This is a genomic window from Streptomyces griseorubiginosus (assembly GCF_001514195.1).
Lineage (GTDB): Bacteria > Actinomycetota > Actinomycetes > Streptomycetales > Streptomycetaceae > Streptomyces > Streptomyces griseorubiginosus.
Genome location: NZ_KQ948736.1, coordinates 128895 through 242447 on the forward strand (window position 1 = coordinate 128895; position 113553 = coordinate 242447).

Sequence of the window (113553 nt, forward strand, 5' to 3'; positions counted from 1 at the left end):
GGGGGGGCCGGGGGGGGGGGGGGGGGGGGGAGGTGTCGATGAGCCCCGCGCCAGCGGAGTACACGCGCGGGCGACCAAGCGCATTCCAGGCCGCGGACTCGGGCGGAGCGACGACCGAGCGCACCCACGCGGCGGGCTCAGGCGAGGCAATGACCGCGCCCCGCACGGTCGGCCACGGGCGAGGGCGGCAGTCGAGCGCCGCGCGCGGGCGGGTACGTCCGGGGCGCACCGCAGCGACGGGCCCGCGCGTGGCGATGCGCCTGCGTCCCCGCCCGGGCGGTGGAACAGAGTCGGGGCCGCTCGATCTGGTCAAGGGCCAGGCGCGGTCCGGGTGTTGCGGCAGGTCGGGCTCGGGGGCCGCGGGCCGGCGTGCAGACGGCACGTACCCGCAGCCCACGTCACCGCCCGCCCCACGCGCCGGCCCACGACCCACAACCCGCGACACCGCAGCCCCCGGACGGTCGGCAAGGCCGGGGCCGCGCGGCCGTCCGGGGCGGTGTTGGGGGCGGTGCCGGGGGTGTGAAGGCCGCTACAGGGTCGCCGAGTTGTCGTGTGGGGCGCTCGGGCGGTTCTGCGGGGTGCGGAGGGTCGTGGTGGCGGGGGTGACCGTCCAGTCCGGGTGGCCCGGCATTCTCGGGGTCTTCGTGCCGTAGAGCCAGTCCCGCAGGAAGCCGGACTGGTCCGTGCCGGAGACCTCCGAGGCGACGGCGATGTAGTCGGCGGTGGAGGCGGAGGCGTTGCGGAAGCGCTCCAGGAAGGTGGACTCGATCGCGGCGAAGGCCGTCTCGCCGACCTGCTGGCGCAGCGCGTACAGGACGAGCACGCCGCCGAGGTAGCGCTGGCTGTCGAAGAGGTTGGTCGCGTTCGGGGCGGCGACCGGGCCGGAGGACTTACGCCACTGGTCGCCGCGCGCGTACGTGTCCTTCATGCGGGCTTCCATGGTGGTCAGGCCGAGGGAGTCGGTCCAGCCGCGCTCGTAGCGGTACAGCAGCCCGTAGAAGTCGGCGTGGCCCTCGTTGAGCCACAGGTCGGACCAGGTGGCCGGGCTGACGGAGTTGCCGAAATAGGAGTGGACCAGCTCGTGCATCATGTGCGAGCCGATGCTCTTCTCCGCCTGGAGCAGGAAGTTCGGCTTGTACAGGGTGAGGGTCTGGGTCTCCAGGCCCGTGAAGTCGAAGGCCGTCGAGGAGTCGTTGTTGCAGGGCAGCAGGCCGTACGTCTCGAACGGGAAGGCGCCGAGCCGCTGCTCGATCCAGCTCACCAGGTTCGGGGTGAGGGCCAGCGCCGGCTCCAGCGCGGTGGCCCGGGCGGTCGGGACGACGTCCCGGAGCGGGAGTCCGTGCGGCCCCTGCCGTTCCTTGATCACGTAGTCGCCGACCGTGATCTGCACCAGCTCGGTGGCGATCGGCTCCCGGGACGCGTAGCAGTACGCGGTACGGCCGTCGCCGAGGTCCTCCGTGCTCACCAGCCGCCCGTTCGCGACGCCCTTGAGGGCGGCCGGGACGGTGACGCGGAAGGTGAAGTCCGCCTTGTCCGAGGGGTGGTCGTTGCACGGGAAGACGGTGTGCGCCGAGTTCGGCTGGGGGCAGACGGCGAAGCCGTCCGGGGTGGGCACCCAGGCGGTGTGCGCGAGCGTACGGCGCGGGTCGGCGCCGTACGCCACGACGACGGTCGTCGCCTCCCCCGCGGACAGCGTGGAGGAGGGCGTGATCCGCAGCTTCTCGCCCGCCTGCTCGAAGGCGGCCGTCTCGCCGCCCACGGTGACGGTGTGTATGTCCAGGCCCAGCGCGTCCAGGGAGAAGCGGCTCAACTCCTGGGTGGCGGTGACCGTCACCGTCGCGCTCGCCTCGACGAGCCGGGTGCCGGCGTCGTACGCGAGGTCGAGGTCGTAGGCGGAGACCCGGTAGCCGCCGTTGCCGAGGCCGGGATAGACGGAGTCCCCCAGGGTCTCCGGGCCAGGGGTGCCGGTCTCCCGGTCGGCGTCCGCCTGAGCGGCTTCGGCCTGCGCCGGGGAGGCGTCGGCGTGCGCCGGGGAGGCCAGGGACAGGGCCGCCACCGAGCCGAGCAGGGCTGCCGGGGCCGTCACTCTGGAGCGATATCTCATGGTCCGCTTTCGTCGGGCGGCCGGCTGGTCGGGTCCGGCCGTCGGATGAGTGTGATCAACCTGCATGACCACAAGATCGGACGCTTGAGTTGCCTCAGGAGATGCACAGGTTCTCGGACAGCGTGCCCGGACCCCTGTCGAGCCCCGCCGGATCACGAGATATCTTGATGTCGAGCAATGTTGCAGACGTGGAGCGGAGCACCCGGTGACTGACTCGACCATCATCTATACGCACACTGACGAGGCCCCGGCCCTGGCGACGTATTCCTTCCTGCCGGTGGTCAAGGCGTACGCCTCGCAGGCGGGTGTCTCTGTGGAGACGCGGGACATCTCGCTGGCCGGACGCATCATCGCGGTGTTCCCGGAGTACCTGACCGAGGACCAGCGGATCCCGGACGCCCTGCACGAGCTGGGCGAGCTGGCGAAGACGCCCGAGGCCAACATCATCAAGCTGCCGAACATCTCGGCGTCGATCCCGCAGCTCAAGGCCGCCGTCGCCGAGCTCCAGGCCCAGGGCTACGCGCTGCCGGACTACCCGGACGACCCGAAGACCGACGAGGAGCGGGACATCCAGGCCCGCTACGACAAGGTCAAGGGCTCCGCCGTGAACCCGGTCCTGCGCGAGGGCAACTCCGACCGGCGCGCCCCCGCCTCGGTCAAGAACTACGCCAAGACCCACCCGCACCGCATGGGCGCCTGGTCCTCGGACTCGAAGACCAACGTGGCGACCATGGGCGTGGACGACTTCCGCTCCACCGAGAAGTCCGTGGTGATCTCCGAGGCCGGTTCGCTGAGGATCGAGCTGGTCGGCGACGACGGCTCCACGACCGTGCTGCGCGAGTCCGTACCGGTCCTCGCGGGCGAGGTCGTCGACGCGTCCGTCCTGCACGTGGCCCCGCTGCGTGAGTTCCTCACCGCGCAGATCGCCCGCGCCAAGGCCGAGGACGTGCTGTTCTCCGTGCACCTCAAGGCCACGATGATGAAGGTCTCCGACCCGATCATCTTCGGTCACGTGGTGCGCGCGTTCTTCCCGAAGACCTTCGCGCAGTACGGCGCCACGCTCGCCGCCGCCGGTCTGACCCCGAACGACGGTCTGGGCGGCATCTACAAGGGCCTGGAGTCGCTGCCCGAGGGCGCCGAGATCAAGGCGTCCTTCGACGCCGAGCTCGCCGAGGGCCCGGCGCTCGCGATGGTCGACTCCGACAAGGGCATCACCAACCTGCACGTGCCGTCCGACGTGATCGTGGACGCCTCGATGCCGGCCATGATCCGCACCTCCGGCCACATGTGGGGCCCGGACGGCCAGGAGGCCGACACCCTCGCGGTGCTCCCGGACTCCTCGTACGCCGGTGTCTACCAGGCCGTGATCGAGGACTGCCGGGCCAACGGCGCCTACGACCCCTCCACCATGGGCTCGGTGCCGAACGTCGGCCTCATGGCGCAGAAGGCCGAGGAGTACGGCTCCCACGACAAGACCTTCGAGATCGCGACCACGGGCACGGTCCGCCTCGTCGACCAGGCCGGCAACGTCCTGATCGAGCAGACGGTCTCGGCCGGTGACATCTTCCGCGCCTGCCAGACCAAGGACGCGCCGATCAAGGACTGGGTGAAGCTGGCCGTCACCCGCGCCCGCGCCACCGGCGACCCGGCGGTGTTCTGGCTGGACGAGACCCGCGCGCACGACGCCAACCTGATCGCCAAGGTCAAGGCGTACCTGCCGGAGCACGACACCGAGGGCCTGGACATCCGGATCCTCGCGCCGGTCGAGGCCACCAAGCTGTCGGTGGAGCGCATCCGCCGCGGCGAGAACACCATCTCGGTGACGGGCAACGTCCTGCGTGACTACCTGACCGACCTGTTCCCGATCCTGGAGCTGGGCACCAGCGCCAAGATGCTGTCGGTGGTGCCGCTGATGGCGGGCGGCGGTCTCTTCGAGACCGGTGCCGGCGGCTCCGCGCCCAAGCACGTCCAGCAGCTGGTCAAGGAGGACTACCTGCGCTGGGACTCGCTCGGTGAGTTCTTCGCGCTGGTCCCGTCGCTGGAGCAGTACGCCGACTTCACGGGCAACTCCCGCGCGAAGGTCCTGGCGGACACCCTGGACCGCGCCACGGCGACCTTCCTCAACGAGGACAAGTCCCCGACCCGTCGCGTCGGCGGCATCGACAACCGCGGCAGCCACTTCTACCTGTCCCTGTACTGGGCCCAGGAGCTGGCCGCGCAGACCGACGACGCGGACCTCGCCAAGGCCTTCGGCCCGTTCGCCGAGACCCTCGCGGCGAACGAGCAGAAGATCGTCGAGGAGCTGAACGCCGTCCAGGGCAAGCCGGCCGACATCGGCGGCTACTACCAGCCCGACCCGGCCAAGGCCGCGAAGGTCATGCGCCCGTCCATCACGTGGAACGAGACGCTGGCGTCCCTGAGCTGACGCGCGTCCCTTCAGGGACGGCTCTGCCCATCTCCGCCCCGGTCGACTTCGGTCCGGCCGGGGCGGGGGTGTGTCCGGGGCGGGCCGCGTTCGGGACAGGTCGCGTACGGTGGCGGGACGTATCGGGGACGTGCCCGTCGCTGCGAAGGCGACCAAGGGCGCCGTTGTGGCGCAGGCCGCCTGCAACTCCTAGGGGCGCGGGGAACTGCGCGACCAGCCACCACGGACTCGCACCCGCCCACCAACAGGCCCCGGCACCCCCCTGGGCGCCCGGCTCAAGCCCAGCGCAGCGCGACTCACCAGTCCCGAGTCGCGATCAGTTCCTCCACGTCCGCGTCCTCGAAGCCGTAGGCCTGCGCGATGAACCAGAACTCCGCGGCTATCTCCTCGCGGGCCACGGTCTCGATGTCGAAGTCCTCGTCCTGGAGGTCGTTGAACTCCTCCGTGGCCGCCTGGGTCAGGACGTACAGGGCGGCCAGGTCGGCAGGGCGGTCCGCCTCGATACGGGCGCACAGGCGCAGCAGGATCTCCTTGCCGAGGTCCACCGCGCGGTCGGGGTACCAGCCGTCGCGGTAGAGCGCGTCGAGGAACGGGTGGGCCGCCACCCGCTGGTCGTCGATGTTCATGCTGAGATGGTGCACCACGCCACTGACAACGCCCCGGGAGCAGCCGTATGCCCTCGTTCGACCTCCTGCCCGGTGCCGAGCAGTCGCCGGTGATCCTCCATGTGCCGCACTCCGCGCGGGACATACCCGCCGAGGTGCGGGCCGGGATCGTGCTGGACGATCCCGCGCTGGAGCGGGAGCTGGACCACATCGTCGACGCGCACACGGCGGAGCTCGCCGAGGAGGCGGCCGGACTGGCCGGCACGACCCCGTGGCGGTTCGTGAACCGGCTCTCCCGGCTCGTCGTCGATCCCGAGCGGTTCCCGGACGAGCGGGAGGAGATGCTCGCCGTGGGAATGGGGGCCGTGTACACCAGGACCACCGGGCGCGAGCCGCTGCGGCCCGCGGACACCGACCCGGAGCCGCTCGTCGAACGCTGGTTCCGGCCCTACGCCCGGGCCATGACCGAGGCCGTCGCCGAGCGGCTCGCGGCCGTCGGGCGGGCCGTCGTCATCGACGTGCACTCCTACCCCAGCGCGCCGCTGCCGTACGAACTGCACGGCGAAGGACCGCGGCCGGCGGTGTGTCTGGGCACCGACCCCTTCCACACGCCGCCCGAGCTGGTCGCGGCGGCCCGGCAGGCGTTCGGCGAGGTCGAGCTGAACAGCCCGTTCAGCGGGACGTACGTGCCGCTGGAGTTCTACGGCCGTGATCCCCGCGTGAGTGCTCTGATGGTGGAGATCCGCCGGGACACGTACATGACGGAACCGGGCGGGCCGGCCGGACCGGGGCTGAACCGGCTCGCGCGGGCACTGGCCGCGCTCGTGGACGCCGTGGACTGACCCCCGTCCGGAGCGCTTCCCCGCACGGTGCGGCCGGGACCGGGCCCGGCCCGGTGCCCGGTGCGGCCGGGACCGGGCTCGGCCCGGTGCCCGGTCCGGCCGCCTCACGCGGACCGGACAGGCGGTTCACACCGTCAGCCAGTCCGTGACGATCACCTCTTCGTCGGTGCGCAGGCGCAGGGCGAACGGGCCGGTCGGGGGCACCTCGCAGGTGAAGCGGCCCATGTCGTCGGTGGTGAGCGGTGCGCCCGGCTGAGGACCGCTGAGCACCTCGATGCGGGCCGACCGGGGCGGCAGCACCTGGCCCATCAGTCCCTGCGCGGTGAGTTCGACGTCGACCGTCACCTCGCCCGCGTGGAAGGTGAGCATCCGGGGCGCCGCCGGCCCTCCCCGCACGGGGAGGGCGTCGACCACCGAGTCGAAGGACAGCTCGGCGATACGGCTGTCCAGGTCGTGCAGCGCGAACGCCTCGACGGCAATCTGCCGCAGGGCCGCCGGCACGGGGTCCAGGATGGCGGTGGCCTGCCGGAGCTCCTCCTCCAGCAGGTCCAGGGCCAACTCCTCGTCGGGCAGGGCCTCTTCGGTGAAGAGGTCGTCGAGGTCGTCGTCGCTCATACCGCCCCCCGGGCTTCGAGCCGCGCCCGCAGCCGCCGCAGGCAGCGCTGGCGCAGTGGTCCGATGCTGCCCACCGCGATCCCCAGGGCGGCGGACACCTCCTGGTAGCCGGGTTTCGGGGACGCCATCAGAATGCGCAGCAACTGCCGGCAGCGGTCGCCGAGTTCCTCGAACTCCTGCCACAGGCGCCGCACCCGCTCGCTCTGCGCGGCGGCCTCCTCGGAGTCGATGAGGGACTGCTCGGGCGTACGGTCCTCGCTGATCCGGTCAAGGAGTTGCGGATCGTCCGTGACGGTCAGCCGTCTTAAGCTCTTGAGCACCTTCAGGCACTCGTGGCGCGCGGTGCTGGCCAGCCAGGACTTGGCCTTGTCGGGTTCGCGGATCCGCCCCAGGTGCTGGGCGAAACGGAACCAGACGGTCTGGTACACCTCGTGCGCGTCGGCGTCGGAGAGGCGGTGCGAGCGCACCACCGACCACACCAGTGGGCTCAGCCCCTCCACGAGCGCCTTCCAGGCCGCCGCGTCGCCGTCGACGGCGGACTGGACCAGCCCACCGACATCTGCTCGGTCCACGGTCCCACCCCTCGTGTACGGCAAGTCATCGTACGCCGTGGAAGGGACCACTCCGGCCCTCATGCGCCGACCGGGCGCTGCACGACCGGCACCGGACGCCAGCCGGCCGGCCTGAGCGCCGGGACGTGCGCCCCGCGCACTTCGGCGAACTGGGTGTTGGCGGCGAGGAGTTGACTCCGGGCGGCACGCGGGTCGGTCTCCTTGTTCGCGGTCATGTGGGCGGCGACCAGACCGGCGACGACCGGGGTGGCGAAGGAGGTGCCGCTCCAGTGCGCGTACCCCTCGAACATCACCTGGTCCGGCTTGACGGTGCCGCCGTCCTCGCTCAGCACCCCGACGTGGGACGGGGACTGGCAGGTGCAGACATAGGTGAAGCCGTACCGGCAGGCCTCGTAGGTGGAGTGCTGGTAGGCGTACGGTACCGGTGCGTCGAAGCCGGTGAGGGCGCTGGTGAGGCGCTCGCCGGGGGCGTAGACCTTCACCCAGGAGCCGTGGTTGCTGAAGCAGGCGCCGAACTCGCCGTCGCCGCGCAGCGCGCCGACCGACAGGACGACGTCCCGGTACTCGGGCAGGTCGGCGTAGGCGGCGGGCCAGAAGGGGCTGGCGCTGGCGTTGTTGCCGGCGGCGGCGACCAACAGGGTGCCGTGGGCGTGCAGTTCCTGCATGAAGGCGTCCATGCCGAGCAGTCCGTCGGTGCGGCCGTTGGAGGTGCCCGCGGACAGGCTGATGATGTCGGGCCAGCCGTCGGCGACGGCCTCGAAGAGCCGGTCGCCGAGCTCGGACTCCAGGATGGCGCCCGCGTCGTTGAGGGTGTTGCGGACGGTGATGTCGGTGTTGGGCGCGACGGCCGCGAGGACACCGGCGATGAAGGTGCCGTGGCCGACGTACTGGAGGAGGTTGCCGTCCGCGTCGGTCTCGGTGCCGTGCAGGTCGCCGTCGACGTGGGCGAGCAGCGGGACGAGCGCGTGGTCGTGGGTGAGGCCGTTGTCGACGACGAGCACGCCCACCGCGGTGCCGGGGTCGTGAGCGGCTTCCGCCGGGGCCGGGTTGGTGCCCTGGCTGAGGGAGGCGGGCACGGGTTCGTCGCCGGGGCAGGAGTTGACGGCGATCGACACCACGTGGTTGCGGCTGACGATCCGGCGCCCGGCGCGGCCCTCGCGCTCGCTCATGGCGCGCAGCGCGTGGGTGACGGCGCGGTCGCCGCGCCGGTCGCCGTGACCCGGGTCGCCGACCTTGATGCGGGTGATGCCCGAGCGGTTGGTCTCGGGACTGTCCCGGCGCACGTGGTCGCCGGTCAGACCGGTCGCCGCGGTGAAGTGGGTGCGGACGGTCTCCTCGACGAGCGCCGCGTCGCGGCCGTCCCGGGCGAGGACGACACCCTTCTCGTAGATGAACTCCGAGGCGTCGTCGGGCCCGAGGGCCAGGGGGACATCGGGCATGGAACGCTGGATCTGGTCGAACTGCTCGTGGAATCGCTGAGGTGCCATGGCGTGTCCTCCCACTGGGCGGCGGTCGTCAGTCAGAGCCGCGGGACCGGTCATTGATACAGCGCCGAACCGGTGTGGCCCGCCACCCGTGGCACTACCATCCTTGGGGTGACAGCGGGAAGCGACTCGGTTCTCGAACTTCTGCCGATGGTGTTCGCCGCCCCCAACCAGGCGCTGGCGAGGGCGGAGGAGGTACTCGGCTCCGATCCCTCACCGCTGCACGCCTCCGTGGCCCACCAGGTGATCGGCATCTGGCAGCGGGACTGGGGCGACCTGCGGATCGCCCTCGACCATCTGCGCCGCGCCCGTGATCTCGCGGCGCGCTCGGAGTCGGCCGACCGGGAGGCGGACGTGCTGGCCGCGCTCGGGGTGGCGCTGGTGCACGCGGGGCGCACCCGGCAGGGGCTCGCGGCGCTGGAACGGGGGGTCGAGGTCGCCGGCGGGCACACCCGCGCCCGGGTGCTGTTCCGGCGGGCGTACGCGTCCTGGGTGCTGGGGCAGCACAAGGCGGCGCTGGAGGACGTACGGCGGGCGATCCCGGTGCTGCGGCAGGCCGAGGACGTGATCTGGACGGCGCGGGCGCTGACCCTGCGGGCGACCGTGCATCTGGCGCTCGGCGCAGTGGAGCGCGCGGACGCCGACTTCACGGCGGCGGAGGCGCTGTGGGACACCACGGGCCAGGAGCACGACAAGGCCGACGCGGTGGAGAGCCGGGGCCTTGCCGCCTACCGGTCGGGGGACGTCCCGGCGGCGCTGCGGCTGCTGGACGAGGCGCAGGAGCGGTACGCCAAGCTCGGCACACCGACGTTCATGCTCACGGTCCGGCGCTGCGAGGTCCTGATGGCAGCGGGGCTGGCCCGGGAGGCGCTCGCGGAGGCGGACGCGGCGATCAAGGTCCTCGACGGCATCGGCGGACAGTCGACGCTGAAGGCGGAACTGCTGCTCGCCGCCGCGCGGGCGGCCCGGGTCGAGGGGGACGCGCACACCGCGATCGCACGCGCCGACCTGGCGGTACGGCTGTTCGCGGGGCAGCGGCGCTCCTGGTGGGAGACGCATGCCCGGCTGGTGCTGATCGAGGCACGGGTCGCCGCGGGGCGTGGTTCGGGGCGGCTGGTCGCGGACGCGGCGGCGGTCGCCGAGCGGCTGGCGTCCTTCGGCGCGCCGGCGGCCCCGGAGGCCTCGCTGCTGGCGGGCCGGATCGCGCTGGTCCTGGGGTGGCGCGAGGACGCCCAGCGGCATCTGGAGGTCGCCGCGCGCAGCCGGCACAGCGGGCCGCCGCTGGCGCGGATGACGGGCTGGGCGGCCCGGGCGCTGTGGGCGCGGGCCGTGGGCTCCGACCGGCGGGTCCTGGAGGCCTGCCGTCGCGGCCTGGACGTGCTCGACGACCACCGGACGACACTGGGAGCCTCCGAGCTCAGGGCCCGGGCCACCGCGCAGGGCGCGGAGCTCGCCGCGCTGGCCGCGCGGGCCTCGCTCGCCTCGGGCGGACCGCGCCGGCTGCTGGTGTGGAGCGAGCGCTGGCGGGCCACCGCGCTGTCCGCCCCGCCGACCCGCCCACCGGCCGATCCCGGCCTGCTCAGCGATCTCACCGCGTTCCGGGAGATCGCCGCCCGGGCGGAGGCGGCCCGGACGGAGGGGCGGCCGGTGCCGGCGCTGGAGCGTGAACAGCGGCGCCTGGAACGGGAGATCCGCTCCCGCACCCACCACATCCGCGGCGACGCCCCCGGTGACGGCTACCGCTTCGACCCGGCCGAACTGCTGGAACGGCTCGGCGACGACGTACGGCTGGTCGAACTGGCCGTGCTGGACGGGCGGGTGCAGGTGCTGCTGTGCGGGCGGGGGCGGGTGCGGCGGTTCGAGGGCGGCCTGCTGGCCGACGCGGAACGCGAGGCGGAGCACGTCCAGGCGGGCCTACGGCGGCTCGCCCACCCAGGTGCGGAGGCGCGGCTTCCGGTGGTGGAGGCGGCGGGGCGGCGGCTGGAGGAGCTGCTGCTGGGCCCGGCGGCGGCGCAGCTCGGCTCCGGGCCGGTCGTGGTGGTGCCGCCGGGGCGGCTGCACCGGGTGCCGTGGGCGCTGCTGCCGTCGCTGCGGGAGCGGGTGTTCAGCGTGTCGCCGTCGGCGAGCAGCTGGCTGCGGGCGCACGGGACCGCGCCGCCGGACGGTGGACGCCAGGTCCTGGTGCGCGGGCCGGGGCTTGCGACCGGCGGCGCCGAGGTGCCCGAACTGGCCGGACGCCACGGTTCGGCGACCGTCCTGGAGTACGACGAGGCGCGCGTGCCGCGGGTGCTGGAGGAGCTGGACGGGGCGGCGCTGGCCCATATCGCGGCGCACGGCACGTTCCGGGCGGACAGCCCGTTGTTCTCCTCGTTGCGGATGGCGGACGGGCCGCTGATCGTCCATGACTTCGAGCGTCTCGACCGCAGCCCCTACCGGATCATTCTGTCCTGCTGCGACACGGCCCGGTTCGCGTCGGTCGGCGCGGACGAACTGCTCGGCCTGGTCACCGCGTTGCTGCCGCTGGGCACGGCGGGGGTGGTGGCGTGCAGTGCGCCGGTCAACGACGAGGCGGTGGTGCCGTTGATGCTCGCGCTGCACAAGGGGCTCGGTGCGGGGGCGTCGATGGCGGAGGCGTTGCGGGACGCGCGGGCCGCGCTGCCGGGGGACGCGGTGCATCAGGCGACGGGGTGGGCGTTCTCGGCGTTCGGGGCGGCGTAGTCCCTGCCGGAGGTGCGAGGTGTGGTGCGTGGGGCGGCCTGACCCCTCCCCCGAATACTGGGGGTCAGACCGCCCCGGTCCGTGTCCGGCTCAGGCCGGTTGTGCCTCGGGCAGCTCCACCAGGCACGGCAGCGCGTCGCGGTCGCTCGCGCCGAGGCGGGTGTAGGCGCCGTAGAGGTGGTTGCCGACGGTCCGGACCGACAGGGTGAGCTTCTCCGCGATCTGGCGGTTGGTGAGGCCGGCGGCGGCGAGGGTGACGATCTGCCGCTGGCGGGCGGTGAGTTCGCCGAGGACCAGCCCCGCCAGGGCCGGGGTACGGGCGCCCTGGCAGCGGCGGGCCAGGGCGACGGACCGGGTGCGGGAGGTGCGGGCCGCGCCGGGGTCGCGGTGCGCCTGCGCCGCCTGGGCGTACGCCTCCGCCGCGAACAGCAGGAAACCGCGCTCCTCCAGCGTCCGGGCCGCACGGTCGAGGGCGGGTCCGTCTCCTTGGGCGAGCGCGTCGGCGTGCGCGGCGAAGACCCCGGTCAGCCGGCCGACGGCCCGCTCGGGCGCACCGAGGCGGACGGCGTCGTACGGCTCCGCACCGACGGCGTCCAGGGCGGCGTCGAGGTCACCGCGAGCGGCGGCCCACCAGGCGGCGGCGCCGGATGAGGGGGGCGTAGGGGTGCCGGGGTCGACGGCACTGGCTGAGGGGGCCGCAGGGGTGCCGGAGTCGGCGGCACTGGCTGAGGGGGCCGCAGGTGTCCCGGGGTCGGCGGCGGACGGGCCGCCCCTGTTCACCGACCCCGAGCCGCGGATCCGCGCCGACATTCGTTCCAAGTCGTCGCCCCCTGCCGCCACCACTCGCCCCGCCTCGCCCGACTGGGCCGTCGACAGGGCGAGTTCGAGGTGGCAGGGGTGGTCTTCGGGGGTGGTGCGCAGGCCCTCCCGGGCCCAGGAGGCGGCCTCGCGCAGTTGGCCGCGCAGGCGGGCGAAGCGGGCTCGTACGGCGGCGTGCGGGGCCGGGATGCCGATGCCCTCGGTGACGAGCCACTCCCCCACCGGCGCCGGTACGGCCCGTACGTCCGTCTCGGCGATGGCCCGCGCCAGGGCGGCCGTCTCGGTCTCCAGGGCGGCCGTGCGGTCGGACGGGGTGCGGGCCAGGCGGCGGGCCCTGAGGCGGCCTGCCACCGAACGGAGCACCGGGCCGTGGAGGGGGTGGGCGAGGCTCGCGGTGCCGTGGTCGTCGATGTGGACCAGGCCGTCGGCCTCCAACACTTCGAGCGCGCCCAGGTCGAGCGTGTCGGCGTCCACGGGGAGCGGTTCGCCGAACGCCAGGCGGTCCAGGGTGGCGCGCTCGCCGGGGTCCGCGCGGTCGAGGAGGTCCGCGAGGCGTTCGCGCACGGTCGCGGTGACCGGCACCGGGCCCCGCCACTCCCACTCGCCCGAGTCCGGGACGCGCGACAGGAGCCCCTGCTCGCGCACCGCACCCACCAGCTCCCGCAACAGCCGCAGATCGCCCTGGCAGAGCCGGTGCAGCCGGCTGACGGTGAGGGCCTCCAGGCCGCCCGCGCCGGCCGCGAGCAGCTGCGCCGTCTCCTCGCGGGGCAGCGGCTCCAGGTCGAGGCGCGGCAGGAGTTCCCCGGTCCACAGACGGGTGATCGCCCCCGGTGCCCGGGCGCCCTCGGTGGCGACGACCAGGAGCCGGGTGCGGCCGTGCACGGCGAGCTGGTGGACCAGGGCGGCCGAGGCGTCGTCGAGCAGATGGGCGTCGTCGACCAGCAACAGCCGTACGCCTGAGAGCAGTTGGACCGCGCGATGCAGGGACACGGTGTCCGGGAGCAGGTGGGCGAAGGCGGCAAACGGGAGGTCGCGGGTCTCGGGCGTCCCCGTCGCCCGCGCGCAGTCGGTGCCGCGCACGGCCTCCGTGACCAGCAGGGTCTTGCCCCGCCCCGCCGGACCGGTCACCACAATGCCGTGCCGGCCGCCGGCCACGGACCCGCGGATCAGCTCGAGTTCGTCCTGGCGCCCGGTGAACGGCCAGGGCGGTCGCAGGCTTGTCGCGTCCCGTTCGAATGTCGTCACGGAAGCAAGAGCACCGCTACTCAGGTCTGATACAGGGGGACTTGAGTAGCCCCCGACTCAGGCGCCCCCGGACGCCCGACGGCACGCTGGGACGCATGACCGCTCGCTACTGCTCCCTCGCGCAGCAGTCGGCTCCGGCGTTCGCTCCGGGGCTGGCCGCCGAGCGGCTGAGCGCGCTCGCCGGCGGCGGTCGGATGTGGGTCAACAGCACGGTCCTGCACTACTGCTTCTTCGACGGCGACTCCGACGGGTCGGTCATTCCTGTTCCGGGGACCGGGCAGAACCGCCGGGTGTCGTGGGTGGGCGCCAAGGAGCAGCGGGACGTGGTGCGCGAGTGCTTCCAGGAGTGGCAGGACCTCGGGGTGGGGGTGCGTTTCACCGAGGTCGGCGACCGTTCGGAGGCCGAACTGCGCATCGGGTTCCAGCTCGGCGACGGATCCTGGTCGACCGTGGGCAGGGACGCCCTGCGGGTCGGGGTGAACGAGCGCACCATGAACTTCGGCTGGGACCTGACCGCGCCCGGGGAGCGCGGGACGGCCCTGCACGAGATCGGGCACGCGCTCGGCATGCAGCACGAGCACCAGAGTCCGTTCGCCGGGATCCACTGGGACGAGGAGGCCGTCTACGCCGATCTGGCGGGCCCGCCGAACCATTGGAGCCGGGACCGGACGTTCTTCAACATCCTGCGCAAGCTCGACCCGGACGAGGTCAACGGCTCCGTCTGGGACCCGCAGTCGATCATGGAGTATCCCTTCGGGGCGGGGCTGATCCTGGAACCGGAGCAGTTCCGTGCGGGCCTCCACCCGCCCGGCACCCTGTCGGCCGCCGACAAGGAGTACGTCCTGCGCTGGTATCCGCCGACCGAGCCGGTCCGGCCGCCCGCGCTGGTGCCCTTCCGGTCCGCCCCGCTGGGGCTCGGGCCGGGCGGGCAGGCCGACTTCACGGTGGAACCGCCGGAGACCCGCGAGTACACCGTGGGCATCTTCGGCGACGCCGACACCGTCGTGGTGGTCTTCGAGGAACGGGACGGAGAAGCCCGCTACCTCTGCGGCCACGACGACGGAGGCACACCGCACAACGCAACGCTCAGGGCCCGTCTCGTCAAGGGCCGCCGCTACTTCGTCCGTGTGCGCCTGTACTCCGCGTGGGGTTCGGGGGAAACCGCGGTCATGTGCTGGTGAGCCGGCACGTACGGACCGCACACGGACGAGGCTGGACCACTGTCCGGCGCCGGGGGAATGGCCGGTGCTCGTCACCTTCGGGGGAGGGAGACGAGCACCGGCCACGCGGCGTTCCGGGGCGCGCTGGTCCTCATGGTCCCGGTCGTCGAGGCGGTCCTCAGGGCAGGTCGCGGGTGAAGACGACTCGGGGGCGGTCCGGGCCGTCGTAGTTCTCGACCAGGCGGTCCTGGAAGCCGAGGCTGCGGTGGAAGGCGAGGGAGACCGTGTTCGCGGGCGTGGTGATCGCCTTGAGGCGGACCGCGCCCTGGTTGCGGGCGGCGGCGGTGAAGGCCTCGTAGAGCGTGCGGCCGAGGCCGGTGCCGCGGGTGTCGTCGCGGGTCGCGATCAGATGGACGTAGCCGGTGCGGTCCGGGGTGACGAAGCCGAAGAGGTAGCCTCGGATGCCGTCCTCGGCGCGGGCGACCAGACAGGTCGAGCCGAACTCCTGTACCAGCGCGGTCAGATGGAGCGCCCGCAGATCGCGCTCGCCCCAGTAGCGGGCGTGGTCCGCGAGGACCTGGTGGAGATCGCTCACGTCGGCGCGGTCGATCCGGACAGCCATGTGCCGATCATGGCACGGGGCGGCCGGTCCGGTGGCGGGCGGTCTCCGCCAGCTCGACAGGCGGGTGCCGTGGCGCGCGGGCTGCGTCGCCTCGACGGGCGGGTGCCGGTGGCCCGGCTGTCACGCTTCCAGGAGCCTGCGCTTCTGCTCCTCGAACTCGGCCTCGGTGAGGACGCCCTGGGTCTTCAGTTCGCCGAGCTGCTTCAGCTGCTCGATCTTGGCGCTCATGTCGGGGGCCGGAGGGGCAGCCGCCGGCTGTTGTTGGGAGTAGGACGGGGGCGGGGGCGGGGGCGCCTGGGCTTCCTGCTGGGCCGCCCATCGCCCTTGCTGTCGGCGGTTCACACGGTTCGACACGGCGGTCGCCGTTCCGGCGACGACGGCGGTGCGCGCGACCCCACGGAGGAGACCTGGCATGACTGTTCCCTTCGATCCCTTCGATCCCTTCGATCCCTTCGATCCATCAACCTTCAGTCGGCGGTCTCGGTCGCGTCGAGGGCCGCGACGAGCGCGGGGACCGGGATCCGTCCGGAGGCGACCATCCGGGCCCCGCCGCGGCGCAGGGCGGCGGCGAAGGGTGCGGCCCACCGGTTCTCGTAGAGCAGGATGCCTGCCGAACAACCGGGTTCCAGCGCCTTGGCGGCTTCGTCGATGTCGTCCTGGCCGAGGAGCCCCGACGAGGCTCCCTCGAAGACGGCGAGGTCCAGCCGGCCGTCGCCGTCGAAGTCGGTGATCTCCATGCCGGCCACCGAGCCGTCGTCGTCCTTCCTGACAAAGACCAGGTCGAGGATCCGGATGATGCCCCGGTCCACGAGATCGACGAGGAGGGGGAGGCCCTCGCCCGTCATCCGGTTGCCGGGGAACTCGACGACCAGGTAGTCGATGGGGCCCACGTCTTCGAATTCGTCGCTCACGGCGTCACCTCTGGTGCTCGTGGCTGTTCGAGCCCATTGCATCACCGGAGCGTGGCCCGCGCACCTCGGTGTGCCGTTCACCCGTCCGGGGCACCAGGATCGCGCGCTTCACGGAGGCCGTCTGTGCTGGTGTCCATGAACGCTAGTGGTGACGAACAGCTCTCGGGCGACGAGCGCGGTGAACTGGCCGAGCTGAGGAAACGGGTTCATGCCCTGGAGAGCGGCGGGCCGCCCCGCGCGGCGCGGCACCACCCGTTCCGCTCGCTCGGCTCGGTCGTGCTGATCCTTCTGGCCGCGCTGCTGGCCATGCTGTCCGTCGTGGCGGTGTGGGCGAACAGCATCGTCCAGGACACGGACCGCTACGTGAAGACCGTCGGCCCGCTGGCGAGCGACCCGGATGTGCAGAAGGCGGCCACCAACCGGATCACCACCGCCGTCCTGGCCCAGATCGACGTGGACGCACTGGTGAAGCAGCTCACCGACGCGGCCTCGGCGAAGGGCGTGCCACCGCAGGCGGCCAAGCTGCTCGGCAATCTGGACGGCCCGATCGAGAGCGGGCTCAAGCAGCTGGTCAGCGGCACCGTGGAGCGGGTGGTCAGCAGCAGTGCCTTCGAGACGGTCTGGGTGAACGGCAACCGCAGGGCGCACGCGGCGCTGGACAAGGCCCTGACCGGCCAGACCGACGACAGCACGGTCAAGGTGGAGAACGACCAGGTCGTCGTCGACCTGGGCCCGATCGTCGCCGAGGTCAAGGACCAGCTGGTCGCCGCCGGCTTCACGCCCGCCGCCAAGATCCCGGCCGTCCACACGAACTTCGTGGTGTTCCAGTCGAAGGACCTCGGCAAGATCAGGTCCTACGTCAGGGTGCTGGAGCTCCTCGGAGGCTGGCTGCCGGTCATCGCGCTGCTGATCGCGGCCGCGGGGGTGTACGTGGCGTTCAACCGACGGCACGCGCTGATCGGGGCTGCCCTGGCGGTCTTCGTCGCCATGGTGATCCTGGGGATCGGCCTGACCGTCTTCCGTGACGTCTACCTCAATCATCTGCCGTCCGGCGTCTCCGAGGCCGCCGCGGGCTCCGTGTACGACGCCCTGGTCAAGTTCCTGCGCGCCGGTATCCGTGCCCTCGCCGCGGTCGCCCTGTTCACCGCTGCCGGGGCCTTCCTCGCCGGGCCGTCGCGGGTCGCCGTCGTCACGCGCACCGCCTGCCGCAGGAGCATCGGCGCGCTGCGGGACGTGACGACGTCGGCGGGCCTTCGGCTCGGGGCGGTCGGGCGGTTCGTCCACCGCTTCAAGCGCTGGATCGGAGTGGTCATCCTGGTGGTCGCGGCGATCGTTCTGTTCACCTGGACCTATCCCACCACGGCGGTCGTGGTGTGGACGGCGGTGATCACGTTGGTGGCCCTCGCGATCCGGGAGTTCCTGGACCAGGACGACTCCGCGCCGTCCTCCGGCACGGACGCCGGGGCAGCCGCCGCGCACTGACCCGGCTCGCCGGACGAACCGTCCTTGCGAACCTCACCCGTCACGGGTGATCACCGGAGCCGGATCACCCCGGATGCTCGCAGGTGAGGCGCTGAATGCTGCCTCTCACCGGGGAAATGAGGAATCGATCATGACCACGACCACGACGCACCGCCGCTCGGAAACCGCCGAGGCCGCTGCCGGCGGCCTGACGGTGTTCGCCGCCGTCCTGCTGCTCGTCTCCGGTGTCCTGGATCTCTTCCGGGGCATCATGGCCATCGCCAACGACGACGTGTTCGTGAACACACCCAACTACGTCTTCAAGTTCGACCTGACCGGCTGGGGTTGGATCCAGCTGGTCCTCGGAGTGATCGCCATGTGCGTGGGCGCGGGTCTCTTCACACGCGCCACCTGGGCCCGGGTCGCCGGGGTCGGCATCGCGGGGCTGGCGATCATCGCCAACTTCCTGTCCCTGCCGTACTACCCCGTCTGGTCGCTCACCCTGATCGCGATGTACGGCTTCGTCATCTGGGGCCTGTGCACCGTGCGCCGGGAACGCTGAACGGCATACCGGCCGCCCCCGTGCCGGGGCACTGAACCCGGGAGGACCCATCGCCGCACCGACGCCGGAGAGCGGCTCCGGACCCGCCGCACGGAGTCAGCCGCCGGAAGCCGACCTGCTGCGGACCATGCTGGGCCGGCCGGAGTATCGCAGGGCCCTGGTCTTCTGCGGCCTGATCGGTGTTCCGGTGGCGTTGATCGCCTTCTGGTTCCTCGTGGCGGTCCATCAGCTGGAGCAGCTGATCTGGACGGACTGGCCCAAGGACCTGGGCTGGGAGAAGGCCCCCTGGTGGTGGGCGCTGCCCCTGCTCACGCCGGCCGGTCTCGTGGTCGGCGTGGTCGCCGCCCGCTTTCCGGGCCGGGGCGGGCATGTGCCCGCGGGCGGCCTGCACTCGGGCGGCATCACGAGGAAGGCGCTGCCCGGCGTCCTGATCGCCGCTCTGGTCGGTCTGCCGCTCGGTGCCGTGCTGGGGCCCGAGGCACCCCTGATCGCCATGGGCGGCGGGCTGGCACTTCTCTTCGCGCGCCTGGCCCGGGCCCCGGAGACCGAGGCGAGCACGGCACTGCTGAGTGCGGCCGGGGCGGCGGCCGCCGTCTCCGCGCTCTTCGGGAATCCGATCGTGGGCGCGGTGCTGCTGATCGAGGTGGCCGGGGTGGGCGGCCCGCAACTGTTCGCGGTGATGCTGCCCGCACTGCTGGCCAGCGGAGTGGGCGACCTGATCTTCACCGGTTTCGTCCGCTGGACCGGCTTCGAGACGGGGAGCCTGGACATCGGCCTGCCCACCCCGCCGCCGCTCGACTGGACGGACGTGCTGTGGGCGCTGCTGCTGGCGCCCGCCCTCGCGTTCCTCGTCCACGGCGCGTTCGTGGGCGGACGCTTCGCGGCGCGGTTCGTGGCAGCCCGGACGGTTCGCCGCACCGCCCTCTGCGCACTGGCAGCGGCGGTCTGCATCACCCTCTACGCCGTCGCCACGGGCCGCTCCCCCGCCGAGGCGGCCCTCTCTGGAGAGTCCACCCTCTCCGATCTGGCGCGGGACCCGCACGCCTGGCCGGTGGGAGCGCTGATCGCGGTACTTGCCTTCAAGGGCCTGGCGTACGCGCTGTGTCTGGGCAGTCTGCGCGGTGGCCCGGTCTTTCCGGCCCTGTTCCTGGGTGGAGCGTCCGGGGTGCTGCTGGCGCCGCTGCCGGGTCTGGGGCTGGTGCCGGCGATGGCGGTCGGCATGGCGGCCTCGGTGACCGCGGCCCTGCGCCTGCCCGTGAGCAGCGTCGTCCTGGTCGTGCTCCTGCTGGGCAACGTGGACACGGTGGCGCTGGTCGTGCTGGCCGCGGTCATGTCCTTCGTGCTGGTCCAGCGGCTGCCTCAGGGCCCGGCCGTCCCTGCGGCAGGTGAGCGGCCGAGCGACCCGGCGCCGGACTGACGCCCTGTGCGGGTGGTCACGGGGGTGAGCTGCCGCGCGCCGCGTTCCTCGTCGGCGGGTCCGGCGGTTCGGGTGTGCCCAGACGGCGGACGGCCCAGGGTTCCCGGGCGATGACCGCGCCGGCCGTGAGGCACAGGGTCGCGACCACGCAGAGCGTGATGAGCCAGGACAACAGCGTGAAGACGGCACCCAGGGAGCCGTACTTCGCCAGGCTGTGGTTGAGGGCCCGGGGGACGTACAGCGAGGCGGTGGAGGTGACGACGGTCAGGGCCGCCCCGGTCAGCACCGCACCCGGCAGCAGCGGACGCCAGGGCACGCGTGCGACCAGCAGCAGATGCTGCGTCCACCACCAGATGCCGACCTCCGCGACCAGCAGCAGGGGCACGCCGAGCCACAGGCCGAGGCCGAAGCCGTTGCGCAGGGTGCCCTGTACGGCGAACATGCCCAGCCAGGTCGCGATCCAGGCGATCCAGCGCCAGGCGGCCACCCGCGCGCTCGCCTTGGGCAGGCTCCAGGCGCGCTGGCACAGCCGCTGCATGGCGCGGCTGCACGCGGTGGCCGAAAGGAGCACCATCAGCCCGCCGACGACGCCCGTGGTCTGGCGCAGCTCGTCGGACGGTTCGTCGGTGCCCTGGAGGACCTTGTTGAGTTCGGCGTTGGCGCTTCCCGTCAGTCCGAAGGCGTCGTGCAGGGACGTGACGAACTGGTCGCGCAGCCACTGCGGGGCGATGGAGGCCACCACGAACAGCAGGGGGACGGCCGTGAGGAACGTCTGGGCGGCGAGGCGGGTCGCGGAGTCGAACACGTTCACCGAGATCAGGTGCGACAGCAGATGCGTGAGCACGGGGAACCGGTCCTCGGTCCGGGTGCGCAGGTCCATCAGGCGGGACCGCGTCGAGGCGGCACGCTCCCGCACTGCTGTCCGGCGGGAAGGACGGCCCGGGCGCCTTCTTCCGGTCCCTTTCCCTGGCTGCATGCTGCCAGGGTGCCCGCTGTCGCGGCCGTCCGGCCCCGGCAGGTGTACGGCACAGGGCCGGATGGGCCAAGAAACTCGCGCGAAGAGGTGCGCCGGCACGTTCTGGTCACGGGGCCGGTGAGCCCCTGCGCGGACCGGCTTCAGGGTCGACGAATGGTGCGGCGCCGGACGGACGGGGAGACTGGAGGCATGGTCGAACGTCGAGCCGTGGCCGGACGCGCACTGCCGCGCGGGGGACTGTGATGGTGCTCGACCTGGTGGTCATCGGTCTCGCGATCACCGTCTTCCCCCTGTCGGTGACCGCGTTCGTGCTGGTCCTGTCGACGCGCGGCGGAGTGTGGAAAGGCCTGGTCTTCATCCTGGCCTGGCTCGCCTGCTTCGTGGCCGTCATCGCCGCCGTACTGCTCACCACCGGCGGCAAACCGCCCGCTCCCCACTCCCCGCCCTCCACCGCCTCGTCCGCCGTCAAGCTGGCCATCGGCGTGGGGCTCGTCGGCTACGGCTGGTACCGGCACCGGTCCCGGCGCAGGAAGCGTGCGGGGGCCGCCCCCTCCTCGGGCCGGCACAAGTCCTCCGGCGGACTGATGGCACGACTCGACCGGATCTCCCTGTGGACGGCTGCGGGACTGGGTCCGCTGCTCCAGCCGTGGGGGCTCGTGGCGGCGGGCGCGGCGACGGTGGTCAGCGCGGACCTGTCCCACACCTCCTCCTACCTGGCCCTGTTCGGATACGTCCTCCTCGCCACGAGCAGTCTGCTGGCGATGGAGATCTACATGACGTTCGCCCCGGACTCCGCCGGAGTACGCCTGGACAAGCTCCGCGTCTGGATCACGACTCACCAGGAGCAGGCGCTGGTGACTGTGGCACTGGTGGCCGGATTGTTCCTGGTCAGCAGAAGCATCGCGCAGTTGACGTCCTGAGCCGTACCTGACAGCCCGTAGCATCGGCCGAGAAGCCTCCGGCCGACAGGGAGACAGCGCGTGATCAGCGGATACGTCATCGGTGAGAGCCTCAGGCCGGGAGCGGTGCTCGAGCCGTACGGACTGCGGCTGCGGAAGATCAGCAGGGTGGAGGTCGGCGGTGCCGCCGAGGGGCAGCCGTCCGTGTGGACGCTCGTCGAGTGGGAGAGCGACGGCGAGGACGTGGACGCGCTCGCGGACGCGCTCGCCGGGGTGCTGGCGCCCGAACTCGGCTGGTACACCGACTTCGTCGTCGGCGACGAGCGGGTGGTCGTGTTCGCGGACAAGGTGTGCCGCTATCGGCGCGGTGATGCGGCGGGCCGCGCCGAAGCGGTTGCGTACGGCAGGTCGGTGGGGACTCCGGGGCATCAGCTCGACTGGCCGGAGTGAACCCTCCTGGGGTCGAGCAGGCTCAGGGTCGTCACCACGGTGAAGAGGCGGATGCGCCGGGTCAGGGCGGCGATGTGGGCGAGGACGACGGTCGGCGAGGAGGAGAGGAACGGCCGCTCGTGCCGCTCCCCCACGCCGAAGCCGTCGAAGCCCGGCCTCTCGGCGAGCACGGTCTTGTCGATGAACTTACGGAAGGTCGTGCGTCGGCTTCCGCACGCCCGTGACCGGATCCGGCCGGTGCACGATCAGGGTGATCGCGAGGAACTTCACGACGCCGCCCGCTGCTCGCCCCGAGCTTCGTCGGGGTGTGCGAGGCCGAGGTGGTGGCGCAGGGTCGGGCCCTCGTAGTCGGTGCGGAAGACGCCCTGTTCCTGGAGGAGCGGGACGACCTTGTCGGCGAAGGTGTCGAGGCCGGTCGGGGTGATGTGCGGGACGAGGATGAAGCCGTCGCTCGCGTCGGCCTGCACGTACTCGTTGATGGTGCGGGCGATGGTCTCGGGCGAGCCGATGAAGTTCTGCCGGTTGCCGGTGTTGATGACCAGGTCGCGGATGGACCACTTGTTGGCCTCGGCCAGCTCGCGCCACTCGCGGGCGGTGGCCAGCGGGTCCCGGTACATCCGCACTTGAGCACGGCCCTTGGAGATGTGGTTGTCGCTGACGTCCGGGTCGATGTCGGGGAGCGGTCCTTCGGGGTCGTACCTGGACAGGTCCCGGTTCCAGACGAACTCCAGGTGCTTGAGCGCGGTGGCGCCGCTGACCTGCTGGCGGCGGACGGTCCGGGCCAGCTCCTCGGCCTCGGCGTCGGTGTCGGCGAGCGCGAAGGAGGCGGCGGGCAGGATCAGCAACTGGTCTTGGCGGCGGCCGTACTTGGCGAGGCGGTTCTTGACGTCGGTGTAGAACGCCTGGCCCTCCTTGAGGGTGGCGTACCGGCTGAAGATGGCGTCGGCCGAGGAGGCGGCGAACTCGCGGCCCTCGTCGGAGTCACCCGCCTGGAAGATCACCGGGCGGCCCTGCGGGGAGCGCGGCACGTTGAACTGCCCGTGGATGTCGAAGTGCTGTCCGGTGTGGACGAAGGAGCCGGCCTTGGCATCCCGCAGGAACACGCCGGAGGCCTGGTCGGCGAGGATCTCGTCGCCCTGCCAGGAGTCGAAGAGCTCCTGGGTGGTGGCGAGGAACTCCTTGGCGCGGGAGTAGCGCTCCTGCTGCGGCAGGAAGCCGCCGCGGCGGAAGTTCTCGCCGGTGAAGGCGTCCCAGGAGGTGACGACGTTCCAGGCGGAGCGGCCGCCGGAGAGGTGGTCGAGGCTGGCGAACTGGCGGGCCACCTCGTAGGGCTCGTTGAAGGTGGAGTTGATGGTGCCGGTCAGCCCGAGGTGCTCGGTGACGGCGGCGAGCGCGGCGAGGATCGTGAAGGTGTCCGGGCGGCCGACGACGTCCAAGTCGTAGATTTTTCCGCCCTGTTCGCGCAGGCGCAGGCCCTCGGCGAGGAACAGGAAGTCGAACTTGGCGCGTTCGGCGGTCTTCGCGAAGTGGGCGAAGGAGCTGAACTCGATATGGCTGCCGGCCTCGGGGTCGCTCCACACGGTGGTGTTGTTGACGCCGGGGAAGTGCGCGGCCAGGTGGATCTGCTTCAGGGGCTTGGACATGGGTGCGGGATCCCTCCGGCTCAGGCGGACGCGGCGGCGTAGCGGTTGGCGGGGCGGGCGAGGCCCAGCAGGCCGCGCAGGGTGTCGGCCTCGTAGGCGGTGCGGAAGGCGTTCCGGCGCTGGAGTTCGGGGACCAGGCCGCGGGTGATGGCGGGGAGGTCGTGACCGAGGACGGCGGGCCGCAGCCGGAATCCGGTGAGCCCGGTGGCCTGGAACTCGACCAGGAGGTCGGCGAGTTGGGCCGGTGTGCCGGTGAAGACCCGGGCGTCGCTGGTGAACGGCTCCCCGGCGAGCGTGTCGAGGCGGTCCCGGCGGGCGGCGGCCGCGGCCGGGTCCTCGTCGAGGAAGACGACGAGGTCGCCGAAAATGTGCAGGGGCTCGCCCTCGCGGCCGGCGGCCGACTGCTCGTCGCGGATCTCGGTGACGATCGCGCGCGCCTGGTCGGTGTCGTGCGGGGTGATGTAGCCGACGTCGGCCTGCCGGGCGATGAGCCGGTACGGGACCGTCTGGTGGCCGAGGGCGGTGACGAGCGGCTGGCCCTGCGGGGGCCGGGGCGTGATGGAGGGGCCCTTGACGCTGAAGTGCCGGCCCTCGAAGTCGATGTAGTGCAGCTTGTCCCGGTCGATGAAGCGGCCGGTGGCGGCGTCGCGGATCTCGGCGTCGTCCTCCCAGCTGTCCCACAGGCGGCGGACGGCCTCCACCCAGTCGGCGGCCTCGTCGAGGAGGTCGGTGACCAGGTCCTGGGTCCGGGGGCTGTCGTAGGCCTCGATCGCGGGGATGGTGCGGCGGCCGAAGTGTGCGGCCTCGTTGGGGCGGGCGGTGATCTGGACGCGTACGCCCGCGCGGCCGGTGCTGACGTAGTCGAGGGTCGCGATGGCCTTGGAGAGGTGGAACGGCTCGGTGTGGGTGACCACCGCCGTGGGGACCAGGCCTATGTGCCGGGTGAGCGGCGCGATGCGTGAGGCGATCAGCACGGCGTCGAGGCGGCCGCGGACCTGGTCGGTGCGCTCGTCCGGGTCGAGGAAGTGGCTGGACTGCGGGCCGAGTCCGTCCTCGATGGTGACGAAGTCGAGCTGGCCGTGTTCGGCCTCGACGACCAGGTCGGCCCAGTATCCGGCGGTGAACAGCTCACGCGGCCGGGCCACCGGCTCACGCCAGGAGGCGGGGTGCCAGCCGGTGCCGTCGAGGGCGACGGCGAGGTGCAGAGAAGAGGGGGACACGAGGGGTGCCTTCCTGGAGGTCCGTACGAGAGGGGCCGGCCCGCGCGAGGACGGCGCAGGGCACGGCGGCTGAGGAGGGTGACGGGTCAGGAACAACAGAGCGCGGTGGACACGCGCAGCAGATCGATGTGCGGCCGGGAGTGGAGACGGGCGGAGCGAAGCGTCCTGGTCACGCCCGTCACCCCCTCCCTCTGGACGCACGAGGGCGCCCGGCGGATCTCGTCGTGAGTCACAACACCGTGCCCTGCCCGGATGTTCCCGGACTGCGGACCAGGAGGATCGGTGAACGGCGGCGCAGGGTGAAGCCGAGCGACTCGTAGAGGCGGATGGCGTTCGTGTTGTCCGCGGCCGCGTGCAGGAACGGGGTGTCGCCGCGCTCCCGGATGCCCGCGGCGACCGCGCGGACCAGGCGGGTGGCCAGGCCCCGGCCCCGGTGTGCCGGATCGGTGCAGACCGCGCTGATCTCCGTCCAGCCGGGCGGCCGTAGCCGTTCCCCGGCCAGGGCGATCAGACGGCCCCGGTCCCGGATGCCGAGGTAGGTGCCGAGCCGGATGGTCCGCCGGAGGAAGGGGCCCGGTCGGGTGCGGGCCACCAGGTCCAGGATCTCGGGCACGTCGTCGGGGCCGAGCCGTACCGCCTCGGGGGCGGGTTCGGCCCGCAGCCCGGTGTCGACGAGTTGCACACCAACTCCCCCGCCGACCATCTCCCACCCGTCCGGGACGTCCTCGACGGGCTTGATCCGTACGGTCGTTCCGGGTCCGACGAGCGTGTGCAAGTCGGCCCAGGCGGCCGGGTCGCCGGGATCGGCGAGGGCCGCGAAGGCGTAGACGTCGTCCGGGTAGCGGGCCGCGCGGCCGACCCGTTGAGCGAGGTGGGCGTGCGGGCCGTTCAGGGCGGCCCACACCGCGTTGTCCAGGACGGAGAAGGGGTCGGTGGGTCTCAAGGAGGCTCCGCCTCGGCGGAGTTCGGTCTGCTGGGCCACGGAGGCGGAGTCCTTTCCCAAGTCGACGGATGGGCGCGTCAGGCTTGCTGATGAGCCGTCAGGAGTTCGTCAGCGGCAGCCCGGGCGGGTTGATCTCCGACTTGGCGACGGCGTCGTTGGAGAGGTTCCACGCGGCGAGCCACTTGGCGTACTGACCTTTGTCGATCAGGTAGTTGATGGCGTCGGCGAGCGGCTTGGCGAGACCGCTGCCCTTCTTCGCGGTCGCGGCGATCAGGCCCTGGAGCGACTCACCGGCACCGGAGTACTGCCCCGCGATCTTCGTCGGGTTGGGCGTGCTCGCCGTCTGGGTGACGTGGTACGAGAGGTTGGGGCTGGGGCCGAGGTAGGAGTCGATCTTGCCGCTGTTGAGGGCGAGGTAGATGCTCGGGCTGTCCTGGAAGTACTTGATGGTCAGCTTCTTGCCCTCCTTCTTCAGCCTGCTCTGCCACTCCAGCAGGATCCGCTCCTGGTTGGTGCCGGCGCCGACGGAGACGGTCTGGCCCGCGAGCGCCTCGTAGTCGCCGTCGAAGGTCCACTTCGAGGACTTCGCCGTCTCGAAGGCGAGGTCGTCCTTGCGGTAGGAGGCGAACTCGTACTTCTGCTTGCGCTCCTCGGTGTCGGTGATGTTGGAGAAGCCGACGTTCACCTTGCCGCTGTCGATGCCGACGAAGAGGTTCTCCCAGGTGAACCGCTTGACCTCGGGCTTGAGGCCGAGGACGGCGGCGACCAGGCGGGCCAGGTCGCTCTCCGAGCCGGTGAGGGTCTTCTGGTCGCTGCCGACGAAGCCCAGCGGCGGGGAGCCGGAGGGCAGGGTGCCGGAGCCGATGACGAGGGTGCCGCTCTTCTTGAGGGCGGCGGGCAGTTCGGCGCTGATGGACTTGACCTCGGCGACCTTGAGGGTGGTCTCCTTCGCGGCGCCGTTGGACAGCCGGCCGACGGTGACCGTGCCGACGCTGTCGTTCGTCTGCGTGGCCGCGTCGCTGTCCCCACCGCAGGCGGCGAGCCCGGTGGCGAGGGTGGCGACGGCGGTCGCCGCGGTGATGCCGCGTATCAGGCTGCGTCGGGTGAAGTGGGCAGACATGTCCGTCCTCGGTGTTCGGTGTTCGATGAGAGAGGTGAAGGGCGTTGCTCGTGGGGGGAGTTCGTGGGAGCGGGGGGATCAGGGGACCGTGCGGGTCACAGGACCTTGCTCAGGAAGTCCCGGGTCCGTTCGTGCCGCGGCCGGTCCAGGACCTCGGAGGGCGGGCCCTGCTCGACGATCCGGCCGCCGTCGATGAAGACGACCCGGTCGGCGATCTCGCGGGCGAAGCCGATCTCGTGGGTGACGATGACGAGCGTGGTGCCACTGGTCGCCAGGTCCTTGATGACGGCGAGGACCTCACCGACGAGCTCCGGGTCGAGGGCGGAGGTCGGCTCGTCGAAGAGGATGACGCCGGGCCGCAGGGCGAGGGCGCGGGCGATGGCCACGCGCTGCTGCTGTCCGCCGGACAGCTGCCGAGGGTAGGCACCGGTCCTGTCGGCCAGACCGACGCGGCCGAGGAGTTCGCGGGCCAGGTCCTGCGCCTGCGCCTTGCCGAGCTTCCCGGTCGCCACCGGGGCGGCGGCCACGTTGTCCAGCACGGTCAGGTGCGGGAAGAGGTTGAAGTTCTGGAAGACGAACCCGATCCGGCTGCGCTGGGTCAGGATGGCCCGCTCGCTGAGCTCCTTGAGGCGGTCGCCCTGCCGTCGTACGCCGATCAGTTCGTCGTTGACGCTGACGTAGCCGATCTCCGGCTTCTCCAGGTGGTTGATGACCCGCAGCAGGGTGGACTTCCCGGAGCCGGACGGGCCGAGGATCACGGTGACCTCGCCGGGCCGGACGGTCAGGTCGACGCCGTCCAGGACCCGGTGGGCGCCGTACCACTTGTGCACGCCGTGCACTTCGAGGGCGACGGGGGTGATGTCGGTGACGGTCATATCGCGGTCTCCCTGCGGATACGGGCCCTGAGCTCGGTGAGGGAGGCCCGCAGTTTCTGGAGCGGGGTCGGGGGCAGGGAGCGGGTGGCGCCCCGGGCGTAGTGCCGCTCGACGTAGAACTGGACGACGGAGACCGCGCTGGTGAGGATCAGGTACCAGACGGTGGCGACGAGAAGCAGCGGCACGATGTCGCCGGGGTAGGTGGCGCCCATGGACTGGACCGTGCCGAACAGGTCGAGGAGGGAGACGTAGAAGACCAGCGAGGTGCTCTTGATGAGGCCGATGAGCTGGTTGACGTAGTTCGGCGTGATCGAGCGCAGGGCCTGCGGAAAGACGATCTTCCGGAACTGGTAGCCCTTCGGCAGGCCGAGTGCCGACGCGGCCTCGTGCTGGCCCTGGTCGACGGAGAGGATGCCGCCGCGGACGACCTCGGCCGCGTAGGCAGCCTCGTTGAGACTGAGGCCGATCACGGCGATGACCATGTCGGTGGCGAGCCGGGACTCGTCGAAGGAGAAGAAGGCCGGCCCGAAGGGGACGCCGACGCTCAACGTCTTGTACAGGGCAGAGAAGTTGTAGAGGAAGAGCAGGACCACGATCAGCGGGATCGAGCGCAGCGCCCAGACGTAGGTCCAGCTGACCGCCCGCAGCACCGGGCTCTTCGAGAGCCGGGCCAGGGCGAGCAGGATGCCGCCGAGGAGGCCGAGCACCGCACTCCAGGCGGCGACTTCGAGGGTGATGAGGAGCCCGTCGAGGACGGTCGGCCGCAGGAACCAGTAACCGAACCGGTCCCATTGGTAGAACGGGTTGGTCGCGAGCCCGTGGACGAACTGCGCGGCCAGGACCAGGACGACGGCGGTGGCGATCCAGCGGCCCGGTCGCCGCAGGGGCAGAACGCGCTGTGCGGCGAGGGGCTTTGACGGGGTGTCGGACCGGGGCGGTGCGTCGGTCACGGACACGGCGGCGCCTGGGGGTTCGGTCATGAGGGGCTCCGGCGGAGTCGGGTCACCCCTGGGACACGGCGAGCACGGCGTTCTACGGCGGTAGGACGCGACGCACGGGCACCGGGGGCTGGGCGGACAACGGGACACCGCGAGCGCGGTGTTCGTCAGGAACGCGGGGGCTGGGAAGGAACGTCAGCCCCGACAGCGGGCACGGCCCGGTGCGGTACACAGTGCGCTGCTCACGCGGAGCAGGTCGACGGCCCGCTTGGCGACCAGCGGGTCGCCGTACGGCCGTACGCAGCCCGGAGAACGGCGTGCGGCCGTCCTGGGAGCTGCGTACATCTCGGTCACCGTCGCTGTTCTCGGGGGTCCCTCGGAACCCTGGTGGGGCCTGTGGCGGAAAACAGGGCCCTGCTGGACCCGTAGTTAAGGCAGTCGTCCGAACCGGTGTCAATCCCGGTCCATCAGATGGAACGGTCAGTGCGCGCGGGCGGCGTGCGCGGCCCAGTCCAGGATCTGTACGGCGGCCCCGGCGGCCTCCAGGCCCCGGCAGCGGGCGTGGTGCCGGCGGGCGATGCCGTCGAGGTCGAGGTGGGTGCCGAAGGCCGGGTGGGCGGCCAGACGGCGGGCGTACGCCCACAGGTTGGGGTGGTCGGCGATCCGCTGCACGGCGGCGGCGTCCAGGTGATGGCGGTGCACGGTGTCGAGTTGGACCAGAGCGACCCACAACTCGACGTCAGCTGCGGTGACGTGATCCCGGATCAGGTACTCCCGTCCGACGAGCCAGCGCTCCAACGAGCCCAGGGAGTCGAGCAGTTGCTCCAGGTGCCCGGCGCGCTCCGTCGCGTCGCCGCCGGCCGATCCGGCGTGCTGGGCGGCCTGTCCGATGCCGCGGCACATCCGCTCCACGGCTTCGGTTTCCGACTCCGCCCCGCACGGGTGGAGCGCCGGGCGGCCGGAGCCGAAGTGCCGGGCGAGGTCGCGGGTGATGTCGGTGGCATGGGTGCTGACGATGCGTCCCGACCAGTCGTCGCTGAGCACCGGGGCGACGGCCGCGCCGGTGTACCGGTGGGCGCTGGCCTCGTACAGCGGGCGCAGCGCGGAGTGCCCTCCGTCGGGACAGTCGGGGATCGGGTCCAGGTAGGTCACGGGACAGACGTCGTCGAGGCCGAGCAGGCTGTGCACGACGGCGATGCGCAGACCGTCGGCGCAGGCGACGGTCAGGTGGAGCCGGTAGCGGCGCGGCACGGCGTAGTGCCCACTGCGCGCGTCCTGGCCGATCCTGCCCCGGAACGCGGGGCTCGGGTGGGTGGTGGGGACGTGGGCGAGCGGTGTGACGGACATGGGTCTCCCCGGGAGTCGGGCGCAGACGTACGCGCGGCGGAAGCGTCGTCGGGCGGGAGCGGGCGGCCGTCCCCGTGCGCGGCGGCAGGGGTGTGCCGTTCGGGTGCGGAACGGGTGAGTGCGGCCGGGCTCAGCCCAGGGGCCTGATCGCACTGCAGACGCGCAGCAGATCGATGTGACGGCGGGAGGTGAGAAGAGGCGAAGGCCGCGACGTACGGCTCACTCGGCCGACGGCCGGTTCAAGGCGCCCCATGTTTCCCTACCTGTTCACTAGGATTACCCATTGGAGTGTCGATCGGGCCGGGACACACGTCAAGAGGGCGTCCACGAGACGGGATGCGGCGGGCCCTTCGGGGACGTCGGCGGTCAGTGCGACTCGCGGGTGACCTGCGAGCCGCTGGAGCCGACGAGGAAGTCCAGGTCGGCTCCCTTGTCGGCCTGTTGGACGTGGTCGACGTACAGGCGCTGCCAGCCCCGCCGCGGGTCGGCGAACCCCTCGACGGTGGCCCGGCTCGGGGTGCGGGCGGCGAGTTCGGCGGCCGGCACCTCCAGGTCGATCCGGCGGGCCTCGACGTCCAGGCTGATGACGTCGCCGGTCCTGACGAGGGCGAGCGGGCCGCCCGCCGCGGCCTCCGGCGCCACGTGCAGGACGACCGTGCCGTACGCCGTGCCGCTCATCCGGCCGTCGCAGACCCGGACCATGTCCCGGACGCCCTGCTCCAACAGCTTGGTGGGCAGCGGCATGTTGGCCACCTCGGGCATGCCCGGGTAGCCCTTGGGGCCACAGCCGCGCAGGACGAGGACGGAGTCGGCGTCGACGTCCAGGTCCGGGTCGTCGACGCGGGCGTGGAAGTCCTCGATGCTGTCGAAGACGACCGCCCGGCCCCGGTGGCGCAGCAGGTGCGGGGAGGCCGCCGCGGGTTTGATCAGTGCCCCGTCGGGGGCGAGGCTGCCGCGCAGCACGGCGATGCCGCCCTCCTCGACGAGCGGCCGGGCCCTGGTCCTGATCACCTCGGGGTCCCAGATCGGGGCGTCGTCCAGATGGTCCACCAGCGGCCTTCCCGTGACGGTCAGCGCCCGCGGGTCGAGGAGGTCGGCGACCTCGCGGAGCACGGCGAGCAGTCCGCCGGCCCGGTGGAAGTCCTCCATGAGGAAGCGCCCGGCGGGCTGGAGGTCGACGAGGACCGGCACCCGGGAGCCGATGCGGTCGAAGTCGTCCAGGGTCAGCTCGACGCCCAACCGTCCGGCGATGGCGAGGAGATGGACGACCGCGTTGGTGGACCCGCCGATCGCGGCCAGCGCCACGATCGCGTTGTGGAAGGACCCCTTGGTCAGGAAGGTGCTCGGGCGGCGGTCGTCGGACACCAGCTCCACCGCGAGGCGTCCGGTGCCGTGCGCGGCCTCCAGGAGCCGGCTGTCGGGAGCGGGCGTCCCGGCGACTCCGGGGACGACCGTGCCCAGTGCTTCGGCGACCAGCGCCATCGTGGAGGCCGTGCCCATGGTGTTGCAGTGCCCGCGGCTGCGGATCATCGAGGACTCGGAGCGGGTGAACTGCTCCTGGGACAGGGTCCCGGCGCGGACCTCCTCCGACAGCCGCCACACGTCCGTGCCGCAGCCCAGCGGGGTGCCGCGGAAGGTGCCGGTCAGCATGGGTCCGCCGGGCACGACCACGGCGGGCAGGTCGACCGAGGCGGCGGCCATCAGCAGGGACGGGATCGTCTTGTCGCAGCCGCCCAGCAGGACCACTCCGTCGAGGGGGTTGGCCCGCAGCATCTCCTCGGTGGCCATGGCCGCCATGTTGCGCCAGAGCATGGCGGTGGGCCGCACGTTGGTCTCGCCGAGCGACACCACGGGCAGGTCGAGGGGGATGCCGCCCGCCTCGTGCACGCCGTCGCGGACCGACCTGGCGACCTCGTCCAGGTGCGCGTTGCAGGGCGTGAGGTCGGAGGCGGTGTTGGCGATGGCGATCTGGGGCCGGCCGGTGAAGGCGTCGGCCGGTGCGCCCCGGCGCATCCAGGCCCGGTGGATGTAGGCGTTGCGGTCCTGTCCCCCGTACCACTGTGCGCTGCGAAGGGGCATCGCCCGCCCTTTCCGGTCGTCGGTACCGCGGTCTACTATCCGGAACGCGATGCAGCTTACGCAGACGTTCCGCGCTTCGGCAGCCCCGGTCCGCGGTGTCGGCCGACCTGTGCGGCCGGTGCGGGTGGAGGAGCGCCACCTGGTGCCCCGCCCCCGAAGGAGCCCTTCTGATGCGTGCCTTCGTCCTCACCGGTCCCGGCGAGTTCGCGGTGCGGGACGTTCCGGAGCCGCTGGCGGTCCCGGGCGAGGTGGTCGTGGACGTGGAGCGGGTGGGTGTCTGCGGGACCGATCTGGAGTTCTTCACCGGCGACATGGCCTATCTCCACCAGGGGCACGCCTGCTATCCGATGCGGCTGGGCCACGAGTGGGCCGGGCGGGTCCGTGCGGTCGGAGCCGGGGTCGATCCCGGCTGGGTCGGGCGACGGGTCATGGGCGACACCATGCTCGGCTGCGGGTCCTGCCGTCGCTGTCGGCGCGGACAGCAGCACGTCTGCGAGAAGCGCGAGGAGGTGGGCATCCGGGGCGGCCGTGCGGGTGCGCTGGCCGAGCGACTCGCCGTCCCGGCGGGGTCGTTGCACGCCCTGCCGGACTCCGTGGATCCGGAGTTGGGGGCGCTGGTCGAGCCTGGTGGCAACGCCCTGCGGGCGGCCCGGGCCACGGGGGCCGGGCCCGGCGACCGGGTCCTGGTGCTGGGTCCCGGCACCATCGGTCTGCTGGTCGCCCTGTTCGCCCGAGCCGCCGGAGCGGAGGTGCACCTCATGGGTGCCACCGAGGACTCCCTCGCCTTCGCCCGCTCGCTGGGCTTTCCGCACGCCTGGCGCGAGGACACGCTGCCCGACCTGCCCTTCGACGCGGTCGTGGACGCCACCAACGCGGTGCATCTGCCCGCCCTGGCCCAGGAGTCGGTCGAACCGGGCGGTCGGCTCGTGTACATAGGGCTGGCCGCCGAGCCCAGCCTGATCGACACCCGGGCGCTCGTCCTGAAGGACGTGACGGCCGTCGGCATCCTGTCGGCCTCCCCCGGGCTCGACGCCACGATCAGGGCGTACGCCGAGAAGGCCGTCGACCCGAGACCGCTCGTGGCCGCGACCGTCGCACTGGACGCGACCGGAGCCGTGCTCGCCGGCGAGCGACCGCCGGGCGCCGGACCGGGGCCGAAGGTCCATGTCGATCCCGGGCTGATGTGAGCCAGCCCGTTCGGGGTTCGGCTCATGAACGGAGGCGGACAGTGGACTTCAAGGTAAGGCCGACCGCACAGGTCGACGAGAGCGCGACAATCGGTGCGGGGACGACGATCTGGGATCTGGCCCAGATCAGGGAGGACGCCATGCTGGGCAGCGGATGCGTCGTGGGCCGGGGGGCCTACGTCGGCCCGGGGGTGCGGATCGGCGACAACGTCAAGCTCCAGAACCACGCGCTGGTCTACGAGCCTGCGGTGCTCGGCGACGGGGTGTTCGTGGGGCCCGCGGCGGTCCTCACCAACGACCGCTTCCCGCGGTCGGTGCACCCGGAGGGCGGGCTCAAGCGTGGCGGCGACTGGGAGGCCGTGGCGGTCGAGGTGGGCGAAGGCGCCTCCCTCGGGGCTCGCTCGGTGTGTGTGGCGCCGGTCAGGATCGGCCGCTGGGCCCTGGTCGCGGCGGGGGCCGTGGTGACCGGAGACGTACCGGACTTCGCGCTGGTGGCCGGTGTTCCTGCGCGCCGGATCGGCTGGGTCGGCCGGGCGGGCGTCCGGCTGGTCCGACGGGACGGCGAGCCGGACCGCTGGGAGTGTCCGGAGTCGGGTGCGCTGTACGACGAGAGGGGCGGCCGTCTCATCGAGCGCGCGTGACCCAGGTGGTGGTGTTGCCGATGTAACGGACCGGCCACGGCTGCCCGTACCTTCCGATAACGTGTCGTCTGTGATCACGGCGGACAAGAAAGGCACCGTAGAGCGACCGGACGCGGTGGGAAAGTGACCGGCCCGTTGAGGGCCGCGGTGCTGCCTCCGTCGCTGCGCGCGCCGCTCGGAGTGGTCGGGGCCCTCGCCGCGCTGGTGGTCGCCGTGCTCGCCGTCCTGTTCGCCGGGCACAGCCGGCCCAGCAGGGTGGACCGTTGGCTCGTCTCGCCGACGGCGGACAGCGTACGGCCGCCGTTGCGGTACGTCGCCGACACCCTGGACTTCCTCGGGGAACCCACGGGATCGGTGATGGTGGTCCTGGCCGCCGTGACCTGCTGCCTGCTGCTGCGACGCCCTCGCGCGGCCGTCCTCATGCCGGCCGGCGTCGGCCTCGCCGTGGGCACGGCGACGCTGCTCAAGCAGGTGGTGGGCCGCACCATCCACGGACCCGAGAACCTGTCCTATCCGAGCGGCCACACCACCTTCTTCACGGCCCTCGCCTTCGTCGCGGCGCTGCTCGCGACCGACCGGCTCGGGCTCGGCGGCAGGGCCGGCACGTCCCTCGTGCTCGCCGCCACGCTGGTCGCCGGCGCCGCGATGGGATGGGCGGAGGTCGCCCTGGGCGCGCACTACCCGACCGACGCGCTGGGCGGCTGGTGCACCGCGCTGGCGGTGGTCCCGGCGACCGCGTGGCTGGTCGACCGGGTCGCCGACCGTGGGGCCGAGCGGTCGGTCGGCCCCACGGTCGGCGCCGGTCGGCGAGAGGGTCGCTGACCTCACGCGGAACGACGGAGACAGCCCGCCTTCGCCACGCCGGGCGACGAAAGACGGGCTTCGCCACGCCGGGCGACGAAAGACGGGCTTCGCCACGCCGGGCGACGGAACACGGGCTTCGTCACGTCGGGCGACGGAACACGGGCTTCGTCACGCCAGGCGGCGGAACACGGGCTTCACCGGTCGGCCGCCCGTCCAGGGGGTGGGGTCGGCGGCGTCCAGTGCCTTCCGGTACACCGCACACGCCTGGGCCACCGCGTCGACGGTGTGATCGATGTCGGCGTCGGTGAGCGCGCTGCTCACCACGAACGACGGGGCCAGCACCCCGCCCGCGAGGAGCCGGCGCAGGAACAGCGTGCGGTACTCCTGTGACGGCTGCCCGTTCTCGTCGAGGGTGGCGAAGACCAGGTTGCTGGCCCGGCCCCGGACGACGACGTGCTCGCCGACGCCCATGCCGGCCGCGGCGTCACGGACGCCCGCGGCCAACCGCTCGCCGAGGGAGTGCAGCCGCGCGGTGACGCCCTCTTCGGCGTAGACGGTCTGCACGGCCATCGCGGCGGCCAGCGAGTGCGTCTCCGCGCCGTGCGTGGTGGAGAGCAGGAACACCCGCTCGCCGGAGTGCCGCAGTCCGCCCCGCTCCATCAGCTCACGGCGACCGGCCAGGGCGGAGACGGCGAACCCGTTGCCCAGCGCCTTGCCGAACGTCGAGAGGTCCGGGACGACGCCGTACAGGCCCTGGGCGCCCGCCTCGGACCAGCGGAACCCGGTGATCATCTCGTCGAAGATCAGGACGCAGCCGTGCCGGTCCGCCAGTTCGCGCAGGCCGGCCAGGTAGCCGGGCGGCGGCTCGCTGTGGGTGGCGGGTTCGAGGATCAGACAGGCGATGTCGTCCTGGTGGCGGGTGAGCAGTTCCTCCGTGGCCGCCAGGTCGCCGTAAGGGAACGCCACCGTGAGCTCGTTGGTCGACGCGGGGATGCCGGCGGACATCGGTGTGGTGCCGATGAACCAGTCGTCGGTGGAGAAGAACGGGTGGTCGGCGCAGAGGGCCACCCGTCGGCGCCCGGTGACGGCGCGGGCGAGCCGCACCGCGGCCGTGGTGGCGTCGGAGCCGTTCTTGGCGAACTTCACCATCTCGGCGGTCGGCACGGTGGCCAGGAACCGCTCCGCGGCCTCGGCCTCCACGAGGGAGGGGCGGACGAAGTTGCTGCCGCGGTCGATCTCCCGCCGGACCGCCTCGGTGACCCGTGGGTGGGCGTGCCCGAGGCTGACCGAGCGCAGGCCGGAGCCGTACTCGATGTAACGGTTGCCGTCGACGTCCCACACATGGGCACCGCGGCCGTGGCTGATGACCGGGGCCACGTTCTCGGGGTACTGGTCGTCGCCCTTGGCGTAGGTGTGGGCGCCGCCGGGGATCAGGGCATGGAGCCGTTCGTTGGCCGCACGCGACCGGGGCAGCTGGAAGTCTTCGCTGGGCAAGCCGACTTCACCTTTCCGTGTGCTTGAGGACCTCGTGCCGGAGGCCCTCGTGCTTGATGACCTCGGCGAGGCTCGGTGCCTCCCGGTCCCGCTGGGACATCGATGTGACCGGCAGCGGCCAGGGAATGGCGAGTTCCGGGTCGTCGAAGGCGATCGTCACGTCCTCGGACGGATCGTGCTCACGGTCGATACGGTAAGAGGTATCTGCGATTTCGGTAAGAGCCTGGAAGCCGTGGGCGCATCCCGCCGGGATGTAGACCGACTTCTGCGTCTCGCCGGACAGTTCGAAAGAGGCCCAGTTGCGGTACGTCGGCGAGTGGGGCCGCAGGTCCACCATGACGTCGAAGATCCTGCCGTACGAGCAGCGCACCAGCTTGGCCTCGCCGGCGCCGGAGCGCAGATGCAGGCCGCGCAGCACGCCCCGCACCGAGCGGGACACGCTGTCCTGGACGAAGGCGTGCGGGTCGATGCCCACCGAGCGGGCCACGTGGACGTCGAAGGTGCGGCTGAAGAAGCCGCGTTCGTCGGAGAACGGTGTCGGCTCGAACAGGTACGCGCCGGTGATCTCCGGGACTTCGGTCGCTTTCATCGGGCCTTCCGCGGGGCGTGGGCGTGGGAGTTCGCCGGGAACAGGGTCGTGGTCAAGGCGGTGAACTGCTGGGCGAGTTGGTCTGTGGCGACCCGGTTGCGCTCGGCAAGGGTCTGCCGTACCTCCGCCGCGTGCTTCTCCAGCTCCCGGAACTGCTCGAGGAGCCGGTCGGCGTCGACCTCGCGGGCCGGGTGGCAGTACGCGCCGACGCCCATCCGCTCCATGAGCGCCTCGCTCTTCGCCGCGTAGGACAGGGCGAGCACGGGTGTTCCGGTCTTCAGCGCGCAGATCAGGTTGTGGTAGCGGACGGCCACCACGGTGTCGGCGGCCGCCATCTCGTGCATCAGGTCGGCCAGTGAGGCCGGTTCGGCCGCGGTGACCAGCGGTGAGTCGACGGCGTCGAGGATCGCCTCGACCACCGACAGGTCGCACTCGTCGCCGGTGAGCAGCCGGACCGGTCTGCCCTCGGCGACGAGCGTGCGGACGAAGGTGATCGTCCCGTCGAGGTAGCGCCGGTAGATCTCCTCGGCCCGGGCGCGGTCGTCGTTGCCGCCGTGGAAGTCCATGACGCCCAGGCAGACGGTCCCCCGTGTGCCGGTGGGCTCGCTCGCCCGCGGCGCCGGAAGGAAGAACGCGAGGTCGGGGTAGACCTCGTCGCGCGCGGTGTCCACGCCCATCGCCCGCATCGCGTCACGGGACTGGGCGTCCCGGTACGAGCGGTGGGCGGCGAGCCGGGCCGACCAGCGCACCAGGGCCCGGGTGGGACGGCTCTTGATCCGGGCGGCGCCGACGCTGACCAGGGCGACCCGGGTGCCGAGCAGCCGTCCGCTCGCGCAGAGCAGGAACAGCGAGTAGGGGAAGCCCCACGGCCGCAGCGGCAGCGTGGCCTCCAGGACGCCCATGCCCGGCACGATGACCACGTCGTGCCGGCGCACCCAGGCGGCGGTGCGGTACACGTCGACGAGTTTGCCGACGCCCTTGCCGGCGATCGCCGCCGCCCGGGAGGCGGTCCGGTACTCCCCGCGGTACCAGTGCAGCCGTGTCGCGGGGATGCCGAACCGGGCCGTGACGGCCTCGGGTCCGCCGCACAGCGCGTCGACGACCGCTTCCGGATGCTCGGCGCGCAGGTATCGAAGGACGGCTTCGAGAGACCCGTCGTTGCCGAGGTTGCCGGAGCCGAGCAGGCCGAACACCCCGACGCGCGCCGGGGTCTCGTCCTTCGGCGTCATGCCCCCCTCCCTTCACGGCCCGCGACGAGGGCGTCGACCGAGACGGTCAGCTTGGCCGGGTCGACCGGGGCGCGGTCCTCGACCCGCTCACCGGCGCCGGGCCGGACCCGGCTGGTCATCCACGCGGCCAGGTGGCGGAAGCACTCGCGCCGGTCGGCCGAGGACAGCGGGGCCCGCCGGATCGCCGAGGCGAAGCCCCAGACGTACTCGGCGAGCAGCCGGGGCGTCGGGTGCAGCAGACCGGCCCGGCGCGGGTCCAGGTTGACGCACCGGGACCGCTTGGACGGGTTGGCGCGTTCGGCGCGGGTGGGGTGGTCGCGGCGGAAGTACAGGAGTTCCGGCACCTGGTGGAAGCGGCCGTGCAGGGTGATCTCGGCGACGTAGGTGCGGTCGGCGTGGTGGTAGCTGTCCATCGGTCGCACCCGGCGCAGCACGTCGGTCCGCATGACGCCGTAGAAGTCGTCGCCGCCGGGCTCGAAGAGCAGGCTGCGGAAGCGGTCCGGGGCGTGCGGCGAGTCGGTGGCGAGCGTGTAGTCGTAGGGGACCTTCACCTGGCCGTCGCCGTCGATGACCGCCTGGTCGGTGTGGGCGAGGATCACGTCCGGGTGTTCGTCCAGCGCCTCGATGCAGCGGCGCAGCAGGTCGCGGCCGTAGAGGTCGTCGTGCGAGGCCCACTTGAACAGCTCGCCGCGGGCTTCGTCGAGCACCTTGTTGTGGTTCGGGGTGGCGCCGATGTTGCGGGGCAGCCGGATGTAGCGGATGCGGGAGTCCTGCGCGAGGTACTTGCGGCAGATCTCCTCGGTCCCGTCGGTCGAGGCGTTGTCGGAGATGACCAGCTCGAAGTCCTCGTAGGTCTGGCCGAGCAGCGCGTCGAGCGACTCGGCGAGGTACTCCTCGCCGTTGTAGACGGGCAGGCCGATGCTCAGCCTGGGTCGGTCGGTCATGAGGTCCTCACTTCGGGAACGGAGTCGTGGCGGCGCTCGCGCAGGGCGGACCGCAGCTGGAGCCACCACACGGCCGAGCCGCCGACGGTCGCGGCGGCGACGCCCCAGGCCGAGCCGACCGTGCCGGCCAGGGCCGCCCCGCCGAGGCCGCCGCCGACGTAGAAGGCGGAGGCGAACAGCTGGCAGCGCAGGCTGCGCCGGGCGGCACCGAGCGCGCGCAGGCCGGCCGCGGCGCCGGTGCCGAGGCCGGCGCCCGCGACGCTGAAGGTGATCGGCACGATGAGGTGCGAGGAGGAGTGCCAGACGCTGCCGAGCAGGACGTCGCCGAGCCGGTTCGGCAGCAGCAGCAACGAGCCGCCCCACAGGAGGGCGGCGACGGCCTGTCCGCCGCCCAGCAGGAAGCAGAACTTCCCCAGGCGGTGCGGGGACTGCCGCAGCACCCGGGCCGCCTCCGGAACGGTGACCAGCGAGAGCCCCATCAGGACGGCGAGGAACGGGCCCATCAGGAGTTCGGCGCCGCGCACCGCGCCCACCGCGCCGACCCCGACGATCGCGCCGAGTCCGTAGGCCCGCAGCTGGCTCGCCCCGCTGAGGCTGACGTTCTCGACCAGGTAGCGGTAGCCGAGGTCGCGCTGCTCGCGCAGCCAGCCACGCGCCTTGTGCATCCGGGGCCGGATGCCGGACTGGTAGCAGCCGTACCCGGCGGCCACCGCGGCGGACGCGCCCCAGGCCAGCACGAAGGCGCCCACGGTGTCCACATGGGCCGCCGCCACCATCGCCGGGACGAGCGCCACGCACCACACGACGTCGTTGACGAAGGCCTTGCGCCCGTTGCCCGCGGCGAAGAACGCGAACCGCCAGGCGTCCTGGAGCAGCAGCCCCGGCAGCATGACGCCCAGGCAGGCGAAGGCGGCGCCCAGCCGGCCGCCGAGAGCCAGCCCGGCCACCAGGGAGACGACGCCCACGGCGGCACCGACCGTGAGTGCCGTACCCGTCGAGCGGGCCACCGCCCTGCGCCAGGACGCTTCCGGCACTCCGCTGAAGCGCACGGTGAGCGGGTCGGTGGACAGGCCGCGCGAGACGTTCAGGACCACGCCGTAGGTGACCCAGGCGAGGCTGAACACGCCGAACGCGGTCACCCCGAGCGAGCGGGCCACGTAGATGCCCACCGCGAAGTTGCTGATGCTGGAGGCCGCCTGGTCGGCCAGGCCCCAGGACAGCCGGCCGAGGAGGGCCCGCTTGGCGGATCCGGCCCGTGGCACCGCTGTCGGCGGGTTCTCCCCCTCGACGGGCATCGACGTCATGTCTTGATCAGTCCTGCCTCGTGCAGTGCGCCGGCCGCGTCGGCGACGGTGTCGAAGGGCAGCCCGGACCGCTCGGCGACGTCCAGCAGATCGTGGTCGCCGTCGGAGAGGTTGAGCACCCAGAGCATGGCCATCTGGGCCTGCTTGGTGTCGCTGCGGCCGCCGAGCGCGTCGTACAGCCCACGGCGGCCCAACTGGGGTTCGCCGTAGGGGCTGAGGTTGAGGTAGCGCCGGTTGCGGTCCAGGACGGCGAACGCCTCGCGGCAGACGGCGAGGGTGTCGGCCAGCGCCTCCGGGGAGACGAAGTCCGGGTTGTCGGCCGAGGTGTGGTACTCCGGGTAGCCCGCGTACGGGGTCCGGGTGAGCGAGCCCACGCCGAGGTTGAAGCCGGGCGAGCAGTACTGCCGCTCGTCGTAGCCGTACGGGGTGAACTCGTTGACCTGGTGCGGCCGTTCGGAGGCGGTCAGCACGTGCCGCAGCACCCGGTCGATCTCCGCGTCGCCGCGCCTGCTCTGCTTGTACGTCAGCCGGCCCCGGTCGCCGGCGCAGGCCAGCACGAGCCCGTGCTTGACCCGCTCCACCCGTTCCGCGTTGCGGGCCAGCCAGGTGATCGCCCCGATGGTGCCGGGCGCGAAGATGAACCGGTACGTGTAGTACGGCGTCCGCTGCGCCAGCTCCCGGGCCAGGTAGGTCGCCACCGCGACGCCGGCCATGTTGTCGTTGGCCAGCGCCGGGTGGCAGGTGTGGCAGGAGACGATCACCTCGTCGGCGACCTGCCCGGGCACCACGTGCTCGGCGTAGGTGAGATGCCCGTCGGCGAGCGTGGAGTCGATGCGGACCTCGTAGTCCCCGTCCGGCATCGCGTCCAGCGTGTCCTGGGCGAGGCAGAAACCCCACTCCGGCTTGTAGTAGCTGGTCCGGTACGGCACCCAGGACGGCTGGTCGGGCAGGGTGTGCAGGTGCTCGCGCAGCTCGGACAGCGGCATGGTCGCCGACACCGGGACGCTGTAGCCGAGCACGTGCAGGCTGGACGCCGCGAAGTCGACGACCCGTCGGCCGGTGCTGTCGGCGATGTACGCGTCGCGGATGTTCCACTCCTGCGGCACCGTCCAGTCCAGCACCGGCGTCCCGGTCGGCACCTCGTGCACCTGGAGCGGGAGGTACTCGCCGACGATGTCCAGGGTGGCCCGGACACCGTCGCCGGTGATGCTCCGGCAGAGCGGGTACAGCCGCTCCACCAGGGCGTGCATTTCTTCGCCCACAGGGGTCATCGGCGCCACCGCAGGGTGTCGTCGACGGTGCCGGCCTCGGACGCGGCGCGCAGCACGGCGAGCCGGGTGAAGCGCTGGTCGAAGTCCTCCTTGGTCAGGCCGAACTTCCGGTAGGCGTCGGCGAGTTCGAGGGCGCCGCGCTTGACGGACCACTCGATGTCGAAGCCGGGGATCGCGGCCCGGAACCGGGAGAAGTCCACCCGGTAGGAGCGCGGGTCGGCACCGTTCTCGCCGGTGATCCGGACCTTCGCGCCGGGCACCGCCTCGGCGACCTGCTCGGCGATCTCGGCGACCGTGACGTTGTTGGTCTCGCTGCCGATGTTGAACGCCCGGTCGTGGACCGCCTCGCGCGGGGCGGTCAGCGCGGCCGTGAAGGCCCGGGCGATGTCGGCGGCGTGCACCAGCGGGCGCCAGGGGGTGCCGTCGGAGAGCACCAGCACCTCGCCGGAGAGCAGCGCGTGGCCGACCAGGTTGTTCAGCACGATGTCGGCGCGCAGCCGGGGCGAGTAGCCGAAGGCGGTGGCGTTGCGCATGTAGACGGGGGTGAAGTCGTCGTCGGCCAGCGCGTGCAGGTCGTCCTCGACGCGCACCTTGGACTCCGCGTACGGGGTGACCGGGCGCAGCGGGGCGTCCTCGCCGACCAGGTCGTCGCCGCCCGCGGCGCCGTAGACCGAGCAGGTGGACGCGTACAGGAAGCGCTTCACTCCGGCCTCGCGGGCGAGCCGGGCGAGGTGCACGGACGCGTGGTGGTTGATGTCGTAGGTGAGTTCCGGCGCCAGCGAGCCCAGCGGGTCGTTGGAGAGCGCGGCCAGGTGGATCACGGCGTCCACCCCGGCCACGTGCTCGGCCGTGACGTCGCGCAGGTCGACGCGGTGGCCCTGCGGGTCCGCGGGTGTGTCGCCGAGGACGGAGTCGGCGAACAGGCCGGCGTCGAGGCCGACGACCTCGTGTCCCGCGGCGGCGAGGACCGGGGCCATGACGGTTCCCAGGTAGCCCTGGTGTCCGGTGAGCAGTACGCGCATGGTTCAACCCCCCAGGTTGAGCGTGAGTTTGGTGGCGGCGAACGCTTCCGCGTATCGCTCATGGCATTCGATGCCACGGATCCGGGCGAGGCCGAGGAAGGCCTCCCGGTCGTACCAGGGACGGTGCCGCTGCGAGGCGTAGTGCTCCTGGAGCAGCCGCACCTTCTCCTCGGCGATCTCCATCGACAGCGGCTGGTACGCCGCCATCCGGCCGAGGTCGCCGTCCCACTTGACGATCTCGTAGCCGAGGACCAGGTGGTCGCGGAAGGCGGTGGGCATCAGCTGCGCCAGGCCGCGGTGGTCCTGGTGGGCGTCGTCGGTGCGCGGGGCCAGGACCAGGTCGGGGTCGGTCTGCGCGCGCAGTTCCTCGACCGCGGCCTTGGCCTCGTCCCAGTGGACCGGCATCCGGCCGTCCGGCAGTTTGAGCACGGTCAGCCGCAGGTCGGCACCCGGGCAGAAGGCGGCGAGCGCGGCCCGCTCCTCCTGCTCGCGTTCGGTGCCGCCGCCGGAGAGCACCAGTGCGTCGACGCGCAGGCCCGGCCGCGCGTGGCACAGCGTCAGCAGTGTGCCGCCGGCGCCGATGGCGATGTCGTCGCAGTGCGCGCCCACCGCGACGATCCGGTCCAGGCGGCCGGCTCCGAGCCGGATCACGCGCCCACCGCCGCGCTGTCCTGCTCCCACACGGCCCACGGGCGCTCGCCGCGGGCGTAGGCCTCGTCGAGGGCGGCCCGCTCCTTGACGGTGTCGGTCGGCTTCCAGAAGCCGCGGTGCTGGTGGGCCACCAGGCGCCCCTGCTTGGCCAGTTGGGCGCAGCCGTCGGCGACGAGGTCGCCGTTCTCCGGGATGTGGTCGAAGACCTCCTGGCGGAGCACGAAGTAGCCGCCGTTCTCCCACAGCGGCATGTCGCTCACCGCGGTGATGCCGCCGACCAGGTTGTCCTCGCCCAGCTCCACGCAGTGGAAGGAGGACTGGGGCGGCACGACCATCATCGAGGCACCGGCGTCGCGCTGGGAGAACTTCTCGATCATCTCGGGCAGCGGGGCGTCGGTGAGGACGTCGGCGTAGTTGGCGAGGAACATCTCGTCGCCGTCCAGGTGGTGGCGCACCCGGCGCAGCCGCTCCCCGATCGGGGACTCGATGCCGGTCTGCGCGAAGGTGATCGTCCAGTCGGATATGTCGGTGGACAGCAGCTCGGTGCGGCCCTTGCGGAGCACGAAGTCGTTGGACGTCGTCTCCTCGTAGTTGAGGAAGAAGTCCTTGATGTGGTGGGCGCCGTAACCGAGGCACAGGATGAACTCCTTGTGCCCGAAGTGCGCGTAGTAGCGCATGACGTGCCAGATCAGGGGTCTCGGACCGACCATCGCCATGGGCTTGGGCACGTCGTCGGCGGTGCCGTTGCGCATCCGCATCCCGTAACCGCCGCAGAACAGGACGACCTTCATGCTGTGACCTTTCGGGACGCGACCTCGACGATGCTCAGTTCCGGGATGGGGAAGACAAGCCGGCCGCCCCACTCGTGCACGTAGGACAGCTGCTCGGTGAGTTCGGCGCGCAGGTTCCACGGCAGGACGAGCACGTAGTCCGGCTTGTCGACGGCGATCTGCTCGGGAGCGAGGATCGGGATGCGGGTGCCGGGGGTGAACCGGCCGTGCTTGTACGGGTTGCGGTCGACCGTGTACGCGAGCAGGTCGGGCCGGATGCCGCAGTGGTTGAGCAGCGTGTTGCCCTTGCCGGGGGCGCCGTAGCCGACGACCGTCTCGCCGCGCTCGGCCGCCTCGATGAGGAACTTGAGGAGGTCGCGGCGCACCTTGGCCACCCGGGCGGAGAACTCGGTGTAGCCGGACAGCTCCTGGAGACCTGCGGCCTTCTCGCGGGCCAGTACGTCGGCCACCCGCTCGCTCGGTTCGCCGGCCGCCTCGGCGGGGCGGGCCCACAGCCGGATGGAGCCGCCGTGCGTGGGCAGCAACTCGACGTCCACGAGGGCGAGTCCGCCGCTGGCGAGGGCCCGGATCGCGGAGGCGACCGTGTAGTACTGGAAGTGCTCGTGGTAGATCGTGTCGTACTGGTTGTCCTCGATCAGGGTCAGCAGGTGCTGCACCTCGATGGAGACCCAGCCGTCGTCGGCGACGAGAGCGCGCAGGCCCTGGGTGAAGCCGATCACGTCGGGGATGTGCGCGTACACGTTGTTGGCCACGACGAGGTTCGCCGGTCCGTGCTCGGCGCGGACGGCCGCGCCGGTCTCCGGGCTGAGGAACTCGGTGAGCGTGGGCACGCCCTTGTCCCGTGCCGCCGCGCCGACGTTGACCGACGGCTCGATGCCCAGGCAGCGGATCCCCCGGTCCACCACGTGCTTCAGCAGGTATCCGTCGTTGCTCGCGACCTCGACCACGAAGGCCTCGGAGGGGTCGAGCCCCGCCCGCTCCACGGCACCGGCGACGAAGGTCCGCGCGTGCTCCACCCAGGAGGTCGAGAACGACGAGAAGTACGCGTACTCCTTGAAGGTCTCCTCCGGTGTGATCAGCGGCGGGATCTGCGCGAGCCAGCAGTCGGTGCACACCTGGAGGTGCAGCGGGTAGGCGGGCTCCGGCTGGTCCAGTTGGTCCGCGGCCAGGAAGCTCTCGCAGGGTGGCGTCGCCCCGAGGTCGACGACGCTCGCCATCGCCTCCGAGCCGCACAGTCGGCATCGTGTCATCTGTTGTTCCCATCCCCCCAGCTCGCGCGGGTGTCCCCGTCGCGAGTCAGTGCTGACCGACCCGCGATCGCGGTGCGGTACTCCTCCACCAGGCGGTCGAGGCCGACCGCCGGGCTGAAACCCTGTTCGTAACGGCGCCGGGCCGCCTCGCCCATCGCCCGGTTGCGGTCCGGTTCGGCCGCGATCCGGCGGATGCCGGACGCGAGCGAGGCGGACTCGCCCGGCTGGTGCAGCAGCCCGGTCACCCCGTCCTCGACGAGTTCGACGAACGCGCCGTGCCCGGCGGCGACCACCGGCACCCCGGCCGCCATCGCCTCCACGACCACCAGGCCGAACGCCTCCAGCCACGTCGAGGGCGCCACCACGGCCACCGACCGGGCGATGGCCTTCTGGCACTCCGCCGTGTCCAGCAGGCCGACCCAGCGCACGTCGTCCCGGCCCGCCGCCCAGGCGCTGACCTCCGCCTCCAGCGGTCCGGTGCCGGCGATCACGAGCGGTACGCCCACTCCGCCGCCCGCCGCGATCTCGTCCCACGCGGCCATGAGCAGCCGTACGCCCTTGGCCTCCGCGAGCCGGCCGAGATACAGCACATGCTCGCCGGTGTCCGTGCGGCGCGCGTCCGGGTCCGGCACGAAGTTGTGCTTCACCGCCAGCCGCTCGGCAGGCATCCCGGCGTTCACCAGGACGTCCCGCTGCGCGCCGGAGATGCACAGGAAGCGCTCCACACCGGACCACCACCGCTTCCGGTTGGCCGACAGGCTGACCGCGAGCGGCACGGTCGCGAGACGCGAGCCCCGGTAGCAGCCGTGCCGGACGGCGGGCAGCGGCGTGGCGCCGACGCACTCGGTGCACGGCCGGCCGTCCCGCTGGAGGGTGCCGGGCGGGCAGATCTGCGTGTAGTTGTGCAGGGTCGCCACGGCCGGCACTCCGGCGTCGGCGCAGGCGGCGAGGACCGCGGGCGACAGCAGCGGGAAGACGTTGTGGACGTGGACGACGTCGGGCCGCTCGGCGCGCAGCCGGTCGGCGAGTTCCCGGCGGACCGCCGCGTTCCACGGCACCCGCAGGGGCAGCGCGGCCTTGGCGAGGAGGGACATGGAGCCGATGTCGTCGCTGCGCCGCTCGAACAGCTCGACCCGGTGGCCGCCCGAACGCAGCAGCTCCACCTCCTGGTCGACGACCTTGTTCTCGCCGCTCGGCTGCGCCGAGGCGTAGCGGTTGTGCACCACGAGGACGTGCATGCTCACCTCACCTCCGTTCTCTGGGCCCAGCGCGGGACGCGTGGTCGGGGGACGGCGGGCGTCCCGGGGGCAGGGGCCTCGGCGGGTGCCGCCAACAGCGAGACGGCCAGGGCCAGATGGAGCAGGTACGGCGAGGCGTCGCCGAGGCCGGCCTCGGTGTACGAGGCGATCGCGCAGTAGCTGATCAGGAAGATCGCGCAGGCCCGCTGGAGCGACGGCGGCCGCAGCAGCGCGACTCCGCCCAGCACGACGATGAACGCCGCGACCAGGCCGACGCCGATCAGTCCCTGCTCGTTGTAGACGGCCAGCCAGCTGTTGTCGATCGGCAGGCCGCCGAACGACTTGTCGCCCAGACCGACGCCGAACCACTTCTCCCCGGTCGTGCGGGGCGCGGCCAGCAGGGCGTCCCAGACCTTGGCGCGACCGGTGAGGCTGGAGAAGTTGTCCTTGCTCTGTCCGCGCAGGAACCACGCCTGGAGCGCGCCGGCGAACCCCACCGCGGCGACCGTGGCGATCGCCACCGACCAGGTGAAGAACCGGCGGGCCGCGGAGCTGGTCATCAGCAGCGAGCCGATCGCCAGCACCAGGCCGAGCAGCAGACCGAGCGTGGCCGTGCGGGTGTGGGTCAGCGCGAGCAGCACGAGGGAGGGCACGATGACCACCGCCGCGCTGGTCCGGTCGATGCGGCGCCCCAGCAGGAGCAGCGCGGTGAGCCCGATGATCACCGCGGCGTACTGGCCGATCTGCGGCGGGGTGAGCGGCCACAGCGCGCCGACCAGCCGTCCGCCGTAGAGGTCCGGCAGGGCCGCACCCGGGGAGATGGCAAGGCCGAGGGCCACCGACCCGAGCACCGCGAAGTACATCCGGATGTGGTGCCGTACGAACGTCAGGCTGCCGTCCCACCAGCGGCTGAGCAGCCACAGCGTGCCGACGAAGAGGGTCAGCCGGAAGCAGCGGAACAGCGCGCCGAACCCGGACTCCAGGTGGGCGCTGGAGATCACGCTCGTCACCAGCAGCAGGGTCAGCAGGAACACGTACGCGTTCGGCCGGACCCGCAGCCGGGCGTTGATCACGAGGGCCAGGGTGAACGCCGCGACCAGCGAGCCCATGGTGACCATCTGGATGAGGGAGCGGGGCAGCGGGACGATGGTCACCGCCCCGGCGGAGCCGAGCGTGTTGAGGACCAGCAGCCCCCAGATCACCCCGACGATCCTCGGTGTGCGCTCCGTCTCCATCTCAGTCACCCGCCTTCGGGTCGGTGGTGAGGGTGCTGCCCGTGTCCTGCCGGTACGGCACGCTCTGCCACTGCGTGAAGTCGAGCACCTCGGCCGGGTCGTGGGCGACGAAGTGCCAGGGGCCGACGTAGACGTTGTCGTGCCAGCGGTTGTGCTGCCCGGTGGTGATCGCGTCGGCCACGGCCTCGCCCTTGTACGGCGACCAGTCCGGGTAGGTGCCGTAGTTGGACAGCACCGCCATCCGGTCGCACTTGGTCGTGCACTTGACGACGGAGGTGTCCAGCACGAAGCGGTTGTCGTGGATGTCCACCCGCTGGGTCTTCCAACGGCAGTCGGAGTGGAGCGGCTCCTTGTCGATCGCCGGCTTCTTGCAGCTGCTCGTCTTCTTCACCAGCAACGTGCAGTCACCGGAGGAGGTGTTGGCCGGGCTGTTGCAGAACCGGTCGGCGTTCTCCCACAGGGTGATGCCGGACCAGTTGTCCTCCAGCAGGTTCCGGTCGATCTCGATCTTGTCGGTGCGGGCCTTGACCCGGGGTTCGCCGCCCGACTCGGACAGGTAGATCGTCGCGAACGGGAAGCTGTCGCCCTTGTCGGCCGCCTTGCGGCCCTCGACCCAGTTGTTCCGCCGGATCGTGTTGTTGCGGATGATCGCGTTGTAGCTGATCTCGTAGATGAGCGCGGCACCGTCGTTGGCCTCGATCACGTTGTTCTCGATGAGGAAGTCGTTGTTGTTGGTGTCCGCCCACAGCCCGGTCCCCCGGTTGTCGTGCACCCAGTTCCCGCGGACGTCGGCGCCGTCGACGGCCCAGAACTTGATGCCTCCGGTGCAGCCGCAGCCCGGCTTGCGCCGCTCCCAGTCGCCGGTGTTGTTGCCCACGATCTCGTTGCCCTCGACCACAAGGCCGGTGATACGGCCGTTGCCCTTGTAGGCGTTCATGCCGTACTGGCCGTTGTCGCGCAGGCAGCTGTCGCGGACCTGCTGGCGGGCACCGGCCATCAGTCCGGCACCGGAGTTGTGCTGGATCGTCGCGTCCTCGATGACCCAGCCGTCGGCGGAGTCGTGGTTGACCACGCCCTCGTCCGTCGGCGCCACGAATCCCTGCACGGTCAGGTGACTGATGGTGACGTCGGGGGCGCTGCCGCTGAACGCGTACTGGTTCTTCCTGCCGCCGTCGAGCACCGCGCCGGGCGCCCCGAGGTAGCGGTCCCCCTTCTTGGGGACGACCTGGGCGTAGCGGTCCGGGTCGAGCCGGTGCGTGCCCGGCCGGAGCCAGAACGTGGTGTTCGGGGGGCTCTTCCTGGTCTTGGCCGCCAGGTCGCCGACCTTCGCGGGGTCGACGGTCACCGCGCCCGCCGGCGCCTTGGCCGGTCCGGCCTCGGGGTGGGCGCACACCCGGGCCGGGGACTCGGACCGGGCTCCGGACGTGGTCGGCACGGCGGCGGGCTTCGAGTCGGCTTCCTGCGTACCGCTGTCACAGCCGGTCGCCAGCAGGGCCAGCGTCAGCGGTGCCACCGCCCACGCCCAGAGCCGCCTCCTGATCTCCACGTGCCCCCCTAACCGCGGAACCTGAGCACGGTGGTGAAACCCTCCGTGCTGTCGGTGGTGCCGGTGCCGATCAGGGTGGTGGCGGGTTCCTTGCGCCCGAATCCTTCGGAGTACCAGCCCAGCGGCGGCTCGGTCTCGCCGCGGTGGGCCTGCCAGGACAGCTGCGCGGGCAGGTCGAGCACGGCGGAGCGGTCCTCGCCGTCGCGGGTCCAGGTGAGCCGCGCCTGGTTCCCGGCCAGTTCGGCGGTGATCGCCGGGCCGAGGTGGAACGCCAGCCGTGCCTCCCGGCGCGGGCCGTCCACCTCGTCCACGATCCTCAACTCCTGCTCGTCGGCGGCCAGTTCCACCTGCCGGCGGTGCACGGAACCCTGGTAGCCGTCGTGTTCGGCGCTCCAGCGGGCCCCTTCCGCCGTCAGGACCCGGCTCTGCGCATGCCGGGTCCACAGGAACGGGCCGCCGGAGACGGACTGGTCCGCGCCGTCCAGCTGGAGGGTGTTGTGGCCGAGGGTCGAGCGGAAGTACTGCCGCCACTCGGGCTGCCCGTGGTAGCAGTACGTCCCCGGGTCGGCGAGCACGTCGACGCCGTCGTGCCGGACCTCCACGGAGAGCGCGTCCGCGTGGGCGTGCGCGGCGATGGACAGGAAGCCGTGCGGGCCGCCGTCGCAGCGGACCCAGATCTCCTCCGGGCCGCGCAGGATCGTCATGCCTGCGTCGGCGAAGTGGGTGGGGCGGCTCGCCGGGCGGGTCACGGAGGGTTCCGCGGGCTTGACGAGCGCGGCCAGCAGCGGGGTGCGCACGTCGGTGCCGGTCACCGTCGGCCACCAGTCGAGGCGGCCGAACACGGCGTCCCCGGTGGCCAGCAGGGAGGCCCAGCGGTCGGTTCCCGCGCCGTCCACGATCAGTCCGTGTCCGTCGTCCGCGTCCCCCTGGCGGGGCGGCCGCAGCCGGTTGTCCACGACGGCCGCGAGCGCGTCGGTCATGCGCAGCAGCACCAGGCGCACGGTCGCGGGGACCTGCACTCCGGCGGCGTCGGCCTCGGCCAGTGCGGCCAGGCCGAGTTCCAGGACCAGACCGTGGTACTCGGTGGCCAGCTCGCGGTTGAGGCCGGAGAGATAGGTGTTGGCGCGCAGCTGCCGCTCCAGCGAACGCAGCGCGCCGGTCCGCCAGCGTGCCGACTCGGGGAACCAGTCGAACGCGCAGGCGGCGGCCAACTGACCGGCGTCCTCGGCGATGACGTGGTTGTTCGCCGAGGAGCCCCGGCTGGGGAAGGCGGCGAGCCAGCGCTGGTGGTGCCAGATCTGGTTGCGCGCCACCGGGTTGTCCTCGAACAGCCCGGCCGCGCCCGGCCAGCCTTCGAGCAGTCGGCGGACCCACACCCAGGACATGAGCCGGATGCCCAGCTCGATGCCGCTGAGCCAGTGGACGCCGCGCAGCGGGGGGTTGGCCTGCCACCACGACCGCAGGTGCTCGGCCACCCGCTCGGCGTACCGCTCGTCGCCGGTGAGCGCGTAGGCGGCCGCGAGCTGGGTGAGGTACTGGTGCCGGGACGGCTCCCAGATCTGCTTGATGTCCCCGACCGCGTCCTCGCTGCGGTACGGCACGTCGAAGGCGTAGCCCTCGGGTGCCCGGCGCCCGGTCTTCGGGTCGAACCACCAGTCCGGGTCGGCCAGGTCGTCGCGGACCACGCCGAAGAACTCGGCGTGCCCGTCCATGAGCAGGTCCGCCTCGGCGACGAGACGCTTGGCGGCATCCGGGGGTACGGCGGCGATCGTGCCGGCGGGCAGCACCGCGGTGAACCGGGCGCCGGTCACGTTCGGGCAGTCGGGCGGCGTCGCACGCCAGCGCCGTCTGCGCACCGTGTCGGCCACCCGGCCCGCGACCTCCTGCGGCCCCATCCGGGACAGCCGCCGGAGGTACCAGCCCACGCTCATCGTCATCAGGGCCTCGCCAACGTCACCGGCACGCCACCGGCCAGAGCCGTCTGCACGGCGAGGGTGGCCGCCGTGGTGGCGACCAGCGAGTCCAGCGGCACCGGCATCGGCCCGCCGGTGCGCACCGCCTTGACAAACGCCGCCAGTTCGGCGTTCTGGCCCTTGTCCCGCGCCTTGGGCAGCCGCGAACTGACCCACTTCTTGCGGCCGTACACCGAGGCCCGCACGAAGTCGTCGAGCCGCAGCGCGCGACCGTCGGCGACCAGGTCCAGCGTCTCCTTGGGGAAGCCGGAGGGGCCGCTGGTGACGTAGCTGATGGTGGCGGTGGAGCCGTCCGGGTAGCGCAGCACGACCTGGAGGTCCTCGTTGCCGGACGTGGCGGTCGCGTACACCGAGACCGGGTCCGCGTCGAGCAGCCAGCTCGCCGTGTCGATGAAGTGTCCGCCCTCGCCCACGAACCGCGAGCCCTCGGAGCCCTGCTGGAGGTACCAGCTGCCGTGCGCGAGGCGGCCCGCGTTGACGAGGTAGCGCAGGTGCGCCGGACCGCTCCGGGCGCCGAAGTGCTCCCTGGCCTCGTGCAGCAGCGGCGCGAAACGGCGGTTGAAGCCCACCTGGAGCCGGTCGTTGCCGGACTCCTCGACCGCCGCGAGCACGCCGGACAGCTCGTCCTCGGTGAGGGCCAGGGGCTTCTCCACGAACACGGTCTTGCCGGCGAGGAGGGCCTGCCGGGTCAGTTCGGCGTGTGAGCTGTGCCGGGTGACCACGAACACCGCGTCGACGGACTCGTCGCCGAGCACGGCGTCGAGGTCGGTGGTGGCCTTGGCGAAGCCGAACTTCCGCTGCGCGTTGGCCCCGGACAGCGAGGTCGTGGTGACGACGGTCGACAGCTCGACGCCCTCGCGCTGGGCGAGGTGCGGCAGCAGCATCGACGTCGCGTAGTTGCCCGCGCCGACGAACGCCAGCTTCACCGGCGTCGTGGCGGCACGGACCGGAGCGGCCTTCACCTCGGCCTTGACCGCGGGCACGGCGACGGCCGGGGCCTTCGCCTCCTCCGCTTCCCCGGTCTGCTCGGGGTACCGGAACAGCGCGGTGACGGCCTTCAACTCGCCGTCCTTCAGGCGCTGGTAGGTCTCCACGGCGTCGTCGAAGTCGGCGACGTGGGAGATCAGGGGCTCCACGTCGACCTTGCCGCGGGCGGCGAGGTCGAGGAAACAGGCCAGGTTGCGGCGCTCGGTCCAGCGGACGTACCCGATCGGGTAGTCGCGGCCCTCCAGCTCGTACGACGGGTCGTAGCGCCCGGGGCCGTAACTGCGGGAGAACCGGACGTCGAGTTCCTTCTCGTAGTACGCGTTCCACGGCAGGTCGAGGCGGCACTTGCCGATGTCGACGACCCGGCCGCGGTCCCGGGCCAGCTTGGCGGCCAGCTCGACGGGCTGGTTGCTGCCGCCGCCGGCCGCCAGGTACACCTGGTCCACGCCGTGTCCGTCGGTGAGTTCGGCGACGGCGTTCTCCACGGCGGTGGAGCCGGGGTCGCCGCAGGCCGCGGCGCCCAGGCGCTCGGCGAGCTCGCAGCGCGCCGGGTCGGGGTCGGCGCCGACGACGCGGACGCCGGAGGCGGCCAGGAGCTGCACCACCAGCTGGCCGATCAGCCCGAGGCCGATGACCAGGGCCACTTCGCCGAGCTGCGGCTCGCCCTGGCGGACACCCTGCATGGCGATCGACCCGACGGTGCCGAAGGCCGCGTGCTGCGGTGCGAGGCCGTCGGGCACCGGGACGTAGAGGTTCTTCGGCACCCAGTTGAGCTCGGCGTGCAGCGCGTGCTCGTTGCCGGCGCAGGCCACCAGGTCGCCGACCTTCACGTCGTCGATGCCGGCGCCGACCTGCTCGACCACGCCGCACAGCGAGTAGCCCAGCGGTGTGTAGGAGTCCAGCTTGCCCATCACCTTGCGGTACGTGGCGGGCACCCCGTTGGTGGCCACGCTCTGCATGACCTTGGCCACCTGGTCGGGGCGGGAGCGGGCCTTGCCGAGCATCGACATGCCGGCCTCGGACACCTTCATCATCTCGGTGCCGGTGGAGATCAGCGAGTAGACGGTGCGGACCAGCACACCGCCCGGCTTGCACCCGGGCACCGGCACGTCGAGCACCGCCAGCTCGCCGCTCTTGTAGTTCTGTACAACCTGTTTCACCGAAGTCCCCTGATTCCTAAGCCGTTTGCCGAGTGCTCTGGTCGGAGCGGGAGGTCGCGTCGCGGTACCAGTACTCGAGGGTCAGCACATGCCACAGATGCTTGGAGAAGTCCTGCTGTCCGGCGGCGTCCACGGCGACCATCCGGTTCAGCGCGTCCCGGCGCAGGAAGCCGGACCGCACGAGCTCGCCGTCGTTGACCACCTCGCGCACCAGCGGTGCCAGGTCCCGGCTCATCCAGGCCCGCAGCGGGGCGCTGAACAGGCCCTTGGGCCGGTAGACGATCTCCCGGGGCAGGATCGAGGTGGCCGCCTCCTTGAGGACCGCCTTGCCCTGCCGTTTGACGATCTTGCGGTCACCGGGCACGGCGAACGCCGCCTTGACCACCTCGACGTCCACGTACGGCACCCGCACCTCGGTCGACGCGGCCATGCTGGAGCGGTCCGTGTAGGTGAGGTTCAGGCCCGGCAGGAACATCCGGGCGTCCGCCAGGCACATGCGGTTGACGAAGTCGTCGAGGGTGTTGTCCTCGTAGGCGTCGGCGTGCTCGGTCAGCACGTCGTCGACCGTCCCGGCCAGGTCCGGGTCGACCAGGGCGAGCAGCTCGTCCTGGTCGTACATGGTGTAGCTGCGCCGGAACGCGGTCTCCTCCGGCAGGTCGGCGAAGGACAGGAACCGCTTGGCGAAGCGCACCGAGCGCAGGCCCCGGCGGGACGTGGCGACCGGCAGCCGGTCCACGACCCCGGACACCCCGCGCCGCACCGGCCCCGGCACGCGTTGGTAGCGCAACGCGAGCAGGTTGGCCAGGTGCTTGCGGTACCCGGCGAACAGCTCGTCGGCGCCCATGCCGGAGAGCATCACCTTGACCCCGGCCTCCCGCGCCGCCTGGCAGATCAGGAAGGTGTTGATGGCCGCGGGGTCGCCGATGGGCTCGTCCAGGGAGTACGTCATCTGCGGCAGCAGGTCGAGCACGTTCGGGGCGATCTCGATCTCGTGCAGCTCGACACCGAACCGCTCGGCCACCTGCCGGGCGTAGCGCAGGTCGTCGGGCATGGCCTCGAACCGGGCGTCCTCGGCGCGGAACCCGATCGTGTAGGCGGAGATGCCCGGCTGGTGGCGGGCCGCGAGGGCGGTCAGCCAGCTCGAGTCGAGGCCGCCGGACAGGAAGGTGGCCACGGGGACGTCGGCGAGCAGGTGCTTGCGGGTCGACTCCTCCACGATGGCGGCCAGGTCCGGCCGTTCACCGGCCCGGGCCCGTGCCTGGCCCTCGGCGGCGACGTCCTTCAGGTTCCAGAACCGGCCGCGCTGCACCTGGCCGTCGGGCCGGATCCGCAGCCAGCTGCCCGGCGGCAGTTTCTCCGCCTCGCGGAAGGCGCACCGCGAGTCCGGCACCCAGTAGTAGAGGAGCGAGGCCACCAGCGCCGCGTGGTCCACCTCCAGCTTTCCCCCGGTCGCGGCGGCGAGCGCCTTGAGCTCGGAGGCGAAGGCCAGACCGCCGTCGCGCCGGAGCAGGAACAGCGGCTTGATGCCCAACTGGTCGCGCACCAGCACCAGTTCGCCGGTGCGCTCGTCGAAGACGCCGAACGCGAACATGCCGCGCAGCCGGGGCAGGCAGTCCGTGCCCCAGCGCCGCCAGGCCTCGAGGAGCACCTCGGTGTCGGAGGTGCCCCGGAAGCGCACCCCGGCGGCCTCCAGCTCGGCCCGCAGCTCGGGCGCGTTGTACAGCTCGCCGTTGTACGTCAGGACGAGGCTGTCCTTGGCCATCGGCTGCGCGCCGGTCTCGGACAGGTCGATGATGGACAGCCGGCGGTGCCCGAGCTGGACCTCGCCGTCACCGACGGGGTGGCCGTAGCGGCCCGCCCCGTCCGGACCGCGGTGGGCGAGCGTCTCGGTGAGCCGGTCGGTGACGGTCTTGCCGTCGGGCCATAGGTAGGTCCCTGCGATGCCACACATGCCCTACCGCACCTCCTGGTCGCTGTCCGGGACGCGTGCGGCCCACATCGGCTGTCGTTCCGTCTTCTGGGCGGTCCCGTTCTGCCGGGCGGTGCGCTCGCTGTGGCCCCGCAGCGCGATGTGCAGCCCGTCCCAGAGGGTGCCGTCGGTCCGGTCCCGCGGATCGGGGTCGATCAGCACCACGCCGACCACCGCGATGCGCTGGTCCGCGAGCTGCCGTGCCACGGTGTGCAGCCATGCGGCGCTGCCGTGACCGGCCCGTACGACGAGCACGGTCTGGGTGCCGAGGTACTGGAGGTCGGTCCACGCGGTGCCGGGTGCCACCGAGCCGACGCCCAGCAGACGGCCGTGGTCCGGCACCCCTGCGGCCTGGTGGCCGGTGACCACGGTCGGATCACCCGGCCTGGAGCGGCGGCGGGAGAGCTCCGAGCCCGGCAGACCGTCGACGACGGCCACGGGCCCGTCGGCCGCCAACGCCCTGGCGACGTCCAGGGCGATCGCGCTCGTGTCGCGCGCGCAGCCCAGCTCCAGCAGGGACAGGGGTTCCGCGGCGCCGCGCGCGGTGCGGGCCAGGGAGGTGGTGAGCCGTTCGCGTGCCAGCCGGGTGCGCCGGCGCTGCCACGGCCTGCCCGACCTGCGGGGCAGCTCCGAGATGACCGAGGCTCCGAGGTTCGCCGCGATGTCCCGGCGCAGCACGGGGCGGTCCGCGACCACCACGCCGACCGCGGCCAGCGCGAGCCCGAGGAAGAGCCCGAGGACGAGTCCGATCCCGGCGTCGGTGGCGGCGGCCTTGGGCAGGGAGTGCCGGACCGGGCTGGGGTCGTCCACGATCTGGGTGCCTGCGACGACCGCGGGGGTGCCGGTGCGGGCGTCGGCGGCACGCTGGTCGAAGTCGGAGATACGCGAGTTGAGTTCGGCCCGGCGGGCGTAGAGCGATTCGAGGCTCGCCGCCCCCGTGGTGTCGCCGGTCGTGGCTCGCTCGTTGATCTGCTTGTTGACCGACGCGAGATCCTTGCGGGTACGGTCGCGCTGGTCGAGCAGGGCCTTGGACTCGGCCTGCGCGGTGGCCTTCATCCGCTGCACGTGGTCCGCGACGAAGGCGTCGGCGAGCGCCTTGGCCCGGGCCACCGCCTGCGCGTCGTCGTCGCCGGTGACGTCGATCTGGAGCAGGTTGTTGGTCAGGCCGGTGCCCCGGTAGTCCTTCATGAAGTCCTCGGGCTTCTCCGGGGACTTGAGGGCCTTCAGGGCCGTGTCGGCGATGCGGGTGGTCTGGAGCAGGGCGACGTCGGTGCGGATCAGTGTGCCGGTGTCGTTCGGCTGGTCGTCCGCGTGGGCGACCAGCACCTTGGTCGTCGCGCTCGGCGCCGGCGGCAGCAGGACCGCGACCGCGAGGCCGGCCAGGAAGCCCAGGACCGCCATGGCGCTCCACAGGCGACGGCGCCTGCGCACCGCGACCACCAGGGCCTGGACGTCCAGCAGCGGGGTGGCGGCCGACTCCGGTGAAGTCGTGTTCGTGGTCACGCCCGGCCTCCCGTCGCACGGCCGGGAACGGCGAAGGTCAGCGTGGCGTCGTCCGGCAGGTCGGCGGCGGCACGCGTGGGGCCGGCCTGGACCGGGCCTGCGAGGACGACACCGACGACGTCGTGCCGGCCCTCCGCGCACGCCTCGGCGATGCCGGCGAGTTCCTCCGCGGTCCAGCTGTTCGCGCTGAGCACCACCACGGCACCGTTCTCCGTTCCTCGGTCCGGCACGATCGGCCGGTCCACCGACACCTCCACCACACGCAGTTGGGGATCGTTCTTGGCCTCGGCGAGCAGCTGCCCCGCGGCCTTGCGGGCGATCTCGTCGCCGTCCGGTACGACGACCAGCAGCCGCCGGGGAGCCGGCAGCTGTTCCCGGAGGCGGGCGCACACCCGCCGGTAGCGGAGCCGTCGGCCGGCCTCGTCGCCCGACTTCTGCGGGGCCGGTTCGTCCCAGCGGGTGTCGGCGCCGAGGAGCCGGCTGATCCGGGCTCCCCGGCCCGAGCCCTTCGGCCGGTGCGCGGGCCAGTCACCGGGCACGTCCACGACGCCGAGCGGCGTCGAGCCCAGTGCTGCGGCGATCGCGGGCTCGGTGCGCAGCCGGCGGTTCATCCGTGCGGCGACGAGATGGCCGACGACCGCGAGCACGAAGAACAGCAGTGCCCCGCCGGCGATGAGCTGGATCCTCGTCGGCGGTGCCTCGCCGGTGGGCCGGGCGGCCTGGCCCATGACGACCATGCCCGCCTTGGTGGCCGACGGGTCGGCCTCCTCCAGCTTCTTCATGGCCGCTTCCAGCGAGGTGCGGAGGTTCTCGAGCGCGGTGCGGGACTGCACGCTCTCCACGGTCTGTCCCGGATCGGCCGCGTCGGCCAGGTCGGAGATGCGCCGGTTGGTCTCCGCCACCTGCTTGCGCAGCGCCTCGGTCTGGGCGGCCACCGAGGAGTCCGTGCCGCTGCCCGCGACCTGCGCGGCGAACTGCACGAACTGCTGGGCCACCCCGTCGGCGAGCTGCTGTGCGCGCTCCGGGGTGTCGGCCGTGCCGGAGATCGTGATGATGTTCCCGTCGCCCGCCGAGGCACTCACGTCGTGCCGCAGCTCGGAGCTGCTGACGTCGGACCAGTGCAGGGCGTCGGCCGTGCGGTCGACCACGGTCAGGCTGGTGGCGATGTCCACCTGGGTGAGCAGTTCCCGCTCCTCCCAGACCCCTGGCAGCAGTACGGGCGCCGAGGCGGTGTATCTCGGCGGGAACACCAGCACCGAGATGCCGTAACCGAACAGTGCGCCCACCGCGGCGAGGACGGCCAGGAGCCGCCACCGCCGCCGGAGTATCCGCCCGATCGTGACAAGGCGGATGGTGTCTTCGTTCAACTGCGCTGCCTCTTCTTCCTCGTGCGCACCGAACCGCTCGCCGGCACCTCGCGGTCCCGGCAGGCGGCGGCATAGGCGGCGAGCAGTGACGCCTGGGAGTTGCGCCAGGAAAGCTGCCCGCCGATCCGCTCCTGGCCGATCTTGCCCATACGGGCCCGCTGGTCCGGGTCGTCCAGCAGCACCGTGACGAGCTCGGCGAACCGGGTCTCGTCGTTGGCGGGCGCGTAGACGGCGGCGTCAGCGGCGGAGACGCGCGCCTCCTTCAGGTCGAAGGAGACGATCGGCCGGCCCATCGCCATGTACTCCAGGACCTTGTTCATGGTCGACACGTCGTTGAGCGGGTTGCGCGGGTCGGGAGACAGGCACACGTCCGCGGTGGACAGGTAGCGCACCAGGTCGGCGTCCGGGATGCGGCCGGTGAACTGCACCTGGTCGGTGAGCCCGAGCTGCCGGGACAGGTCCACCATCGCGTCGAAGGCGTCGCCGGAGCCGACGAACACCGCGTGCCAGTCGGTCCGCCCGAACTCGTCGCGCAGCTTCGCGAGGGCGCGCAGGGCGTAGTCGACGCCGTCCTGCGGGCCCATCACGCCCAGGTAGCACAGCAGATGGGGCTTGCCGCGCTTCAGCTCCGGCTCGGGCGGCACCGGCTGGAACCGCTCGATCTGGGGTGCGCTGCGCACCACGAAGACGTCCTCGGGCCGCTTGCCGCCACGGCTGACGGCGACGTCCTTGTAGCTCTCGTTGGTGGCGAGCACCACGTCCGCGGCCCGGTAGGTCCGCCGCTCCACGGCGCACACGGCACGGTAGAGCAGGTCCTTGCCGCGGTCGAAGCGGGAGAGGTACAGCTCGGGCACCAGGTCGTGCTGGTCGAAAATGAACCGCGCGCCGCGCCGCCGCAGCCAACGGGCCGACAGGAACAGCAGGTCGGGCGGGTTGCAGGCGTGCACCACGTGGACGGGTCCGACCTTGCGGGCCAGTCGGGCCGTGTGCCAGAGCGCGGAGCCGTACTCCTTGAGGTAGCCGGCCGGTCCTCCGGTGGCGGCGCGCAACGGGTACCGGTGGATGCGCACCCCGTCGATCACCGCCTCCGGCTCCGTGTCCCGCTTCTCCCCCTGCGGGCAGATGACGTGGACCTCCCAGCCGGCGTCGCGCAGCGTCGTGCACTCCTGCCACACCCGCCGGTCGAACGGCACCGACAGGTTCTCCACCAGGATCAGCGCGCGCCGGCCTTTGCCGTCGCCGCCGACTTCGTTACCAAGCAAGGCCCATGTATCCCGGTTCGGTCCGGCGCGTCTCGGCGTCGGGGAGGCGGATGAGGTCGACGATCGTCTGGTCGCCGCCGTGCGGCAGGGCCGCGAGGACGGCCGGGTCCTTGGTCCCGACCAGGCACACCTCGGCGTGGTCGAGGACCTCCTCGACGGAGTCCGCGAGGAGCTGCGCGAGGTGCGGCAGCCGGGTCTCGATGTACTCGCGGTTGGCGCCCATCAGCCGGGACAGGCTCACGTTGGCGTCGTGGATCCGCAGGTCGTACCCCTTGCCGTGGAGTCGCTCCGCCAGCTCGACGAGCGGGCTCTCGCGGAGGTCGTCGGTGCCGGGCTTGAAGGACAGCCCGAACATGCCCACGCGGCGCTTGCCGGTGCGCTCCACCAGGTCCACCGCTCGCTGGAGGTGGTCGGCGTTGGAGGGCAGCACGTGGGACAGGATCGGCACCGAGACGTCGGCGCGCTGTGCCGCGTGAACCAGGCTGCGCAGGTCCTTGGGCAGGCAGGAGCCGCCGAAGGCGAAGCCGGGCCTCAGGTAGGCGGGGCTGATGTTCAGCTTGCGGTCGGCCAGGAACACGTCGATGACCTGGTGCGAGTCCACGCCGAGCGCCTGGCACACCGCGCCCAGCTCATTGGCGAAGCCGATCTTCAGGCCGTGGAACGCGTTGTCCGCGTACTTGATCGCCTCGGCCGTCGGGATCGGCACCCGGAACACCTCGCCGGGCAGGCTCTCGTAGAGCGCCGCCACCACGTCGCCGCTGGCCGGGTCGAGTTCGCCGATGACCGTCTTGGGCGGGTCGAAGAAGTCCCGCACGCTGGTGCCCTCGCGCAGGAACTCCGGGTTGACCGCGACCCCGACGTCCACTCCGGCGGTGCCGCCGATGTTCTTCTCCAGGATCGGCACCAGGAGGTTCAGGCAGGTGCCCGGGAGCATGGTGCTGCGGAACACCACGGTGTGCCGGCCGCCCCGCTCGGCGAGCGCGGCGCCGATCTCCTCCGTGACCCGCTCCAGGTAGGTGGTGCACAGGCTGCCGTTGGGCTCCGACGGGGTGCCCACGCAGATCAGCGACACCTCGCTGCCCATGATCGCCTCACGGACGTCGGTGGTGGCACGCAGCGCCCCGGTCCGCACGACCTCCGCGGTGAGTTCGCCGATCCGCTCCTCGACCACCGGGGCCTTGCCGTCGTTGACCAGGTCGACCTTCACCTGGTTGACGTCCACGCCGATGACCTCGTGCCCCATGTGGGCCAGGCACGCGGCCGACACGCAGCCCACGTAGCCGAGCCCGAACACGCTGATTCTCATGACCCGTTCCTCCCCCCAGCCAGGCCCTTGTGGCCTGCTGTCTGCCCGCCCCGCGGACGGCGCCCCCCGCACATCAGTAGGCCCCCTGGCCGTAGAGCACCGCGCGCAGCGTCTTCCACAAGATCACCGCGTCCAGGGCGAGCGACCAGTCCTCCACGTACCGCAGGTCGAGGCGGACGGCCTCCTCCCACGGCAGGTCGCTGCGTCCGCTGATCTGCCACAGGCCGGTGAGGCCGGGCTTGACCAGCAGTCGCCGCCGGATGTCCGGGCCGTACGCGGCGGACTCCTCCGGCAGCGGAGGGCGCGGACCGACGAGCGACATCGATCCGGTGAGCACGTTGAACAGCTGCGGGAGTTCGTCGAGCGAGTACCGGCGCAGCACGGTGCCGACCCGGGTCACCCGCGGGTCCCGGCGCATCTTGAACAGCAGCCCCGCGCCCTCGTTGCGGTCGGCCAGTTCGGCGCGTGCCAGGTCGGCCCCGACGACCATGGTGCGGAACTTGAGGATGGTGAACTCGCGGCCGTCCTTGCCGACTCTGCGCTGGCTGTAGAACGCCCCGCCGCGGCTGTCCGCCATCACGAGCAGTCCGACGAGGAGCATCAGCGGCGCGAACAGGATCAGCAGGATCGCGGAGCCCAGCCGGTCGACGACCGCCTTGATGGCCCGGCGGCCCCCGGTGAACGTCGGCATGCTGACCCGCAGCAGCGGGATCCCGAGCACGGCGTCGACGTGCAGCCGCGGGCCTGCCACCTCCATCAGCACCGGGGCCACGACCATCTCGGCCTCGCTGCCCTCCAGGTTCCAGGCCAGCCGCTGGAGCCGCTCCGGTGTCCAGTAGGGGTCCGGTGTGACCGCGACGACCCGGTAGCCGTCGTTCTCCACGTACTTGGCGACGTCCGTGAGCTGTCCGACGACCGGCACTCCGTCCAGTTCGTCGGCGTCGAAGCCGCGGCCCTCCGTCGTGCACACCCCGTCCACCCGCCATCCGAGGTGCGGGAACTTGCGGGTGCGGTTGATCAGGTCGCTCACGGTGGCCGGGCTCCCGGCGGCGAGCACCGGTCTCAGGCACTGCCCTTCCTTGCGCTGCTTGTGCAGCCCGAGGCGGAGCACATAGCGCGCGGTCATGGTGACCAGCGCGATGGCGGGGATCGCGACGAAGATCCAGAGCTTGATGTTGCGAGAGGTGAGGGCGATCCCGCCGAGCGCGAGCACGACGGTCGCCGCGAACAGGGACCGTCCCAGCCTGCGGAACTCCTCGGCACCCTGGCCGAGCACGGCCGGTGCCCACGCCCGGCCCACCGCGAGCGCCGCCAGCACCAGCAGTTCGGTGCCGAACGCGAGAATGCCCCATTTCTCATGCCAGTTGGCCGCGTCCCGGGCCCCGAAGAACTCGCCGATCCCCGCCACCACGAAGGCGGTGGTCACCGTGTCGCTGGTGATCACGGTACGGCGGTAGCGCTGCTCCCAGTCGTTCGCCGACTGCCCTGTCGCCCTGTCCGTCAGCTCGTGCGCCGCCGGAAAGGGTCTGGCTATCCCCCCATCCGGCACGGAAGCCCCCCGGTCCCCAGTGGTACGACCTGATTGCCAGACATCGTTCCTACCCCCCTCCGGGAGGCCCCCGCCTCCCGCACCGTTCCTCGCAGGCCCCCGCCCCACGCCGCGCTGTACTTCTCCCGGGGGGCGCACGACCCCCCGTATGACATGCCTAGGTCAACACTGAGTAAAGAACTCACCCAGAAAGAAAGCTGACTTGCACGTTCCGCCAGACTTTTGAGTTGTTCCGGAACCCACTGAAACCTCGGATGCTCCCCGCACCCGAAGCCCCCCTCGGGTTCCAAGAACCAACCACCCCGCGCCCGACGCCGAGACGTTTCTGCTCCGCGTCCGCAGCGTCAGACCAATAGATCACTATTTGTCGCCCCGTGTCCCACCATGGGCAGCAAGGTCAATCTAGACCATCAAGACCCGTCTGCAAGGGGGCATGTGTGGAATATGTGCTTACGATTTGGAGATGAGTCAGTCGAGTCGTCACCGCTGCACACGCTTCGGTCACCATTGCGACCCTCGTGACCTGCGAAGACGGCAGTCTCCGGTTGCAGGACGGTATCCCGCGGAGTGGCTTCCGGGCCATGCGGCCGATCCGGACACCGCTCACCGAAGGCCGAAAACGACTCATACGCAACGAGCGTGCTGTCATCGGCGTTCGGAGCGCGATCGTCGAAGTTCACAAGCGGACGTCGAACCGACACTTCCTGACCGGAGCGCGGAACCCGCCCTCGCGCCCCTTGCGGGTCCGGGCGGCGCCCCCGCGCAGGGCGCCGCCGGTCAGCTGTCCTCCTTGCCCGCGCTCGCACCGTTCAGCGCAACTCGGCCTCCACCGGCCTGTCTTCGAGGAAGCCCCCCGACTGGTGGCGCCACAGCTTCGCGTACGGCCCGTCCAGGGAGAGCAGTTCCTGGTGACTGCCCTGCTCCACGATCCGCCCGCGGTCGAGGACGACGAGCTGGTCCATGCCCGCGACCGTGCTCAGCCTGTGGGCCACCACCAGGGCCGTCCGCCCCTCCATGAGCCGCCACAGCGCCTCCTGGACCAGGATCTCGCTCTCCGAGTCCAGCGCGCTGGTCGCCTCGTCGAGGAGCAGGATCGGCGCGTCCCGCAGGATCGCCCGGGCGAGGGCGACGCGCTGGCGCTGGCCGCCGGACAGTTTGACGCCCCGCTCCCCCACGAGCGTGTCGAAGCCGTCCGGCAGCGCGTCGGCGAACTCCGTGACGTGGGCCGCCTCGGCCGCCCGGCGGATCTCGGCCTCGGTGGCCTCCGGCCGGGCGAAGGCGATGTTGTCGCGCAGGGTGCGGTGGAACATGGCCGGATCCTGCGGGACGTAGGCCATCAGGGAGCGCAGGTCGGTCTGACGCAGCCGGCTGATGTCCTGGCCGCCGATCAGGATCCGGCCGCCCTCGATGTCCTGCATCCGCAGCAGCAGCCGGGTGAGCGTGGTCTTGCCGCCGCCGGAGCGTCCGACGAGGCCGACCTTGGTCCCGCCGGGCACGACGAGATCGAGCCCCTCGAAGAGCCGCTCCGCTCCCGCGTGGCTGAAGTGCACCCCCTCGAAGCGGACGTCGGCCGCCCCGGGCACCAGCGGCTCGGGCGACGGCGGGTCGAGCACGGTCGGCGGGGTCATCAGCAGCTCGGTGAACTGCGCGGCCTCCGTCATCGAGCTCTCCAGCCGACGGTAGATCTGGTTGAACTCGAACATGATCCGGGTGGCGTTGGAGTAGTAGGTGAAGGCGACCACCACCGCCTCCACGCCGTGCTCGCCCCCGCCCAGGGTCACCGCGAGCAGCAGACCCAGCGCGTTGGTCAGCACCGACATCGGGGCGACAAAGGTGTCGATGCGCAGGTTGCCGAAGTCCCACGACCTGAGCATGAGCCGTCGCGAGGTCGCGACCCGCGACCGGTGCTCGGCGGCCTCCCGCTCCTCGGCGCCGAACGCCCGGACGGTGTCCATGTTCATCAGGCTGTCGGCGACGTGCCCGGAGACCCGGGCGACCGCCGCCTCGCGTTCGGCGACCAGTTCCTGGCGCCGCCGGATCAGGGGTGCCGCGACCAGCGCCGTCACCACGATCATCGTCAACAGCCCCACGACGAGCAGCGGTTCGTAGCGCCACAGCACCACCGAGCCGAACAGCAGCGGCACGACGCTGCCCACGACCTGGAAGCACAGGGTGTCAACGAAGGGCTCGAAGCGGGTGGCGAAGCTCAGGACGCGCTTGGTGAGCGACCCGGCGAAGTTGTCGTGGAAGAACGCGGCGTCCTTGGCGAACAGTTCGTCCATCCCGATGATGTACAGGTGCTCGATGCCCAGGGCGTCGAGACGGTTCATGCAGTGCAGGGCGACCCGCCACATCGCCTCGGCGATCAGCAGGACACCGGCGAACCCCAGGACGTACGGCAGGGCCGTCGTGATGGTGAGTTCAGCGCCGCCGGCGATGTCTCCGGCCAGCTTGGCCACGACCAGCGGGGCGAGGTAGTTGAGGCCGATGTTGCCCAGTCCGAACATCAGCATGGCGGGAGCCGTCAGCCGGCGCAGGCGGGCCAACTCCCGTCCGTAGTAACGAAGTGCGAGGAGCACCGCGCCCCTGCGCGGTGCCATTTTCTCCAGCTCAGGCGTCTGCATCCTAACCCTGTGTGTTTGGGAAGTGACGGTACGAGTTGGGAAGTGTCCCGTGGCAGCCGTCTCGCGGTCCACGCGTTTTACGCCGGGAAAGGGCCCGAGGGATTCGGCAACTCGCAAGTGACGCAAGGGGATTGACCCAGAAAGCGCTTGCCACCTACGGTCCCCCGAATGGGTATGAAGCGAGGATTCGGCGGGGCGTCACTCGCCGCGGCGACCACCATGGCACTTGCGGCAGGGCTGACCGCGGCAGCACCCGCGGCCCACTCCGCGGACGATCCCGTGCAGGTCGTGGTCGACGGGCACGACATACGCGCCGACAACGTCAACGGCCTCACCTACAAGGGCCTCGGCCTGCTCAGCTGCAACAGCACGAGCAATCTGCTGATGGACTACAAGGCCGAGCACCCGAAGCGGTACTGGCAGCTGGTCCGGGTGCTGTTCGGCGGGCGGAACCCGCTGATCAACCATGTGAAGATCGAGATGGGCTCGGACACCAACACCTCGACCGGTTCCGACCCGGCGACCATGCGCACGGCGGACGAGCTCGCCGACGCGTCCCGCTCCCCCGGCTTCCAGCTGGCCGCCGACGCCAGGACGGTGAACCCGGGCCTGAAGGTCTCGATCCTGCGCTGGGTCATGCCCCAGTGGGTCCAGACCGAGTGGAACAAGGGCACCGGCACCGACGAGATGTACAAGTGGTACAAGGAGACGATCCTCGACGCGTACGAGAAGTACGGGTACATGGTCGACTACGTCGATCCGGACACCAACGAGACCACGAAGCCGGACGTCTCCTTCGTCAAGTGGTACAAGAACGCGCTGACGAACGACACCGACTTCGCCGACCCGCGCTACGGCTTGACGCCCCGTCAGCAGCAGGCTGCCGCGAAGGCGTACCACGGCATCAAGATCGTCGCCTCGGACGAGAACACCACGAAGAACATCGGCCCGGCGCTGCTCACGGACACCGAACTCTTCGGCGCGGTCGACGCGGTGGGCTACCACTACACCACCGAGGACCGGCTCGACGGCACGCCGGACAGCCCCACCTACCGGCCGTACACGAAGCTCGCGACCGGTGAGAACACCTACGGGCAGGACAAGGAGGTCTGGTACAGCGAGGGCGTCGGCTCCTTCGGCTGGACGGACTTCCGGGTGCACAACACCGAGGGCCCGGGCGGCGCGAGCACCGGGATCGGCGGCGTGCAGAGCGCGCTGGACGTCGCCAACCGCTCGGTGAAGAGCTACGCCAACTCCAAGCGGACCCACTACATCTTCCAGCCGGCGATCGGCGCCTTCTACGAGGGCGCCCAGTACAGCCACAAGGAGCTGGTCAGCGCCCGCGACCCGTGGTCGGGGAACATCCACTACGACGCCGCCCTGTACGTGATGCAGCACTTCACCCAGTTCGCGAGGACAGGGTGGGAGAACTCCACCAACACGGCCGGCATCTGGCGCACGGTGCCCGAGGCTAGCTACAGCGGCGTGAGCGGCACCGAGAACGTCGACGGTTCCAACGGCGCGCCCAGCTACCTGACGCTCGCCGACCCGAAGAAGCGGGACTTCTCGACGATCGCCGTCAACGACAGCGACCGGACGAGGACTTACCGCATCAAGGCCGAGAACATGGACCTGGGCGACGATCCGGCCATGGAGGTCTGGGAGACCCGCGCGGCCGACCCCGGCCAGGCCTACGACGCCGACTTCAAGCACCTGGCCGCCCAGCTCCGCCCCGACGACGAGGGGTACTACACCTACACCGTGAAGCCGCGCTCGATCGTCACCTTCACCACGCTCGACCGCAGCCACGACAAGGCGACACGGCAACGTCTCCCGGAGTCCGGGGCCCGCACCGTGCTCGACACCGACGCGACCGGCAAACGGCACGACACCCGCGACGGCGTGCTGTACGCCGACGACTTCGGGTACGAGGAGGAGGGCCCGGTCCGGGTCGGCTCGGACGACGGCCGGCGCACGGTGTCCCGGCCGTACCTCGCCTCCCGGGGCAACCAGCCGCGCTACCTGGTCGACCAGACGGGTGCGTGGGAGGTCGGGAAGGAAGCGGACGGCGACAACGTCCTGTACCAGTACCTGGACCAGTCCATGAAGGACACCGGCGCCTGGAACCGGAACACCCCCAACACCACGGTCGGTGACTTCCGTTGGGAGAACTACAGAGCATCGGTCGACGTCTCCTTCCCCGATCCGCAAGGCGGCCTCGCCACCTTGGGCGTACGGCAGCAGAAGGGCATGGCGGCGACCGACGCCGCGTACGGCGTCGGGATCGGACCGGCCGGGAACTGGACCTTCTACCGCTACGGCACGGCGATCCGCACCGGGACGGTCGCCCCGGCCGACGGCTACCGCCTCGCCGTCGAGGCGAAGGGCGCGCGGGTCACCGTCTCCGTCGACGGCCGGGCCGTGGCCGAGTACCAGGACCCGACGCCGGTGACCGGGGGCCGCGTCAAGCTGGGCTCCGACTTCCACAAGGTCGGCTTCGACAACCTGAAGGTGGAGAAGGTCGCCGGCTGGACGCCGTACGCCACCGCGCTGACCGACAACATGGACGGCTCGGTCGTCTACGACGGCACGTGGAGCCGGAACGCCTCCCTCGGGGACGCGATGAACTGGTACCGGTCGACATCGACCGGCGCCGGCGCCGGGGCGTCCGTGACCGTCCCGTTCACCGGCACGGGCCTCGACGTCATCGGCGGCAACGACGGCAGTGCCGTCCTCGACGTCACCGTGGACGGCCGGCCGCTCGCCCGGAGCGCGCGGACGGTCGCCACCGACAAGCGCCAGGCGACCTACCGGCTCAGGGGCCTGCCGGAGGGCCGGCACACGGCGACGCTCACCCTGCGGTCCGGGAAGATCGTCCTCGACGCCTTCACCGCGCTCTCCGGCGACGTGGACGGCCCGGTCGACACCACGCCGCTGCGCACCGCCCTGGACGCGGTGGGGTCCCCGGACCGGTCCGACTGGACGGCGGACTCCTGGGCCGTGTTCAGCGCCACCCGCTCGGCGGCCAGGGCCGCCGTGGACGGGCAGCGGGGCCTCGACGTCATCGGCGTCGACCAGCTCGCGAGCCGGCTGACGGCGGCGCGGGACGGGCTGGTGCGGAAGGAAGCCTGACCGAGGCGGGAGCTCTGTGGAGGAGCGTCCTTCCCGGCCCCGAGCTCCCCCGCCCCCTCGGTCACCCTCGCGGGGTGAAGTCGTGCGGGCGGGGCCGGCCGGATCCTTGAAGGGCACAGCGTTCCGCGCCCGAGGACCAGTCGAGGGCCGTGACGAGGTCGGGAAGGGCGGATGGACGGCCAGCAGTCGCAGGGACGGTCCACGACCACCGGTCACGACGGCCGGGGGCCGTGGGGACTGCTGCGAGCCGTGCCGGGGGTCCAGGCGCTCACGGGCTACCAGCGCGAGTGGCTGGCCAAGGACGTGGTGGCCGGGATCGCCCTCACCACCCTGCTCGTCCCGCAGGGCATGGCGTACGCGGAGCTCGCGGGGCTGCCGCCCATCACCGGCCTCTACACCACGATCCTGTGCCTCCTCGGCTACGCGGTGTGCGGCCCGTCCCGGATCCTGGTCCTCGGTCCCGACTCCTCGCTCGGCCCGATGATCGCCGCCACGGTGCTCCCCCTCGTCGCGTCGGACGGGGATCCGGAGCGGGCGGTCGCCCTGGCCTCGATGCTCGGGCTCATGGTGGCCGGCATCATGATCCTCGCCTCCGTGGCCCGCCTCGGTTTCATCGCGGACCTCATCTCCAAGCCGACGATGATCGGCTACATGAACGGCCTGGCCCTGACCATCCTCATCGGCCAGCTGCCGAAGCTCCTCGGGTTCAAGGTCGACGCGGACAACCTGCTCGGTGAGTGCGCCGGACTGGTGCGGAAGCTGGCCGAGGGGGCGACGGTGCCCGCGGCGGCGGCCGTGGGCGTCTCGGGGCTGGTCCTGATCCTGCTGCTCCAGCGGCTGCTGCCCAAGGTGCCCGCCGTGCTCGTGATGGTCGCCCTCGCGATCGCGGCGGCCTCGCTCCTCGACCTGGACGAGCACGGCGTGGGGCTGGTCGGCCGGCTGCCGGAGGGCTTCCCGCCGTTCACGCTCCCCCATGTACGGGCCGACGACCTGGTCCCGCTGTTCGGCGGCGCCCTCGGGATCGCCGTGGTGTCACTGGCCGACACCATCTCCAACTCGTCGGCGTTCGCGGCCCGTACCGGCCAGGAGGTGCGCGGGAACCAGGAGATGGCGGCGGTCGGTGCGGCGAACCTGGCGGCCGGGCTCTTCCAGGGCTTCCCCGTCAGCGCGAGCGGCTCCCGTACGGCGGTCGCCGAGCGCACGGGCGCGAAGACCCAGCTCACCGGCGTGGTCGGCGCGGTCCTGATCGTGCTCATGCTGGTGCTGGTGCCGGGCCTGTTCCGCAACCTCCCGCAGCCCGCGCTGGCCGCCGTGGTCATCGCCGCGTCCCTGTCGCTGGCCGACATCCCGGGCGCCGTACGGCTGTGGCGGCAGCGCAGGACCGAATTCCTGCTGTGCGTCGCCGCGTTCGTCGGGGTCGCCCTGCTCGGGGTGCTGCCCGGTATCGCCATCGCGGTCGGCCTCTCGGTCCTCAACGTCTTCCGGCGGGCCTGGTGGCCGTACGACACCGTGCTCGGGCGGGTGCCGGGCCTGGAGGGGTACCACGACATCCGCTCCTACCCGGGCGCGGACAGGCTGCCGGGACTGGTCATCTACCGGTTCGACGCACCGCTGTTCTTCGCCAACGCCAAGAGCTTCCGCGACGAGGTGCGACGGCTGGCCGGGGCCGATCCCCGGCCGCGCTGGATCGTCGTCGCCGCGGAGCCCATGACGGACGTGGACACCACCGCCGCGGACGTGCTGCACGAACTCGACACCGCGCTCAGCGTCCGGCACGTCCGGCTGGTCTTCGCCGAACTCAAGGACCCGGTACGGCGGAAGATCGAGCGCTACGGGCTCACCCGCACCATCGATCCCGACCGGTTCTTCCCCACCGTGGAGGCCGCCGTCACCGCCTTCAGCCGCAGCACCGGGGCCGAGTGGTCCGTCGGCCCCGACACCCGACCGCTCGACAGGAGGTGAGGCGGATGGGCAGCACCGACAGGGGAGCCGCCGCGGAGGCGGCACGGCTGGCCGTGGGGCTGGTCGATCTCGCCGTACGGGCCGTCGCGGGCACCGCCGAGGACGCGGCACGGGTACGGCGCCGGGGCGCGCCGGCCGTACCGGACGCGGCGTTCGGTCTCGCGTGGGAACTGCGACGCCGGTCGCGGGCGGTCGTGACGGGGGTCGGCGCCGTGGCCGTGCCCTGCACCCGTGCCGCGGTACGGGTCCTCGTGCCGTCGTTCGCGGCCGACGCCGTCGGCCGGCGGGTGGCGCGCTGGAGTGCCCTCGGCGCGGCGGAGCGGCTGCGGGCCCGTGCCGAGGCGGAACTGCGCGCCCGGGCGCTGGTCCGCGCGCTGTCCGCCGCCGTCCTCGACGAGATCGACGTCGACGCCGTGGCCGACCGCCTCGACGTCGACCGCGTCGCCTCCCGACTGGACCTGGACGCGGTGCTGGCCCGCGTGGACCTGGACGCCGTACTGGCCCGTCTCGACCTCGACGCGGTGCTCGCGCGCGTCGACCTGGACGCCGTGCTGGCCCGCGTCGACCTCGACGGCGTGCTCGACCGGGTGGACCTCGATGCCCTGCTCGCCCGCGTCGACCCGGACCCCTTCCTCGCCCGCGTCGACCTCGTGGCGTACGCCGAGTCGGTGCTCGACGAACTCGACCTCGGCCGGGTGGTCCGGGACACCGGCGGGAGCATCACCGCGGAGACGCTGGACGCGTTCCGTGAGCAGAACGCCCGCGCCGACCGGCTGGTGCAGCGGCTCACGGACCGGCTGCTGCACCGGGCGGGCCCGTCCGGGGCGAACGGATCCGGCACGGGCGGGTTCACCGACGGGTCGGCCGCACCGGTGGAGACGCCGTGACCGCCCCGGCCCGCACCCGTCGCCCCCAGGAAGTGCAGGGGCGTCCGGCGGGGTTGGTGTCGCGGACGGCGGCGGCCGCCGCGGACCTGCTCGTGGTGCTGGCGATCCTGCTGGCGGCCGAGGCCGGGTACGCCGCGGCCCACCGGCTGCTGGTGGGCCCGCCGTTCGCGTACCCCGACCTCGGGCCCGGCGCCACCGCCGCCCTCGGCTGCACGGCCCTCGTCGTCTACCTCACCTGCGGATGGCTCTTCGGCGGGCGCACCGCCGGGGACCAGTTGATGGGCCTGCGGGTGACGGACCGTTCGGGGCGGCGGCTCACCTGGGGCACGGCCCTGCTCCGGGCCCTGCTCTGTGTCGCGCTGCCCGTGGGGCTGTTGTGGATCCCGTTCAGCCGGCGCGGGGCCTCGCTCCAGGACGCGGTGACGGGCAGTGCCGTCGTGCACGACTGGTACGGCCGTACGCGCCACCGTCCGACGGGTTCACCTTCCGCGGGTGAGGCGCGGGACGCGCGCGGCCGTATGGGATGAACCCGGGGCGGAGGAAGGGAGAGAAAGTCATGGCGACACTCGGTCCGGTGCAGTTGCTGACCATCGAGTTCGGCCCCGACGCGGCGTTCGAGGGCCGTGTGCTCCAGGAACTGGCGGTCCTGGAGGGCAAGGGGCAGATACGGGTCCTGGACGTGCTGTTCCTCCAGAAGGAGATCGACGGCGACACGGTCGGCCTCAACTACGAGGCGGAGGGCATGGGTGAGACCGTCGAGGCGCTGCTCGGTCTGACGCCCCGCTTCCCGGACGCGACCCGCGGCGCACCGCAGTACGGCCCCGGCACCAGGGCCTACGGGTTCACGCCGCGCGATCTCCGGGCGCTCGCGGAGGAACTGCTGCCGGGTACGGCGGCGGCCTTCGTGCTGCTGGAGCACCTGTGGGCCAAGCCGCTGCGCGAGGCCATCCGGGACGCGGGCGGTCTGCCCGTCGCCGAGGGCTTCCTGACACCGCAGGCCCTGGCGCCGGTGGCGGCGGAGCTTCTGGCGACGACCCAGACCGTCGACGACCTGACGGCGGCTCAGCAGGCCTCCGGGCGACTGACCGCGAGGACGGGGTGACGTAGTCGGGTGTGGATGACCCGCACCCGCATCTCCGGCCGGGAGGCAGACGCTCCCGGCCGGAGATGTGCCGCTAACGCGAATCCCGCCCCGCAGCCCCGGCACCGCGTCCGCCCCGGGCCAGCCGTGCCACGCGCCGCCAGTCCGCCGGGGCCGCGAGCACCGGCCTGCCGGGGCGGTGGCGGGGCACGCGGACCCGGAGCGCTCCCGGCTCGGTGCGGCAGACCACGGGGGTCGGCAGCAGGACGTGTTCTCCGTCGATGCCGACCGCGATGTCGGAGGTGTCCGCGTCCACGACGACCTCGTCGACCCGCAGCCGCATGACGGACCCGGAGCGCTCGCCGCGCACCAGGCGGGCCGCCTGCGCGGTGTTCGCCACGCGCACGCCCAGCACTCCGAGCAGCCCCGAGTCGAGCCGCTCCCGGCGTCCGGGACGGGCCGCGTCGACCGCCCGCAGATAGGGGTTGTTGCTGACGAGCAGCGCCTGGAGTCCGCCGACCCACGTGGCGCCGGCCCGCATCCGCAGGCCCGGCGCGTCCTCGCCGGTGAGCAGTCCGGGAAGGGTCCGCAGGGTCGTGTGCAGCTTGGCGTCGCGGTAGGCGGGGTCGGCGACCACGGAGGCGTACGTCCCGAACGAGGCGTTGTTGACGAACACCCGGTCCGCGGCGAAGCCGAGGTCCACGGGCTGTTCCACGCCGTCGGTGAGGGCTTCGAGGGCTGCCGCCGGATCGTCCCGGTCGAGACCGAGATCGAGGGCGAAGTGGTTGCGGGTCCCGGCGGGAATCACCACGAAGGGCAGGTCGTGCCGGGCCGCGACCTCGGCGACCAGGGCCTGGGTGCCGTCGCCGCCGGCCACCGCCAGCAGGTCGGCTCCCTCGGCCACCGCCTGCCGGGCGAGTTGCACCACGTCCTGGTTCCCGTCGAGCAGCACGACGCGGGCGCCGGCCGACCGGGCCTTCTCCACCAGGCCGAAGCGTCCCACCTTGCCGCCGCCGGAGCGGGGGTTCATCACGACCCAGGGGTCGCGCGGTGCCGGTGCCCGCCGGGCCGGGGAGCGCGGGGGTGCGAGGGCCGTACGTGCCGAGGCGACGGCCAGCACCCACAGGACCAGGGACAGACAGGCCGGGCCCAGCATGCCCGACGCGGCGTACAGGGAGAGCACGGTGAGCGGCGCGGCCACCGACAGCACCAGCCCGAGCACGCGCAGCGCGCCGGTGTGGGCCAGCGTCCACCACACCCCTACGGCGGCGACCGCCAGTCCGGCGATGCCCACGAGAGCCCACAGCACACTGCGCAGTCCGGCCACCAGAAGCGGCACCAGGACGCTGCACAGCAGGGCGAGGAGGGCGAGGCGGGCCCGGAGGACGCTGCCGGTGCGTGCACCGTCGCGTTGCTGCCGTTCCATGTCCTCGCCCTCCCTCCCGGCGCGGCCCTCACCCGGAGGCCACGCACTCGACGGGTCGTCACATGTCGCGTCCGGGACGCTCGAAGGGCTCGAAGGAGTCGTCGCGCCGGACCGTGCACAGGGCCCAGATGATGAACCCGGACATCGCGATCATCACGATCGACCAGGCCGGGTAGTACGGCAGGGAGAGGAAGTTGGCGATGATGATGAGTCCGGCGATGGCCACGCCGGCCACGCGCGCCCAGGTGGCCGCGCGGAAGAGGCCGAGGCTCACCAGCACGCCCACGACTCCCAGCGCGAGGTGGATCCAGCCCCAGCTGGTGAGGTCGAACTCGAAGACGTAGTTGCGCGTCGTGACGAAGACGTCGTCCTCGGCGATGGCCATGATGCCCCGGAAGATGTCGAGCACTCCGGCGAGCATCAGCATGACGGCCGCGAAGACCGTCGTGCCGGCGGCCCAGCCCTGCTTGGCCGTGGTGCGGTGCGTGGTGTGTGTGGCGGTCATCCTGACCCCTCGTTTCGATCGTTCGGTGTGCTCAGTGCCGGGAGCCGGCGCCGACACCGGTGGAGGCGGTCCCCGAACCGTGGCCGCTCAGGACGAGGCTCTTGGCCCGGGCGAACTCCTCGTCGGTGATGTCGCCCTTGGCCCGGATCTCCGACAGCTTGGCGAGTTCGTCGACACTGCTGGTTCCGCCGCCGCCCTTGGCGGTCTCGCGGATGTAGGAGTCGAAGGCCTGCTGCTGCGCCCGTGCCTGTGCGACTTCACGGCGTCCCATGTTCTTGCCGCGGGCGATGATGTACACGAAGACGCCCAGGAAGGGCAGGACGATCGTGAACACCAGCCAGCCGGCCTTGGCCCAGCCGCTCATGGCGTCGTCGCGGAAGATGTCGACGACGATCCGGAAGAGCAGGACGAACCACATGATCCACAGGAAGAACCAGAGCATCGACCAGAAGACGCTCAGCAGCGGGTAGTCGTACGCGAGGTACGTGGACTCGCTCATGTCACTCTCCTCCGTCCGGGGCCTTGGCCCGGCCGCCTGTCTGTGCGTTCTCAGCGTGCCCACGGCAAGGAGCCGACGGCTTCACCCGGCGCGGGTGAGCGGGTGACCGGGCCAGGGCACGGTCCGGGGGGCGGAAGAGCGGGGCGGAGGCCTTCCGGTACCAGGCGCCGGTGGCGACGACCTCCCCCGCGGCCAGGCCCGACACGGCGACGAGGAAGACGCCGATCAGCCAGGACAGGAAGGTGAAGACGGGGCCCAGCGGGCCGAACTCGGCGAGGCTGCGCTCCATCGCGGTGGGCAGCACCAGCCGGGCCACCCCGCTCAGCGCGACCGTGCCGGTCCCGGCGAGCATCGCGCCCGGCAGCAGGCTCTGCCAGCCGATCCGGCCGCCCAGGAAGAGGTGCTGGGACCACCACCACAGCAGCGTCGTCGACAGCAGGGACATCGTCAGACCGACGGCGGGACCGGCCCCGAACCCGTCGCGCACCGGCGCCTGGGTCAGCAGGAACACCAGCCACACCACCAGCCACAGGGGCCGGCGCCAGACCGCGGCCCGCAGCGGCGCCCGGGGCAGCCGCCGGCAGCGTTCGAACACGGCTTGCAGCGCCCGGCTGAACGCGGTGGCGGACGCCAGGGCGACGAGCACCCCCAGGACACCGACGGAGTCCCGGGTCGGGCCGGTGGCCTCGTAGGTCCGGCGCACCTCGTCGAGCGTGTCGCCCCGCACTCCGAGCACCGAGCGCAGGGAGTCGGCCAGCAGGTCCTGCACGGCGGGAGGGGCGAACGCGGCCACCGTCATGAGCAGCGGGAGCGCGGCGAGGAAGGCCTGGCCGCCAGCCGCATGGCGCCCTCGACCACGTTGAGCGCCGACAGGCGGGGCAGGAACCGGACCAGTGCGCTGGACCGTACGCTCGCCACGACCCGTGCGGCGCGGGCCCCGCGTGCCGGGCGGACCGGATCGGCGTTCCTGGTCATGGCTCACCCGGCGCCCTGGCTCACGCGGCCGCGTGCCCCGGTCGGTGGGGCGTGTCGGGTCCCGGTCAGTCGGGCGGGTCGGGCGCCGGTTGTGCTGCGGCGAGCACCGCGATGATCGCCGGCACCACCAGGACCAGCACCAGGACGAGGGCCACCGCGCCGACGGTGGGGTGGTTCCACAGGACGAGAGCCAGGGCACCGGCCCCGATGACGATCCCGGTGGTCCACTTCTGGTGGGCGGCGAGCCAGTGCCCGGTGAGCCCGGTGGTCACCCCCGCGCGGCGCAGCGTGTTCCCGGCGCCCGCGGCCCCCCGCCCGGCGAGCGCGCGCACTCCGCGGGCGACCCGGCCGGGGCCGTAGAGGTAGGCGGTGAGGGCCGTGAGGAGGCAGACGACGAGCAGGGTGCGGGCGCTCGCGCGCAGGAAGCGGAGGAAGGTGTCGAAGATCGCCGCGGCGGCGTCGGGCGGCAGGGTCGTCGCGGGCACGGAGTCCAGGTAGACACGCCGCAGCACGACGAGCGCGACCAGCACCACCACCGTCGTCACACCCACGCCGAGCGCGGTGATCATCACCATCACCCGGTGTGCGGGGGCGACCCACACGGCGAGGGCGGCGATGGCGAGCGTCAGGACGGGCAGCCAGGTGCCGACGACGTCCAGCAGGCGCATGCCGTCCTGGGCCTTGGCGAGCTGTTCGGTACGGAACAGTGTGACGGTGCGGTCGCTGTCCGGGATGGCGGCGGCCTTCTCGAAGCCGGCGTCGACGAGCCGCTGCCGCACCTGGTCGACCACGGCGCCGATGTCCAGCTGCACCGTGTCCCCCTCGGCCTGCACCGCGCCCTGGCGGTCGCCGGTGAGCATGTTCACCACGGTGGCGTGGGCCCGCCGGTTGGCGCCCTCCCAGGCCTGCCGGAAGAGCTCGCTGGTGACCGCGCGCGTCACGGTGCGTTCCACGACGGAGTGCACCGCGGAGCGCAGCGGGGCGGTGAGGGACTTCGAGCCCTCGACGACGCGCGGCGGGGCCCCGTTGTCCGACAGCGTCTTGGTGAGCGCGGCCGTGATGGCCTCCACGTCGACCTGGGCCACCACCCGGTCGGTCAGCCGGTCGATCACGACGCCCTGCACGGCCGGGTCCGAGGCAAGCGGGGCGACGGTCTGCACGTACCGGTCGGTGTCGGCGACCTGGTCGTGCACCCAGGTCGCGACGAGGGCCAGCGGTGCGAGCAGGAGCGTGAGGACCAGGAGGACGGTGGCGCCCGCGTAGCGCGCTCGGCGGTGCCTCACCGTCGCGGCGCGGCGCAGTCGCTGGTACTCGGCGTGCTCGTCCGCGGTCAGGGCGTGGCCGGTGCCTCCGGATGCGTCGCCGCCCGGCGTGCCGGGGGTCGAGGCGGGGTTCATGGGGGCTCCCTCGTCGGAGCGGCCGGGCTCGTTCTCAGGCGTCCGCCGGTTCATGGCGGTCCGTGATGCCCGACCGGCGCAGTGCGGCCCGCCAGGCGAGGGCGAGGACCAGCTCGAACAGGCCGAGCAGCACGAGCCACAGTCCGAGCAGCCGGGTCAGCGCCCGCGCCGACTCGGTAGGCAGGGCCAGCACCACGATCCCGGCGACGATGCCGATCACGGCCGCGCCCAGCACGAAGGCGCGGTGCGGCAGGTCCTCGGCGGTGATCGCCGTGTAGAGGGTGAGGATGCCGGTCACGAGCCAGACGACCCCGACGATGAGCGAGAGGGCGGCGATGGTCTGGAGCGGATTGCGCAGGCACAGCACGCCGGCGAGGACGTACAGCACGGCCATGATCAGGCCGAGGAGCCGTTCGCCGGGGGCGTGCCAGGCGAAGACGGAGACGAACCGGAACGAGCCGGCGACCAGCAGGTACAGGCCGATCAGGACGGCGAGGACGTGCAGGGTCTCGTCCGGCCACACCAGGACGAGGATGCCGGGCACGAGTGTGGCGATCGCGGATCCGAGGATCCAGGTCCAGGAACGGCCGAGCCGCTCCAGTACGTCCGCTCCGGCGGCCGTGCCTCCGGGGCTGCCGCCGTGGGTGCTGCCCCCGTAGGGGTCCTGGTCCGTCGCGGTGTGTGGTGCCGGGCCCCGCTGCGTGGTCATGGCTTCTCCTCGCCCGCTCGAACGGGTCGTCCCCCGCACCGCCGGAGCGGTGCGGGGCCCCTCACGCGGCCAGCGTCCCGCGTACCGCCGGTGCCCGGGTCACCCGTCGGGGGTGATCCGCGGTTGCGGCTGTGCGGGTGGGCTGGGAACGAGGTCGTACGCCGGCCCGGCGGCGGCCCGGACGAAGAGGGACGAGATGAGCGCTCCCCCGAGCGCCCGGACGGAGCACCGCCCGGCCGGGTCCGGCGGGCGGTGTGCGAGGCCGTCGCCCGCACCGTGCGGGTGCGCGGCCCACCGGTCGTGGTGCGGCCTCTCGTCTACGATCCAGGAGGTCCAGCCATGACCGTACCGAACTCCTCGACGGTCCTTCTGTCGCCCTCGGAACGGGCGGCGATCGGCAGGAACGCCCGCGCCCGCGTGCCCCGTTCGAGCCACGGCTTCTTCGAGGCGGACTCGGCGCGGTTCGACCCGATCGAGGTGATAGAGCGTCAGTCCGCCACGCGGGTGCCGGAGTTGGTGCCGATCCGCTACGGGCGGATGCTCGAGTCGCCCTTCCGTTTCTACCGTGGCGCGGCGGCCATCATGGCGGCCGACCTGGGTGCCGCCCCCAACACGGGGCTGCGGGTGCAGTTGTGCGGGGACGCGCATCTGCTGAACTTCCGGCTGCTGGCCTCGCCGGAGCGTCATCTGGTCTTCGACATCAACGACTTCGACGAGACGCATCCCGGCCCCTTCGAATGGGACGTGAAGCGGCTGGCGGCCAGTTTCGCCATCGCGGCCCGCGCCAACGGCTTCTCCCTCAAGGAGCAGAACACCATCGTGCGGACGTGCGTCCGCTCCTACCGCCGGCGGATGCGCGACTTCGCGGGGATGCGCACCCTGGACATCTGGTACGCCCAGGACGACGTCGACCACCTGCGCGCGCTGCTGGCGTCCTCGATGGACAAGAAGGCCAGGCGCCGTACCGCGCGGGCCACCGAGCAGGCCCGTACCCGCACCCACCTGCAGGCCTTCGCGAAGCTCACGCGGAACACCCCCGAGGGCCGCCGGATCGCCGCCGACCCGCCGCTGATCACACCGCTGAGGGATCTGCTGGCCTACGCGGCGGACAACCAGCAGGAGAAGGAGCTCCAGACCGTTCTGGAGGAGTACGCGCGCACCCTGCCGTCCGAACGGCAGCACCTGTTGCACCACTTCCACCTGGTGGACATGGCCCGCAAGGTGGTCGGGGTGGGCAGTGTCGGCACCCGCTGCTGGATCCTGCTCCTGCTGGGCAGGAACGACGACGACCCGCTGCTCCTCCAGGCCAAGGAGGCGCAGGAGTCGGTCCTGGCCGCGCAGACCGGCGCGGACCGCTTCGACAACCAGGGCCGGCGGGTCGTCGACGGCCAGCGTCTGATCCAGACGACCAGTGACATCTTCCTCGGCTGGACCCATGTGACGGGCATCGACGGGGTCGAACGCGACTTCTACGTACGGCAGTTGCGGGACTGGAAGGGCATCGCCCGGCCGGAGATTATGGACCCCGCGATGCTCGCCCTGTTCGCCCGGGTGTGCGGCGCCTCGCTGGCCCGAGCCCACGCGCGCTCCGGCGACCCGATCGCCATCGCCGCCTACCTGGGCTCCGGCAACCGCTTCGACCAGGCCCTCACCGGCTACGCCCAGTCCTACGCCGACCAGAACGAACGGGACTTCGAAGCACTGGGCGCCGCGGTCCGCTCGGGCCGGGTACAGGCGGAGACGCTTTGACCAGAGGGATCGACAGCCGGCGCGGCTGCTCTGCGGTGCTTGGGGCGGGGGACGGCTGTGTGTGCGGTGCTTGGGGGCGGGAGAACGGCTGTGCGTGTGGTGCCTGTGGGAGTCGGGAGACGGCTGTGTGTGCGAAGCCGTGTGGTCCGGGAACGGGCGCGGGAGGCTCGCGGGCGGTGGGCGAGCGCGATGGGTCGCGGGCCCCCGGGATGGCGTGAGGCAGTGGCCGACGTGCGTTCGCGGGCCGGTGCGACTGAGGGGCACCGGATGCCGGCGAGGGGCCGTTCCGGCTGACCGGCGCCGTGCGCCCGCGGGGGGCCGGTACGGCTTCTGGCTCACGCACGTTGACGATCGGCCGGGGCTGCGGACTGGCCCCGCACCCTCGGGGGCCTATGCCGCGAACGGCCCCCGCGTGCTGACGGCGGGCCGTTCCGGCTGACCAGCCCCGGGCGCCCACGTGGGGCCGGTACAGCTGACGGCCCCCGCGCGATGACGGTCGGCCGGGGCCGCGGACTGGGTCCGTGTGCTGACGGCGGGCCGTTCTGGCTGAAGGGCCCCGCACGTTGACGGTCGGCCGGGGCCGGCGGACTGGTCCCGCGTGCCGTCGGGGGGCCGGTGCCGTGGGCGGGCCCGTGCGCCAGCCGGCGGCCCCGGGGGGCGGGCCCGTGTGCCGGCCGGCGGCCACGGCGGCCCCGGGGACCGCGGTGTCACTCCGGCATGCGTCGCATCTCCACCACGTGCAGCCCCAGGGACTGGCAGCGGGCCAGGAGGCCGAACAGGTGCGCCTCGTCGATGACCGAGCCGAACAGGACCGTCTGCCCGGACATGACCACGCGTTCCAGCTCGGGAAAGGCTTCGGCCAGTGTGTCCGACATGTGTCCGTCGACTCGGATCTCGTAGCGCATGGGCTGTACTCCCGCAGGCGGCCTGGCGGGCGGTCGGCGCCCTGTACTCCGATGGTCCATTCGAACGCCCCCTTCCTGCCTCACCCGGCGGAGGTGATCCGCCGACCGGCGCTCGGGCTACCTGGTCAGTGCTTCAGGAACACCTTGAACGAGATGATCAGCAGGCCGATCAACAGGTTGACGGAGGCCGTGCCGGCGACCAGGCGCCAGGACGCACCGGCACGACGGGCCGCGGCCACCGACCAGCCCACCTGTCCGACCACGGCGACGGACAGCGCCAGCCACAGGGCACCCTGCACGTCCAGACCCAGCAGCGGACTGACCCCCACCGCCACCGCGGGCGGCACGGCGGCCTTGACGATCGGCCACTCCTCGCGGCAGGCCTCGAACACGACGTGCCGGTCGAGGGACTGCTGCGCCAGACGCGCCCCGAACAGCTGGGCGTGCACGTGCGCGATCCAGAACGCCACCCCGGTCAGCAGCAACAGCAGCACCAGTTCCAGCCGTGGGAACGAGCCGAGGGTGCCGGCTCCGATCACCACGGAGGCCGCCAGCATGGAGCCGTAGACGCCGCCGGAGTAGTCGGCGCGGGCCCGGATCCCGGTGCCGGGCCCGCGTACCGTCGTGGGGTCGGTCGTGGACATGGATGCTCCTTGGGGGTCAGCGCGTCGGCCCGGCCGAGGGGGACGGCACGGGGGTGTCCGCCGTCTCGCGCCGGCCGCCGCGACCGGCCGGGAGGTTCGGGGTGACGAGGAAACTGGCCAGCGTGATGCCTCCGGTGGCGAGGATCGCCGCCTTGAGGCCGTCGAGCTGCGCGTCGGCGTAGGAGTCCGTGACGGCCTCGGCCTCGGCGGGCGGCAGTCCGGCGTTCGCCGCCGCCGAGCGCACCTGGTCGGTGGTGACGAAGGAGATGCCGGCCTCCAGGGCCACCCCGGTCTCGGCGCGGGTCTCCTCGGACAGCCGCGGATCGTCGGCGACCTGGGTGGTGAAGGCGTGCGCGAGGGCGCCGAGGAGGATCGACCCGATCAGGGCCGTGCCCAGCGCGGAGCCCAGGTTCTGCGCCGTGAACTGGAGCCCGCCGACCTCGCTGCGTTCCTCCTCGCCCGCGGTGGACTGGACGACGTTGCCCAGCTGCGACGCGAGCAGCCCCGTGCCCACGCCCACCAGGGCCATGGCGCCGGCGAACTGCGCGTCGTCGATGACCGGGTCGATGGTGGCCAGCAGCCAGACGATGGCGACGGTCAGGGTGGCGAGGGCCAGCCGGATCATCCTGCGCGGTCCGACGGTGCGGCCCAGGGAGGAGGCGAGCAGGGAGGCCGCGAGCATGGTGACGGAGACCGGCAGCAGCCGGAGCCCGGTCTCGAAGGCGTCGAAGCCCTGCACCACCTGGAGGTACAGCGGGATCACGAAGAAGAGGCCCAGCAGGATGAGGTTCTGGCTCAGCAGGGCCATCAGTCCCGAGCGCAGCGCGGGCCTGCCCAGCAGGTCCAGGTGGACGAGGGGGTCACTGCCCCGTTCGTCGCGCCGCCGCTCCCAGCGGACGAAGACGGCGAGGACGGCCGCTCCGGCTCCGACGACGAACAGCGTCGGGGAGAACCCGAGGACGGTGAAGGGCGGGTTGCGGGGCGAGACCCATCCCCAGGTGCTGCTCTGGAGGACCCCGAGCACCCCCAGGCCGAGCCCGGCGGCCGACAGCACGGCGCCGACCCCGTCGAGACGGGGGCGGGTCCCGGTGCGGGCCGGTTCGGCGATCATCTGGTGGCAGCACAGCATGGCGAGGACGACGACGACCTCCCCGGCGAAGACCAGCCGCCAGGTGAGATACGTGGTCACCCAGCCGCCGAGGAGCGGTCCGACCGCGATCCCGGCACCGGCGAGGCCACCGATGACGCCGTAGGCGACGGCCCGGTCCGGTCCGCGGTAGGACTCCGCGACGAGGGCCGCCATGGCCGGGAGCACCATCGCGGCGCCGAGTCCCTCGACGACCGACCAGCCCAGCGCGAGGACCCACACGGTGGGGGCGAGGGCGGTCAGCGCCGATCCCGCGCCGTACACGACCAGTCCGAGGAAGAAGAGCCGGCGGCGCCCCAGGATGTCGCCGAGCCGGCCGCCGATCAGCATGAACGCGGCCATGACCAGCGCGTACAGGGTGATGACGGCCTGGATGGTGGTCACCTCGGTGTCGAAGTCCTCGACCAGCTGGCTGATCGAGACGTTCATGACCGAGGTGTCCAGGACCATGAGGAACTGGGCCGTGCCCAGGACGATCAGAGCGCGCCAACGCCGCATGGTGACCACCTCGCCGGATCGGTCAGCGGCTCGGTGAAGACGGCCGCTCCTCCCATGGCAGCGGACCGGGGTGCGCGGGCGCCTCACCCGTCACGGGGGACCTGCTCACAGGAGCCGCAGGTCCCGTGCTCGGCGTACCGCCTCGCTGCGGCGGTTCACCGCCAGCTTGCGGTACAGGCTCTTGAGGTGGGTCTTGACGGTGTTCACCGACAGGTACAGGTCCGCGGCGATCTCCTGGGTCGACATCATCTGGGCCAGTCCGCGCAGGACGTCGTGTTCGCGTTCGCTCAGCTCCTGCACGACGACCGGCGCGGGGGGCGGTCCGGCAACGGCCGGTCGGGAACCGGCCGGTCCGGCGGTGGACGGGGGCGCGGCGGCGGGCACGAGCCATCCGGCGGCCAGCGGCCGCACGGGCGCCGCGGCCAGGTACGGCCTGATCCAGCGTCCGGCGTCGATGAAGGGGCGGCGCAGCCGTTCGCGCCGGGCGCCGAGGAGTGCCTGGGCGACCAGTCGGCGGGCCGTCTCGGTGTCTCCCCGCTGCGCCGCGGCCTGCGCTCTCACCAGCGCTGCCCGGACGGTCACCGCGGGCCCGGGCCGGCTCTCGGCGGGCAGGCTGTCGAGGAGGTCCAGCGCGGCGTCCGTCTCGCCCGCGGCCAGTCTCAGCCGGGCGGCCTCCACCACCCACGCGGGGCGGTCGTCCGGCAGCTGCCGCAGCAGCTCGGCGGCGGTCCCGGTCCGTCCCTCGGCCAGATGGACGGCGGAGGCGACGACCCGTTCCAGGCCCTCCGCCCACGGGGAGGCGACGGCGGTGGAGACGGCCGGGGTCGCCGACGCCACGGCCGCCCGGGTGTTGCCGCGGGCCAGCTGGAGCCGGGCCGCGGCGAGGGCCCGCCCGGCGGCCTGCACGGGGTCCTGGATCTCCAGGGCGAGTTCGTCGGCCTCGTCGATGAGGGACTGGGCGCGGCCCAGTTCGTTGCGGTCGACGGCCACGGCCGCCAGCACCAGCCGTTCGATGCCCGTGCCGGACGGCTGGGGGAGGCTGAACCGCTCCGTCTCGGTCATCGCCGCCAGGGCCTTGTGCTCGGCCCTGCCGGGCCATCCGTTCAGGTAGTCGATCAGTGCCAGGTGGCCCATCGACTCCTCCCGGGGCAGCACCGTCTGGGCGCCGCCGGGGCATTCGGCGGCTTCGGTCAGCGCGGCCCGCGCGTCCTCGTAGCGTCCGGCCCACAGCCGGGTGGAGCCCAGGTGGGTCAGCAGCAGGGCGGGAAGCTCGGGGTGCTTGTCCAGGAGGTGCGCGGGGATCTCCGGCCGTACCTCGTCGGCGGTCTCGGCGGCCTGTTCGGCCCGTGCGGGAGAGCCGGTCAGTCGGGCGGCCACCGCCTCCAGGAGCGCCCAGCTCAGCTGGGCGGCCGCGGGGTCGCCCGCCTCGCCGGCCAGCCCTGCCTCGGCGTGGTGGAGGTGGGCCATGCCCCGGTCGAGGTCGCTCTGGGCCAGGTCGCGGGCGGCCCGGACGAGCTCGGGCGCGGGTCCCACGGCTTCGGGGCCCATGCGGGAGAACAGTTCGTTGAGCTCGTCGGAGCGCAGTCCGGTGAAGAACTGTCCTATCGCCAGGTCGTCGACGAGAGCACCGGCGGTGAAGTCCCAGTCGTCGGCCGCGGCGCCGTGCGCGAGTGCCTCCGGGAGGGTGCCGCGGCGGCGCAGCCACTGGGCCGCCGACCGGTGCAGATCGGCCTCCAGGCCGGGGCTGCGCACCCGCAGGTGGGTCTGGAGTATCTCCCCGAACAGGGGGTGCAGGCGGTACCACCCCTGTCCCAGCTGTTCGACGAAGGCGTTGTCGCGGTGCAGCTCGGCCAGGATGCGGCCGGCGTCGGTCCGGTGGGTCAGTCCGTTCACCAGGTCCGGGCAGAAGCGGTCGAGGACGCTGACGCGCAGCAGGAGGTCCTGTGTCTCCCGCGGCTGGCGTCTGAGCACCTCCGCCAGCAGGAAGTCGGCGACGGTGCTGCGGTCGGCCTCGAACTCCTTGAGGTAGGCCTGCGGGTCCGGGCTCTCCTGTGCCGCGAGGGCGCACAGCCGCAGACCGGCGGCCCAGCCGCGGGTGCGTTCCACCAGGGCGTGCACGGCGTCGCCGGGCAGGCTGAGTCCGTGCAGCTCCAGCAGTGCCGCCGCCTCCTCGGGCGTGAAGGCGAGTTCGGCGTCGCGGATCTCCGTCAGGGCTCCGGCCGCCCGGTGGCGGTGCAGGGAGAACATGGGCTCGTTGCGGGTGACGAGGACCAGGCGAAGACCGGAGCCGGCGTGCTGGAGCACGAACTCCAGTTGCTCCGCGATCCTGGACGCGCTCACCCGGTCGAACTCGTCGAGGACGACGAGCGGGGCCGGGTCGCGTCCGACCAGGTCCTCGGCGATCTCGGAGAGCACCTTGCGGCTCACCCGGCTCGGGTCAGCCGGGACGTGGACGCGGTCGGACAGGGGGGTGCCGGAGGCGTCCAGGGCCTGGAGGAAGTAGGCCCAGAACATGCCGGGTCGCTGTTCCTCGGCCTCGACGGTGAGCCAGGTGACCGGGCGGTCCAGGGTCGCGATCCAGTCGGCGACCAGGAGCGTCTTCCCCGCGCCCGCGGAGCCGTTGACCATGGTCAGCGGGGTCCGCAAAGCCTGGCCGAGGTGCCGGGTCAGCCGGCGGCGGGGAAGGAAGGTGGCCGGCCTCGACGGCACGGCGAACCGCGTGCGCAGAAAGGGATCGCCGAAGGGATCGACCCGGCCCTCGGCCGGCACCCCGATGGTCCTGTCGCCTGTAGCCACGGTGCTCACCACCACGCGTCGTCAGGTCCTGGGCAACGCTCCCCCTCGATCAGCTTCTCACTCTTCCTTCACACTCACCTGGCGCACAGGTCCCCACTGGTCCCACCGGAGGGCCGGGCGGCCCTACGAAGGGACCACAGGGCCTAGTCCCCCCTGCCTCATGTCCCCTCGACGATGAGCCCCCACCGTTCGCACATCTGGACGAGACAGAAGAAAGGGGGGCCCTGATGGTGGGTGGCGGTCCCGGAACGATCGAGGGCCGGTCTCGGAAATCTCCGAAACCGGCCCTCATCTGCGACTGTCTCCAGTCGGGACGACAGGATTTGAACCTGCGACCCCTTGACCCCCAGTCAAGTGCGCTACCAAGCTGCGCCACGTCCCGGCCGCGTCTCCCACGGGTCGTCCGTGTGATCGCGCGGGTAAACCCTACCTCACGCCTGCGGCCGGGCCGGCGGGCACCGCGTCAGCCCCGGGTGGCGACGGACTCCCGCACGTCGGGGGCCTCGGTGACGACCCGGCGGACGGCTGCCCGCCGTACCGGAACGAGCAGGGCGGCCAGCGCCGCCGCCAGGCACAGCACCGCCAGCAGGGCGAACCCGTGGGTGTAGCCGGACTCGTACGGCAGGCCCGAGGACTGGAGGTGACCGGTGACCAGGACGCTGGTGACGGCCGCGCCGATGGAGCCGCCGATGGTGCGGATGTTGGCGTTCATACCGGTCGCGGCGCCGGTCTGGTCGGCCGGGACGCTGCCCACGATCAGGTTGGCCATGGAGGCGAAGGCGAGTCCGATGCCGAGCCCGAACATGCCCGCGACCACGGCGATCTGCCACCGCTCGTCGTGCCACAGGGCGAGGAAGCCGCAGGCCACCGCACCCAGCGCGGCACCGGCCACCAGCAGGGACTTGGCGCCGACCACGGGCTCGAGCCGGCCGCTGAGCACCCCGGAGAGGAACATCGCCACGAGCATGGGCAGCATGAGCAGTCCGGCCGCGGTGACGCTCGCCCCGAAGCCGTATCCGGCCGACGACGGCGTCTGCACGAAGCCCGGCAGGAAGGACCAGATCGAGTACATCCCGGCGCCGAAGAGGAGGGCCGCGGTGTTGGTGGTCCACACGGCCGGGAGCCGCATGACCCGCAGGTCGATCAGCGGGGTGCGGGAGCGGGCCTCGGAGTACAGCCACAGCGCGAACAGCACGACGGCCGCGGCGAACAGGCCGAGCACCCGGGCCGAACCCCAGCCCCACTTGCCCGCCTGGCTGAGCGGCAGCAGCAGCGCGACCAGCCACGCGGACAGCAGCACGGCACCGAGCCAGTTGACGTTCCCCTCGGCCCTGCGGGGCGACTCGGGCACATACCGTACGGCGATGAGGGTCGCGGCGATCACGATGGCGACCGGGATCCAGAACAGCCAGCGGTAGTCGAGCGCGGTCACGATGGGCCCGGCGGCGACCATGCCGACGCCACCGCCGGCGGCGATCACCGCGGACAGGTTGCTGATGGAGCCGCTGACCTCGGACGCGGCGAACTCGTCGCGGATGATGCCGAAGGAGAGCGGGAACAGGGCGCCGCCGACGCCCTGGACGACCCGGGCGACGATCAGGACGCCGATGCCCGGGGCGAGCGCGGCGAGCAGACAGCCGACGGCCACGGTCACCAGGACGGCGACCAGCGTGCGCTTCTTGCCGACCAGGTCGCCGACGCGGCCGAGGATCGGCGTGAAGATCGAGGCGGACAGCAGATACGCGGTCATCACCCAGGTCGCGGTGGACTGTGAGGTGTGCAGCGCGTGCTGGACGGTCGGCAGGGCCGGCGCGATCAGCGACTGGAGCATGGAGAACACACCTGCACCGGTCGCGAGGACCGCGAAGGTGAGACGGGTGGACTTGCGGGGCATGGAGAGCCTCTCCGAACGAACGGGGTGCGGCCGGAGCCTCTGGGGAAGCGGTCGCGGAAAGGACGATGGGAGCACCTCGACTGCTAAAGTGGAGGTACGCCTCCACTCTAGCGGAGGCGCACCTCCGCTTCAACCCGTTCCGGAGGTCGACCTCCGTTTCAGCCTCGGGAGGCAGCCGTGACCGCCCCGTCGTCGTTCCCCGTCAGCGAGATCGTCGCGTCCCGCCGGCCCCACCGGAAGGACGCCGCCCGCAACTACGACGCCCTGCTGGCCGCCGCGCGCGAGGCGTTCGCCGAGCACGGGGCGGAGGCGTCCCTGGAGGACATCGCGCGGCGCGCGGGCGTGGGCATCGGCACGCTCTACCGCAACTTCCCCACCCGCCGGCACCTGTTCGAGACCGTCTACGCGGACGACGTGAACACGCTCGTCGAGGTGGCACAGCAGCTCGCCGACGAGGAGCCCTGGCAGGCGCTCACCGCCTGGCTCGACCGGTTCGCCGGCTACATGGTGACCAAGCGGGCGGTGCGCGAGGCGCTCAACGACGAGTCGGAGATCTTCGCCGCGTGCCGGGACTCCATGTACGCGGCGGGGGGTCCGCTGCTGGAGCGCGCCCAGGAGGCCGGGCAGGCACGGCGGGACATGGACTTCGTGGACCTGCTGCGGATGGTCGCCGGGATCACGGCGACGACCTTCGACGACGACGCCCAGCGCGACCGGGTGCTGGCGATCGCGCTGGACGGAGTGCGGGTGCGGGGTGCGGCGGACGCCTGAGAACCCGGGTGCGTGGCCGCCGCGTGCGGGTGCGGGTCGTGGGGGGCCGGGCGCGCAGTTCCCCGCGCCCCTGGGTGGGTGCACCGGGCCCCGGTGCCACCGCGCGGGTCAGCCGACTGGCGGTGTTCCGTGCGTGTGGAACGACTCGATGGTCTTCAGCCCCCAGGCCTGTCCCTTCCTCCGCTCCTCCTCGGTCCAGGTGATCAGCGGCCAGTCGGGGGCGAGGACCAGCCGGGTGAGCGGGTTGCACAGTTCGATCCGGTTGCCGCCGGGCTCGTAGACGTAGAGGAAGAACGTCTGCTGGATGGCGTGCTTGTGCGGACCCGTCTCGATGAACACCCCGGTGTCGATGGCGAGATCGGCCGCCCGCAGCACGTCCTCACGGGTGTCGGTGGCGAAGGCGATGTGGTGCAGCCGGCCCGTGCTGCCGGTCCGGTCCTCGGTGTAGACGACGTCGTACGACTTGTCGGTGAAGGTCAGCCAACGGGCCGCGATCCGGCCGGAGTCGAGCCGGATCTGTTCGGTGGGCCGGGCTCCGAGCACCCGCTGCTGGAACTCGGCGTTGGCGAGCACGTCGGCGGCGAGGAAGTTGACGTGGTCCAACCGCCGTACACCGACCCCCCTGTTGGGCTTGGCCTGGGGCTGGTTCTTCAGGGCGGGCCGGAGGTCCTCCGGGGCCCGGTAGTGCTCGCTCTCCCAGTAGAGGGCGTGCTCGTGGCCGTCCGGGTCGGTGGTGACGTAGAGCTTGCCCAGGCCCGGTTCGTCCTCGACCCACCGTCCGGTGCCGCCCGCCTCCTCGACCGCCCTGACCCGGCGGTGCAGTGCCTCCTCGCTGGAGGTGCGCAGGGCGAGCCGGCCGAGGCCGGGGCGGGCGCGGGCGGTGAGGACCAGGCTGTGGTGCTCGTAGTCGTCGAAGGTCCGCAGGAAGACGCTGTCGCCGTTCTGACCGCACACGGTGAGGCCGAGGAAGTCGGTGAAGAAGGCGACACCGGCGTCGAGTTCGGGGGTGAAGAGCTGGGCGTGCCCTATGTGGGCGATGTCGCCGAGCGGCGGGGTCATCGATGCCCTCCTGCGGGTCGGTCGGCGGGCCGGGGGAAGACGGTGCCGTCGAAGATCTTGCGGGCGGTGCGCACCACGGCGGTACGGCCTGCGGTGGGCAGCCCGTCGTGGCCGGTCCGCACGCTGCTCTCGATGTCCAGGAATCCGGTGGGGTGTTCGATACGGACGCGGTCGCCCCGCGGGTCGAGTACCGCGAGGTCCGCGCCCACGGCCCCCTCGATCAGCAGTCCGGCGGCGACGCTCGCCGCGCCCAGGACACCGATGGAGGTGTGGCAGCGCACGGGGATGAAGGTGCGGGTGGTGACCGCGCCCCCGGCGCGGGGCGGGGCGAGCAGCGTGACCTTCGGGACGGTGGCGCCGGACACGTCACCCAGGCCCATGAGGCGCCCGGCCCCAAGACGGACGGAGCGCAGCCGGCCGGCGAGCGCGACATCCTCCTCCAGGTCCTGTGGCCGCTCGTAGCCGGTGACCCCGAGCGAGGCGGCCGCGACGAGGACCGTCGGCATGCCGTTGTCCACGCAGGTCACCTCGACACCGTCGACGACGTCGACCGCGCTGCCGGTGGGGAGCAGACGCCCGGCGCCCGGCGCGAACTCGATCACCACGGCCGCGGCCGTCCCCGGCACGCCCGAGATCCCTGTGTCCCCCGCGTAGTCGACACGGCCACCGGGCGTGGGGAAGGTCGCCGTTGCGTGGTCGCCGGTGTTGACCATACGGATCCGGACAGAGGTCTCCCGCTCCCCCGCGGGAACGAGTCCGCGCTCGACGGCGAACGGGCCGACACCGGCGAGGATGTTCCCGCAGTTCTGACGATCACTCACCTCGGCCCGTCCCACGACGACTTGGAGGAACAGGTAGTCCACGTCGGCGCTCGGATCCGTGGACGCGGAGATCACGGCGACCTTGCTGGTGAGCGGGTGGGCACCGCCGAGTCCGTCGATCTGCCGCTCGTCCGGACCGCCCATGATCCGCAGCAACAGCGCGTCCCGCAGAACGGGTTCGGCAGGGAGGTCACCGGCGAGGAAGTAGGCGCCCTTGGAGGTGCCGCCCCGCATCAGCAGACAGGGCACCCCGTCGGTCACGGCCGCTCCCCCGTGAACTCCTCGTAGGCCCGGTACTCGACGCCGAGCTCTTTCAGCGTCTCACGCAACCCGTAACGGTCCAGGCCCAGTTGACCGTCGAGGAAGGCGGCGCGGGTGGCGGCCTCCTTGGCCTCGCGCGCCTCGGCCCGCTCGGCCGTCTCCCGGGCACGTTCGCGCGGGACGACCACGACACCGTCGTCGTCGGCGAGGATCACGTCGCCGGGGTGGATCACCTGCCCGTCGACGGCGATCGGCACGTTGACCGAGCCGCCGGTGGCCTTGACCGTGCCCTGCGCGGAGACGGCCCGGGACCAGGCGGCGAAGCCCATCTCGCGCAGTGCCTGGGTGTCACGGATGCCGGTGTTCATGACGACCCCGCGCACCCCGCGCCGCTGGAGGGCGGTGGCGAACAGCTCGCCGAACAGGCCGTCCGTGCACGGGGAGGTGGTGGTGACGACCAGGAGATCGCCCTCGCCGCACTGCTCGACGGCCGCGTGGATCATGAGGTTGTCGCCGGGCCAGCTCAGGACGGTGACGGCGGTGCCCGCGACCCGCACGCCCTGCTGGACGGGGCGAACGAGCGGCCCCAGCAGGCCCGTTCGGCCCATGGCCTCGCTGACGGTGGCCACCCCGTACCGCGCGAGCGCCTCGACGTCCTTCAGGTTCGCCTTCGGTGGGCCGGTGACGATCACGCCGCTCATGCCAGCTCCTTCGCGATCTGGGGGTAGAGGCGCATGTACGCCTCGGCCATGGTCTTGTGGGTCAGGCCCAGGTTCGGGCCCGCGTTGCGCCTGAGCTGGACGCCCCGGCGTACGGCGAGGTCGGTGTAGTAGTCCCAGAGGTGCTGCTGGGCGCCGAGGCACTCCATGGCCTCGCGCTTGGTCTCCCAGACCTCGGTGATGTCGAGGAGGACCTCGGGCTTGAAGCCGCTCATCTCGGGCTGGTGGGGCTCGAAGCAGAACACCGGCGGGGCGCCGATGATCTCGCCCTCGCCCGGGTAGCCGATGGCCTGGGCGAGGATCCGGGCCTCCAGGGCCATGCGGTGGGCGGCCGGATGGTCGCCGTTGTACGGGTCCTGCGCCGGGTGGGTGAGCACGACGTCGGGCTGGACGGCCCGGTAGACCTCGACGAGCCGGTCGGTCAGCTCGGCGGTGGCGACCAGCGGGTAGTCCCCGGCGTCGAAGAAGCGGATCTCCGCCCCGAGCGTGGCGGCGGCGCGCTCGGCCTCGTCGCGCCGCAGCGCCTTGATCTCCTCCAGGGTGCGGCCCTCGCGCCAGGCCTTCGCGGACTCACCGCGCTCGCCGAAGGTCAGACAGGCGAGGGTGACCTTCTCGCCCCGGGAGGCGGCCAGCGCGACGGCACCTCCGGCGCGCCACACGAAGTCCCCGGCGTGCGCGGTGATCACCAGTGTCGAACGTGGAGCGGGCGCGCCTGACTGTGTCATCGCTTGGATCTCCTTGAAATCGACAGGTGCGTGCCCGCCCCGCGCGGCTCAGTCGCGCAGTGCCTCGATCACGCTGGTGAGGTGGGCGCGGGTGGCCTGCTCGGCCGCCTGCGGGTCCCTGGCCCTGATCGCCTCGATCATCGCCAGATGCTCGTTCAGGGAGTGCTGGGGGCGGCCCGGCCGTAGCGCCAACTGGAAGCGGTGCCGGACCAGTTGGGCGTTCAGTCGCTCCAGCAGATCCTCGGCGGTCCGCTGTCCGGAGAACTCCCGCACCTTGGTGTGCAGTTGTCGGTTGAGCTCGGAGTAGGTCATCGGCTCGCCGTCGGCCACGGCCCTGGACATCGCCGTGCCCAGTTCGGTCAGCTCGGCGAGCTGCCCGTCAGTGGCCAGGGTCGCCGCCTTGGCCGCGCACAGCCCTTCGAGGACCATGCGGCACTCGGTGATGGCGACCGCCTCCTCCACGCTCACCACCCGCACCCGGGAACCCCGGTTGCGGATCCGCTCGACGAGGCCCTGGGCCTCCAGGTCGATGAGCGCGGCCCGGATGCTGGCCCGTGTCACCCCGAACTGCTCGGCGAGCTCGTTCTCCACCAGCCGCTGCGCCGGCGCCATCTCGCCCCGCGCGATCGCCTGCCGAAGCTGCGCGAGCGCATACCGCTTGGCCTGCTCCCCGGTACCAGGACGGACTTCGTCAGCCATCGTCGCCCTCTCTGAGTGCGTGCCCGCCGAACGTAGATCCAGCCGAAGAGGATTGTCAACAATTCTGTCCGCCATATTGCGGCCACTACGGGCATCCCGCTCAGCACGGCCACGGTTCGGCGAGCAGCACGACCCGGTCCGCCGTGACATCGAAGCCCAGCACCGGGTGCGCCGAATCCGACTCCGGGGCCATCAGTACCGGCTTTCCCAACCGCCGCCCGACGGCGCGCAGCAGCCGGCAGAGCGCGTCGACGCCCGTCTGCCCCTGCAACTCCCGCAGATCCACGTCGAAGTCGATCGCCTCGACCTCGTACATCCGGAAGATCACGAGAAAGCCGGGCTCCGGCCACACCCGCAGCTCGGCACCCGTCTCGGTCCCGCGCGACGCCAGGTCCCCGGCTCGCGGCAGCCGTCCGGGGGCACCGCCCTCCGAGTACGCGTACGCCCACCCGCGCGATCGCACCAGATCGAGCACCGCCTGCCAGTCCGCCACCGAGGTGTCCGGCACCCGCACATCCGGCAGCGCCCCCATCAGATCGGGGTCGAAGAAGTTCCTGACGTCGTCCCACAACAGGTCTGGCATCACGCCATGCTGCCCCCGCGACCGGCTCGGCCGCAGCCCTGAATCGCCCGCGCCTCCCCTACTTGATCACCGCGTTCGCCACCACGACCACCACCCCCAGCATCGCGTCCACCGCTCCGATCGTGACCGCGGTGAGCCAACGGCGGTGGGACCAGCGGGCCGTGACGAGGCCGAGGGTGAACAGGAGGGTGATGTTGAGGGCGAAGGCGGCGTACTCGACGCCGTTGGCCGGCCACCAGCCCCAGCCCGCGCCGGCCAGCAGGACGACCGTCGGCACGACCGCCGCGACCAGAGGCCATTCCTCGGCCAGCGTGCGCAGGGCGTCCCCGCGCCGGTGCGGGGTGCGCTCGGCGATGTAGTGGGCGTAGCCGGGCGCGAGGGCCGAGGCGAGGGCCGTGACCAGCAGCCACGCGGCGTCGTAGCGGCGGCTGTCCCGGGACGTGTGCCCGTACTGGGTGAGCGCGGCGACCATGGAGCAGGCCAGCACCGAGCCGTAGACCCCGCCGAACAGGACCGCCTCGCGGGTGTCGTGCCGGCGTGCCGGAGCCGCGGCAGCCTGGGTGTCCGCCATGCCCTCCACGATCACCCGGGCCGCCACACCCCGCCAGTCCGCGACGAAGTGTCCTCCCACCTGCGCCGACACTCCACACACTGTCGACGGACCGGCCGCGGACGATCTCGCTAGGGTCGCCCCATGGACCACAGTTTCGTACTCCACGTCCCCGACGCCGAGCTCGAGTCCGAGCCCCTCGCGCGGGAGCAGATCGTCTCCGGGACGCCCGAGGTGACCGGCAAGGTGATCTGGGAGTCGCCGGACGGACGCCAGATCCGGGGCATCTGGCAGATCACCCCCGGAGTCGTCACCGACACGGAGGCGGACGAGCTGTTCGTCGTCGTCAGCGGCTCGGCGACCATCGAGGTCGAGGACGGCCCGACGCTGAGGGTGGGGCCCGGCGACATGGCCGTCCTGCGCGAGGGCGACCGCACGACCTGGACGGTCCACGAGACCCTGCGGAAGGCGTACGCGATCAACCTCTGACCGGCCCCAGGATCACGGTCCCAGGATCAAGAAACGTGGACGTCCGGCGGCCCCGTCGTCGTCCCCCGCACCTCCAGCACCGGCACCGCGAGTTCCGTACGGCCCGCTCCCCCGCGCCCCTCGAACCGGTCGAGCAGACACCGCGCGGCACGGCGGCCGACCTCGTGCCCCGCGTTGTCGACCGTGGTGAGCCAGACGTGCCGCAGCCGGGCGATGCTGGTGTTGTCGTAGCCGACGACGGACAGGTCGCGCGGCACGTGCAGGCCCAGTTCCTCGGCGGCCGACACCGCGCCGATCGCGGCGATGTCGTTCACGGCGAAGACGGCCGTCGGCCGGTCCGCGCGGCTCAGCAGCCGGACCGTCGTACGGTAGCCGCCCTCCTCGGTCATGTCGCTCGGTTCGACGACGGCCCCCTCGGCGAGCCCGTGAGCCCGCATGGTCGCCTCGAAACTCTCCCGGCGCAGCTCGCCCACCGCCCCGTACCCCGCGATGTGCGCGATGCGCCGGTGCCCGAGGCCGATCAGGTGCTCGGTGACCAGGCGGGCGCCCCGCACGTCGTCGTTGGCGACGACGTCCACCCCGGGCAGCCGCGGCTCGCGCGCGCCCGCGACCACCACGGGCAGGCGTTCGGCGACCGCCCCGAGCGCGGTGGCCTCCGGCAGTGTGCCGACCACGACGAGTCCGTCGACGCCGAGGTCCAGGAAGGACCCGGCCGGGTCCTGTCCCGTACGGCGGTTGAGGCGGGCGTCGGCCAGGAGCATCCGCAGGCCGTTGTCGTGGAGGAGGGAGTTCATGCCGTCGAGCAGTTCGACGAACCAGGGGTTGCGCAGGTCGTGGAGGAGGACGCCGACCGTGCGGGTGCGCTGCTCGCTGAGGCTGCGGGCGGCGGCGTTGGGGCGGTAGCCGAGCTCGCGCACGGCCCGCAGCACGGCTTCCCGCTTCTCCGGGCGGACCTGGTCCGAGCCCCGCAGCACGAGCGAGACCAGCGACTTCGACACCCCGGCCCGTTCGGCCACATCGCGGATCGTCGGCGGTCTCATGGGGTGGACCGTTCCATGAGGTCTGGCGGCTTGTCAAAGGCTCGGCTGCGGGCGAGGAAGGCTTGACATGGGCAGAAGACGGCACTCAAGGTGACCTGGACACGCACTGGAACGGTCCAAAACAGGTCGCAGAGGGGTTCCCCATGGTCGATACGCTCGGTGTCGCCGTCGTCGGATTCGGCTGGATGGGACGGGTGCACACCCAGGCATACGCCCGTGTGCGGCACCACTACCCCCGGCTCCCGCTGGTCCCCGAGCTGGTGGCGGTCGCCGAGGAGGTGCCGGGGCGGGCCGAGGAGGCCGCCGCGCAGTTCGGGTTCGCCTCCGCGACCCGGGACTGGCGGGAGGTCGCCGCGGATCCACGCGTCCAGGCGGTGAGCGTCACCGCGCCCAACTTCCTGCACCGCGAGATCGGTGTCGCGATGGCCGAGGCGGGCAAGCACCTGTGGATCGAGAAGCCGGTGGGCCTGACCGTGGAGGACGCCCGCGCGGTGGCGGACGCGGCCGCGGCGGCGGGCGTGCGCAGCGCGGTCGGCTTCAACTACCGCAACGCGCCCGCCGTGGAGGCCGCTCGCGAGCTGATCGTCGGCGGCGAGCTCGGCACGATCACCCATGTCCGCATCCGGCTGTTCAGCGACTACGCGGCCCACCCGCAGGGCGCCCTGACCTGGCGCTACGAGCGTGAGCGCGGCGGCAGCGGAGTCCTCGGCGACCTCGCCTCGCACGGCGCCGACCTGGCCCGCTTCCTGCTCGGCGACATCGCGTCCCTCACGGCCGACACCGCGGTCTTCCTCCCCGAGCGCGCCCGCCCGACCGGCGCCACCGCCGGGCACACCCTCGCCACCGGGGAACTGGGGCCGGTGGAGAACGAGGACTACGTCAACTGCCTGCTGCGCTTCGCCTCCGGCGCCCGGGGGGTCCTGGAGGCCTGCCGGGTCTCGGTCGGCGAGCAGAACAACTACGGCTTCGAGGTGCACGGCACCCGGGGCGCGCTGTTCTGGGACTTCCGCCGCATGGGCGAGCTGAGGGTCGGCCACGGCACCGGCTACCAGGACCAGGCGGTCTCCACGGTCTACGTCGGCCCGGGCGACGGCGAGTTCGGGGCCTTCCAGCCGGGCGCCGCCAACGCCATGGGCTACGACGACCTCAAGGTCGTGGAGGCGTACCGCTTCCTGCGTTCGGTCGCCGAGGGCACGCCGTACGGGGCCACGCTGACGGACGCCGTGCACAGCGCGGCCGTACTGGACGCGATGGCGCGGTCCGCGGAGAGCGGTGCATGGGTGGAGCTGTGAAAGGCCGCTTCAGTACGGCATGTTGTAGGGCGTGACCACCTGGATCGCCGACGGTGTCGTGGGACCGGCCGGTGGCAGCGCCCCGTGTGCGCGCATCACGATGTGGCAGGCCTCCCGCATGTCCTGGCGCAGGTCGTGGTGGAGCACGGCGGACAGGCGGTGTTCGCGCAGCAGGCGGTCGTTGTCGTGGTCGAGGTCGTGGGCCACGAAGACCGCGCACTCCCGGCCCAGGTCCTCGAAGGCCTTCAGGGTGGCGATGTTGCCGCCGCCGATCGAGTAGACCGCGCGGATGTCCGGGTCGCGTTCCAGGGCCGCCCGGACGAGCTCGTACTGGGTGGCGTCCAGGCCCTGGCCCTCGGCGATCTCGACGATCGCGCGGTCCGGATGCCGGGCGCGCATGGCGCTGCGGAAGCCCATCTCGCGTTCCTCCTCGTTGCGGAAGAACCCGCTGCTGAGGCTGGTGAGGACGTTTCCGGGCCGGTCGCCCAGCCACTGGCCGGTCAGGTAGGCGGCGGTCGCCCCGGCGGCGCGGTTGTCGATGCCGACGTAGGCGAGCCGGGCCGTGGAGGGCAGGTCGGTGACCAGGGTGACCACGGGGATGCCGGCCTCGGCGAGCCGACCGACGGCGGCCGTGACCTCGGGGACGTCAGGGGCCTTCAGGATCACGCCCTGGGAGCCGCGCCGGGCGATCCGGTCGAGGATCCTCGTCAGTTCCGTCACCGGGCCCGTCTCGCGGAAGTGGAAGCGGGAGCGCAGGACGGCGGGGTGCAGCGCGGGCAGCTCGGCCTCCAGGGCGGCGCGGACGGCGGTGGAGAAGCGCTCCGGCGTCTGCATCACGATGTCGACCATGAAGGTGCGGCCCACCAGGCGGACCTGGGTGCGCTGCCGGTCCAGGTCGGTGATCGCCTGATGGACCTCGCGGACGGTGTTCTCCCTGACCCCGCCCCTGCCGTTCAGGACCCGGTCGACGGTGGCCTCGCTGAGCCCCGCCTGTCGTGCGATCTCCCGAATGGGGAACGGGTGTCCCACGCGTCTGCTCCTTGAGGGGTTTTTGATGGCCGCCTGCCGGTTGTTCGACGGCTTTGTCATGACAAGAATGACAGCGCTGAGTCGCCCCTGTCACCGAGAGGACGCCGATGTCCTTCACCGCCGTACACCGCCGTGCCTGGCTGTCCGAGCAGGACTGCGACCTGGACTCCTTCCGCGTGCTCGTCGAGCGGACGGCCGATCCCGCCGACTACCCGCACGCCTGTGCCGTGGATCGGAACGTGCTGCTGTACGACGCCGAGCGCGTCCGCGGCGCGAAGGACCGCCGTGACGTGCAGGAGGAGCTGGTGCGGGCCCTGACCGACGGGCCCGGGGTGGTGGTCTTCCAGGGGGCCTTCCCCGATCCGGCGGTCGTGGACCGGTTCACCGAGGTGTTCGACTCGCTGATCCGCGAGCAGTACGCGGCGGGCGCCACCGCGGGCGACCACTTCGCGAAGCCCGGCGCCAACGAGCGGGTGTGGAACGCGCTGGAGAAGGCGGCCCTCTACGACCCGGCGGCCTTCGCCGACTACTACGCCAACCCCGTCCTCGCCCTGGTGTCCGAGGCCTGGCTGGGCCCCGGCTACCAGGTCACCTCGCAGGTCAACGTCGTCAACCCGGGCGGTCTCGCGCAGACCGTGCACCGCGACTACCACCTCGGTTTCCTGTCCGACGAGGTCGCGGCCGCCTATCCGGCGCACGTGCACCGCCTCTCCCCCGTGCTCACGCTCCAGGGCGCGGTCGCGCACTGCGACATGCCGGTCGAGTCGGGGCCGACGCTGTACCTGCCGTTCTCGCAGGCCTACGAGCCCGGGTATCTGGCGTGGCGGCGGCCGGAGTTCCAGGCGTACTTCAAGGAGCACCACGTCCAGCTGCCGCTCGCCAAGGGCGACGCCGCCTTCTTCAACCCGGCGCTGTTCCACGCGGCCGGCACCAACCGCACCACGGACGTACGGCGGATGGCGAACCTGCTCCAGATCTCCTCGGCGTTCGGGCGGGCCATGGAGAGCGTGGACCGGGAGGCGGTGTCCAACGCGGTCTACCCGGCGCTGCTGCGGCGCAAGGCGGAGGGCGCCGACGCGCAGTGGCTGGAGAACGTGATCGCCGCGAGCGCCGAGGGCTACCCCTTCCCGACCAACCTCGACAGCGATCCCCCGGTCGACGGACTCGCCCCGCCCTCGCAGGCGGACCTCGTGCGGCGGGCGCTCGCCGAGGACTGGAACGCGCGGGTCCTCAGGGACGCGTTGCGGGCAGGCGCCGAGCGGCGCACCAGCTGAAGGCGCACGAGCTGAAAGGGACGAGCACATCCATGGGACTTCTCGACGACAAGGTCGTCCTCGTCAACGGCGGCAGCCAGGGCGTCGGGGCCGCGATCGCCCGGGCCGCCGTCCGTGAGGGGGCGGTCGTGGCCGTCAGCGGGCGCCGGCCGGAGCCCGGTGAGGCGCTGGTCGCGGAGCTGGAGGCGGCCGGCGGCAAGGCGCTCTTCGTGCGCGCGGACCTCGCCGACGCCGAGCAGGCCAAGGCCTGCGTCACCCGGGTCGTGGAGGCGTACGGCCGGGTCGACTGCCTGGTGAACTCCGCCGGGCTCACCTCCCGGGGCACCCTCCTCGACACCACGCCCGAGCTGTTCGACCAGCACATCGCGATCAACCTGAAGGCGCCGTTCTTCGCCATGCAGGCGGCCGTCGCGGACATGGTCGGCCGGGGCGCGCCCGGCACGGTCGTCAACATCATCACCTCCTCGGCGCACGGCGGGCAGCCCTTCCTCGCCCCTTACGTGGCGGCGAAGGCCGGGCTGATCGGCCTGACCCGCAACGCGGCGCACGCCCACCGCTGGGACCGGGTCCGGATCAACGGCCTGAACATCGGCTGGACGGCGACCGAGGGCGAGGACGCCACCCAGAAAACCTTCCACGGCGCCGGCGACGACTGGCGCGAGGAGGCCGCGGCCCGGCTCCCGATGGGCAAGCTGGGCCAGCCCGACGAGATCGCGGACTTCGTGGTCCTCCTGCTGTCCGACCGGTCGGGCGTGGTGACCGGATCGGTGATCGACTGGGACCAGAACGTCCTGGGCGGCCTCGACTGACCCCACCCTCCCCACCCGCGCAAGACCTCGTGAGACTCCCCGCTCACCGAACACACCGCTCACCGGAAAACCCTCAAGGAGCTGCACCCCCATGCGTATCGGAATCCTCGGCCTCGGCCGCATCGGCGCCTTCCACGCCGAGACCCTCTCCGGACTCGACGCCGTCGAGTCCCTCGTCCTCACGGACCCGTTCGCCGAGGCCGCCAAGTCCGCCGCGGAGCGCTTCGGCGGCGAGGTCGTGGACTCACCCGAGGCCCTGCTGGCCGCCGGCGTGGACGGCATCGTGGTGGCCGCCGCGACCGACGCCCACCCCGGGCTGATCCTGGCCGGCGTCGAGGCCGGCATCCCCGTCTTCTGCGAGAAGCCGGTCGCCAAGCACATGAGCGAGGGCGTCGAGGTCCTCAGGGCCGTCGAGGGCAGCGAGGTGCCGATCCAGATCGGCTACAACCGCCGCTTCGACACCGGTTTCGTCAACGCGCGGGCCGCCGTGCAGAGCGGTGAGCTGGGCAAGCTGCACACCGTGCGCTCGACCACCCTGGACCCGGCCCCGCCGCCGGCCGCGTACGTGGCCGCCTCCGGGGGCATCTTCCGGGACTGCTCGGTGCACGACTTCGACATCATCCGCTGGGTGACCGGCCGGGAGGTCGTCGAGGTGTACGCCGTCGGCGGCAACCGGGGCGCCGAGTACATCAAGGAGGCGGGCGACGCCGACACCACCGGCGCGATCCTCACCCTGGACGACGGCACCATCGCGGTGGTCTCCAACTCCCGCCACAACGCCCGGGGTTACGACGTCCGCATGGAGATCCACGGCTTCCAGGACTCCATCGCGGTGGGCCTGGAGGACAAGCTGCCGCTGCGCTCGGTCGAGCCCGGTGTGACCTTCCCGGCGGGCACCCCGCACGACTTCTTCATGGACCGCTTCACGGCCGCCTACCGGGCCGAACTCACCGCGTTCACCGAGGTCGTGGCCGGTACCCGGCCCTCGCCGTGCACCATCGCGGACGCCCTGGAGGCGGGCTGGATCGCCGAGGCGTGCACCCTGTCCCTGCACGAGCACCGTCCGGTGACCATCGCCGAGGTCCGCTCCGCCTGAGGCCACCGCCGTGTCCCGGGCGCCCGTGCCCGGGACACGGTCCGGTGCTCGACGCGCCCGCGACGCCGGTTTACGGTCACGTGATCTCTCCGTACGACCATGAGAGCTCGCCACGTCCGACCGAACCAGGAGTCACGAGCATGCAGGAGTTACCCGGCACCGCAGCCCCCCGGACCGTGGCCGTCGTCGGCGCCGGACCGGGCGGCCTGGCCGTCGCCCGCGAACTGGAGCGGGCCGGGCACCGGGTGACCGTCCTGGAGGAGCGGGAATCGGTGGGCGGGAAGTGCCAGAGCGTGCACGCCGACGGCCGCGCCTACGACCTCGGCGGCCACATCTGCACCAACAGGTACGAACGGATCGCCGAGTTGCTGACCGAACTGGACGTGGAGACGGAGCGCACCAGCCGCTACCGCGTCCTCGACGCCCCCGGAGGAGCCGCGGCCCGGCAGCCGATGGCGTTCCTGCGCGACGGCTCCCTGCACCGCTACCGGGAGCTGCGCGAACGGGAGTTCCCGCGCATAGCCGAACCCGGGCTCGCCCACTCCGCCCGCGCCCTGGCCGCGCCCGTCTCCGAGTGGCTCGCCGAGCACGGCCTGGAGTCGATGGCGGACTCCTTCGCCACCGGGTGGACGGCCGCCGGGTACGGCCACCTCGACGACGGCGTACCCGCGCTGTACTTCGTCAAGTACGCGGAGATGACCGGCCTGTTGGACCCCGGACCCGAACTCCTGGGCCACAGGGGCGACTTCACGGTGGTGGGCGGGTTCGCCACGCTGTGGCGCCGGGTCGCTGAGGAGCTGAAGGACGTGCGGTGCGGGGTGCGCGTGACCTCGGTCGAGCGGCGCCCCGACGGGGTGCGGGTGCACACCGACTCGGGGCCCCTCGACGCGGACGACGTGGTGCTGGCCGTGCCGCCGGACCGGATCCTGCCGGTCCTGGACGCCCGCGACGAGGAGCGCGACCTGGCCGCGCGGATCCGCTCCCACGCCTACCACACCACTCTCGCCGACGCGTCCGGGCTGCCCGAGGACGCCTTCTACTTTCTCGCCGCCCACACGGCGAGCCGTGAGACGGCCGGCCACTGTGTGTCGTACCACCACCGCTACCCGGGCAGCGAGGTGCGGACCTTCTACTCCTACGGCCGCCCCGAGGAGGTCACCGCGCTGCTGCGGGAGGACGTCGAGGCGCTCGGCGGGCAGCTCGGCGAGGTGCACCTGGTGCGCGGCTGGGCGTTCATGCCGCACTTCGGATCCGGCGATCTCCGGGACGGCGCGCTGGACCGCCTCGACGCGCTCCAGGGCCGTGACCGCACCTACTGGGTCGGCGGACTGCCCGCCTTCGAACTCGTCGAGTGCGTGGTGGCCCACGCCCAGGACCTCGCACGCCGTCGTTTCCCGCCCGCTCAGGGCACACCGACCCGGCGGGAGGAACGTCCCGCCATCAGCCAGGAGGAACCGAGGACATGAGTGAACCGCTGCGCATCGGAGTGCTGGGAGCGGCGCGGATCAGCGAGTCGTCGCTGATCGGTCCGGCCCGGGCGACCGGTCACCGGGTCGTCGCGGTGGCCGCGCGCGACCGGTCCCGTGCCGAGGCCTGGGCGGCCGAGCACGGTGTGGAGCGGGTGGCGGGGTCGTACGCCGAGCTGATCGCGGACCCTGAGGTGGAGGTCGTCTACAACCCGCTGGCCAACGGGCTGCACGGGCCGTGGAACCTCGCCGCACTCGCGGCCGGCAAGCACGTCCTGAGCGAGAAGCCGTCGGCGAGCAACGCGGAGGAGGCCGCCGAGGTGCGGGAGGCGGCCGCGAAGGCCGGGACGGTCTTCATGGAGGCCTTCCACTACCTCTTCCACCCGGTCACCCGGCGCCTCCACGAGATCCTCGCGAGCGGGGAGATCGGCGAGCTGCGGCACGTCGAGGCCCTGGTCGCGATCCCGGCACCGCCCGACACCGACCCGCGCTGGTCGCTGCCCCTGGCCGGGGGCGCGGTCATGGACCTCGGCTGCTACAGCCTGCACGCGCTGCGGATGCTGGCCCCGTGGGCGGGTGGCGCACCGCGGCTGGTGTCCGCGCGGGGCGGGGAGCGGGCCCAGGCGCCCGGGGTCGACGAGTGGCTCGACGCCGAGCTGGCCTTCCCCGGCGGGGCGACCGGGTCGGCGCGCTGTCACATGGCGTACGACCGGCTGGAGATGAGCTGCCGGGTCACCGGGTCCCTGGGCGAGGTGCTCGCGCCGAACTTCGTGCTGCCGCACCTCGACGACCGGCTCGTGGTGCGCACGGCGGACGGTGAACGCACCGAGCGGCTCGGCACCCGGTCGTCGTACACCTACCAGCTGGAGGCGTTCGCGGACCGGGTGCGCGGGGGCGCGGCGCTGCCGCTGGACGCGGAGGACGCGGTGGCGACGATGACCCTCGTCGACGCCGCCTACCGGGCGGCCGGGTTCGAGCCGCGGCCGCGCATGTCCTCCTAGGCGTCGCGCAGTTCCGCCAGTTCGCGCCGGGCGATCGACTCCTTGTCGGTCTGGCCCAGTTCACCGAGCACGTCGGCGAGGCAGTCCAGCGCCGAGGTCAACTCGCCCGCGCCGTGCGGCTTGCGGGCCTCGGCGACCGCCGCCTGGGCGCAGGCGCGGGCCTCGGCCGGGTCGCCGGTGGCGGTGTGGCAGCGGGCGAGGTCGACCAGGAGCCGTACCCGCAGCGGCAGCACGGTCTCGGGAACGGTCCACGCGAGGGGTCCGCGCAGCGCCTCCCGGGCCTCCGGGCCGACGCCGAGCGCGTCCTCGTGGCGCCCCGACGCCCGCAGCACACCGACGAGTTCGGCGAGCACCTGGGGCCGCACCCGTTCGACGTGTGCCAGCTCCCGGAGCGACATGGCGGCCAGGAGCGCGGCGCACTCCTCGTAGACGGCCACGGACTCCTCGCGGCGGCCGGTCGCGGCGAGCAGCATCCCGTACGTCCGCAGCGCACCCGGCAGACTGCCGAGCGCCCGGTCCCTGCGGTCGGGGGCGGGCAGGCGCCGGTAGGCCGCCACGCTCGCCCGCGCCACCGGCACGGCGTCCTCGACCCGCCCCAGCCCTGCGAGCGCCTGCGCCCGCACGTCCCCGAGGAAGGCACCCACCGCCGCCGACACCACGCCCGATACGCCGACGCCGCCCGCCGTGTCGACTTGCGGGGCCTGTACCGCGGTCGCCTCGTCCGCGGCGCCGCAGGCCTCCTCGAAGCGGCCGGAGAGCAGCAACGCGTGGGCGCGGAGGGAAAGGGCGCGGCTCAGGCCCTCCGTGTCGGCCGTCGCGCGGTAGGCCGCGACCGCCTCCTCGGCCCAGGCCAGCCGCCGCGCGGGCGAGGGCGGTGGCAGTCCCGCCCAGGACGGTGTGGCGCAGTACGACAGCGCCGCCCCGAGCAGCGGTCCGCCCTTCTCCGGCGCCCACTTGGCCGCCGCACGCGGCAACGGCAGCAGTATCCGCAGGACTCCCATGCACACCCCCTCGCCGCCCCGCCGAGGACAGCCGCGCCATGGTGGCACAGGGCGTCCCGAAGATGCCGCGATTCGAGGAGTGCTTAGCGAGCACGAGGGAACTTCGCCGAACTCCCCCTGCACGGCGGCCGGTCAGCCGTACAGCGCGGGCCGCTCCACGAGTTCGACCGGCACCCGGCCGCCGTCGTTCAGCGAGCGCACGCCGGCCTCGCACACCGCGGCCGCCGCGTAGCCGTCCCACACGCTGGGCCCGGTGACCTCGCCGCGGCGGGTGGCGTCGACCCAGGCCTGGACCTCACGGTCGTAGGCGTCGGCGAAGCGTTCGACGAAGTCCTGGGCGATGGTGCCGCCCCAGCGGCCCGCCATGGAGGTGACCATGGCGTGGCCGTCGCCGATGCGGGCGGTGCCGCGTTCGCAGACCACCTCGGCCTGGACCTGGTAGCCGAAGCCGCAGTTGACGAAGATCTCGACGTCGCTGAGGGCGCCGCCCTCGGTCTCCAGGACGACGAACTGCGGGTCCTGGAGACCGTCCGGGGCGTTCGCCGACGGGGTCGGTCGCAGTACCGTCACCGCGGTGATCTCCTGCCCGAGCAGCCAGCGGGTCACGTCCGTCTCGTGCGCCACGGAGTCGCTGATCAGCATGGAGCTGGTGAAGAAGGGCGGGCTGGCAGCGTTGCGGTGCCGGTTGTGCAGCATGAGCGGCCGTCCCAACTGGCCTGTGTCCAGGCAGGACTTGAGCTTCACGTACTCGGCGTCGAAGCGTCGCATGAAGCCCACCTGGACGCGCCGGTGACCGAGTGCCTGCTCGGCCTGAAGGACGCGCAGGGCGGAGGCCGCGTCGGGGGTGAGCGGCTTCTCGCACAGCACCGGCAGGTCGTGCTCCAGGGCCAGCAGCAGCGCCGACTCGTGGGCGGGCCCGGAGGAGGCGATGAGGACGGCGTCCACGTCGGACGCGGCCATCGCGGAGGCCATGTCGGTGTGGGCCGTACAGCCGTCCACGCGGGCGGCGACCTGCTTGGCGCGGTCCGCGTCGAGGTCCACGACGGCGCTCACCCGGGCCCCACTGGTTACCTCGTGGACACGTCGGACATGGTCGGCGCCCATCTTGCCGGTGCCGATGACGGCGACACCGAGGGTGCCTCGCTCGGTCATGGTCATCCCTCTCAGGCGCCGCAGGACCTCAGGAACTTGCGGGTGCGCACCGCGATCGGCAGCGGCCTGTCCGGCTCGCACGGGTACATGTCCTGTTCGACGATCGCGAACAGTTCCACCCCGAGCTTCTGCGCAGCGACCAGTACGGGCTCCAACTCCGGTACTCCGGAGGGCGGTTCGCACATCACGCCGCGTTGGACGGCCGGGCCGAACGGGACCCCGTCGCGCACGACGTCCGCGAGGATCGCCGGGTCGACCTGTTTGAGGTGCAGATAGCCGATGCGTTCGCCGTACGTCTCGATCAGCTTGACGCTGTCGCCGCCGCAGTAGGCGTAATGCCCGGTGTCCAGGCAGAGGTTGACGAGTTCGGAGTCCGTCGAGTCCAGGAAGTGCTCGACGTGGTCCTCGGTGTCGAGGTGGGTGTCGGCGTGCGGGTGGACGACGAGGTCGAGCCCGTAGGTCTCCTTGACCTCGTGGCCGAGACGTTCCATGCCCTTGGTGAGGTGGGCCCACTGCTCGTGGGTCAGCTCGGGCGGCTCCAGGATCTCGGCGGTCCTGTCGTCCCGCCAGAAGGACGGGATGACGACGAGGTGCCGCGCTCCCACGGCCCGGGTGAGCGCGGCGACCTGGCTGACGTGCGCCCAGGTGGACTCCCAGACCGAGGGGCCGTGGTGCAGGCCCGTGAAGACCGTACCCGCCGAGACCTTCAGGTCACGCCTGGCGATCTCGTCGGTCAGCCGTGCCGGATCGGTCGGCAGATAGCCGTACGGCCCCAGCTCGATCCAGGAGTAGCCCGCCTCGGCGACCTCGTCCAGGAAGCGTTCCCACGGCACCTGCGCCGGATCGTCGGCGAACCAGACGCCCCAGGAGTCCGGGGCCGAACCGACGCGGATGCGGTCGAGCGGGGCCGCCACCTCAGGACTTCCCCTCGCCGCCGGCCGCCACGGTGAGGTCTCCCTCTTCCGGGAGGGCTTCGGTGTCGACGCCTCGCACCTGGGACAACTCGTGCTTGAGCGCGGCGAGTTCGGCGCCGCCCGCCATGTGGTTGGTGAGTTCCTCCAGGGTGATCTGCTCCCGGGAGGCGGAGAGTTCCATGGTGCCCAGGCGCAGCACGCTGAAGTGGTCGCCGACCATGTAGGCGTGGTGCGGGTTGTGGGTGATGAAGATGACGCCGAGTCCGCGGTCGCGGGCGGCGGCCACGTACTTGAGGACGACGCCGGACTGCTTGACGCCGAGGGCGGCGGTGGGCTCGTCCAGGATGAGGACGCGGGCGCCGAAGTAGACGGCACGGGCGATGGCCACGCACTGGCGCTGGCCGCCGGACAGGGTGCCGATGGGCTGTTCGAGGTCGTCGAGGACGATGCCCATGTTCCGCAGTTCCTCGTCCGCGGTCTTCTTCATCCTCTCGATGTCGAGGCGACGGACCGGCCAGGGGCCCTTGGTCATCTCGGAGCCGAGGAAGAAGTTGCGCCAGACCGGCATCAGGGGGACGACGGCGAGGTCCTGGTAGACGGTGGCGATGCCCTTGTCGAGTGCCTCGCGCGGGGTGGTGAAGTGGACCGGGGCGTTGTCGACGAGGAACTCGCCCTCGGTGTGCTGGTGCAGCCCGGAGATGATCTTGATGAGGGTGGACTTGCCGGCGCCGTTGTCGCCGAGCACGCAGGTCACCTGGCTGGGGTGCACCTTCAGGCTGACGCCGTGCAGGGCGCGGATGTTGCCGTAGGACTTGCCCGCGTTGCGCAGTTCGACGATCGCCCCGTCCCCCGCGGCGGTGTCGGGGGGGTCGGCGAGGATCGCGCCGTGCGTGCCGGTCTCTTCAGTGGTCATGGGTGGGTCACCTCCGGGTCGCCGTGCGGCTGACCCACAGATTGATCAGGACGGCGCCGAGCAGCATCACGCCGAGGAAGGCCTTGAACCAGTCCGGGTTCCAGTTGGCGTAGACGATGCCCTGCTGGACCATGCCGAACATGAACGCCCCGAACACCGGCCCGATCGCCGAGCCCGCGCCGCCGGTCAGCAGGCATCCGCCGATCACCGCGGCCGAGATGTAGATGAGCTCCTGGCCCACGCCCTCGCCGGACTGCACGGTGTTGAAGGAGAACAGGTTGTGCATCCCGACGAACCAGGCGGCGAAGCCGACCAGCATGAACAGGCTGATCTTGGTGAAGTTCACCGGCACGCCGACCGCGCGGGCGGAGTCCTTGTTGCCGCCGACCGCGAAGATCCAGTTGCCGTACTTGGTGCGCAGCAGCACCCAGGTCGCGAGCGCGGCGAAGACGAGCCAGTAGATGATGGTGATCTTGATCTGGACTCCGCCCACTTCGAAGGAGTTGGCGAAGACCTTCTTGGCCTGGTCGAAGCCGTCCATGTCGCTGATGTCGTCGGTGGCCACGTTCCCGGTGACCAGCTTGGTCACCGCGAGGTTGACGCCCTGGAGGATCAGGAACGTGCCCAGGGTGATCAGGAAGCTCGGCAGCCCGGTCCTGACGACCAGCCAGCCGTTGAGGAACCCGATCCCCAGCGCCACCAGCAGCGCCACGAAGACGCCCACCCACACGTTCAGGGTGAGCTGGAAGGCGAACATGCTCGCGGTCAGCGCCGAGGTGATCACCGCGACACCCGAGGACAGGTCGAACTCCCCGCCGATCATCAGCAGGGCGACCGGCAGCGCCATGATCCCGATCGTGGACGACTGGTAGAGGATGTTCGCCATCGCGCTGCCCTCGCGCACCGGCGGAGCGGCGATCAGGAAGAACACCCACACCGCCACCGCACCCAGGAACACCCCTACCTCGGGGCGCGCCAACAGCCGCAGGGCGAGCGGTCGTTCCGCGGTCCGGCCGTCCTTCACCTGGCCGGGGCCGGGGGCCGGCGGTGTGGTCACCGCCGGCTCGGCGTGCTGGGTCATACCCATCACCTGGTGCCCTTCGCGGCGAACTTCGCCACGGCGTCGACGTTCGACTTGTCCACGAAGGCCGGGCCGGTGAGCACCGGCTGCTCGCCGCCGCCCATGTAGTTGCCGTTGTTCTTGTACAGCCACAGCGAGTCGATCGCCAGGTAGCCCTGGAGGTAGGGCTGCTGGTCGACGGCGAAGGCGATGGTGCCCTTGCTGATGGCGGTCGTCAGGTCCTTGTTGAGGTCGAAGGTGGCGACCTTCGCCTTGCTGCCCGCGTCGGACCCCGCCTGCGACGCGGTCAGCGCGATGGGCGCGCCGAGGGCCACGACGTAGTCGATGGACTTGTCCTGGCTGAGCTTGGCGGTGATGGTCGACTTCACCGACGGCATGTCGGCGCCGTTGACGTTCAGCGTCTGGAACTTGCCGGTGAAGGTCTTCTTCACGCCGTCGCAGCGCTGGGTGAGGCCGATGTTGCCCTGCTCCTGGATGACACAGACGGCGCTCTTGGCGCCCTCCTGGTTCAGCCGCTTGCCGAGCGCCTCACCGGCGACCGTCTCGTCCTGGCCGAAGAACTCCATCAGGCCGAGCTTCTGCCACTCGCTGACACCGGAGTTGAGGCCGACGACGGGTATGCCGGCCGCCTTCGCCTTGGCGACGACGTCCTTGAGGGCGTCGGGCTTGGCGAGGGTGACCGCGATGCCGTCGACCTTCTGGTCGATGGCGTTCTGCACCAGGTTGGCCTGGCCGCCCGCGCTCGGGTCGGCCGAGTAGACCAGCTTGACGTTGTCCTTGTTCGCGGCGGCCTGGGCGCCCTTGCGGACGATGTCCCAGAAGGTGTCGCCCGGCGACTGGTGGGTGACCAGGGCGATGGTCATCCGGGGCGTGGTGGCCTTGCCCGCGGAGGCGCCGTCCGCGCTCTCCTCGGACTTCTTGCCGCCCGAGCTGCTGGAGCAGCCGGCGAGCGTCAGGGCCGCGGCCGCGGCGAGGGCCACGACGGGGGCGAATCTCCGCGAGCGGGAGAGAGAAGAGCGGTCCATCTTTCCTTGCACCTCACTGTGCGACGGGGAGTACGTCGGGAAAGGGGGTGGGATCTGTGAAAACGCGCCAACTTGTGTTGGGACGGGATCCAACTCCCCTGGCGCTGCCGCTGTCAATACTTTGTTAAGACATCATTTCACGAACAGGTCCGAATGTAAGTACAAACTATTGACAGGCTCGCCCTTCGAGTCCTACACCTGGGGATGCAACGGGCCCGGAGGGCCTCGCATCCCCAGTCCGGACCGAGGAGCGTCGCGCATGGTCGAGCCAGTGCAGCAGTTCGACGTGATCAGTATGGGCCGTATCGGAGTTGATCTCCACCCGCACCGACCGGGGGTGCCAGGGCCCCGGCACGGGTCCTCCGGGCGGTTCCTCGGGGGTCCGGCCGCGGATGTCGCGGTCACCGCCGCCCGGCTGGGCTGGTCCACCGCCGTCATCACCCGTACCGGAGCCGATTCCTTCGGCGCGTATCTCCACCAGACCCTCACCGAGTCCGGCGTCGACAACCGCTGGGTGACCCGGACGGCGGCCTCCGCAACGCCGGTCGCCGGCGCTCCCGACCTGGAGATACACACGGACGAGCTCGACTACTTCGCCATCCGCGCGGCCCGGATCTTCTGGATCACCGGGACCGGTCTGAGCGCGGAGCCGAGCCGGTCGGCCACGCTCGCCGCCCTCAAGTGCCGGGACCGGGCGGGCACCACGGTCCTGGAGCTGGACTGGCGGCCCGCGCCGGGCGACGACCCGGCCCGGACGGACCCTGCCGAACCCCGGCCCCGCTACACCCGGGCCCCGCGGCAGGCCTACGCCGAGGCCCGGCCCCACCACGCCGAAGCCCTGCGGCACGCGTACGCCGAGGCCCTGCGGCACGCGACCGTCGCGGTCGGCGACCTCGACGCGTGCGAGATCGCCACCGGAGTGCGCGCACCCCACGCCTGCGCCGAGGCGCTGCTCGCGGCGGGCGTGGAGCTGGCCGTGGTGAAGCGGGGCCCGCAGGGCGTCCTCGCCGTGCACCGCGACGGCACCACCGCCGACGTGCCGTCCGCCCCCGTGGCGGCCGTCGACGGCGCGGGCGACGGGTTCGGCGGCGCGCTGTGCCACGGCCTGCTCTCCGGCTGGGAGCTGGAGCGGACCGTCCGCCACGCCCTCACGGCCGGCACCCCTCTCGACGGCGCCCTGCGGTGACCGGCCCGTCTCCCGCTGTCCTACCTGCCCCTCTCGACACGGCACCGGAGAAGTCCTGATGAGCACCACCACCCGCCTGACCGTCGCCCAAGCCCTGGTGCGGTTCCTGTCCGTCCAGTACACGGAGCGGGACGGCGTACGGCACCGGCTGGTCGCCGGGACCTGGGGCATCTTCGGCCACGGGAACGTGGCGGGGATCGGACAGGCCCTCCTGGAGGCCGGCGAGGACGCCATGCCGTTCCACCAGGGCCGCAACGAGCAGGCCATGGTCCACGCGGCGGTCGGCCACGCCCGCCAGCTGAACCGGCTGTCGGCCCAGGCGGTCACCACCTCGATCGGCCCGGGCGCCACCAACCTGGTCACCGGCGCGGCCCTGGCCACCATCAACCGCCTCCCGGTCCTGCTGCTGCCCGGCGACTACTTCGCCGCCCGCCCCGCCGACCCGCTGCTCCAGCAGCTGGAGCACCCCACCGAGGCGGACGTGTCGGTGAACGACACCCTGCGCCCGGTCTCCCGGTACTTCGACCGGATCCACCGCCCCGAGGCCCTGATCCCGTCCGCCCTCCAGGCCATGCGCGTCCTGTCGGACCCGGCCGAGACCGGCGCGGTCACCCTCGCCCTCCCCCAGGACGTCCAGGCGGAGGCCCACGACTGGCCCGAGGAGTTCTTCGCCGAGCGGGTGTGGCGGGTACGGCGCCCCGCGCCCGACCCGGTGGAACTGGCGGAGGCGGTCCGCGTGATCCGCGCGGCGGCCCGTCCGGTGATCGTGGCGGGCGGCGGCGTCCACCACAGCGAGGCCGAGCAGGCCCTGAAGGCCCTCGTGGACGCCACCGGCATCCCCGTCACGTCCACCCAGGCGGGCAAGGGATCGCTGCGCCACGACCACCCCGCGGACCTGGGCGGCATCGGCCACACCGGCACCGCCGTCGCCGACGACCTCGCCCGCACCGCGGACCTGGTCATCGGCGTCGGCACCCGCTACTCCGACTTCACCACCGCCTCCGGCACCCTCTTCCAGAACCCGGACGTGCGCTTCCTCAACCTCAACATCACCGCCTTCGACGCCCACAAGCTGGCCGCGCGGACGGTCGTGTGCGATGCGCGGGCGGGCCTGGAAGCGCTGACCTCGGCCCTTGCGGGCCACCGCGTGGCCGCGGCCTATGAGGCCGAGTACGGCACCGGCAAGGAGCGCTGGGAGCGGGTCGTGGCGCGGGCCTACGAGGCCGCCGACGAGCACGCCGTCCCCACCCAGACCCAGCTGCTCGGCGCGCTGGACGCGGTCGTCGGCGACGAGGACGTTGTGATCAACGCGGCCGGCTCGCTCCCCGGCGACCTGCACAAGCTGTGGCGGGCCCGCAGCCCGCGCCAGTACCACCTGGAGTACGGCTACTCCTGCATGGGCTACGAGATCCCGGCGGCGATCGGCGTCCAGCAGGCCACCCCCGACACCCCCGTGTGGGCGCTGGTCGGCGACGGCACCTACCTGATGATGCCGACCGAGCTGGTCACCGCCGTCCAGGAGGGCCTGCCGATCAACCTGGTGCTCATCCAGAACCACGGGTACGCCTCCATCGGCGGCCTCTCCGAGACGGTGGGCGGTGAGCGCTTCGGCACGGCCTACCGCTACCGGGCCGCCGACGGCACCTTCAGCGGGGCCCCGCTCCCGGTCGACCTGGCCGCCAACGCGGCGAGCCTGGGCATGGACGTGCTGCGCGCCAAGACCGTGCGGGAGCTGCGCGAGGCCCTGGCCGCGGCCCGCGCCTCGGACCGCCCGACCTGCGTCTACGTCGAGACGGAGACCGCGAACCCGGCCGCTCCCCCGGCCGAGGCCTGGTGGGACGTGCCGGTGGCCCAGACGGCGTCGCGCGAGGCCGCGGTCGCGGCGCGGACGGAGTACGACCGCCAGACGGCCGCCCGCCGCACCCACCTCTGACCCGCCCCCCGACCCGCCGGACCCACCTCTGCCCCCCCCGCCCCCGACCCGCTGAGGGAGGTACCTCCATGGCGAAGCCCGGTGCCATGTCCCGTGCCGCGACCGCGCCCGCGCTCGACTCGCTGGACTTCGCCCTGGACCGGGGCAGTCCGGTGCCCCTGTACTACCAGCTCGCCCGGCAGCTGGAGGAGGCGATCGAGCACGGCGTGCTCGCCCCGGGAAACCTCCTGGGCAACGAGATCGACCTCTCGATCCGCCTCGGTCTGTCCCGCCCGACCGTCCGCCAGGCCATCCAGACCCTGGTGGAGAAGGGCCTGCTGGTCCGGCGGCGCGGGGTGGGCACCCAGGTGGTGCACAGCCAGGTCAAGCGCCCCCTGGAGCTGAGCAGCCTCTACGACGACCTGGAGGCGGCCGGCCAGGGTCCGGCGACCCGGGTGGTCCGCAACGAGACGGTGCCGGCGTCCGCCGACGTGGCCGCCGCGCTGTCCGTACCGGAGGGCGCCGAGGTCATGCTCCTGGAACGGCTGCGCCTGACCCACGGCCAGCCGGTCGCGCTGCTGTGCAACTACCTCCCCGCCGGACTGCTCGCCCTGGACAGCGACCGCCTCGAGTCCACCGGCCTCTACCGCATGCTCCGCACCGCCGGCATCACCCTGCACAGCGCCCGCCAGACCATCGGCGCCCGCCGCGCCACCGCGGAGGAGGCCGCCCGGCTCGACGAACAGGAGGGCACCGCGGTCCTGACCATGCAGCGCACGGCCTTCGACGACACCGGCCGCCCGGTCGAGTACGGCACCCACATCTACCGGGCCTCGCGGTACGCCTTCGACTTCCAGCTGCTGGTCAGGCCCTGAGCGCCGGAGTCAGCGCGAACGCCGTCTCGACGAGGGCGATGTGGCTGGACGCCTGGGGGGTGTTGCCGAGGTGCCGTCCGGCGTCCGGGTCCCACTGCTCCGCCAGCAGTCCGACGTCGTTGCGTACGTCCAGGACCCGTTCGAACAGCTCCCGGGCGCGCGCCGGCTGCCCGGTGGCGGCGAGGGCCTCGGCGTACCAGAGGGAGCACGCGACGAAGGTGCCCTCGGTGCCGCCCAGACCGTCGAGTTCCTGCCCGCCGTCGCCGGTGCGGCCCTGGCCGTAGCGGCGCAGGAACCCGCCGTGCTCCAGACGGCGCATAGCGCGCACCGTGCCGAGTACGCGCGGGTCGGTGACGGGCAGGAAGCCTAGACGGGGGATCAGCAGGGCCGAGGCGTCCAGCGCCGGCGAGCCGTAGGACTGCACGAAGGACCGCTGCCCGGGGTCCCAGCCCTCCCGGCAGACCTCGCGGTGGATCTCGTCGCGCAGTGACCGCCATCGGGCCGAGGAGCCGGTCCGGCCCAGCGCCTCCCCCATCCGCAGGGCGCGGTCGGCGGCCACCCACGCCATGACCCTGGAGTGCACGAACCGCCTGCCGGGGCCGGGCACCTGCCACAGTCCGTGGTCCGGTTCGCGCCAGTGGAGTCGGAGGTGGTCC

The 113553-nt window shown here is 72.2% G+C and carries 98 protein-coding genes, 1 tRNA gene and 1 pseudogene (1 of these 100 cut by a window edge); 29 read left to right on the forward strand and 71 right to left on the reverse strand.

The annotated features are described in order from the left end of the window. Positions 1 to 529: 529 nt before the first annotated feature. The gene (locus tag AQJ54_RS13275) at positions 530 to 2104 is read right to left on the reverse strand and encodes a M1 family metallopeptidase (RefSeq protein WP_062237300.1); all 1575 of its coding nucleotides are present in this window, start codon (positions 2102 to 2104) and stop codon (positions 530 to 532) included. A 205-nt stretch (positions 2105 to 2309) separates the two neighbouring features. On the opposite strand from AQJ54_RS13275, the gene AQJ54_RS13280 reads away from it, so the two are divergent. Next, positions 2310 to 4529, forward strand: a complete 2220-nt coding sequence (locus AQJ54_RS13280) for an NADP-dependent isocitrate dehydrogenase (protein ID WP_062237302.1) — start codon at positions 2310 to 2312, stop codon at positions 4527 to 4529. 296 nt (positions 4530 to 4825) lie between these two features. Here AQJ54_RS13280 and AQJ54_RS13285 read toward each other — a convergent pair whose 3' ends face one another. Continuing rightward, the gene (locus AQJ54_RS13285) at positions 4826 to 5155 is read right to left on the reverse strand and encodes a DUF5713 family protein (protein WP_062238597.1); all 330 of its coding nucleotides are present in this window, start codon (positions 5153 to 5155) and stop codon (positions 4826 to 4828) included. 47 nt (positions 5156 to 5202) lie between these two features. Between AQJ54_RS13285 and AQJ54_RS13290 the strand changes: the two genes are divergently transcribed. Further along, positions 5203 to 5976 (forward strand): N-formylglutamate amidohydrolase, encoded by a 774-nt coding sequence (locus AQJ54_RS13290; RefSeq protein ID WP_062237304.1) that lies wholly within the window; start codon positions 5203 to 5205, stop codon positions 5974 to 5976. 126 nt (positions 5977 to 6102) lie between these two features. Here the strand turns inward: AQJ54_RS13290 and AQJ54_RS13295 are convergent, their stop codons facing one another. From AQJ54_RS13295 to AQJ54_RS13305, 3 genes are read right to left on the reverse strand one after another with little or no spacing between them, the layout of a single operon-like run. Continuing rightward, entirely contained in the window at positions 6103 to 6591 is a 489-nt protein-coding gene (locus AQJ54_RS13295; protein ID WP_062237307.1) for a hypothetical protein, read from the reverse strand. Further along, positions 6588 to 7163, reverse strand: a complete 576-nt coding sequence (locus AQJ54_RS13300; protein WP_062237309.1) for an RNA polymerase sigma factor — start codon at positions 7161 to 7163, stop codon at positions 6588 to 6590. The genes AQJ54_RS13295 and AQJ54_RS13300 overlap by 4 nt, the downstream gene beginning before the upstream one ends. Positions 7164 to 7222: 59 nt before the next feature. After that, a complete protein-coding gene (locus AQJ54_RS13305) occupies positions 7223 to 8650 on the reverse strand; it encodes a S8/S53 family peptidase (protein ID WP_062237310.1) in 1428 nt (475 codons plus the stop codon). Positions 8651 to 8797: 147 nt separating this feature from the next. Here AQJ54_RS13305 and AQJ54_RS13310 point away from each other — a divergent pair, with 147 nt between their 5' ends. Then, on the forward strand, positions 8798 to 11365 hold the full coding sequence (locus AQJ54_RS13310) for a CHAT domain-containing protein (protein ID WP_062237311.1): 2568 nt from the start codon (positions 8798 to 8800) through the stop codon (positions 11363 to 11365). 90 nt (positions 11366 to 11455) lie between these two features. Here AQJ54_RS13310 and AQJ54_RS13315 read toward each other — a convergent pair whose 3' ends face one another. Continuing rightward, on the reverse strand, positions 11456 to 13429 hold the full coding sequence (locus tag AQJ54_RS13315) for a LuxR family transcriptional regulator AbsR2 (protein WP_062237312.1): 1974 nt from the start codon (positions 13427 to 13429) through the stop codon (positions 11456 to 11458). Positions 13430 to 13524: 95 nt separating this feature from the next. Between AQJ54_RS13315 and absR1 the strand changes: the two genes are divergently transcribed. Beyond that, the gene (absR1, locus tag AQJ54_RS13320; RefSeq protein ID WP_062237313.1) at positions 13525 to 14610 is read left to right on the forward strand and encodes a beta-glucuronidase AbsR1; all 1086 of its coding nucleotides are present in this window, start codon (positions 13525 to 13527) and stop codon (positions 14608 to 14610) included. A gap of 157 nt (positions 14611 to 14767) precedes the next feature. Here the strand turns inward: absR1 and AQJ54_RS13325 are convergent, their stop codons facing one another. The 3 genes from AQJ54_RS13325 to AQJ54_RS13335 all read right to left on the reverse strand — a co-directional run bounded on the left by AQJ54_RS13325 (position 14768) and on the right by AQJ54_RS13335 (position 16122). Further along, positions 14768 to 15211 (reverse strand): GNAT family N-acetyltransferase, encoded by a 444-nt coding sequence (locus AQJ54_RS13325; protein ID WP_062237314.1) that lies wholly within the window; start codon positions 15209 to 15211, stop codon positions 14768 to 14770. 120 nt (positions 15212 to 15331) lie between these two features. Further along, on the reverse strand, positions 15332 to 15625 hold the full coding sequence (locus AQJ54_RS13330; RefSeq protein ID WP_062237315.1) for an SHOCT domain-containing protein: 294 nt from the start codon (positions 15623 to 15625) through the stop codon (positions 15332 to 15334). A gap of 53 nt (positions 15626 to 15678) precedes the next feature. Continuing rightward, positions 15679 to 16122 carry a DUF6325 family protein gene (locus AQJ54_RS13335; protein ID WP_211278531.1) on the reverse strand — a complete coding sequence of 148 codons (444 nt, stop codon included), beginning with the start codon at positions 16120 to 16122 and terminating at the stop codon, positions 15679 to 15681. Between the two features lie 135 nt (positions 16123 to 16257). Between AQJ54_RS13335 and AQJ54_RS13340 the strand changes: the two genes are divergently transcribed. From AQJ54_RS13340 to AQJ54_RS13350, 3 genes are all read left to right on the forward strand, one after another. Next, the gene (locus AQJ54_RS13340; RefSeq protein ID WP_248845349.1) at positions 16258 to 17604 is read left to right on the forward strand and encodes a hypothetical protein; all 1347 of its coding nucleotides are present in this window, start codon (positions 16258 to 16260) and stop codon (positions 17602 to 17604) included. A 130-nt stretch (positions 17605 to 17734) separates the two neighbouring features. Then, positions 17735 to 18145 (forward strand): DUF7144 family membrane protein, encoded by a 411-nt coding sequence (locus AQJ54_RS13345; protein WP_062237316.1) that lies wholly within the window; start codon positions 17735 to 17737, stop codon positions 18143 to 18145. 127 nt (positions 18146 to 18272) lie between these two features. Further along, positions 18273 to 19562, forward strand: a complete 1290-nt coding sequence (locus tag AQJ54_RS13350) for a chloride channel protein (RefSeq protein WP_062237321.1) — start codon at positions 18273 to 18275, stop codon at positions 19560 to 19562. A gap of 16 nt (positions 19563 to 19578) precedes the next feature. On the opposite strand, the gene AQJ54_RS13355 is transcribed toward AQJ54_RS13350, so the two are convergent. Next, entirely contained in the window at positions 19579 to 20442 is an 864-nt protein-coding gene (locus tag AQJ54_RS13355) for a YhjD/YihY/BrkB family envelope integrity protein (protein WP_062237322.1), read from the reverse strand. Positions 20443 to 20780: 338 nt separating this feature from the next. On the opposite strand from AQJ54_RS13355, the gene AQJ54_RS13360 reads away from it, so the two are divergent. Both AQJ54_RS13360 and AQJ54_RS13365 read left to right on the forward strand, forming a co-directional pair. Next, positions 20781 to 21458 (forward strand): GAP family protein, encoded by a 678-nt coding sequence (locus tag AQJ54_RS13360; RefSeq protein WP_062237323.1) that lies wholly within the window; start codon positions 20781 to 20783, stop codon positions 21456 to 21458. Between the two features lie 60 nt (positions 21459 to 21518). Further along, on the forward strand, positions 21519 to 21887 hold the full coding sequence (locus AQJ54_RS13365) for a hypothetical protein (RefSeq protein WP_062237324.1): 369 nt from the start codon (positions 21519 to 21521) through the stop codon (positions 21885 to 21887). On the opposite strand, the pseudogene AQJ54_RS13370 reads toward AQJ54_RS13365, so the two are convergent. The 10 genes and pseudogenes from AQJ54_RS13370 to AQJ54_RS13410 all read right to left on the reverse strand — a co-directional run. After that, a pseudogene (locus AQJ54_RS13370) lies at positions 21884 to 22157 on the reverse strand (LLM class flavin-dependent oxidoreductase); the annotation flags it as partial. The gene AQJ54_RS13365 and the pseudogene AQJ54_RS13370 sit on opposite strands and share 4 nt — an antisense overlap. Continuing rightward, the gene (locus AQJ54_RS13375) at positions 22154 to 23530 is read right to left on the reverse strand and encodes an NtaA/DmoA family FMN-dependent monooxygenase (RefSeq protein ID WP_062237327.1); all 1377 of its coding nucleotides are present in this window, start codon (positions 23528 to 23530) and stop codon (positions 22154 to 22156) included. The gene AQJ54_RS13375 and the pseudogene AQJ54_RS13370, both read right to left, overlap by 4 nt. A 20-nt stretch (positions 23531 to 23550) precedes the next feature. Further along, a complete protein-coding gene (locus AQJ54_RS13380; RefSeq protein ID WP_062237329.1) occupies positions 23551 to 24750 on the reverse strand; it encodes an LLM class flavin-dependent oxidoreductase in 1200 nt (399 codons plus the stop codon). A 229-nt stretch (positions 24751 to 24979) separates the two neighbouring features. Beyond that, positions 24980 to 25732 carry a GNAT family N-acetyltransferase gene (locus AQJ54_RS13385; RefSeq protein WP_062237330.1) on the reverse strand — a complete coding sequence of 251 codons (753 nt, stop codon included), beginning with the start codon at positions 25730 to 25732 and terminating at the stop codon, positions 24980 to 24982. A 58-nt stretch (positions 25733 to 25790) separates the two neighbouring features. After that, positions 25791 to 26813, reverse strand: coding sequence for a transporter substrate-binding domain-containing protein (locus AQJ54_RS13390; protein ID WP_062237332.1), 1023 nt, complete (start codon positions 26811 to 26813; stop codon positions 25791 to 25793). A 95-nt stretch (positions 26814 to 26908) separates the two neighbouring features. After that, a complete protein-coding gene (locus tag AQJ54_RS13395) occupies positions 26909 to 27688 on the reverse strand; it encodes an amino acid ABC transporter ATP-binding protein (RefSeq protein WP_062237334.1) in 780 nt (259 codons plus the stop codon). After that, on the reverse strand, positions 27685 to 28668 hold the full coding sequence (locus AQJ54_RS13400; protein WP_062029474.1) for an amino acid ABC transporter permease: 984 nt from the start codon (positions 28666 to 28668) through the stop codon (positions 27685 to 27687). The genes AQJ54_RS13395 and AQJ54_RS13400 overlap by 4 nt, the downstream gene beginning before the upstream one ends. A gap of 438 nt (positions 28669 to 29106) precedes the next feature. Then, positions 29107 to 29973: a glutathione S-transferase C-terminal domain-containing protein gene (locus tag AQJ54_RS13405; RefSeq protein ID WP_062237335.1), complete on the reverse strand. Its 867-nt coding sequence runs from the start codon at positions 29971 to 29973 to the stop codon at positions 29107 to 29109. A 130-nt stretch (positions 29974 to 30103) separates the two neighbouring features. After that, positions 30104 to 30226 carry a putative leader peptide gene (locus tag AQJ54_RS47575; protein WP_324606055.1) on the reverse strand — a complete coding sequence of 41 codons (123 nt, stop codon included), beginning with the start codon at positions 30224 to 30226 and terminating at the stop codon, positions 30104 to 30106. Positions 30227 to 30339: 113 nt separating this feature from the next. Beyond that, positions 30340 to 32052 (reverse strand): IlvD/Edd family dehydratase, encoded by a 1713-nt coding sequence (locus AQJ54_RS13410; RefSeq protein WP_062237336.1) that lies wholly within the window; start codon positions 32050 to 32052, stop codon positions 30340 to 30342. Between the two features lie 170 nt (positions 32053 to 32222). Here AQJ54_RS13410 and AQJ54_RS13415 point away from each other — a divergent pair, with 170 nt between their 5' ends. From AQJ54_RS13415 to AQJ54_RS13425, 3 genes are all read left to right on the forward strand, one after another. Further along, entirely contained in the window at positions 32223 to 33239 is a 1017-nt protein-coding gene (locus AQJ54_RS13415; protein ID WP_062237337.1) for a zinc-dependent alcohol dehydrogenase, read from the forward strand. Positions 33240 to 33280: 41 nt separating this feature from the next. Continuing rightward, positions 33281 to 33880 carry an acyltransferase gene (locus AQJ54_RS13420; RefSeq protein WP_062237338.1) on the forward strand — a complete coding sequence of 200 codons (600 nt, stop codon included), beginning with the start codon at positions 33281 to 33283 and terminating at the stop codon, positions 33878 to 33880. Between the two features lie 123 nt (positions 33881 to 34003). Then, positions 34004 to 34702 (forward strand): phosphatase PAP2 family protein, encoded by a 699-nt coding sequence (locus AQJ54_RS13425; protein ID WP_062237339.1) that lies wholly within the window; start codon positions 34004 to 34006, stop codon positions 34700 to 34702. 150 nt (positions 34703 to 34852) lie between these two features. Here AQJ54_RS13425 and AQJ54_RS13430 read toward each other — a convergent pair whose 3' ends face one another. From AQJ54_RS13430 to AQJ54_RS13535, 22 genes are all read right to left on the reverse strand, one after another. Then, a complete protein-coding gene (locus AQJ54_RS13430) occupies positions 34853 to 36178 on the reverse strand; it encodes a glutamate-1-semialdehyde 2,1-aminomutase (protein ID WP_062237341.1) in 1326 nt (441 codons plus the stop codon). A 7-nt stretch (positions 36179 to 36185) separates the two neighbouring features. After that, positions 36186 to 36767 carry a dTDP-4-dehydrorhamnose 3,5-epimerase gene (rfbC, locus tag AQJ54_RS13435; protein ID WP_062237342.1) on the reverse strand — a complete coding sequence of 194 codons (582 nt, stop codon included), beginning with the start codon at positions 36765 to 36767 and terminating at the stop codon, positions 36186 to 36188. Further along, the gene (locus AQJ54_RS13440) at positions 36764 to 37996 is read right to left on the reverse strand and encodes a polysaccharide pyruvyl transferase family protein (protein ID WP_062237345.1); all 1233 of its coding nucleotides are present in this window, start codon (positions 37994 to 37996) and stop codon (positions 36764 to 36766) included. Before AQJ54_RS13440 ends, rfbC begins: the two co-directional genes overlap by 4 nt. Further along, the gene (locus AQJ54_RS13445; protein ID WP_062237347.1) at positions 37993 to 38940 is read right to left on the reverse strand and encodes a glycosyltransferase family 2 protein; all 948 of its coding nucleotides are present in this window, start codon (positions 38938 to 38940) and stop codon (positions 37993 to 37995) included. Before AQJ54_RS13445 ends, AQJ54_RS13440 begins: the two co-directional genes overlap by 4 nt. After that, complete coding sequence (locus AQJ54_RS13450) at positions 38937 to 40244, reverse strand: MATE family efflux transporter (protein ID WP_062237349.1); 1308 nt, start codon at positions 40242 to 40244, stop codon at positions 38937 to 38939. The genes AQJ54_RS13445 and AQJ54_RS13450 overlap by 4 nt, the downstream gene beginning before the upstream one ends. Beyond that, on the reverse strand, positions 40241 to 41524 hold the full coding sequence (locus AQJ54_RS13455; RefSeq protein ID WP_079069850.1) for a DUF4910 domain-containing protein: 1284 nt from the start codon (positions 41522 to 41524) through the stop codon (positions 40241 to 40243). The genes AQJ54_RS13450 and AQJ54_RS13455 overlap by 4 nt, the downstream gene beginning before the upstream one ends. After that, positions 41512 to 42537 (reverse strand): NAD-dependent epimerase/dehydratase family protein, encoded by a 1026-nt coding sequence (locus AQJ54_RS13460; protein WP_062237351.1) that lies wholly within the window; start codon positions 42535 to 42537, stop codon positions 41512 to 41514. Before AQJ54_RS13460 ends, AQJ54_RS13455 begins: the two co-directional genes overlap by 13 nt. A gap of 3 nt (positions 42538 to 42540) precedes the next feature. After that, positions 42541 to 43188, reverse strand: a complete 648-nt coding sequence (locus AQJ54_RS13465) for a PIG-L deacetylase family protein (protein WP_062237353.1) — start codon at positions 43186 to 43188, stop codon at positions 42541 to 42543. After that, complete coding sequence (locus AQJ54_RS13470; protein WP_062029449.1) at positions 43185 to 43979, reverse strand: sugar phosphate nucleotidyltransferase; 795 nt, start codon at positions 43977 to 43979, stop codon at positions 43185 to 43187. Before AQJ54_RS13470 ends, AQJ54_RS13465 begins: the two co-directional genes overlap by 4 nt. After that, positions 43976 to 45229: a class I SAM-dependent methyltransferase gene (locus tag AQJ54_RS13475; protein WP_062237355.1), complete on the reverse strand. Its 1254-nt coding sequence runs from the start codon at positions 45227 to 45229 to the stop codon at positions 43976 to 43978. Before AQJ54_RS13475 ends, AQJ54_RS13470 begins: the two co-directional genes overlap by 4 nt. Next, positions 45226 to 46467 carry a glycosyltransferase gene (locus tag AQJ54_RS13480; protein ID WP_062237358.1) on the reverse strand — a complete coding sequence of 414 codons (1242 nt, stop codon included), beginning with the start codon at positions 46465 to 46467 and terminating at the stop codon, positions 45226 to 45228. The genes AQJ54_RS13475 and AQJ54_RS13480 overlap by 4 nt, the downstream gene beginning before the upstream one ends. A gap of 2 nt (positions 46468 to 46469) precedes the next feature. After that, on the reverse strand, positions 46470 to 47702 hold the full coding sequence (locus tag AQJ54_RS13485) for a hypothetical protein (RefSeq protein ID WP_062029443.1): 1233 nt from the start codon (positions 47700 to 47702) through the stop codon (positions 46470 to 46472). Between the two features lies 1 nt (position 47703). Then, a complete protein-coding gene (locus AQJ54_RS13490; RefSeq protein ID WP_062237360.1) occupies positions 47704 to 49248 on the reverse strand; it encodes a right-handed parallel beta-helix repeat-containing protein in 1545 nt (514 codons plus the stop codon). Between the two features lie 8 nt (positions 49249 to 49256). Continuing rightward, positions 49257 to 51185 carry a heparinase II/III family protein gene (locus AQJ54_RS13495; RefSeq protein ID WP_062237362.1) on the reverse strand — a complete coding sequence of 643 codons (1929 nt, stop codon included), beginning with the start codon at positions 51183 to 51185 and terminating at the stop codon, positions 49257 to 49259. Further along, the gene (locus tag AQJ54_RS13500) at positions 51185 to 53368 is read right to left on the reverse strand and encodes a bi-domain-containing oxidoreductase (protein ID WP_062237364.1); all 2184 of its coding nucleotides are present in this window, start codon (positions 53366 to 53368) and stop codon (positions 51185 to 51187) included. Before AQJ54_RS13500 ends, AQJ54_RS13495 begins: the two co-directional genes overlap by 1 nt. Positions 53369 to 53384: 16 nt before the next feature. Beyond that, entirely contained in the window at positions 53385 to 55319 is a 1935-nt protein-coding gene (gene asnB, locus AQJ54_RS13505; RefSeq protein ID WP_062237366.1) for an asparagine synthase (glutamine-hydrolyzing), read from the reverse strand. A 3-nt stretch (positions 55320 to 55322) separates the two neighbouring features. Continuing rightward, positions 55323 to 56840 (reverse strand): Wzz/FepE/Etk N-terminal domain-containing protein, encoded by a 1518-nt coding sequence (locus AQJ54_RS13510; RefSeq protein WP_062237368.1) that lies wholly within the window; start codon positions 56838 to 56840, stop codon positions 55323 to 55325. Continuing rightward, positions 56837 to 58207, reverse strand: a complete 1371-nt coding sequence (locus AQJ54_RS13515) for a Wzz/FepE/Etk N-terminal domain-containing protein (protein ID WP_062237370.1) — start codon at positions 58205 to 58207, stop codon at positions 56837 to 56839. Before AQJ54_RS13515 ends, AQJ54_RS13510 begins: the two co-directional genes overlap by 4 nt. Then, positions 58204 to 59469, reverse strand: a complete 1266-nt coding sequence (locus tag AQJ54_RS13520) for a glycosyltransferase family 4 protein (RefSeq protein WP_062237372.1) — start codon at positions 59467 to 59469, stop codon at positions 58204 to 58206. Before AQJ54_RS13520 ends, AQJ54_RS13515 begins: the two co-directional genes overlap by 4 nt. Then, positions 59459 to 60775, reverse strand: coding sequence for a nucleotide sugar dehydrogenase (locus AQJ54_RS13525; protein WP_062237374.1), 1317 nt, complete (start codon positions 60773 to 60775; stop codon positions 59459 to 59461). The genes AQJ54_RS13520 and AQJ54_RS13525 overlap by 11 nt, the downstream gene beginning before the upstream one ends. A gap of 73 nt (positions 60776 to 60848) precedes the next feature. Further along, entirely contained in the window at positions 60849 to 62309 is a 1461-nt protein-coding gene (locus tag AQJ54_RS13530; RefSeq protein WP_466548602.1) for a sugar transferase, read from the reverse strand. Between the two features lie 824 nt (positions 62310 to 63133). After that, positions 63134 to 64924 (reverse strand): ABC transporter ATP-binding protein, encoded by a 1791-nt coding sequence (locus tag AQJ54_RS13535; protein ID WP_248845350.1) that lies wholly within the window; start codon positions 64922 to 64924, stop codon positions 63134 to 63136. A gap of 192 nt (positions 64925 to 65116) precedes the next feature. Between AQJ54_RS13535 and AQJ54_RS13540 the strand changes: the two genes are divergently transcribed. The 5 genes from AQJ54_RS13540 to AQJ54_RS13560 all read left to right on the forward strand — a co-directional run bounded on the left by AQJ54_RS13540 (position 65117) and on the right by AQJ54_RS13560 (position 72031). Further along, positions 65117 to 68080, forward strand: a complete 2964-nt coding sequence (locus AQJ54_RS13540) for a GH59 galactosidase (protein WP_248845351.1) — start codon at positions 65117 to 65119, stop codon at positions 68078 to 68080. Between the two features lie 171 nt (positions 68081 to 68251). Then, entirely contained in the window at positions 68252 to 70042 is a 1791-nt protein-coding gene (locus AQJ54_RS13545) for a SulP family inorganic anion transporter (RefSeq protein WP_248845352.1), read from the forward strand. Between the two features lie 5 nt (positions 70043 to 70047). Next, positions 70048 to 70929 (forward strand): hypothetical protein, encoded by an 882-nt coding sequence (locus AQJ54_RS13550; RefSeq protein WP_062237379.1) that lies wholly within the window; start codon positions 70048 to 70050, stop codon positions 70927 to 70929. Continuing rightward, on the forward strand, positions 70926 to 71456 hold the full coding sequence (locus AQJ54_RS13555) for an RDD family protein (RefSeq protein ID WP_243659642.1): 531 nt from the start codon (positions 70926 to 70928) through the stop codon (positions 71454 to 71456). Before AQJ54_RS13550 ends, AQJ54_RS13555 begins: the two co-directional genes overlap by 4 nt. A gap of 29 nt (positions 71457 to 71485) precedes the next feature. After that, positions 71486 to 72031 carry a hypothetical protein gene (locus AQJ54_RS13560; protein ID WP_062029417.1) on the forward strand — a complete coding sequence of 182 codons (546 nt, stop codon included), beginning with the start codon at positions 71486 to 71488 and terminating at the stop codon, positions 72029 to 72031. Between the two features lie 73 nt (positions 72032 to 72104). Here the strand turns inward: AQJ54_RS13560 and AQJ54_RS13565 are convergent, their stop codons facing one another. From AQJ54_RS13565 to AQJ54_RS13590, 7 genes are all read right to left on the reverse strand, one after another. Beyond that, positions 72105 to 73436: a diacylglycerol/lipid kinase family protein gene (locus AQJ54_RS13565; protein WP_062237381.1), complete on the reverse strand. Its 1332-nt coding sequence runs from the start codon at positions 73434 to 73436 to the stop codon at positions 72105 to 72107. 58 nt (positions 73437 to 73494) lie between these two features. Further along, entirely contained in the window at positions 73495 to 73941 is a 447-nt protein-coding gene (locus AQJ54_RS13570; RefSeq protein ID WP_062237383.1) for a DUF7144 family membrane protein, read from the reverse strand. Positions 73942 to 73972: 31 nt separating this feature from the next. Then, entirely contained in the window at positions 73973 to 74440 is a 468-nt protein-coding gene (locus AQJ54_RS13575; protein ID WP_062029414.1) for an SHOCT domain-containing protein, read from the reverse strand. Position 74441: 1 nt separating this feature from the next. After that, positions 74442 to 75239, reverse strand: a complete 798-nt coding sequence (locus AQJ54_RS13580) for a ribonuclease BN (protein ID WP_248845353.1) — start codon at positions 75237 to 75239, stop codon at positions 74442 to 74444. After that, entirely contained in the window at positions 75236 to 75415 is a 180-nt protein-coding gene (locus AQJ54_RS46675) for a hypothetical protein (RefSeq protein ID WP_063806422.1), read from the reverse strand. The genes AQJ54_RS13580 and AQJ54_RS46675 overlap by 4 nt, the downstream gene beginning before the upstream one ends. A gap of 65 nt (positions 75416 to 75480) precedes the next feature. Next, positions 75481 to 76812, reverse strand: a complete 1332-nt coding sequence (locus tag AQJ54_RS13585) for a hypothetical protein (RefSeq protein WP_062238606.1) — start codon at positions 76810 to 76812, stop codon at positions 75481 to 75483. Between the two features lie 34 nt (positions 76813 to 76846). Continuing rightward, positions 76847 to 77521 carry an HdeD family acid-resistance protein gene (locus AQJ54_RS13590; protein WP_062237385.1) on the reverse strand — a complete coding sequence of 225 codons (675 nt, stop codon included), beginning with the start codon at positions 77519 to 77521 and terminating at the stop codon, positions 76847 to 76849. Positions 77522 to 77860: 339 nt separating this feature from the next. Between AQJ54_RS13590 and AQJ54_RS13595 the strand changes: the two genes are divergently transcribed. Continuing rightward, positions 77861 to 79270: a DUF2252 domain-containing protein gene (locus tag AQJ54_RS13595; RefSeq protein WP_062237387.1), complete on the forward strand. Its 1410-nt coding sequence runs from the start codon at positions 77861 to 77863 to the stop codon at positions 79268 to 79270. Positions 79271 to 79977: 707 nt separating this feature from the next. Here AQJ54_RS13595 and AQJ54_RS13600 read toward each other — a convergent pair. The 6 genes from AQJ54_RS13600 to AQJ54_RS13625 form a co-directional block, all read right to left on the reverse strand. Then, a complete protein-coding gene (locus AQJ54_RS13600; protein ID WP_030315424.1) occupies positions 79978 to 80175 on the reverse strand; it encodes a hypothetical protein in 198 nt (65 codons plus the stop codon). A gap of 125 nt (positions 80176 to 80300) precedes the next feature. Further along, positions 80301 to 80819: a hypothetical protein gene (locus AQJ54_RS13605; RefSeq protein ID WP_062029407.1), complete on the reverse strand. Its 519-nt coding sequence runs from the start codon at positions 80817 to 80819 to the stop codon at positions 80301 to 80303. 16 nt (positions 80820 to 80835) lie between these two features. Continuing rightward, a complete protein-coding gene (locus tag AQJ54_RS13610) occupies positions 80836 to 82464 on the reverse strand; it encodes an MFS transporter (protein WP_062237389.1) in 1629 nt (542 codons plus the stop codon). Positions 82465 to 82569: 105 nt separating this feature from the next. Then, positions 82570 to 85275 carry a winged helix-turn-helix domain-containing protein gene (locus tag AQJ54_RS13615; protein ID WP_062237392.1) on the reverse strand — a complete coding sequence of 902 codons (2706 nt, stop codon included), beginning with the start codon at positions 85273 to 85275 and terminating at the stop codon, positions 82570 to 82572. 293 nt (positions 85276 to 85568) lie between these two features. Continuing rightward, positions 85569 to 85642: transfer RNA gene (locus AQJ54_RS13620), tRNA-Pro, on the reverse strand. 81 nt (positions 85643 to 85723) lie between these two features. Beyond that, on the reverse strand, positions 85724 to 87154 hold the full coding sequence (locus AQJ54_RS13625; RefSeq protein WP_062237394.1) for an MFS transporter: 1431 nt from the start codon (positions 87152 to 87154) through the stop codon (positions 85724 to 85726). Positions 87155 to 87331: 177 nt separating this feature from the next. Here AQJ54_RS13625 and AQJ54_RS13630 point away from each other — a divergent pair, with 177 nt between their 5' ends. Then, a complete protein-coding gene (locus tag AQJ54_RS13630; protein ID WP_062029399.1) occupies positions 87332 to 87925 on the forward strand; it encodes a TetR/AcrR family transcriptional regulator in 594 nt (197 codons plus the stop codon). Positions 87926 to 88033: 108 nt separating this feature from the next. Here AQJ54_RS13630 and AQJ54_RS13635 read toward each other — a convergent pair whose 3' ends face one another. The 7 genes from AQJ54_RS13635 to AQJ54_RS13665 all read right to left on the reverse strand — a co-directional run bounded on the left by AQJ54_RS13635 (position 88034) and on the right by AQJ54_RS13665 (position 93363). Next, entirely contained in the window at positions 88034 to 88984 is a 951-nt protein-coding gene (locus AQJ54_RS13635) for a VOC family protein (protein WP_062237396.1), read from the reverse strand. Further along, complete coding sequence (locus AQJ54_RS13640; RefSeq protein WP_282959630.1) at positions 88981 to 90066, reverse strand: 4-oxalomesaconate tautomerase; 1086 nt, start codon at positions 90064 to 90066, stop codon at positions 88981 to 88983. Before AQJ54_RS13640 ends, AQJ54_RS13635 begins: the two co-directional genes overlap by 4 nt. Further along, complete coding sequence (locus AQJ54_RS13645) at positions 90063 to 90767, reverse strand: 4-carboxy-4-hydroxy-2-oxoadipate aldolase/oxaloacetate decarboxylase (RefSeq protein ID WP_062237398.1); 705 nt, start codon at positions 90765 to 90767, stop codon at positions 90063 to 90065. Before AQJ54_RS13645 ends, AQJ54_RS13640 begins: the two co-directional genes overlap by 4 nt. Next, complete coding sequence (locus tag AQJ54_RS13650) at positions 90764 to 91510, reverse strand: PIG-L deacetylase family protein (RefSeq protein WP_062237400.1); 747 nt, start codon at positions 91508 to 91510, stop codon at positions 90764 to 90766. The genes AQJ54_RS13645 and AQJ54_RS13650 overlap by 4 nt, the downstream gene beginning before the upstream one ends. A 48-nt stretch (positions 91511 to 91558) precedes the next feature. Then, on the reverse strand, positions 91559 to 92209 hold the full coding sequence (locus AQJ54_RS13655; RefSeq protein WP_062237402.1) for a GntR family transcriptional regulator: 651 nt from the start codon (positions 92207 to 92209) through the stop codon (positions 91559 to 91561). Positions 92210 to 92309: 100 nt separating this feature from the next. Then, complete coding sequence (locus AQJ54_RS13660) at positions 92310 to 92792, reverse strand: hypothetical protein (protein ID WP_062237404.1); 483 nt, start codon at positions 92790 to 92792, stop codon at positions 92310 to 92312. Between the two features lie 58 nt (positions 92793 to 92850). After that, the gene (locus AQJ54_RS13665; protein ID WP_062238609.1) at positions 92851 to 93363 is read right to left on the reverse strand and encodes a hypothetical protein; all 513 of its coding nucleotides are present in this window, start codon (positions 93361 to 93363) and stop codon (positions 92851 to 92853) included. A 123-nt stretch (positions 93364 to 93486) separates the two neighbouring features. Between AQJ54_RS13665 and AQJ54_RS13670 the strand changes: the two genes are divergently transcribed. Further along, positions 93487 to 93831 carry a cupin domain-containing protein gene (locus AQJ54_RS13670; protein WP_030315391.1) on the forward strand — a complete coding sequence of 115 codons (345 nt, stop codon included), beginning with the start codon at positions 93487 to 93489 and terminating at the stop codon, positions 93829 to 93831. Between the two features lie 26 nt (positions 93832 to 93857). Here AQJ54_RS13670 and AQJ54_RS13675 read toward each other — a convergent pair whose 3' ends face one another. Next, a complete protein-coding gene (locus AQJ54_RS13675) occupies positions 93858 to 94871 on the reverse strand; it encodes a LacI family DNA-binding transcriptional regulator (protein ID WP_062237406.1) in 1014 nt (337 codons plus the stop codon). A gap of 143 nt (positions 94872 to 95014) precedes the next feature. Between AQJ54_RS13675 and AQJ54_RS13680 the strand changes: the two genes are divergently transcribed. After that, on the forward strand, positions 95015 to 96163 hold the full coding sequence (locus AQJ54_RS13680; RefSeq protein ID WP_062237408.1) for a Gfo/Idh/MocA family protein: 1149 nt from the start codon (positions 95015 to 95017) through the stop codon (positions 96161 to 96163). Between the two features lie 9 nt (positions 96164 to 96172). Here the strand turns inward: AQJ54_RS13680 and AQJ54_RS13685 are convergent, their stop codons facing one another. After that, positions 96173 to 97192: a LacI family DNA-binding transcriptional regulator gene (locus AQJ54_RS13685; RefSeq protein WP_062237410.1), complete on the reverse strand. Its 1020-nt coding sequence runs from the start codon at positions 97190 to 97192 to the stop codon at positions 96173 to 96175. Between the two features lie 107 nt (positions 97193 to 97299). Between AQJ54_RS13685 and AQJ54_RS13690 the strand changes: the two genes are divergently transcribed. The 5 genes from AQJ54_RS13690 (at position 97300) to AQJ54_RS13710 (ending at position 102838) form a co-directional block, all read left to right on the forward strand. After that, the gene (locus AQJ54_RS13690) at positions 97300 to 98466 is read left to right on the forward strand and encodes a phytanoyl-CoA dioxygenase family protein (protein ID WP_062237412.1); all 1167 of its coding nucleotides are present in this window, start codon (positions 97300 to 97302) and stop codon (positions 98464 to 98466) included. Between the two features lie 32 nt (positions 98467 to 98498). Further along, the gene (locus AQJ54_RS13695) at positions 98499 to 99275 is read left to right on the forward strand and encodes an SDR family oxidoreductase (RefSeq protein ID WP_062237414.1); all 777 of its coding nucleotides are present in this window, start codon (positions 98499 to 98501) and stop codon (positions 99273 to 99275) included. Between the two features lie 91 nt (positions 99276 to 99366). Beyond that, positions 99367 to 100371: a Gfo/Idh/MocA family protein gene (locus tag AQJ54_RS13700; protein ID WP_030315377.1), complete on the forward strand. Its 1005-nt coding sequence runs from the start codon at positions 99367 to 99369 to the stop codon at positions 100369 to 100371. A gap of 140 nt (positions 100372 to 100511) precedes the next feature. Beyond that, the gene (locus AQJ54_RS13705; RefSeq protein ID WP_062237416.1) at positions 100512 to 101837 is read left to right on the forward strand and encodes a protoporphyrinogen/coproporphyrinogen oxidase; all 1326 of its coding nucleotides are present in this window, start codon (positions 100512 to 100514) and stop codon (positions 101835 to 101837) included. Then, on the forward strand, positions 101834 to 102838 hold the full coding sequence (locus AQJ54_RS13710; RefSeq protein WP_062029378.1) for a Gfo/Idh/MocA family protein: 1005 nt from the start codon (positions 101834 to 101836) through the stop codon (positions 102836 to 102838). The genes AQJ54_RS13705 and AQJ54_RS13710 overlap by 4 nt, the downstream gene beginning before the upstream one ends. Here the strand turns inward: AQJ54_RS13710 and AQJ54_RS13715 are convergent. The 6 genes from AQJ54_RS13715 to AQJ54_RS13740 form a co-directional block, all read right to left on the reverse strand. Continuing rightward, positions 102835 to 103839, reverse strand: coding sequence for a tetratricopeptide repeat protein (locus tag AQJ54_RS13715; protein ID WP_062237418.1), 1005 nt, complete (start codon positions 103837 to 103839; stop codon positions 102835 to 102837). The two genes, AQJ54_RS13710 and AQJ54_RS13715, sit on opposite strands and share 4 nt — an antisense overlap. A gap of 132 nt (positions 103840 to 103971) precedes the next feature. Continuing rightward, entirely contained in the window at positions 103972 to 104991 is a 1020-nt protein-coding gene (locus AQJ54_RS13720) for a Gfo/Idh/MocA family protein (RefSeq protein ID WP_062238611.1), read from the reverse strand. An 11-nt stretch (positions 104992 to 105002) separates the two neighbouring features. Then, on the reverse strand, positions 105003 to 105905 hold the full coding sequence (locus AQJ54_RS13725; RefSeq protein WP_062237420.1) for a sugar phosphate isomerase/epimerase family protein: 903 nt from the start codon (positions 105903 to 105905) through the stop codon (positions 105003 to 105005). 1 nt (position 105906) lies between these two features. Beyond that, complete coding sequence (locus AQJ54_RS13730; protein WP_062237422.1) at positions 105907 to 106818, reverse strand: ATP-binding cassette domain-containing protein; 912 nt, start codon at positions 106816 to 106818, stop codon at positions 105907 to 105909. Positions 106819 to 106825: 7 nt separating this feature from the next. Then, positions 106826 to 107905: an ABC transporter permease gene (locus AQJ54_RS13735; RefSeq protein ID WP_062029371.1), complete on the reverse strand. Its 1080-nt coding sequence runs from the start codon at positions 107903 to 107905 to the stop codon at positions 106826 to 106828. Further along, entirely contained in the window at positions 107905 to 108924 is a 1020-nt protein-coding gene (locus AQJ54_RS13740) for a sugar ABC transporter substrate-binding protein (protein WP_062029369.1), read from the reverse strand. The genes AQJ54_RS13735 and AQJ54_RS13740 overlap by 1 nt, the downstream gene beginning before the upstream one ends. Before the next feature lie 259 nt (positions 108925 to 109183). On the opposite strand from AQJ54_RS13740, the gene AQJ54_RS13745 reads away from it, so the two are divergent. From AQJ54_RS13745 to AQJ54_RS13755, 3 genes are all read left to right on the forward strand, one after another. Next, positions 109184 to 110110: a PfkB family carbohydrate kinase gene (locus tag AQJ54_RS13745; RefSeq protein ID WP_062237424.1), complete on the forward strand. Its 927-nt coding sequence runs from the start codon at positions 109184 to 109186 to the stop codon at positions 110108 to 110110. 58 nt (positions 110111 to 110168) lie between these two features. Continuing rightward, positions 110169 to 112043, forward strand: coding sequence for a 3D-(3,5/4)-trihydroxycyclohexane-1,2-dione acylhydrolase (decyclizing) (iolD, locus tag AQJ54_RS13750; RefSeq protein ID WP_062237426.1), 1875 nt, complete (start codon positions 110169 to 110171; stop codon positions 112041 to 112043). A 68-nt stretch (positions 112044 to 112111) separates the two neighbouring features. Further along, positions 112112 to 112897 carry a GntR family transcriptional regulator gene (locus AQJ54_RS13755; protein ID WP_062029364.1) on the forward strand — a complete coding sequence of 262 codons (786 nt, stop codon included), beginning with the start codon at positions 112112 to 112114 and terminating at the stop codon, positions 112895 to 112897. Here the strand turns inward: AQJ54_RS13755 and AQJ54_RS13760 are convergent. Beyond that, a protein-coding gene (locus tag AQJ54_RS13760) for a glycoside hydrolase family 15 protein (protein ID WP_062238613.1) crosses the window boundary here: on the reverse strand, positions 112887 to 113553 show its final stretch. It continues 1133 nt past the right edge of the window; only the last 667 of its 1800 coding nucleotides appear in the window; its start codon lies off the right edge, out of view; it ends in the stop codon at positions 112887 to 112889. The genes AQJ54_RS13755 and AQJ54_RS13760 overlap by 11 nt on opposite strands.

What these genes read in the sequence shown, in the direction of transcription:
- AQJ54_RS13275 (WP_062237300.1), bottom strand. Translation starts at nt 2,104, where the DNA reads ATGAGATATCGCTCCAGAGTGACGGCCCCGGCAGCCCTGCTCGGCTCG.
- AQJ54_RS13285 (WP_062238597.1), bottom strand. Translation starts at nt 5,155, where the DNA reads ATGAACATCGACGACCAGCGGGTGGCGGCCCACCCGTTCCTCGACGCG.
- AQJ54_RS13290 (WP_062237304.1), top strand. Translation starts at nt 5,203, where the DNA reads ATGCCCTCGTTCGACCTCCTGCCCGGTGCCGAGCAGTCGCCGGTGATC.
- AQJ54_RS13295 (WP_062237307.1), bottom strand. Translation starts at nt 6,591, where the DNA reads ATGAGCGACGACGACCTCGACGACCTCTTCACCGAAGAGGCCCTGCCC.
- AQJ54_RS13305 (WP_062237310.1), bottom strand. Translation starts at nt 8,650, where the DNA reads ATGGCACCTCAGCGATTCCACGAGCAGTTCGACCAGATCCAGCGTTCC.
- AQJ54_RS13310 (WP_062237311.1), top strand. Translation starts at nt 8,798, where the DNA reads ATGGTGTTCGCCGCCCCCAACCAGGCGCTGGCGAGGGCGGAGGAGGTA.
- absR1 (WP_062237313.1), top strand. Translation starts at nt 13,525, where the DNA reads ATGACCGCTCGCTACTGCTCCCTCGCGCAGCAGTCGGCTCCGGCGTTC.
- AQJ54_RS13325 (WP_062237314.1), bottom strand. Translation starts at nt 15,211, where the DNA reads ATGGCTGTCCGGATCGACCGCGCCGACGTGAGCGATCTCCACCAGGTC.
- AQJ54_RS13330 (WP_062237315.1), bottom strand. Translation starts at nt 15,625, where the DNA reads ATGCCAGGTCTCCTCCGTGGGGTCGCGCGCACCGCCGTCGTCGCCGGA.
- AQJ54_RS13340 (WP_248845349.1), top strand. Translation starts at nt 16,258, where the DNA reads ATGAACGCTAGTGGTGACGAACAGCTCTCGGGCGACGAGCGCGGTGAA.
- AQJ54_RS13345 (WP_062237316.1), top strand. Translation starts at nt 17,735, where the DNA reads ATGACCACGACCACGACGCACCGCCGCTCGGAAACCGCCGAGGCCGCT.
- AQJ54_RS13350 (WP_062237321.1), top strand. Translation starts at nt 18,273, where the DNA reads ATGCTGGGCCGGCCGGAGTATCGCAGGGCCCTGGTCTTCTGCGGCCTG.
- AQJ54_RS13355 (WP_062237322.1), bottom strand. Translation starts at nt 20,442, where the DNA reads ATGGACCTGCGCACCCGGACCGAGGACCGGTTCCCCGTGCTCACGCAT.
- AQJ54_RS13360 (WP_062237323.1), top strand. Translation starts at nt 20,781, where the DNA reads ATGGTGCTCGACCTGGTGGTCATCGGTCTCGCGATCACCGTCTTCCCC.
- AQJ54_RS13375 (WP_062237327.1), bottom strand. Translation starts at nt 23,530, where the DNA reads ATGTCCAAGCCCCTGAAGCAGATCCACCTGGCCGCGCACTTCCCCGGC.
- AQJ54_RS13390 (WP_062237332.1), bottom strand. Translation starts at nt 26,813, where the DNA reads ATGTCTGCCCACTTCACCCGACGCAGCCTGATACGCGGCATCACCGCG.
- AQJ54_RS13395 (WP_062237334.1), bottom strand. Translation starts at nt 27,688, where the DNA reads ATGACCGTCACCGACATCACCCCCGTCGCCCTCGAAGTGCACGGCGTG.
- AQJ54_RS13400 (WP_062029474.1), bottom strand. Translation starts at nt 28,668, where the DNA reads ATGACCGAACCCCCAGGCGCCGCCGTGTCCGTGACCGACGCACCGCCC.
- AQJ54_RS13405 (WP_062237335.1), bottom strand. Translation starts at nt 29,973, where the DNA reads ATGTCCGTCACACCGCTCGCCCACGTCCCCACCACCCACCCGAGCCCC.
- AQJ54_RS47575 (WP_324606055.1), bottom strand. Translation starts at nt 30,226, where the DNA reads ATGGGGCGCCTTGAACCGGCCGTCGGCCGAGTGAGCCGTACGTCGCGG.
- AQJ54_RS13410 (WP_062237336.1), bottom strand. Translation starts at nt 32,052, where the DNA reads ATGCCCCTTCGCAGCGCACAGTGGTACGGGGGACAGGACCGCAACGCC.
- AQJ54_RS13415 (WP_062237337.1), top strand. Translation starts at nt 32,223, where the DNA reads ATGCGTGCCTTCGTCCTCACCGGTCCCGGCGAGTTCGCGGTGCGGGAC.
- rfbC (WP_062237342.1), bottom strand. Translation starts at nt 36,767, where the DNA reads ATGAAAGCGACCGAAGTCCCGGAGATCACCGGCGCGTACCTGTTCGAG.
- AQJ54_RS13440 (WP_062237345.1), bottom strand. Translation starts at nt 37,996, where the DNA reads ATGACGCCGAAGGACGAGACCCCGGCGCGCGTCGGGGTGTTCGGCCTG.
- AQJ54_RS13445 (WP_062237347.1), bottom strand. Translation starts at nt 38,940, where the DNA reads ATGACCGACCGACCCAGGCTGAGCATCGGCCTGCCCGTCTACAACGGC.
- AQJ54_RS13450 (WP_062237349.1), bottom strand. Translation starts at nt 40,244, where the DNA reads ATGACGTCGATGCCCGTCGAGGGGGAGAACCCGCCGACAGCGGTGCCA.
- AQJ54_RS13460 (WP_062237351.1), bottom strand. Translation starts at nt 42,537, where the DNA reads ATGCGCGTACTGCTCACCGGACACCAGGGCTACCTGGGAACCGTCATG.
- AQJ54_RS13470 (WP_062029449.1), bottom strand. Translation starts at nt 43,979, where the DNA reads ATGAAGGTCGTCCTGTTCTGCGGCGGTTACGGGATGCGGATGCGCAAC.
- AQJ54_RS13475 (WP_062237355.1), bottom strand. Translation starts at nt 45,229, where the DNA reads ATGACACGATGCCGACTGTGCGGCTCGGAGGCGATGGCGAGCGTCGTC.
- AQJ54_RS13480 (WP_062237358.1), bottom strand. Translation starts at nt 46,467, where the DNA reads ATGCACGTCCTCGTGGTGCACAACCGCTACGCCTCGGCGCAGCCGAGC.
- AQJ54_RS13485 (WP_062029443.1), bottom strand. Translation starts at nt 47,702, where the DNA reads ATGGAGACGGAGCGCACACCGAGGATCGTCGGGGTGATCTGGGGGCTG.
- AQJ54_RS13495 (WP_062237362.1), bottom strand. Translation starts at nt 51,185, where the DNA reads ATGACGATGAGCGTGGGCTGGTACCTCCGGCGGCTGTCCCGGATGGGG.
- asnB (WP_062237366.1), bottom strand. Translation starts at nt 55,319, where the DNA reads ATGTGTGGCATCGCAGGGACCTACCTATGGCCCGACGGCAAGACCGTC.
- AQJ54_RS13525 (WP_062237374.1), bottom strand. Translation starts at nt 60,775, where the DNA reads ATGAGAATCAGCGTGTTCGGGCTCGGCTACGTGGGCTGCGTGTCGGCC.
- AQJ54_RS13535 (WP_248845350.1), bottom strand. Translation starts at nt 64,924, where the DNA reads ATGGCACCGCGCAGGGGCGCGGTGCTCCTCGCACTTCGTTACTACGGA.
- AQJ54_RS13540 (WP_248845351.1), top strand. Translation starts at nt 65,117, where the DNA reads ATGGGTATGAAGCGAGGATTCGGCGGGGCGTCACTCGCCGCGGCGACC.
- AQJ54_RS13545 (WP_248845352.1), top strand. Translation starts at nt 68,252, where the DNA reads ATGGACGGCCAGCAGTCGCAGGGACGGTCCACGACCACCGGTCACGAC.
- AQJ54_RS13550 (WP_062237379.1), top strand. Translation starts at nt 70,048, where the DNA reads ATGGGCAGCACCGACAGGGGAGCCGCCGCGGAGGCGGCACGGCTGGCC.
- AQJ54_RS13560 (WP_062029417.1), top strand. Translation starts at nt 71,486, where the DNA reads ATGGCGACACTCGGTCCGGTGCAGTTGCTGACCATCGAGTTCGGCCCC.
- AQJ54_RS13565 (WP_062237381.1), bottom strand. Translation starts at nt 73,436, where the DNA reads ATGGAACGGCAGCAACGCGACGGTGCACGCACCGGCAGCGTCCTCCGG.
- AQJ54_RS13570 (WP_062237383.1), bottom strand. Translation starts at nt 73,941, where the DNA reads ATGACCGCCACACACACCACGCACCGCACCACGGCCAAGCAGGGCTGG.
- AQJ54_RS13575 (WP_062029414.1), bottom strand. Translation starts at nt 74,440, where the DNA reads ATGAGCGAGTCCACGTACCTCGCGTACGACTACCCGCTGCTGAGCGTC.
- AQJ54_RS13580 (WP_248845353.1), bottom strand. Translation starts at nt 75,239, where the DNA reads ATGACGGTGGCCGCGTTCGCCCCTCCCGCCGTGCAGGACCTGCTGGCC.
- AQJ54_RS46675 (WP_063806422.1), bottom strand. Translation starts at nt 75,415, where the DNA reads ATGACCAGGAACGCCGATCCGGTCCGCCCGGCACGCGGGGCCCGCGCC.
- AQJ54_RS13585 (WP_062238606.1), bottom strand. Translation starts at nt 76,812, where the DNA reads ATGAACCCCGCCTCGACCCCCGGCACGCCGGGCGGCGACGCATCCGGA.
- AQJ54_RS13590 (WP_062237385.1), bottom strand. Translation starts at nt 77,521, where the DNA reads ATGACCACGCAGCGGGGCCCGGCACCACACACCGCGACGGACCAGGAC.
- AQJ54_RS13595 (WP_062237387.1), top strand. Translation starts at nt 77,861, where the DNA reads ATGACCGTACCGAACTCCTCGACGGTCCTTCTGTCGCCCTCGGAACGG.
- AQJ54_RS13600 (WP_030315424.1), bottom strand. Translation starts at nt 80,175, where the DNA reads ATGCGCTACGAGATCCGAGTCGACGGACACATGTCGGACACACTGGCC.
- AQJ54_RS13605 (WP_062029407.1), bottom strand. Translation starts at nt 80,819, where the DNA reads ATGTCCACGACCGACCCCACGACGGTACGCGGGCCCGGCACCGGGATC.
- AQJ54_RS13610 (WP_062237389.1), bottom strand. Translation starts at nt 82,464, where the DNA reads ATGCGGCGTTGGCGCGCTCTGATCGTCCTGGGCACGGCCCAGTTCCTC.
- AQJ54_RS13625 (WP_062237394.1), bottom strand. Translation starts at nt 87,154, where the DNA reads ATGCCCCGCAAGTCCACCCGTCTCACCTTCGCGGTCCTCGCGACCGGT.
- AQJ54_RS13635 (WP_062237396.1), bottom strand. Translation starts at nt 88,984, where the DNA reads ATGACCCCGCCGCTCGGCGACATCGCCCACATAGGGCACGCCCAGCTC.
- AQJ54_RS13645 (WP_062237398.1), bottom strand. Translation starts at nt 90,767, where the DNA reads ATGAGCGGCGTGATCGTCACCGGCCCACCGAAGGCGAACCTGAAGGAC.
- AQJ54_RS13650 (WP_062237400.1), bottom strand. Translation starts at nt 91,510, where the DNA reads ATGACACAGTCAGGCGCGCCCGCTCCACGTTCGACACTGGTGATCACC.
- AQJ54_RS13655 (WP_062237402.1), bottom strand. Translation starts at nt 92,209, where the DNA reads ATGGCTGACGAAGTCCGTCCTGGTACCGGGGAGCAGGCCAAGCGGTAT.
- AQJ54_RS13660 (WP_062237404.1), bottom strand. Translation starts at nt 92,792, where the DNA reads ATGCCAGACCTGTTGTGGGACGACGTCAGGAACTTCTTCGACCCCGAT.
- AQJ54_RS13665 (WP_062238609.1), bottom strand. Translation starts at nt 93,363, where the DNA reads ATGGCGGACACCCAGGCTGCCGCGGCTCCGGCACGCCGGCACGACACC.
- AQJ54_RS13670 (WP_030315391.1), top strand. Translation starts at nt 93,487, where the DNA reads ATGGACCACAGTTTCGTACTCCACGTCCCCGACGCCGAGCTCGAGTCC.
- AQJ54_RS13675 (WP_062237406.1), bottom strand. Translation starts at nt 94,871, where the DNA reads ATGAGACCGCCGACGATCCGCGATGTGGCCGAACGGGCCGGGGTGTCG.
- AQJ54_RS13680 (WP_062237408.1), top strand. Translation starts at nt 95,015, where the DNA reads ATGGTCGATACGCTCGGTGTCGCCGTCGTCGGATTCGGCTGGATGGGA.
- AQJ54_RS13690 (WP_062237412.1), top strand. Translation starts at nt 97,300, where the DNA reads ATGTCCTTCACCGCCGTACACCGCCGTGCCTGGCTGTCCGAGCAGGAC.
- AQJ54_RS13695 (WP_062237414.1), top strand. Translation starts at nt 98,499, where the DNA reads ATGGGACTTCTCGACGACAAGGTCGTCCTCGTCAACGGCGGCAGCCAG.
- AQJ54_RS13700 (WP_030315377.1), top strand. Translation starts at nt 99,367, where the DNA reads ATGCGTATCGGAATCCTCGGCCTCGGCCGCATCGGCGCCTTCCACGCC.
- AQJ54_RS13705 (WP_062237416.1), top strand. Translation starts at nt 100,512, where the DNA reads ATGCAGGAGTTACCCGGCACCGCAGCCCCCCGGACCGTGGCCGTCGTC.
- AQJ54_RS13710 (WP_062029378.1), top strand. Translation starts at nt 101,834, where the DNA reads ATGAGTGAACCGCTGCGCATCGGAGTGCTGGGAGCGGCGCGGATCAGC.
- AQJ54_RS13715 (WP_062237418.1), bottom strand. Translation starts at nt 103,839, where the DNA reads ATGGGAGTCCTGCGGATACTGCTGCCGTTGCCGCGTGCGGCGGCCAAG.
- AQJ54_RS13720 (WP_062238611.1), bottom strand. Translation starts at nt 104,991, where the DNA reads ATGACCGAGCGAGGCACCCTCGGTGTCGCCGTCATCGGCACCGGCAAG.
- AQJ54_RS13730 (WP_062237422.1), bottom strand. Translation starts at nt 106,818, where the DNA reads ATGACCACTGAAGAGACCGGCACGCACGGCGCGATCCTCGCCGACCCC.
- AQJ54_RS13735 (WP_062029371.1), bottom strand. Translation starts at nt 107,905, where the DNA reads ATGGGTATGACCCAGCACGCCGAGCCGGCGGTGACCACACCGCCGGCC.
- AQJ54_RS13740 (WP_062029369.1), bottom strand. Translation starts at nt 108,924, where the DNA reads ATGGACCGCTCTTCTCTCTCCCGCTCGCGGAGATTCGCCCCCGTCGTG.
- AQJ54_RS13745 (WP_062237424.1), top strand. Translation starts at nt 109,184, where the DNA reads ATGGTCGAGCCAGTGCAGCAGTTCGACGTGATCAGTATGGGCCGTATC.
- iolD (WP_062237426.1), top strand. Translation starts at nt 110,169, where the DNA reads ATGAGCACCACCACCCGCCTGACCGTCGCCCAAGCCCTGGTGCGGTTC.
- AQJ54_RS13755 (WP_062029364.1), top strand. Translation starts at nt 112,112, where the DNA reads ATGGCGAAGCCCGGTGCCATGTCCCGTGCCGCGACCGCGCCCGCGCTC.